This is a genomic window from Arthrobacter sp. Soil_C_49 (assembly GCF_057656635.1).
Window position 1 is genome coordinate 1 of record NZ_JBDGJZ010000016.1, and the last position, 114,059, is coordinate 114,059.

The window sequence follows — 114,059 nt, forward strand, 5'->3', positions numbered from 1 at the left end:
AACACCTCGACCCCCACCAAAAACCCCAACAAAACACCTACTTCAAACCACCCCCACCACCAACACCCCGCGAATAAACCTGCGCGAGAGCGGCACCCGTGCGAGAACCCGTCGAAAACCACAGAACCGCAACGCTGCCCCAGCACCTCCGGCCACCGCGAACTTAGCTGGCCGACCGAAGTGGCTCCACGCGAGGCTCGGCTCTGGCTACATCAGGCAAGGGTCATTCCTGCCGCGAACCAACTGAGCCGCGGCCAACTCAACGGCAAGCATGAGCGGTCTGGGCGAAACCGGGCTCTGGCCGCATCTTTCTAGGTCAATTCCTGCCGCCAACCAATCGAAGCCTCCAAGCGATCCTCAGCCCCGTGTTCAGCCTCTGCAGAAATGTCCTTAAACGACTCCATCCCGGCGGGAACCAAAAGTTCTACCGGGACGGAGTCCAACCGCCACAGACCCCAAAGGGGCGGACGATGCGTATCTGGACTAGGCGTCCTGCCAGCCCCGACCCTCCGCAAAGGTGGCCACGAGGGTGCCGACGCCGGCGTTGAGGGAGTTGGACGGGTCGAAGTAGAGAGAAGCCTCGCTGGCCCGGCTGTGGGTGATCAACTGCTCGGCCTCCAGCTTCGCCTCGGGAACGGTGGCTCCAATGATGCCCGTCCGCGCAGGCAACTCAGGGGTATGCACAACTTCAGCTTTCGCCTGGGTCAGCGGAACTGTAGTGCCGGAGTTGATTTCATCGTGAGGGAACTCGAACTCGGCATCATCGGCGGCTGCAGGAATTGTGTACTCAAGGAAATAGGTCATGAACCCACCTTTTCAGAAACGCACGATCATCGAAAGTGTACTTACCATTTGGGCGCACAACGTATTTCCACGTCAAACAGCTACTCCTATACTTGCGGCATGATGATGTCGCTGGTGTTTGGCGTCATAGCATCCAGCGCACTGGTCCTGGGTGCCTTCATCGGAGTCCGTTTTGAACTTCCAAAACGGCTTCTGGCCATGTTGCTGGCGTTCGCCGCCGGCTCGCTGATCACGGCTTTGGCCTTCGAATTGTTTGAGGACGCCTACGAACGGGGCGGCATTATTCGTGCAGCAATCGGTCTGATAGCGGGTGCTGTGGTGTTTACAGTCCTGAGCGCGCTGCTGGACCGCTGGGCGCAGCCAGGAGAGGCGAAGCAGGCGAAAGCCGCGGACGAGGTCCAGGGAAGCGCCAAGCTCGATACAGACGCTGCTGCCGCGGAAGAAGCCCCGACCTCTGCCTCAACCCGAGGCGCGGCAGGCCTGGCACTCCTGGCAGCCGTGACCTTGGATGGCGTGCCGGAAAACGTGGCCCTTGGCATCTCACTGGGGGAAGGAACTGGAGGCCTGGCACTCCTCGCCGCAATCTTCGTCTCCAATTTTCCCGAAGCGCTGGTTGGTTCGGCATCCATGCGCAGTCAAGGCCGCTCGGCCGGCAGCATCATCGGACTATGGGTCGCATGCGCCGTATTACTCGTGATAGCCGTAGTCCTCGGCGCCGGGCCGCTGTCCGGAACCGACCCGGAAGCCATTTCAGTGCCGCTGGCATTCGCCGCCGGCGCTGTGATCGCCTCGCTGGCGGACACGCTGATGCCCGAAGCCTACGAACATGGCGGCCCCGCAGTCGCATTGAGCACGGCAGCGGGATTCGTCCTCGCTTTCACGCTGTCGCTAGCCTGAGCAGCACCATCGCCCGCAGCCAGTCGCTAGCCCAAGCCGCGCCATCGCCCGCAGCCAGTCGCTAGCCCAAGCCTCTTCATCTCCTTCACGCTGTCGCTAGCCCAAGCCGCGCCATCGCCCGCAGCCAGTCGCTAGCCCAAACCGCGCCATCGCCCGCAGCCCCTAGCCCAAGCAGCCCCAACAAGCCCAAGGGTTCGTTCGGCTCCGGCCGATCCCTACTTACCGAGACCAGCTTTTCGCAGTGCTTCGGCCATGGCTGTATTGATCGGCGTCGGTTGGGGTGAAGGATTGCGCCCGGGCGACGGAACATTGCGGTTCGGCGTACTGCCCGACCGCCCCTGCTCCTGGCGTCCGCCCCGCTCGGATCCTTGCCCACGGCCTCGGTCAGCACCGGAGCCGCCACGCCCGCTGCTCTGGTTCCTGCCGCGCTCCTTGTTCGGGGACTGGCCCTGCGATTGGTTCTGCGGCTGGTTCTGCGGCTGGTTCTGCGGCCGGCCAGAGGACCGCCCTGAAGACGGCGCACCCGAGGCCGGTTCGTCGTCGAGCCGCAAGGTCAGGGAAATCCTCTTCCGCTCGGGGTCTGCTTCCATAACCTTCACCCTGACTACCTGCCCGGATTTCACCACCTCGCGGGGATCGGACACGAAGCGGTTCGCCAGTGCAGAGACGTGGACCAGGCCATCCTGGTGAACGCCCACGTCAACGAACGCGCCGAAGGCCGCAACGTTAGTCACGGTCCCTTCCAGGATCATGCCGGGCTTGAGGTCGGAGATCTTCTCGATTCCTTCGGAGAATGTCGCGGCCGCAAAGGCCGGGCGCGGATCCCTTCCCGGCTTGTCCAGCTCCGCCAGGATGTCCTTGACGGTGGGCAGGCCGAAGGTATCGTCCGCAAATTCACGAGGGTCCAGGGAGGAAGCCGGAGCCGAACCCGCCGCAACCAGGATCTTGCGCGCAACCGAGTAGGACTCGGGGTGCACACTCGAAGCATCCAAGGGTTCCGCTCCCCCGGTGATGCGCAGGAAGCCGGCGCACTGTTCGAATGCCTTCGCGCCCAGCCGTGGCACCTTCTTCAGGTCGACGCGCTTGGCGAACGGGCCATGCTCATTCCGGTAGGCGACGATGTTCTCGCTCAGCAACGGTCCCACGCCGGCCACCCGGCTCAGCAGCGCCGGCGAAGCGGTGTTCACATCGACCCCGACGGCGTTGACGCAGTCCTCCACAACGGCGTCAAGGCTTCGGTCCAGCTTCGACGCAGTTACGTCATGCTGGTACTGGCCCACGCCAATGGATTTCGGATCAATCTTCACCAACTCGGCCAGCGGGTCCTGCAGCCTGCGGGCAATGGACACAGCTCCGCGCAGCGAAACGTCCATCCCGGGGAGCTCGGCCGCGGCAAGCGCCGAAGCCGAGTAAACGGATGCGCCTGCTTCGGAAACCACAAGCTTCTGCGGTTTCCGGTCCACATCCGGCAACCGCTTGATCAGCTCGGCAGCGAGCTTATCGGTCTCCCTGGAGGCAGTTCCGTTACCAATGGCGACGAGTTCGACGGAGTGCTGCCGCGCCAGCCGCTCCAGCTTCGCCAGTGCCTCGTCCCATTTCCGGGCAGGAGCGTGGGGGTAGACGGTATCCGTGGCGACGACCTTACCGGTGCCATCCACCACAGCTACTTTGACGCCGGTTCGAAGCCCGGGGTCCAGGCCCAGGGTTGCCCGGTTACCGGCAGGCGCCGCGAGCAGGACATCCCGAAGGTTGGCAGCAAAAACGCGCACCGCTTCGTCTTCAGCTGCGGCAAACATCTTCCCGCGCAGGTCAGCGGTAAGCCGGGCGAGCACGCGGGACCGCCATGCCACCTGGGCCGTCTCCATCAACCACGCATCGGCGGGACGGCCGCGGTCGGCGACCCCGAGGCACTTGGCCACCGCTGACTCGTAACGGGAACGCGCGGCGGCGAGGGCGGCGTCGTCCGTGGGATCCGCTTCGGCGAGGTCCAACTCAAGGACGCCGTCCTTCTCGCCGCGCAGCAACGCGAGGACCCGGTGGGACGGCATACCGGCCGGAGCCTGCGAGAACTCAAAGTAGTCTGCGAACTTCTGGCCGTCCGCTTCCTTCCCCTTCTTCACGCGCGAGACCATCCGCCCCTGCGTCCACAGCCGTTCCCGCAGGGTGGCTGCGAGGTCCGGGTCCTGGGCAGCGCGTTCCACCAAGATGGCCCGGGCACCCGCGAGCGCAGCGGCGACGTCGTCCACAGCATGTTCAGCATTCAGGTACTTCGTGGCCTCACGCTCGGGGCTGAGGTCGGGACGCTTGAGCAATGCCTCAGCCAGCGGTTCCAGGCCGGCTTCACGCGCGATCTGTGCCTTGGTCCGCCGCTTCGATTTGAACGGCAGGTAAATGTCCTCAAGACGGGACTTTGTGTCCGCGGCAAGAATGGCCTTCTGCAGCTCAGGGGTCAGCTGGCCTTGGGCGGCAACCGCGTCAAGCACTGTACGACGGCGGTCCTCCAGTTCGCGGAGGTAGCGCAGCCGCTCGTCGAGGTCGCGGAGCTGCGTATCGTCCAGCGTCCCGGTGGCTTCCTTGCGGTAGCGGGCGATGAAAGGCACGGTGGATCCGCCGTCGAGCAGTTCCACGGCCGCCTTCACCTGCCATGCTTTGACCCCCAGTTCCGTGGCGATCTGGGTGTAAATACCGTCCTCCCGTTTTTGGGGCGTGGACGGAGCATTGGAAGGGGCCTGCGGCAGTTGAGTCACCAGAACATCTTGCCCTAAGCGCCTGCGCGGCTCCACTGTCCTGCAGGATGCGGCCCGGCGGTAAGGGTATTCCGCTACCGCCTCCAAAGTGCTGTAGTTGAAATGCCGTCTCAGGCAACCCAACGCTCGAGGAAGAGGGCATGATGCGGGAACTGCTTATTGTGTTTCAGGAGGGGTTCGAGGAGGCAAACATCACCGTGACGGTGAACGGCAAGCAGGCGCGGCGGGATTTGGACGTTTCCACGAATCCGATTCTCGGGATCGCGAACGAGGTGTCGGTAGAGCTTCCTGCAAAGGGTGCGCACGTGGGAGTTGAGGTGACCAACCGCGGCTTGAAGGCGATCACGAAGGTCAGCGGCAAGCCCAAGAGCGTCCTCGTCAACATCCAGGACGGGAAGCTTGTGATGTCCGAAGGCACGGGCCGGGAGGCGGTCCTTTAGCCCTTCTCGGCAGGCGCAGACCGGACTCTAGTAAAACTCCATTTGCTGGAGTAGCATCTGATCACCGCCGGCTTCCCCCGAGAAGCCCGGCGGGCCAACTTCACCAGCCAAAGGCCGTCGGATGGCCTTTGGTATCGCTGCCGGGACAGCACACCGAGCAGCAAGCGACGGCGGCACCCAAGCCGGGTGCCGCCGTCGTCTGTGTTTCTGAAGAAGGTGCCTAGCCGGCGTACGCCGGGTAATCCGTGTAGCCTTCGGCGCCCTCGGCGTAGAAAGTGGACGGGTCCGGCTCGTTCAGCGGCAGGCTCTCGTTCCAGCGGCGGGCCAGGTCCGGGTTGGCGATGGCGGGGCGGCCCACCACCACAGCATCCGCGTGACCGTCAGCCACCAGTGCGACTGCTTCCTCTCGGGTGGTGACAACACCGAACCCGGTGTTCACCAGGAAGGTTCCGCCGAACCGTGCACGGAGGTCCTGGATCAGTTCCCCGGCCGGTTCATGGTGCAGGATGCTGAGGTAGGCGAGGTTCAGCGGGGCGATGCTGTCCACAAGCACCTCGTAGGTTGCGCGGACATCTGCTGCTTCAACTTCGGCAATGCCCTGCACGTTGTGTTCAGGGGAGATGCGGATGCCGACTCGGCTGGCTCCGATTGCTGCCACAACAGCGTTGACCGTCTCGATGACGAACCGTGCCCGGTTTTCAGGTGAACCGCCGTAGCTGTCCGTGCGGACGTTTGAGTTCGGCGCCAGGAACTCGTGGAGCAGGTAGCCGTTGGCGGAGTGCAGTTCGACGCCGTCGAAGCCCGCTTCGATGGCATTCAGCGAGGCGTCGACGATTTCCTGCATCACCAGCGGCAACTCGTCAGGGGTCAACGCGTGCGGCACGGGGTAGGGCTGCTTACCTGACGGAGTGCGGACCTCACCCTCAATGGCAACTGCGCTGGGAGCAACGATGGGGTGACCGCCGGTGATATCGGGGTGCGAAACCCTGCCGCCGTGCATGATCTGGGCGAACATGCGTCCACCTTCGGCATGTACGGCGTCGGTGACCTTCTTCCAGCCAGCGATTTGTTCCTCGGTGACGATGCCGGGCTGGCCGGGGTAGGAACGTCCTGCAGGGCTGGGATAGGTTCCTTCGCTGACAATCAAGCCCAGGGAAGCTCGCTGGCGGTAGTGCTCGGCGAGCAGGGGCCCGGGAATACCTTCTTCGCCTGCACGGAGCCGGGTGAGGGGCGCCATCACAAGGCGGTTCGGGAGCTCAAGTTCGCCAAGGGCCAGAGGGGAAAACAGCATGCGCGGTTCCTTTCGGGATTTCCAGTGTTCTGTTAGGCCCAACTGGAACGCGCGTGCAACTATTCCGGGTGCGGTGCGAATCACAGAGCGTCCAACGGCGAGTGCTGCTGTGAGGGCCCGCACGTCCTGGGCTGGCGGGTCGCCTGGCTGGCGGGTCGCTTGGACGGCGGGTAACTTCGATTCGCGGCGCCCTAGCGGGTGGCTCCAACTCCTGGACAGCCCTGGCCCTGAGGGTTGGTGTTGCAGTCGTCGGCGTAGTTCCGGGTCAGGGACCGCCATACGCTGATGGTTTGCGGCGGCGCATTGAACTGGCCCTGGCCCGGGATGGGCAGTGGAGGTCCGGCGTTGACTGCGTACGTTCCTTGGAAGGACGTGGTCAACAAAACTTGGAAGTCGCCGGTGGATCCGTAGGCATGGCTTGTCCTGGTTTTTTCGCCCCATCGATCCTGCGGCAGCGGGCCTCCCATCGAGGGCTGCGGCCCGAAGACGGTGCCGTCGCCGTAGTTCCAGGTGTATTGGACCGGTGTGGCGACGATGTGCACCTGTTGCCCGAACATGGTGACATCGAACTGCTGTTCTACGGCTTCGGCATAGAAGTTGGTCTCGGCACCTCGGAGTGTGTGCGGGCTGGGTTGCGCCACCACCGTTCCGGCGTTTACGGGGAGGCTGCGGAATTGCCGCTGAATGTCGGCGGCGATGCGCGGCAGCAAGTCCTCGGGCTCAGCATCGTAGAAACAGGTAGGGCCGGAGTGGTACAACCAGTCAGGATCCGTTATGCCGGAGGGGGCTCGGTACCAAACGACTGGTATGCCGTCTTCGCCATTGGGCCCGCCATTACACGTGAGCTCCCTGCCAAGACATGGAGTAGCAAACTCTCCGACATCCAGATCGCATTGGTACTCGTATTTGTACTGGTAAGGGTCCCTTGGACCGGCGGCGCTCGAATCCCTCTCAAATACTCCTGTCACCGGGTTAGGGAGCCAGGTACCACCCACCGTCGCACCATTGCCGCCCCAGCCCGAACCTATGGAGGGCAACTCATCAGAATCGCTTGCCGCGGGAATCGCTGAAATCAACATTAGGAGACACATGAGAGCCGTAGCAAAAGCCACCTTCACGTTGCCTGCGGCCGTCATTACTGCACCAAGTGCTCGACAGTTTGCGCCTTCCAACCCGAACCGTCGTAGGCGGCAACGATTATATCGGGAGTAGTGAGCAGAGCGTCCAAACTCCCTTTCACGGTGCCGTCAGAAAGATGATAATCAATCTTTTCTTGACGCACCTGCACGACTGCCTGGTACGTTGCCGGCTGTGTTTCCACAAAGTTGCTGTCCACCCCCTCGACGGTCAGACGGCCTCCGGAGAGCCAGCGTCCACCTGCGTGCCAGTCGCCAACTTCTTTTTTGACCTTTCCGCAACTTCCGCAGGACGGCTCTGATACTGCTTCTAGCGGGGCCATATCGCCAGTTTCGTAGGCATAGCTGAGGGTGGAATACCAATACTTGGCAAATGCCTCAAGCCCTTCCTTCGTCTCCGTCTTTGCCACCTCGGGCAGTACGGGAACGGGGACGTTTTGGGCTGGACCCGAGGCATCGGCGGGTTTGTAGACGGCGCTGGGGGTCGGCGTCGGGGTGGGTGTTGCACTGGGCGAAGTGGACTCAGCAGCAGCGGGCGATGACGTGCCGGGATCTGCAGGTGCTCCGCCTGAGCAACCGGCCAGCAGGAGCGAGCCAGCAACAACGAAGGCCGCAGCGCCCAAGCGCATGCCATCACCGAACGTACGACTCTTGTGCGATGTCATGGGCCGCTATTCCCCCAGTAGTTTTAGACGGCTTACTCCGGACAGTGACTTAAGGGTAGCCCACATCACATTTCAACGATAAGAGTTATCCACAGGCTTTTCGTCCTTGGTTCTACCAGTGTCGGGATCCAAATAAGAAGTCAAGAGAGAAGGCCGGCGCATCAAATGCGCCGGCCTTCGTCAGCAACAACTCAAGTCAATAACAACTGAAGTCAATAACAACCCAAGGAGCTATGGCTTCGGCGGCAGCACCAGCTCCCCCGTCTTGTCCGTCGAAAGGGCGAGCGACGAAACGTACTGCGGGCCGCCGTCGGGCGCGTCCTGCGCGGACCGGACCATGTCCGGGCGTTCAAACTCAATACCCGTGACGTGGCAAAGGAGCCTGACGTCGCTGGGGTTCCCGTCGGCGTGGAACATGGGCAGGTCAATACCGTCGTCGGTCCTCCGCAGGTAATACCGACCCTTGGTGAGAAGAGCCAGCACCGGTGGGAGAATCAGGGCGAGCCCCACAGCGAAGATCGGTGAATACGGCTGGATCCCGGAACCAAAAGCCCCAAAGAACACGGCGATCGAGATCCCCGCGGAAACCAGCATCGACACGAAGCCCACCGGATTCACCGCGTACAGCATCCCGCGGCGGAACTCGGGCACCTTGGGCGAGATCTTCAGCAGGTACTTGTTGATGGCGATATCGGACGCCACGGTGACAACCCAGGCCATGGCGCAGTTGGCGTAGAAGCCGAGGATGGTGTTCAGGAAGTCGAACATGTTGGCTTCCATCAGCACGAGCGCAATCAGCAGGTTCACCACCACAAAAACCATACGGCCCGGGTACGTCTTGGTGATCCGGGTAAACGAATTCGTCCAGGCCAAGGAACCCGAATAGGCGTTGGTGACGTTGATCTTGATCTGCGAAATAACCACCAGCACCACGGCGAGCGTCATGGCCAGCCACGCCGGCATCATCTCCCGATAAACACCCAGGAACTGGTGCACCGGCTCGTTGGCTGTGGCGGAGGCAGCGGGGTCCAGGGACGCAATCAGGTAGATGGCAATGAACAACCCAACGATCTGCTTCAGGGCTCCAAAAATCACCCAGCCCGGTCCGGCCAGAATCACGGCCCGCCACCATGCGCCTTTATTCGCCTCGGTGCGCGGCGGCATGAACCGGAGGTAGTCGATCTGCTCGGCAATCTGCGCCATCAGGGACAGGCAGACGCCCGCGGCGAGCATCACGGAGGCCAGGTTCGGTCCGCCGTCGCCCGATTCGCCCGTATAAGCAAAGAAGCTGTTGATGCTCTCCGGGTGCGAAATCAACAGATAACCGACCGGCACCACCATCAGGAGCAGCCACAGCGGGGTGGTCCACACCTGCAGCTTGGCCAGGGTGTTCATCCCGTAAATCACCAGCGGAATGATGATCACTGTGGACGCCGCGTACCCCAGCCACTGCGGAACGCCCAGTCCCACCTCGAGCCCCTGCGCCATGATGGATCCTTCCAGCGCAAAGAAGATGAAGGTGAAGGTCGCAAAAATAACGTTCGTGACCACTGACCCGTAGTAGCCGAAGCCGGAGCCTCGCGTGATCAGGTCCAGATCGATGTTGTACCGGGCCGCGTAATAGGCCAGCGGGAACCCCGTGGCGAAGATGATCACGGCGGCTACGAGGATGCCAAAGATCGCGTTTACGGTGCCGTAGGCGATGCCAATGTTCGCCCCGATGGAGAAGTCCGCCAGGTAGGCAATGCCGCCCAAAGCACTCGTGGCCACAACTCCCGCGCTCCACTTCCGGTAGGACCGCGGTGCGAACCGGAGCGTGTAGTCCTCCAGGCTTTCCTTCGTGGCATTCAGTGCAGCGGTATTACCCGCTGCAGAATGGCCGACGACGGCGCCAGGGGCTTGCGCCACCGGCTCCAGTAATTTCGTGGTTTCCGTGTCATTACTCATCAAGGTGCGTCGCTTTCGTTGCAGGATTTTCCTGCTGAGACGCTATCCAGCCCGCGCGGCAGTTCCGTCACGATATTGTTTCCGGCCGGTTAATCCCTGACACCCCCTGTCAATAAACAGCGGAGAATGGACCACCCCTAGCGTATTTCTACGTATGGTAGAACAATAGCGTCATGATGTTTCAACACCCCGATGAAGACCCTGTCCTGGAACTCACCGACGAACAGTCCTGGCGCCTGCTGGAAGGGACAAGGCACGGGCGCCTCGTTGTGTCCGTGGCGGGCGAGCCGGATATCTTCCCCGTCAACTACGTCGGTTCCAAGGGCAAGCTGTACATGAGGACAGCGCCCGGTAACAAACTCGCCCAGCTGACCATCAACTCAGCAGTGCTTTTCGAAGCTGACGGGATCCTCTCCGACGAGGCATGGTCAGTGGTCCTTCGAGGCAAGGCCAGGATTCTGAACACCTCCGCCGAACTGGCGGAGGTGGAAGAGTTGGGGCTTAAATCATGGGTGCCGACTCTGAAGGACTTCTACGTCGAGATCGAGCCGACGTCCATCAGCGGCCGCCATTTCCAGCTCGGGGAGCAGCCGGAGCGCTGAGTCCAGGATCCTAGACTGGAAGCATGGCGGACAAGCTCACCCCGGAGCGGCGCAGCTGGAACATGTCCCGGATCCGCGGCAAACACACCAAGCCTGAGCTGCTGGTGCGCCGGCTCCTCCACGCCAAGGGCTACCGGTACCGCCTGCACGGGCAAGCCGGCGGAACCCGGCTGCCTGGCAACCCGGACCTGGTGTTCGCGGGCCGGCGAAAGGTCATCTTTGTCAACGGCTGCTTCTGGCACTTCCATGACTGCCGGGTGGGGCAGCACGCGCCGAAGGCGAATGCCGAGTTTTGGGCCGCCAAGCGGGAACGCACCAAGGAGCGCGACGCCGGACAGCGCCGCCAGCTGGAGGACGCCGGTTGGGACGTGCTCACCGTGTGGGAATGCGAACTGAAGAATAGTTCAGCCCTCGAATCCCAGCTGGTGCGGTTCCTGGAAACCACCAGCCCGCCCCAGCGCACGAGTCCGTAGAAACCGCATTCTTGAGGCAATCTTTGGGATTTGTCCCAGCCGTTCTTGATGCGGTTCCAGAAGGATGGATGAGTTGTCCCCATAAGGGCTGAAACCCTGTGCTTCCGGGGCAACAACACCACCTGGCGAAGGGAAATTGGGCCTGCTGTTACAGCAGAAATTCACCGGCTCAAGTAGTAGGCGCAGAAACCCGCAGTCCCGTCAAGAAACCCACAATTCTCCCCGTAAACCGACATGCACAAAAGGAACACCCCTAATCTGAAAAAGAAGAAATTCCCCCGATGACCACCACGTTTCCGAGTTGGAAAACGCCAGCCGAAAGGACCGCAATGACGCCGTCTGATGATACCGGCAGGCCGCTCGTGGACCAGTCAGTCCTCAACCGTCTGCGTGAGGAACTCGAGGAGGACGAGGGCTACTGCAGGGTTTTCGTGGGGAACTTCATCGACTATCTCCCGGACCGGATCGGACGGCTGTGGCGGGCTTTGACCACCGGGGACCTGGATGGGTCAGTGGACGCGGTCCTGAGTTTGAAAACCTCAAGCCAGATGGTGGGAGCGGAGCGGCTGGCAAGCCTGGCCATGGCGCTGGAGGGTGAAATCCGCACGGAAGCATACGACGCCGACATCGCCGTCATTCTGCCCAGGCTCGCGGCGTCCTTCCTGCACCCCATCAACCGGTGCAGCCGCCAGACGATGCACCGGCTGCAGGCTCAGTGTTCGCCGGGAGCCAGCCGGTAGCCGACGCCGCGTACCGTCTGGAGCCACCGCGGCTTCTGCGGCGAGTCACCCAGCTTCTTGCGCAGGTTGCCCATATGGACCTCGACGGACCGTTCGTCCGCCTCGCTGATGTAGCCCCCGACGTCGTAATCCTCGTCGCGCAACCGGCGTACCAGGTCCGCTTTGGTCCGGACCGTCCGGCCGGCTTCCAGAAGGGCGTGCAGGAGTTCGAATTCCGTGCGCGTCAGGTTCATTTCCGTGCCGTCCACCGTCACCGTGCGGGACGCGTAGCTCAGCTCCAGCCCGTTGTGGCTGTAGTTTCCCCGCTCGGGATGTGCGGCGGCATCGGCTGAGGCCTCGACTCCCCCCGCTTCCGCGGACTCAGGGACAGACCGGGGGCGGCGCATCATGGCGGCGATGCGCGCGCGCAGCTCGCGGGGCCGGAAGGGCTTGGTGAGGTAATCGTCCGCGCCGGACTCGAGCCCGATCAGGGTATCCAGTTCCTCGGTGCGGGCCGTGAGCATCACGATGTACGCGTCAGAGAACTCCCGGATTTGCCGGGACACCTCGAAGCCGTCGATGTCCGGCAGGCCAAGATCGAGGGTAATAACATCAGGATTCAGGGTCTTCGCAGTCAGGACGCCTTCGGCGCCGCTGCTTGCCACCGTGACATCAAAGCCCGCCTGGGTCAGGACCGTACGAACCAGTTCGCGGATGTCGTGGTCATCTTCGATGACCAGTCCCACACGTGCATCACTCATAGCGCCCCCTCAGCAGCCGACGTCTGAAGTATATAGCTGGCTGCGGATATCCTGCTGCTATGGCTCTGCACACCCTGCCCCATAACTTACCGCGCAATGACTGACCCCATCGCCTGGTCCACAGGGAAGCTGAGATTTTTCCGGCGCCCCTTCCATGAGTACACGCTGACCGAGCGCGTGGCATTGAGCCAGATGCCGCTGTTCGTGACCACCTTACTGACGGCGTTCCTCATCTGGGCTTTCTTTCCCGCGACCATGGGCAACCCGTTGTTCGTTGCCTTCCTGGTGTCACAGGTCGCCATTATGGCGCTGTGCTACCTGGTTCCCTGGGACCGGCTGCCGTACACGAGCTTCCTGGTTATTCCCTTGCTGGACTTCGTTTCCATTGCACTGGGCCGGGAGGGCGGGCAGGAAAGCCTGACCGGCATCAGCCTGCTGGCCGTCTTCCCGGTGATCTGGTTATGCGCCTCCGGCTACTATCCGAGGGCAGCTTTATGGTTGTCCTTCCTTGCACCGCTGGCAATCATCTGGGTCCCTTTGCTGGTCAGGGGCCAGCTCACCGGGCAGGACTTGGCCCGGTCACTGCTCCTGCCGGTGATGATGCTCGGCATCGGCGTTTCCGTGAGTGTCCTGACGCTCAGCATGATGCGGCAGCAGCGTGAGCTGGAGGAAAAGGATGCCCAGCTGCAGGCCAACCTGCGCACCAGCCAGCGCCAGGAATCACTGCTGAATACCGTCCTGGACACGGTCCATCTGGGCGTCCTCGCGGTGGACGCCGACGGGCATGACGTGCTGATGAACCGGAAGCAGCGGACCAACCATGAACTGGCCCGGCCCAAGGACATAGCGGACCCGAATGAATCCCAGCTCCTGGTCTTCGGCCCGGACCGAAAGACCCTTGTCCCGCTGGAGGACCGCCCGGTCCGCCGGGCTGTGCTGGGGGAAACCTTCACCGATTACCTGGTCTGGTTGGGCTCCGGGACCGAACAGCGTGCTTTTGTCACCACCGCCCGCGCCATGAAGGACGCGGACGGGAAATTCTTCGGTTCCGTGATCGCCTTCAGCGACGTAACGGACCTCGTCAACGCACTGACCGCCAAGGACGACTTCGTCTCCAGCGTCTCGCACGAATTCCGCACGCCGCTGACGTCGATCCTGGGGTACGTGGAGATCCTCTTGGGCGACGAGCCCGAGGAATCGCAGCGGTACATGCTGGAAATCATCCGCAGGAACTCGGACCGGCTGCTGACGCTGGTGTCCGACCTGTTGTCCAGCCGCAACGGCCAGCTGATCGTCACCCCGCACGCGGTGGACGTAGCCGAACTGGTCCGCACCAGTGTTTCGTCGGCCATACCGAAGGCTGACGAATCCGGTGTGGTGCTGTCCGCCGAGACGCCGGACCGGCTGGAAGCGCACGTGGACGGACCACGGATCTCCCAGGTCCTGGACAACCTGGTGTCCAACGCCATCAAGTACTCCCCCGACGGCGGGAACGTGCTGGTCTCGCTGGAACAGGAGGACGGCCATCTGGCCTGCCGGGTCAGGGATACGGGGATGGGCATGAGCGCCGAGGACGCGTCAGAGGTTTTCGCCAAGTTCTTCCGCACCAGCAACGTTCGCAGGACCGCCATTCCGGGGGTGGGCCTGGGCCTGCCCATCAGCAAGGCCATCGTCGAAGCCCACGGCGGCACCATCGAAGTGGAAAGCGCCCTCGGCGAGGGAACCACGTTTACGTTCCGCGTCCCCGTCTAGATTTCGCCAAGCTCAATCACCGGCGGTTGCGCGCGCCTGCCGGACTACTTCGCCCCAGGACTGCCGGGCGAGTTCCTGGACGGCTGCGAGGATTTCTGACGGCGGCCGGGACAGGTCGAGCGGGAACTCGACAATGTCGATATCCGTATTCAGGATGCGCCGCAGTTTGACCTCGCCCGCGCCGGCGTAAACCAGCCAGGCCGTAGGCACGGCCAGCGCGGTGCAGTGCGCCAGCATCTGGTAATGGTCGGCGGTCAAGGAGGCTCCGAGGTCCGAAGCAGCCTTGTACTTGGTGTTGTACACCACCACTGGCCGTCCGCCCAGCAGGTGAACGGCGTCCGGCCGCACGGACAACCGGTCCGCGTCCCGCACGGCCTCGCTCAAAAGCGCGTTGTACTGAAGCCGCAGCTCCCCAGGATAGGAAGCCATGGCCTGGCGCAGCGCCTTGCCCACGAAGTCCTCAAACACCTGCGCCATGTCCACCACGAAGGACGCGGTCTGCTGTTGGCCTTCGCCGGCTTCTGCGGAGGCGTTCCGCAGGATGAGCTCCGCCAGGCGAAGGACGGCGTGGTAGCGGACATTCATCCGGGTGGCCGTCCACGGCGGCAGCGGAGCGCCGGCTGGAAGGCGGGTGACGGCGTCGAGCTTCCCCTTGAGCTGGCGCAGCCGGCTCAGCACGTCGGGGCGGACCCCTGGCACCTGGCCCATACGCTCCAGCGCCGCCCGCAGGATCCGGTTTTCGGCGATGTCCTCGCTGAACTCGTCGTAAGACACCTCGAGGGGCACCAGCATGCCGGGCCGCCGGGAGATCTGGTCCGAGATCCGGATGCGGCCCTTGACGGTGCGCAGTGACTCGTCCACGGTGCGGTATCCCTGCAGCACACCGCGCCCCAGAGCCCGCTCAGCCAGCTGAACGAGGGATTCAGCCAGGGCGCTCCAAAGTTCCCCGTCCTCGAGGGCGGCCACGGAATCGGGGCGGAAACCCTGTTCGCCGGCATAGCTGAGCAGGAACAGGAGCCGGCTGAGCCCCAGCCGGTCCTTGGGCCTGACGTCCAGCTGCACCGTGGGAGTCCGCACCGAACCCACCTTGCCCACGGGCTCAATCCGGTAAAGCCCCATGCCCATCGGTGACGCGTTGGCCAGGCCGCTGGAATTCAGGAACGAAGCGCTCGCCGGGTCCAGCCGTTCCACGATGCCGCGGGACAGTTCATCCAGCACCAGGTGCCGGACGGAAGCACGTGGGTCAGCGGCCCGCAAGGCGTTCCAGCAGCCGGTCCAGCCCGAAGCGCTCCTCGAGCTGTGCCCGGGTCAGCTGGCCGTGGTAGTGCTCTTCGAGCAGGGGCATCAGCTCGTATTTCCAGATCCGGCGCAGCCCGGCGGGAGTCTGGGCGGCCGGTTTCATGAAGTAGGACGGGCCGATCATCAAGTCCCGGTCCCACTCGTCGATGGCCCCGTTCAGGGCATCCAGCAGCAGCGCCGGGGTGGTATCCAGCTGGCGGGCCTCAAGGAACCGCAGCAGCGAGCCCTTCACCGGTTCGGTCTGCGGGTGCAGTTCGATGAAGGCGAACCGGCGACGGATGGCCGCATCCATCATGGCAATGGAGCGGTCTGCGGTGTTCATGGTCCCGATGATGTACAGGTTGTCCGGCAGCGTAAACGGCTCGTTGGGGCTGTACTGAAGGTAGATCCGGTCATCGCGGTACTCCAGCAGGAAATACAGCTCGCCGAACACCTTGGCGAGGTTGGCGCGGTTCATCTCGTCGATGATCAGGAAGTACGGCTTTTTCTCGTTGCCGGGCTTGGCCGCTTCCTCCGCCAGGCGGCGCAGGGGCCCGGCGACGAGCTTGAAGGACACCTGGCCCTCGTCCGTCTTGTCCGGCCGGTAGCCCTCGAAGAAATCCTCGTAGGCATACGACGGGTGGAACTGGACCAGTTTGACCCGCTCGTCCGTGGTGTCGTCCGCGAGTTCGGCCGCGAGGTGCTTGGCCAGGTAGGTTTTGCCGGTGCCGGGCGGGCCGTACAGGACCAGCTGCCGGTTCTCCTCCAGCAGCTCCGCAATTTCCTGAAGCGGTTCGAGTTCCATATGCAGCGAGTCGGCGAACTCGCGGGTCAGCGGGCGGAAGCCTTCCTGGACGGGAGGGACGACGGCGGTTGCTTCAGCGTCGCCGTCGGGCTCGTTTTCCGCTTCGGCGGGCAGCAGGCCCTGCAGGGCCTGGACCACGCGGGTCACGTCGACGACGATGCCCGGGGTGGCCAGCTGCCGCTGGACATGCCGGGGCAGGCTGGTGGTGGTGTGGCCTTCGTCGAACCAGCGGACTTTACGGCGCAGCCGCCGGTTGTCCTCGTTGTGTTCGGGCTCGCCGAGCACCCCGCCCAGGCGTACAGTTCCGGCGTGCTGGTAGAGCACCAGGTCCCCGGGTTTCATCACGGTTAAGAAAGCAAAAACGGCGGTTTTGGTGTCCTCGCGTTCCACGTAGCCCAGGTGCTTATAGTCCTCGTCCACGGCGTGCTGGACTACTCCCGCCGTGACGCCGGGGCCCAGCAGGCGGAGATGTTCGACGTCGAGCGTCACCTTCTCCTCGCTCCGCCACGCCGTCAGCAGCTCGGTGTTGTCACTGTGCGTGCGGAGCAGCCAGGCGCGCCGGCCAGGGTCGCCCACCTTGCGCCACTGGCTGACCAGCTGCCGGGCGTACCAGTCGATGCGCTGCCCGGCCTGCTCATCCAGGTGGAGGCGGATGCGGTGGATGTCCGCGGTGATGTCTTCCTCGGCGTCACCCTTGGCGCCGCCCACCAGCGAGGCAAAGGCATCGCGGATCTCCTGGCGCTCCACGTCCGCCACCACGGGTTCAAAGTAGCTGGGCCAGGTGAGGAACTCGATGCTGCGGCGGATGGCCGGCTGGTCCCCCGGTGTAGCTGCAGCGAGCCGGTGGAATTCCAGCGGGTCCTGCAGCGCGGCGGCGATGTCCGCGGTGGTCTGCTGGTCCACGTGCTGCACAAAGCGGCAGAGCCATTTCAGGTGGTCCCAGATGGTCCAGTTGAACTCTGCCGTACGGTCCCGGATCACGCCGTGGTCCGTCAGCCCCTCGTAGAGCTCCTCCGGCAACTCCAGCGGCGGCTCGAGCCAGGAGGCGGCCTCGGCCACGCGCGCACGCTTGACCTTCAGGGACTTCACCTCATGTGCCAGTGGCAGCGACTGCAGGAACAGCAGTTCGACGGCGAGCTGCTTCGCTTCCCGGGATGCGCCGTCGAGGTTCTGCCGAAGGTTGGTCATCATGGGCGCCTTGGGGTCCGGTGTGCCCAGCTCCAGCCTGTCCAGCAACTCCGCTGCGGCCTCCGACGTCCAGGTCATGGTGCGCCCGTCCAGGGCGGACGGCTTGCCGAGGAGTCCGGGGCCAAGGACGAACCACGCCGCATCCTCAATTTCCTTCGAGATACCGAGGGCACGGGTGATGGCAGTCGTGGAGGCGGGGGTCATGGATTCAAATTTACAGGGTGAAGCTGGACGGGCGCTCAGAGTGGACTGGCGCCCGTCCGGTTTCAGGGACTACATCCCTGTTGTTGGCCGCTTCCGGCCGAAGGTGAAGTAGCCCACCGGGCCAATGAAATTAATGAACGAGGCCGCCCGCCAGGCAGCCTTGGGACCATTGATCTGCGACGCCGGGCGCTTTGAGATGTCCCGCTGCGCTGCCACGAGCAGGGACACCTGCGCGATGGCGACCAGTATGGTGCCGGCCTTCGCGGACGGGGACATTTCCTTCCAGGTCTTTTTCTTGGCCATGATCTGCTCCTTGGTGGGGGTTACTAGTTTCTGATGGTGTGCTTTGCTGCGCAATCTTTCCTGCAGGCGCCCGCCGGATGGGCCTCCGGGTCACGCCGTGAACGGTGCCATCCGTTCCTTCTGTTCGGGCGTGAGGCGCTGCACCCGCCCGGTGGCTTCGTCCACAAACGCCAGGTGGCTGCTGGCCTTCACGCAGTCCTCCCCCGTGACGGGGTCCTGGAGCAGGTAGTGGATGTCGAAACTGGCGCCTTTAACGGCACCAATCCACACCTGCACCACAGCCGGGATGTTCCGGTATTCCAACGTCCTGACATAGCGGATCTTGTGGTCCACCACCAGCGCCATGGTGCCCTCGGGGACGTCGTTGAACAGGGAGACGCGCGGTTCCACACCGGGCAGGCCCGCTCCCCTGGGCGGTCCGAACGCCGCGATCCGGGCTTCCTCCAGCATCCGCACGATTTGGACGTTGTTGATGTGCCCGTAGGCGTCCATGTCGCCCCAGCGCATGGGTACCAGCACCTCGATGCGGCTGGCTTCCTTCACCCCGTTCTCCTGCACCCCGTCCTCCTGCACGGGGGCCTCCTGCGCGCTCAGCTGTGCACCGCCGTCGAGTCATCCACCTGGGCTTCCCCGGCGTCGGCGCCCGCGAACTGGGACATGTAGAGCCGGTAGTAGGCGCCCTGGGCGGCAAGGAGGACCTTGTGGTTGCCCTGTTCCACGATCCTGCCGTTTTCCATCACCAGGATGGTGTCGGCATCGCGGATGGTGGAGAGCCGGTGGGCGATCACAAAGCTGGTGCGGTCCGTCCGCAGCGCTGCCATGGCCTTTTGCACCAGCAGTTCTGTGCGGGTGTCAACGGAGCTGGTGGCTTCGTCAAGGATCAACAGCGACGGGTTGGCAACGAACGCGCGGGCGATGGTGATGAGCTGCTTTTCGCCGGCGCTGACGTTGTTGCCTTCCTCGTCGATGACGGTGTCGTAGCCCTCGGGCAGGGCACGGACGAAACGGTCCACGAACGTGGCCTTGGCTGCGGCCATCACCTGCTCTTCCGTCGCGTCAAGGTTGCCGTACCGGATGTTGTCGTAAATGGAGCCGCCGAACAGCCAGGCGTCCTGCAGCACCATGCCCACCTTGGAGCGGAGCTCGGACCGGCTGAGGTGGGTGATGTCCACCCCGTCCAGCGTGATGGAGCCGGAGTTGAGCTCGTAGAAGCGCATCACCAGGTTCACCAGGGTGGTCTTGCCCGCGCCGGTGGGCCCCACGATGGCCACCGTGTTTCCCGGTTCGGCCGTGAAGGACAGGTTCTCGATCAGCTTCTTGTCCTCGGTATAGCTGAACGTGACGTTCTTGAAGTCCACGTGCCCGTCGGTCTTTGGCGGCAGGTGCTCGGTGGCCGTCTCAGCGTCCTGTTCGTCGGCGTCGAGGAACTCGAACACGCGCTCGGAGGACGCAACACCGGACTGGAGCATGTTGGCCATGCCCGCCATCTGGCCCAGCGGCTGGGTGAACTCGCGCGAGTACTGGATGAACGCCGTCGCGTCGCCCAGCGACATGGAGCCCGAAGCGACCCGGAGGCCGCCCACCACGGCGATCCCAACGTAGCTGAGGTAGGACACAAACTGCATCACCGGGAAGATGATGCCGGAGACGAACTGCGCACCGAAGCTGGCCTTGTAGAGTGCCTCGTTGCGTTCCTCGAAGCGCTCCAGCATGTCAGCGTCCCGGCCGAAGACCCGCACGAGGTCGTGCCCGGAGAAGGATTCCTCGATCTGCCCGTTAAGGGAGCCGGTGTTCTTCCACTGGGCGGCGAACAGCTTCTGGCTGCGCACGCCGATCATGCCGGCCGCCACACCGGAGAGCGGCAGGGCGACCAGTGCGATGAGGGCCAGCTGCCACGAGACGATGAACATCATGACCACGATGCCCAACACCGTCAGGACCGAGTTGATCAGCTGCGCGAAAGCCTGCTGGAGTGCCTGCTGGATGTTGTCGACGTCGTTGGTCACCCGGGACAGGACGTCGCCGCGCTGACGGGTGTCGAAGTAGTTCAGCGGCAGCCGGTTGAGTTTCTTCTCGGTATCGTCGCGGAGCCGGCGGATCACCTTCATCACGATGCGGTTCAGCACGTAGCCCTGCAGCCACAGGAAGATGTTGGCCACAAAATACATCAGCAGCACCACGGCGATCAGCGTGGTGAGCTTGTCGAAGTTGATGCCGCTGCCGGGCACCAGCTCCATCCGGGACACCATGTCCGCGAAATTGTCCTGGCCCTGCTGGCGCAGCCCGTCCACGAACTGTTCCTTGCTGGCTCCGGCAGGGAGCTGTTTCCCCACTACACCGGCGAAGATGACATCCATGGCCTGGCCCAAGATCTTGGGGGCGATGACGTTCAGGACCACGGCAACCACCACCATGGCCACCACCACGTAGATGCCCAGCGCCTCCGGCTTCAGCAGCCCCATCAGCCGCTTGGCTGAGGGCCAGAAGTGCTCAGCCTTCTTGGCGGGCATGCCGCCGAACATGTCGCCGTCAGCTTCGGAGGGTTTGTACTCCTCCTCGACGAAGTCGTCGTCCTCCAAAACTTCAGCCGTTGCTCCGGCGTTGGGCTGCTCCTCGGCAGCGGTGTCTTTCACCCCGGTGGAGTCCTTCTTGCGGGCGCTCATGCCATTTCCTCCACGCTCAGCTGGGATTCAACAATTTCCTGGTAGGTGGGTGAGGTTTCCAGGAGTTCCTCGTGTGTTCCGCGGTCCACGATCCGGCCGTTGTCCAGCACCAGGATCTGGTCCGCTTCGGTAATGGTGGAAATCCGCTGGGCCACGATGATGACCGTGGCGTCGGCGGTGGTGCGTTTGAGCGCGGTCCGGAGGCGCGCATCCGTGGCGACGTCCAGCGCTGAGAAGGAGTCGTCAAAAAGGTAGACCCGCGGCGTGGTCACCAGGGCCCGGGCGATGCACAGGCGCTGCCGCTGCCCGCCGGAGACGTTGGTGCCGCCCTGGGAGATGCGGGAGTCCAGCCCGTTCTTTTTCTCCCGGACAAAGTCGGCGCCCTGCGCCACCTCGAGCGCGTCCCAGAGTTCCTGGTCCGTGGCCTCGGTCTTGCCGAAGCGCAGGTTGTGCTCGATGGTGCCGGAGAAAAGGTAGGGCCGCTGCGGCACCAGCGCCACCCGTTTGGTGATCTCGGCGCGGTCCAGCCTGCTGACGGGAACGCCGTCCAGCAGCACCTCGCCCTCAACGGTGTCGTACAGGCGCGGCAGGAGCGAGAGCAGGGACGTTTTTCCCGCACCGGTGGAGCCGATGATGGCGATGGTCTGCCCGGGGCGGGCGGTGAAGCTGACGTTGCTCAGTACCGGCGCTTCGGCGCCCGGGTAGGCAAACGTGACATTCCGATATTCGACGACGCCGGTGAGGGAAGCGGGCGCTTCCGGCCGCTCGGGATCATGGATGGAGGGTTCGACGTCGAGCACCTCGCCAATGCGGTCCGCACACACGGAGGCGCGGGGAATCATCATGGCCATAAAGGTGCCCATCATAACGGCCACCAGGATTTGCAGCAGGTACTGCAGGAACGCCGTCAGGGCCCCCACCTGCATGTCGCCGGAATCGACGCGCTGGCCGCCAAACCACAGCACTGCGGCCGTGGACAGGTGCAGGATCATGCCGATGGCCGGGAACATCAGCACAAAGAGTGAGCCGATCTTCAGCGAGACGTCGGTCAGCTCCTTGTTGGCCTCGCCGAACCGCCCCGTTTCGTACGGTTCGCGGACGAATGCCCGCACCACCCGGATACCGATGATCTGTTCGCGCAGTACGGCGTTGATGCGGTCGATCTTTTTCTGCATGGACCGGAACAGCGGCATCAGCCGGACCACGAGGTATCCCACCACAACGGTCAGCAAAGGCACCGAGACCCAGACGAGCCAGGACAGGTTGATGTCCTCGCGCAGCGCCATGATGATGCCGCCGATGCACATGATGGGGGTGGCCACCATGAAGTTCAGCGCCATCAGCATCAGCATCTGCACCTGCTGGACGTCATTGGTGCCGCGGGTGATCAACGTGGGCGCACCAAAAGCGTTGACGTCCTTGGCCGAGAAGCTGGTGACCTTGCGGAACACTGCCCGCCTGAGGTCCTTGCCAAGCGCCATTGCCGTTTTGGAACCGAAGTAGACACCGGCGATTGCCGTTCCCACCTGGACGAACGCCACCAGCAGCATCACGGCACCGGTGCGCCAGATGAAGTCGGTATCCCCGCGGGACACCCCTTCATCAATGATCTGCGCGTTCAAGCTGGGAAGGTAGAGGGCTGCGATGGTGGACGCCAGCTGGAAGAAGATGACAGCCAGAATGTACGGCGCATACGGTTTTGAATAGCGCCGGATGAGGGTGAGGAGCATGAACCCAACTCTAGTTGTGGCCACCGACAACGCGCCCGCCCGGGAAGCGGAGTTTCCGTGGAATTGATTAATTCTGGTCCGGGCGACACAAAGCCGCCGCCGGGTACCGGTTGATTCCGGTGCCGGCAGCGGCTTGGTGAGGTGCTCTTTGCTGAAGGGTTCAGTCCGAGAGCGCTCAGGCAGGGACCGTTCAGTCCTGCGGCGCGGCGGCGCTGTGCTTGCCGTGACTGGCAATGTAGAGCGCCGCGGCAGCCTGCGACTTCCGTTCCTTGAGGAGCCTGCGCTTGAGCCGGCTGAGCTCAGCGGCCGTCGCAGCCTGCTGGGCCGCCACCTCGCGCTGGGACCGGAGCTGCTCCTGGATATCCAGCACCAGCTTCCCCAGCTCCACCTGCTGCCGGGCCAGCAGGTGCTGGGTGTCCTGGAGCTTCTGGACCGTTTCTGCGGCGGTGGCTGCGGCGGTTGCAGCAGCACTGGTTGCTGCGGTGGCGGTGCCCCTGGCTGCGAAACCCCGGCCCGACGCTCCGGCATTGTCCGCGGATCGCGGATCCTCCAGCCCCGTTCCGCGGCGGGCCTGGTCTGCTTCGAAGTTGAGGGCAAAGGCCTCCTCAAGGTCGTCTGCGGTGAGCACGGCGGAACCCGCTGTCGGCACTGCGGAGGTGCCGCCGTCGTGCGCCTTGTGGCCAGCGCTGCCGGAGCTGGCCGAGCCGATGCCGGTTACTGAACCGGCGTCCCTGCCGGAGACGGCGGCCGATACCCGGGGCAACTGTCCGGTCATGGCCGTTATCCCGGCTTCACCTGCGGCATTGGCTTGCAGAGTGGTTTCGGGAGTGATGTCCACAGTCCGGCGCAACGGCTTTTCCTTGATGAACAGGACGGCAAGCAGGGCAACCACGCTGACCGCGGCGGAGATCATAAAGATGCCCGCAGTGGCGTCACCGTAGGCGGCGCGCATGACGTCGGCCACCGGCGCGGGCAGGTCCTTCAGGTCCAGTGTGGCTCCGCTGTTGCCGGAGGCCTGGATGCCCAGTTTGGTGAGGCCGTCCGTGGCCAGGTCCTTGACGTGGTTGGCCATAACGGCGCCGAGGACTGAGACGCCGATGGCGCCGCCGACGGAGCGGAAGAAGGCAACAGAGGCGCTGGCGGAACCAATGTCCGAAGCCTTGACGGTGTTCTGCACGGCAAGGACCAGGTTCTGCATCAGCATGCCCAGGCCGACGCCGAAGATTGCCGTGTAGAGGCCGGTGAGCCAGAGTTCGGTGGTGTGGTCCATGGTCCCGGCGAGGGCCAGGCCGGCGATCAGCAGGACGGTGCCGCCGATCAGGAAGCGCTTCCATTTGCCATAGCGGCTGATGAGCTGGCCGGACAGCACGGACCCGACCAGGTTGCCGGCGATCATGGGCAGCGTCAGCAGGCCGGCTTCGGTGGGCGTCGCACCGCGGGCTACCTGGTAATACTGGCCCAGGAAGGTGGAGGACCCGAACATGGCGACGCCGACGGCGACGGACGCGACGATGGCCAGGGCCGTGGTGCGCTCCGAGATGATCTTCAGCGGGATGATCGGCTGGGAAACCTTGGATTCAACCAGCACCAGCAGGGCAAGCAGGAGGACGCCGCCGCCCACCATCAGCGCGGACTGCCAGGACCACCAGTCGTAGTAGTCGGCCTTGCCGGCGAAGGAGACCCACACCAGGAGCAGGCTCACGCCGCTGGTCAGCAGGATGGCGCCGAGCCAGTCGATCTTGGCCGGCCGCTTGATGTGCGGAACCTTCAGCGTGACCTGGAGCAGGATCAGGGCCACGACGGCGAGCGGGACGCAGACGAAGAAAGTCCAGCGCCAGCCCAGCGGGCTGTCCACGATGAAGCCGCCCAGCAGCGGGCCGCCGGCAGTGCCGACCGCCATGACCGCACCCATGTAGCCGGAGTACTTGCCGCGTTCGCGGGGCGGGATGATGGAGCCGATGATGGCCTGGGCCAGGGCAGTCAGGCCACCCATGGCGATGCCCTGGATCACGCGGGCGGTCAGCAGGAACGGAATGTTCTCGGAGAAACCGGCCATCACGGAGCCGGCAACAAAGATCACGATGCTCAGCTGGACCAGGACCTTCTTGTCGAAGAGGTCCGCAAGCTTGCCCCAGATGGGTGTGGTGGCCGCGTTGGCCAGCAGGGCCGCGGTGATCACCCAGGCGAAGTCTGTTTGCGTGCCCTTGAGCTCGGACATGATGGTGGGCAGCGCGTTGGCCACGATGGTGCTGCTGAGGATCGCGGTGAAGAAGGCAGCCAACAGGCCGGTGAGAGCCTCCATGATCTGCCGGTGGTTCATGGGGGCGCCCGGTTCGTGGCGTTTGGACTGCCGCGATTCCTGCTTCCCGGTCCGGGCGCGCTCGTGCTGCGCGGTGGCGGTGACGTTAGCCATTAAGTGACTCCTCCAAGGTTTTCTGTTCGCTGGTGGTGCCGGCCGCCGTTGCCCGGGCTGATTTCTTGAGAGATTCGGTGAGCCTGCGGAGGGATCTCGCAGTGTCCCCGGCATCCTCCTCGCTCCAGTCGCGCAGGTAGTCCTGCAGGACCGCGGTGCGCTGTTCCTCGATGTTTCGGAGCTTTTCGGCTCCCAAAGGGGTAAGGGCAACCAGTTGGGCCCGGCCGTCGTCCGGATCCTGCCTGCGGACCACCAGGCCGTGCTCTTCAAGGTCCGCGATGTGGCGGCTGAGGACGGGAGCGCTGACGCCCAGCCGCTCGGCCAGCCGGGTGGCGCGGGTTTCCCCCTCCCCCACGAACCGCAGGACCCCTTGAAGGGCCACTCCCGTCTCCTGCCCGCGGACACTGGCGGTGGCGATGCACCGGACCGCGCGCTGGAGATCGAAGATCTGGTAGACGAGATCCGCTGCCGTATCCGGTGCTACTGCCATTGCTTCCAGGCTCCTTACTTGTTTGCCTGAAGCAACTATATCTTAACTTGGTTGCTTTGGGAACCTAAAGGAGCCGGAAGCAGGAATGCAGAAGGCCCCGGCTCCACCTGGGAGCCGGGACCTTCTTGGGTTATTCAGTAAGCGCAGGCGTTTGTTTGGCCCACTGCTTAATCAGGCAGATGCGTGGGGGCGAACATCTTCAGCAGCGTTTCCACCACGACGACGTTGGGCCCGTCCGCGGCAAAGCCCGCCTTGAGAGCCTCCCCCACATCCTCGGGCGCCACTTTCGTGGCCGGCACGCCAAAGGCTTCGGCGAGTTTTACGAAGTCGGGGCGGGCGAGTTCCGTGGCGGTTGCCTTACCGAAGGCTCCCACCATGTATTCGCGCAGGATGCCGTAGCCGCCGTCGTCCACGATGAGCCAGGTGACCGGCACGTTGTGCTGCTTGGCAGTGGCAAGTTCGGAGATGGAGTACATCGACGAGCCATCGCCGGAAACAGCGAGGACCCGGCCGGGCTTGCCCACGGTTTCCAGGCCAACCGCTCCGCCGATCGCCGCCGGGAACCCGTACCCGAGGCCGCCGGCGCCCTGGGCCGAGTGGAACTGGCCCTCCCGGGCGTCCCAGCAGCTCCAGCCCCAATACGCGGAAATGGTCATGTCCCAGAACGTCTGCATGTCCGCCGGAACGGCTTCGCGGATATCTGCCATGAACTTCAGTTCCTTGGCCAGGTCCTGGGACTCCAGCCGGGCACGGACGTTCGCCAGTGATTCCTGCACCAGGTCCTCGGGGGATGTTCCATGCCAACTGGGCCTGCTGCGGCCGGCCTCAAGCACTTCGTCCAGGGCCGCAAGGGCCTGGCCTGCGTCTGCCCGGATGCCCAGGCCGGGGCGGTTGGACTCGAGGACCCGCGGCTCGGCATCGATCTGGATGATCCGGCCGCGCGGCTCAAATGTGAAGTAGTTGGAGGTGACCTCGCCCAGGGACGAGCCGATAACCACCAGGACGTCCGCGTCCTCGAGCAGATCGGTCATGTGGCGGTCCTCGATCCAGGACTGCAGCGACAGCTCATGGTTCCAGGGGAACGCACCGTTGCCGCCCGGGGTGCAGATCACCGGGGCACGGAGTTTCTCGGCGATGGACAGCAATGACTTCTCGGCCTTGCCCCGACGGGTTCCGCCGCCGGCGATGATCGCCGGACGTTCTGCCGCCTGCAGCCATTTGACCGCTTCGCGGACCAGCTCCACGCGGGGCGGGTTGTCCGCAGCTTCCGCGAGCGCGTCCTCCACCGGCGGCACCATGATCGGATCGAGCAGCACGTTCTGCGGAATCTCGATCCACACCGGCCCCTGCGGCGAGGAGATCGCCTCGGTCCAGGCGTCCTGGATGGCGGACGGAATGCCGGAGGCGTGCTGGATCAGCCGCTGGCTCTTGGTGACGTTCGCTGCGGACGCCTTCTGGTCATCGAGCTGGTGCAGCATGCCCTTGCGCCGGGCGCCGAGGCCTTCGAGCGGGATCTGGCTGGCCACCACCACCATGGGCACGCCGGTGGCGTAGGCCTCCTGCAGTCCGGCCAGGGACGTCAGTGCTCCGGGACCGGTGGAGAGGAAGAGGACTCCCACCTCGCCGGTGGCCCGCGAGTAGCCGTCCGCCGCGAAGGCGGAGTTGTTCTCCACCCGGGAGGACACAAACTGCAGTTTTCCGCGGCCCATCGCGTCAAAGAGCCCCAAGGCGTGCTGCCCGGGAATGCCAAAGACAGTCTTCGCGCCCAGTGCCTCGAGGGTTTCGACGACGAGATCCCCGCCGTTGCGTTGACCCGTGCCTTTCGTTGGGGCTGCTGTCCCGGGATCGAAATCGATCATCCGGCTACTCCTTGCCCGCAGCGGCGAAGCCTGCAGGGCGGCGTGCTTCCTGGCCGAGGGCCTGCGCCGCGTAGCCGGTTTCAGCTCCGAAGCGGTCGCCGGGTTCTGCGTTGTCCGCCATGAGGGTCACCAGTTCGTAGGCGACGTGGCTTGCCGCGACGCCGGTGATTTCGGCGTGATCGTAAGCGGGGGCCACCTCCACCACGTCCGCGCCCACCAGGTTCATGCCGCGGAAGCCCCGGATGATTTCCAGCAGTTCCCGGCTGGTGATGCCGCCGGCTTCCGGGGTGCCGGTGCCGGGAGCGTGGGCGGGATCAAGCACGTCGATGTCCACGGAGATGTACAGGGGGCGGTTGCCGATCCGGTCGCGGACCTTGGCCACGGTTTCGAGAACGCCCTGGTAATAGACGTCCGCGGAGGTGACGATGCCAAACCCAAAGCGGTGGTCGTCGTCGAGATCCTTTTTGCCGTACAGCGGGCCCCGGGTGCCGATGTGGCTGATGGCTTCAGTGTCCAGGATGCCTTCCTCGACGGCTCGGCGGAACGGGGTGCCGTGGGTGTACTCGGCGCCGAAGTAGGTGTCCCAGGTGTCCAGGTGCGCGTCGAAGTGGAGCATGGCGATGGGTCCACCCGCGCGCTCGGCCGCGGCCCGGAGCAGGGGCAGCGCAATGGTGTGGTCTCCGCCCAGTGTCACAAGCTTGCTGCCGGCGGCCGTGAGATCCAGTGCGTTCTGCTGGATGGTTTCGATGGCCTCGTTGATGTTGAACGGGTTGACGGCCATATCCCCGGCGTCGGCCACCTGGACATTCTCGAACGGGCTGACGTCCCACGCAGGGTTGTAGGGACGCAGCAGCCGACTGGCTTCGCGGACGTGGTTGGCGCCGAAGCGGGCTCCCGGGCGGTAGGAGACTCCGGAATCGAAGGGCACGCCCACCACCGTGACGTCGGCCTTGGGCACCTGGTCAAGGCGCGGAAGGCGGGCGTAGGTAGCGGCCCCGGCGTAACGGGGAATACGGGATGAATCGATGGGGCCAAGGTTGCCGTTGGCTTCGATGCGCAGCTCTTCCAATGGAGGCCTCTCCTTCGAGGAGTTGAGGGACTGATGTGACTGCCATCATACACCTCGGTTTTCTAATGCGCATCAACTGTTTACTAGTCCGCTTGGCGCAGCTGTGCGTTCCCGCCCACTTACTGCCGTAAGAGTGCTCGGATCATCCGAGGATCTCACCATCTCGCCGCGCTCAATGCAGTGCGCCACAGAGTAAGCGGGCAGGACCGCACATACTTCAATCCTGGGACTTACCCACATGCGACTGCCCACCTATTCCCCTGCGGCAGCCGCGAGCATCAGATGGCGGCAGGGAGATTCTCGACTACCTGAAGCGGGCTGGTGGAGTGGCCCGCTCGGCACAACTTCTGGACGCCGGATTTTCACGCCGGGACCTGCTCACTTCAAGCCGCCCCGGTTCGGCGGCCTGCGCGGAAGCGCGCGGCAGCATCAAGGAGCCGCCGGAAGCAACCGGGCAGGAACGTACACCCCTGAAGAGAAACTACCGGCTCGCGGCGGGAACCAGGACCCAGAGAACCTCAACGGGCTTGTCGGTCGGGTTGACCCAGGTATGCGGCTCGCGGCCGGGGAAGGTCACGGTGTCCCCTGTGTTCAGGTCATACTGCTCATTAGTGAGGATCAGCCGGATGCTGCCCTTGATGACGTGCAGCACGTCAACGTCGCAGTCCACCGCATAGAGCTCGGACTCGCCGCGGCCGTGCGGCTCGATGCAGGCCTGGATGATCTGGATCCGGCGCTCCGAACGCGCCGTCAGGAGCCGCTCCACGATCCCCTGGCCGCCGAGCGAGATCCGCGGCCCGTCGTTGCGCTTGGTGAGGTGGGTCTCCGGCGCGGCGAACAGGTCTCCGATGGAAATCGACAGGACCTGGCAGAGCGTCACAAGCGAGGCCACGGAGGGAGACGTCAGATCCCGTTCCACCCGGCTGAGGAACCCTTTGGTGAGCCCGGTGGCGTCGGCAACCTGCTCGATGGTGAGCCGCTGGGACTGCCGTGCCGCCCGGATCCTGGACCCAATGGCAACGGGCACGTTGCTTGGCTCGACTGGCAGTGCCTTCATCTGCGTACCTTTCATGGCCGGCAGTCCGGCCCCGACTCTGGAGCAATACTAATGGCCAGCCGCTTCTGTGACGCCTCCGTGGCGGGCGTGGCTCCGGGCACCAGTTTCCCCTTGACTGTTACCACGATCACAGCCTACTCTTTGGAAAACATCTGTTGCCTATCGGGCAATAATCGAGAATCCACTCTCATCCCCCCGCCCATGAGCAGCGGCTTCCGCAATTCCCCCAATTCCGGAGGCCACCCCGGCTGCCCCACCGCTCCAAGGAGTCCAACGTGGACGCACGTGTCATTAACATCGCCATTGTGGTGGTGTACCTACTCGCAATGCTCGCCTTCGGCTGGTGGGGCAAGTCCCGCACCAGGAACAACAGCGACTTCCTGGTGGCCGGCCGCCGCCTCGGCCCCTTCCTCTACACAGGCACCATGGCCGCCGTCGTCCTCGGTGGAGCCTCCACCGTCGGCGGCGTGGGCCTCGGCTACAAGTTCGGCATCTCCGGCATGTGGCTGGTGGTGGCCATCGGCGCCGGCGTGCTGCTGCTGAGCCTGCTCTTCGCCGGAACCATCCAAAAGTTGAAGATCTACACCGTCTCGCAAATGCTCACGCTGCGGTACGGCAGCCGGGCCACGGAGGCCTCGGGTATCGTGATGCTCGCGTACACCCTGATGCTGTGCGCCACGTCCACCGGCGCATACGCCACCATCTTTGTGGTGCTGTTCGGCTGGGACCGGGCCATCGCCATCGCAGTGGGCGGCGCGATCGTGCTGGTCTACTCAACCATCGGCGGCATGTGGTCCATCACCCTGGCGGACCAGGTGCAGTTCGTCATCAAGACCGTGGGCATCTTCTTCCTGATGCTCCCCTTCACCCTGAACGCTGCGGGCGGCATCGACGGCATCCGCAGCCGCGTGGATGAGAGCTTCTTCCAGATCGACGGCATCGGCCTGCAGACCATCATCACCTACTTCGTTGTCTACACGCTGGGCCTGCTCATCGGCCAGGACATCTGGCAGCGGGTCTTCACGGCCAAGACGTCCGGAGTAGCCCGCTGGGGCGGAGCCACGGCCGGCATCTACTGCATCCTCTACGGTGTTGCCGGCGCCCTGATCGGCATGGCTGCCAGCGTTGCCCTCTCCGATATCAAGATTGCCGCCAAGGACGATGTCTACGCCGAAGTGGCCCAGAACCTGCTGCCCCTGGGCATCGGCGGGCTGGTACTCGCGGCAGCCGTGGCCGCGATGATGTCCACCGCATCCGGCGCCCTGATCGCCGCCGCAACCGTGGCCCGCGCCGACGTCCTGCCGTTCGTGGCCAGCTGGTTCGGCAAGGACATCAACACCGAGGACAGCGACAACCCCGAGCACGACGTCAAAGCCAACCGCATCTGGGTCCTGGTCCTGGGTACCATCGCCATCGTCATCGCCATCATCACCAAGGACGTGGTCGCCGCCCTGACCATCGCCTACGACATCCTGGTGGGCGGACTCCTCGTGGCCATCCTCGGCGGCCTGGTGTGGAAGCGCGGCACAGGCGCGGCTGCCGCAGCTTCCATGGCCGTGGGCTCGGTGGTGACGCTGGGCACCATGATCATCCTGGAAATCAACGCCAAAGCACCCCTGGACGGCATTTACGCGAACGAGCCCATCTACTACGGCCTGCTGGCCTCGGCCGCGGTGTACGTGGCCGTTTCCCTGCTGACAAAGCCCACCGACCCGCTGGTCATGCGCAACTGGCAGCGCCGCGTCGCGGGACAGGCATCCGAAGAGGCACCGGAGGCAGTCCCCACGGCGCAGTAGCGCCGCCGGCCTCAAGGACACGCACGACGGCGGCACCTCCTTTCGCTTTCCAGCGAAGGAAGGTGCCGCCGTCGTCTTTTCTATTCAGTCTCGCGGACCTCGTCATCATCCAGCGGGACCACCCGGTCCTCGGCGTCGATGACGACAGGAGGTGCCTGGACCACGGGTTCTTCCGCGTCCAGGAATTCATCCTCGGTGTCCCAGTCTTCGTCGGCGACCGGGGCATCCTCGGCGTAGTCGTAAGCAGGATCGGCTTCGACGGAATCCAGGTGGGGCATGTCCGGGTGCTGTCCGGTGGTGTTCATTGTGCAACCTCCGTTTGTTCGTACCTGACGTGCTCTTTTTGGCGGGTGCCGGCGGGCGCCACACTTTCATCACAGCACCGCCCGCTGCCATGGTCAAGGGTGCGTTATCCGCTGCACGGGCCGCCAAAACAGGCGCGATTTTGAGGCCTACCGAAACTCCGGAGTGAGGGACGCCGGCCGAAAAACCGCGGAATTCCGCGGTAAGCTGGCGGAGCAATGGGGCCACATCATGCCCTATCCAGCCCAGGAGTTTTCCGTGTCGCAGCACGCCCATCCTCATCAGCACGCTTCCGCAAAACGCGAGTCCCAGCCCCCGGCGGCGGACATCCGCCGCTGGCGCCAGTACTTGGCCGACGAACGCGCAGAGGCCGCGGTCTACCGGGACCTGGCTCAAAACCGGCAGGGCGAAGAGCGGGAGATCCTGCTGGCGCTGGCCGAAGCAGAAGGCCGGCACGAGGACCACTGGCTCCGGCTCCTGGGTGAGCATGCAGGCAAGCCCCGTCCGGCATCCATCCGCAGCCAGCTGCTGGGTTTCCTGGCCCGGCACTTCGGCTCGGTCTTCGTTCTGGCCCTGGCCCAGCGCGCGGAAGGCCGCTCCCCCTACGCCAAGGACCCCAACGCCACTGAAGCGATGGCCGCCGACGAGCAGATCCACGAGGAAGTGGTCCGGGGGCTCGCGACGCGTGGACGCAACCGCCTGGCCGGCACGTTCCGCGCCGCCGTCTTCGGTGCAAATGACGGCCTGGTCAGCAACCTCTCCCTGGTGATGGGCATGGCGGCGTCCGGCGTGGCCAGCAGCGTGGTGCTGCTCAGCGGCATCGCCGGCCTTCTTGCCGGGGCAATGTCCATGGGCGCCGGGGAATTCATCTCCGTCCGATCCCAGCGTGAGCTCCTTGCCGCCACCCGCCCCACCCAGATCACCCTGGCCGCTGCACCCAAACTGGACCTCGAGCACAACGAACTGCTGCTGGTTTACCTGGCCAGGGGAATGTCCCAGGAAGCCGCGCAGCACCGCGTTGCCGAGCGTATGGGCCTGCTGTCCTGCGACTGCGATCCCAGCCTGTCCCTGCAGCCCGAAATCCCCGACGCCGAAGACCAGCACGAGGCCGTGGGCACTGCCTGGGGTGCGGCCCTGTCCAGCTTCTGCTTTTTTGCCTCCGGCGCCATCGTGCCCATCCTGCCGTTCCTGTTTGGCCTGACCGGCGTCACCGCACTGGTGTTTGCCGGGGTGCTGGTGGGCCTTGCCCTGCTGGTCACGGGCGGCATCGTTGGCCTGCTTTCCGGGACGTCTCCCCTGACCCGGGGGTTGCGCCAGCTGGGCATCGGGCTGGGCGCCGCCGCGGTCACCTACCTGCTGGGGCTCGTTTTCGGCACTGTTGTTGGCTAGCGAAGCTGTCTTTGGCAGTAGGCTCCATAAACAGTAAGGCTCACTGAGCAGATTGGGGGCAGTAGTGGAGGACCAGCCGCAGCGCCATGCGGGACGGCGGGCGCACCCTGGAAGCTCCCGCGGCGCCCTTCGCTTTGTGCTCACGGGTGCGTTGTTCTCCGCTGCCCTCTTCGGCGCCGCCCTGGCGCTGGACGATCCGAGGGTCACGGACATCCTGGATATCCGCCTGGGACCGGGCGGCCAGCAGGAGGAGCCGCAGGCATCCGCCGGCGAGGCCGTATCAAACGCGCCGGCAGAGGCGCGGACTGAAGCTCCGCCGGCGGGGCTGGAGGAGGCAGAAGCACCCTTGGGTGCGCCCGTGCCTCCCGCGGTGGGAAGCGACTCGTACAAGTTCCTGGCCGTCAACGGCGACGGCAGTCCCGTGGGCTACTCCCCGTGCCGGCCGCTGCACTACGTGGTCAACGATGACCTGGCCCCGGCAGGTGCGCAGCAGCTGGTGTCCGACGCCATCACCGCAATTTCCGCAGCCACCGGCATCACGTTTGTCTACGACGGCACGTCCAGCGAGCAGCCGTCGCCGCAACGGGCGCCGTACCAGCCTGAGGCCTACGGCGAGCGCTGGGCGCCGCTGCTCATCGCGTGGACCACTCCCGAAGTTGCGCCGCAACTCAAGGGCAAGGTGATCGGCACCGGCGGCAGCACGCACTACAGCTACGACGACGGCGCCAAGACTTTTGTGACGGGCGGCCTGGACCTGGACGCCCCGCAGATCGAGGCCGAGCTCCTGAACCCCGACGGGCACCTCTACGCTACCGCCGTGATCCTGCACGAACTCAGCCACGTCATGGGCCTGGACCACGTGGAGGATCCCACCCAGCTGATGTATCCGGAGATCGGCACTCCCCAGGGGCTCTCCGACGGGGACCTGAACGGCCTGTATGAGTTGAGCAAGGCGCAGTGCCGGAAGGACCTGTAACCCTTTCGTGCCCGTCAGCCTCGCAGGACAGCTGCGGCGTCCTGCACTGAGTCAACCAGGAAAATCCAGTCTTGCATGGACCGCCCCGCCGCCAGGCTGCGGAGCATGGGCCACGCCGGGTACTGGTGCTCCCAGTGATGTTTGCCCACAAGCACCATCGGAGTGATTTTTGCGTCCGCCGCGTAGTAGTTCTCGCAGGCATCCTGGAAGATCTCCTGGACGGTTCCCGCGGCGCCGGGCAGGAACACGATGCCGCCGTGGCATAGCTCCAGCAGGATAGCCTCGCGGATGGCGTTGGCGAAGTACTTGGCGATGTGCGTGGCGAAGTAGTTGGGCGGTTCGTGGCCGTAGAACCAGGTGGGGATTCCCAGCGATGCGGTACCGCCTGGATAGCGCTCGACGACGGCAGCCGCCGCGCGTGCCCACCCGGACACCGAGGGCCGGAAGCCGGGGACGGAGGCGAGGGTCTGCAGCGCACCCGGCAACGCGCCATCGTCGGCCTCGCTGAGGTAGGCGCCAAGGTTGGCGGCTTCCATGGCACCGGGCCCACCGCCCGTGGCCACCACATGCCCGTCCCGCGCCAGCAACTGCCCCAGCAGTGCCGCCTGGGCGTAGTCGGTGCTGCCCCGCTGGGCAGCGTGTCCGCCCATCACGCCCACCATTTTCCGGCCCGCCCATGCATCCGAGCGGTGCAGCTCGTCCAGGGCATCACCAATGGCGTGGTCGTGCAGGGCCGAGGCGAGCGTGGCATCGAGCCGGTGCCGCAGCCCTGGCTGGATGCTCCACTGGTAGATCCGGGCGTCGGGCAGTTCCTCGTATGGGGAGCCGGCGAGGCCGGCGTACAGCTCCTGGGGCGAGTACAGGCCGGCCCGGTAAGGGTTGAAGGGTACGCCCTCCAGGCGGGGGAAGATCAGGGCGCCCCGGCGCCGGAGTGCGTCCTCCATCCCTTCGTCAAACAGGCAGCCCAGGAAGATGGCACCCTCAACGCGGATCCGGTTCAAGGCCTCAGAGCGTCCCCGGAGATCAAGGGACTGGGCGTGCCAGCCGTCCATCTCCCCGGCTCCGGCGCGGACCAGCCGGTCGAAGCTGGCCAGGTCTTCAACATCCAGGCTGCGGGGGCTGGGCCCGAGTTTTCCGGAGAGATTCACGGCCGCCCCTTGATGGTGCTCATCCACCCAGCGTAGGGCACCTCGACACGCAACGCGGGGTCAGGCCGGGTCCACCCGGGGCTGCCGGATGGGCTGGTGGCCGGAACTTCAGGACCGGCTGCGACCCGCAAGCTCGAGCCCACTCCGATGGTCCGCGGTTCCTCCGACGCCCAGGACGTGGTTGCGCCTGGCAGCCACGGCGGCGAACGACATAACGGCTAGGCCCAGCAGCGTGATACCGGCGCCGGCCCATATGGGTGACGTGTAGCCGAGCCCAGCGGTGATGGTGACACCGCCAAGCCATGCGCCAAGGGCGTTGCCCACGTTGAACGCACCGATGTTGGCGCCGGACGCCAGGGTGGGGGCGCTGCTCGCGTAGGTCATCACCCGCATTTGCAGGCCGGGAACAGTGGCGAAGCCGAAGCCGCCCATCAGCACGAGGGATGCCACCGTGAGCACCTGGCTAGTGGCGGTGAGGGCAAAGAGCACGAGGATAGCGGACAGGACGGCGAGCACCACCAGCAGGGTACGGTCGATGTTCCGGTCGGCGGCTTTTCCGCCAAGGGTGTTGCCCGCGAAGAGGCCTACACCGAAGATGATCAGCAGCCATGGCACCGTGGTGGCGGCAAAGCCGGTGACCTCGGTCAGGGTGTAGGCGATGTAGGTGAAGGCGCCGAACATTCCACCGAATCCCAGGATAGTGACCGCAATGGAGAGCCATACCTGGCCTGAGCGGAAGGCCCGGAGTTCGCGGCGCAGTCCCCCGGCCTCGGCTTTGCCGCCGGCCGCCCTGGGCACGAGTGCCAGGATCCCGGCGAGCGCGGCCACACCGATGACAGTAATGGCCCAGAAAGTGGCACGCCAGCCGGCGGCCTGGCCCAGGAGGGTTCCGAACGGGACGCCAAGTACGTTGGCTGCGGTGAGGCCGGTGAACATCAGCGCGATCGCACCTGCTTTTTTGTTCGGCGGCACCATGCCTGCGGCGACGACGGAGCCGATGCCGAAGAATGCTCCGTGTGCGAGCGCCGCGATGACGCGGCCGGCCATCATGGGCCAATACCCGGCGGCCGTGGCGGAGAGCAGGTTACCGGCAATGAACAGGACAAGCAGCGCCGCCAGCACCGGCTTCCGGTCAAAACGGGTCACCGCTGCCGTGAGTCCGAGGGCTCCGACCACTACAGCCAGGGCGTAACCGGAGATGAACCAGCCCGCCTGCGCCTCGCTGACCTGGAAGTCGGCAGCCACTTCCGGCAGGAGGCCCATAATGACGAATTCAGTGAGTCCAATTCCAAATCCGCCGAGGGCGAGGGCAATCAGTCCGACAGGCATGCCGGTACTCCTTCGGATTGTGTGGGGGGTGATAGGCGCCTAAAATAGTTGCAGGCGCGGTATTTATTGTTGCAGATACAAATATCCCGCGCAAGCAACTACTTTTGTGCACCATCGGGCAGCTTGGCCACCGCATCCCCGCAGCGGGTGGACTGCCCCTTTTTCGAGGAGCAATGTCATGGGCATCAAGGACGACGCGGTTGAGGTCCGCGCGCAAGGTTGGCGTACCCTGGCCGCCCTCCACGGGCTGATCGAAACGGAACTGGAACGTGCGCTCCAGACGGAATCAAAGCTGTCCGTGGTGGAGTACACCGTCCTGGATGCGCTGAGCCGGCAGGACGGCTGGCACATGCGGATGCAGCAGCTTGCCCGCGCTTCCGCCCTGAGCCCCAGCGCTACCACCCGGCTGGTCAACCGGCTGGAGGACCGAGGGCTTCTGACGCGCATCCTGTGTGCCGATGACCGCCGCGGCATCTACACGGAGTTGACGTCGAGCGGGCTGCGCCTGCTGGAGGAAACGCGGCCCGTCCACGACGCGACCCTCGAGCGTGCCTTGGGCGAAGCGCAGGCGGTCCCGGAACTGGCGCCTTTGGTGGACGCACTTCCCCGGCTCCACGCGCCCGCATAGCGGCGCAATCAACCGCCACCCGGCATCCTGGGGCGGCCGGCCTGGTGAAGATCCGCATCGGAAATAACAAGACTGAGGCCATTGAACCGGCATCCATACCGGCGTACTCTTAAACAACCGAGAGGTTGATAAAAGAGTAAGTTGATTACGGAAGGCCCATCATGAACTCCGAAAGCGCGGCGTTGGACTCGGCCTTTATGGCCCTGGCCGATCCCGTGCGGCGGAGCATCATCGCCCGGCTCAGCCGGGGCCCGGCCACCGTTAATGAGTTGGCAGAACCGTTCGCGATCTCCAAACAGGCGGTCTCGAAACATATCCAGGTACTCGAGCAGGCGGAACTGGTGACCCGGACCAGGGATGCGCAGCGCCGGCCCGTCCACCTGAACCCGGCACGGCTTGAGGCCCTCACCGCCTGGATCGACCGGTACAGGCTGGTCCGGGAGGGGCAGTTCCGCAGCCTCGACGCCGTACTTAGATCAAACGCTGTGGCCAGCAGCGACAAACCCAAGGAGTCATCATGAGCAATTCCCTGAAACTCAGCGTTCCTGAGGGCGTCCCCTTCATCGATTACGAGCGCGAGTTTGATTTCCCGGTCGCGGACGTGTTCCGCGCCCACAAGGAGCCGGACCTGATTGTCCAGTGGCTGGGGCCGCGCGGCTACAAGATGGACATCGACCACTACGATTTCCGCACGGGCGGCAGCTACAGCTACCTGCATACCGGGCCCGAGGGCGTGCCCTATGAGTTCAAGGGCATCTTCCACACCGTCCGCGAGAACGAGTTTGCCATCCAGACCTTTGAGTTCGGCGGGTACCCGGACGTAGTCAGCCTGGAGTTCATGACGTTCGAGGACCTCGGCAACGGCCGGACGCGGCTGCGCGGCCATTCGGTCTATCCCAGCCAGGAGGCGCGGGACGGCATGGCGCAGTCCGGGATGGAGGGCGGCATGAGCGAAGGCTACGAGCGGCTGGACGAGTTGCTCAGCGGCGCCAAGGTCTAGGAAAAACAAAGGTACGACGGCGGGTGGTTCCCTTTCCAAAAAGGGAACCACCCGCCGTCGACCGTTAAAACAGCAACGCGGGGTCACTCCGCGCCCATCCCAGTGGCTGGAATGGGCGGTAAGTGACCCCGCGTTGTCCTAAACCGAACTTCTAGAGTGCTGCGTAGACTTCGCGCAGCAGCTTGGCGGTCTCGGACGGCGTTTTGCCGACCTTCACGCCTGCAGCCTCGAGGGCTTCCTTCTTGGCCTGTGCGGTTCCGGCGGAACCGGAGACGATGGCGCCGGCGTGGCCCATGGTCTTGCCTTCGGGAGCCGTGAAGCCTGCCACGTAGCCGACAACCGGCTTGGTGACGTTGGCCTTGATGAAGTCGGCTGCGCGTTCCTCGGCGTCGCCGCCGATTTCGCCGATCATGACGATCGCCTTGGTCTCGGGGTCGGCCTCGAACGCTGCCAGGGCGTCGATGTGCGTGGTGCCGATGATGGGGTCGCCGCCGATGCCGATGGCGGTGGAGAAGCCGAGGTCGCGCAGTTCGTACATCATCTGGTAGGTCAGGGTGCCTGACTTGGAGACCAGGCCGATGGGGCCCTTACCCGTGATGTTGGCCGGGGTGATGCCCACGAGCGCCTCGCCCGGGGTGATGATGCCGGGGCAGTTCGGGCCGATGATGCGGGTCACCTGGTTGCCGTCGGCGTCCAGCTTGGACTGGGCCAGTGCCCAGAACTCGGCGGAGTCCTGGACCGGCACGCCTTCGGTGATGACCACAACGAGGCCGATGCCGGCTTCGATGGCTTCAACAACAGCGTTCTTGGTGAATGCCGGCGGCACGAAGACGATGGAAACGTCAGCGCCGGTTTCAGCGATGGCTTCCTTGACGGTGCCGTAGACGTTGATTTCGTTGTCGCCGTGCAGGACGGTGGTGCCGGCCTTGCGGGCGTTGACGCCGCCTACGATGTTGGTGCCTGCCTTGAGCATCAGGGCGGTGTGCTTGGTGCCTTCGCCGCCGGTGATGCCCTGGACGATGACCTTGGAGTCTTTGTTGAGGTAGATAGACATTGTCGCGTCCCTTTACTTCGCTGCGTTGGCGAGTTCGGCGGCCTTGTCGGCGCCCTCGTCCATGGTGGCGGCCAGGGTAACCAGCGGGTGGTTGGCCTCGTTCAGGATGCGGCGGCCTTCTTCGACGTTGTTGCCGTCGAGGCGGACCACCAGCGGCTTGTTGGCGGTGTGGCCGAGCTCGGCCAGCGCGCCGACGATGCCCTTTGCGACGGCGTCACAGGCGGTGATGCCACCGAAGACGTTGACGAAGACGGACTTGACCTGCTCGTCGCCGAGGATGACGTCCAGGCCTGCGGCCATGACCTCAGCGGAGGCTCCGCCGCCGATGTCGAGGAAGTTTGCGGGCTTGACGTTGCCGTGGTTTTCGCCGGCGTAGGCAACGACGTCCAGGGTGGACATCACCAGGCCTGCACCGTTGCCGATGATGCCCACTTCGCCGTCCAGCTTGACGTAGTTGAGGTCCTGCGCCTTTGCCTTGGCCTCAAGCGGGTCAGCAGCGTCCTTGTCCTCAAGGAGGGCGTGCTTGGCGTGGCGGAAGTCGGCGTTCTCGTCGAGCGAGACCTTGCCGTCCAGGGCCACGATCTCGCCGGCGCCGGTCTTGACGAGCGGGTTGACCTCCACGAGCGTGGCGTCTTCCTTCTTGAAGACGTCCCAGAGCTTGAGGATCACATCGGCCACCTTGCCGCGGAGTTCCTCAGCGAAGCCGGCGGCTGCGACGATTTCGTCGGCCTTGGCCTGGTCGATGCCCACGGCGGGGTCGATGGCGATCTTGGCCAGCGCTTCGGGGCGTTCGACGGCGAGTTGTTCGATTTCCATGCCGCCCTCAACCGAGCACATGGCCAGGTAGTTGCGGTTTGCCCGGTCCAGCAGGACGGAGAAGTAGTACTCCTCGGCGATGTCGGCACCCTGGGCGATCATCACCTTGTTGACGGTGTGGCCCTTGATGTCCATGCCCAGGATGTTGGTGGCGTGCTCAAGTGCCTCGTCAGCGGACTTTGCGACCTTGACGCCGCCGGCCTTGCCGCGGCCGCCAACCTTGACCTGTGCTTTGACGACAGTTACGCCGCCGATCTTCTCGGCAGCTGCCTTTGCTTCTTCTGGGGTGTGCGCCACGATGCCGGCAAGCACGGGTACACCGTGCGCCTCGAACATATCGCGCGCCTGGTATTCAAACAGGTCCACGGTTTAGTGTCCTTCTACGTCGAAGTAGTTTCTGTACAGTCGGACACCATCGAAGACGATGACCGGGCTGCGGAATTGCACGCACCGGCGGCCTGTTGGAAACGAGCCACGCGGCGTGATGCTCCACTGGGAACTCTAGTCCTTTGAAGGGACCGGCCCGTCCAAGACTACCGCTTATGTGAGTAAGCACACTATTCTATGGAGCGTAGAAAAACCGCGGATTTACGGGGTTTTTGAGCCTTCTGCCGGGGCCGGGGAGGCACTTCCGGCAGGCCCGGAAATAAGCTCGTAATGCTCCGGGGAAACAAAGAATCCGACGCCGGCGGAGACGTTTCCGCACGCCACCCCGCCGTTGTAGGCCGAACAGCGCAGTCCGTTCCCTTCCAGGTTCTGTCCCTCCCCCAACACCTGCAGTTGGGTTATGTCCCCCGTTTTGCTTCCTTTGGCGCCGTAGGTTGCCTCCATTTGTGTGACGCCGGACCGGCATTCGCCGTACCTGGCGCTGTCCGGGGTGAGCAGGGCGGCGCCGCCCAGGTAGCCGAGCCCGGTTCCCGCGCAGTCGTCCTTGGCGTCACCGGCCTGTGGCTGCGGATACTCGGCAAGTTCGCAGTGCGCCACGGGCACCGTGGCCAGTTTGTTGTTGGCCGAATCAGCGAAGTTGTTCTGCTCGTAGGGCAGGTTCACGTGCTCGCCCCTGGCCGACGTCAGGGAACAGGCAACGGTCCGGTCTTCAGTGATGAAAGAGATCACCCCGTCGCCGTTGGCAAAGTTCTTGGCGTCCACCAAGGCGGCCTGTTCCAGCTGTTCCATAGGCGGCAGCGGCGGCGGCGGGACGTAGCCGGGATCCTGGGTGGTGATGGTGCAGGCCGTAGCCGCCGCCAGGATCAGGGCGGCAAAGAGCCCCAGAACAGTCCGTCGCATGCGCCCCATTATGCTTTACGCCCGTGCTTTACCTGGTGCCGGTCACGCCTTCAACCACATCGGCCGCCGCCTCCGCAGGGTTGTTGTCGCCAAAGTCCCGGCGCATCTGCTGCGCCCGGTGCTTCCATACCGGGTCCGCCAGGATGCTGTTTACGGCCTTGGCGATGCTTATTGCTGAGGGGTTGTCTGTCCGCAGGTTAATGCCTACTCCGGCGTACTCAACCCGGGCGTTGACGTCGTTCTTTCCCTCATTGAGCCCTGACACCACCAGGGGTACTCCCTTGGAAAGTGCGAGCTGTACTCCGCCGAACCCGCCGTTGGTCACAAAGACGTCCGTGAATTCGAAGACGGCCGCAAAGTCGATGTAGTCGTGGATCCGGATGTTCGGCTGCGGATAGCGTTGGCACAGTTCCGCGGTTCCGCGGCCTGCCGTCGCCACCATCACCAGGGTGTCCGTGTCCTTCAGGGCCTCGATGGCGGGAACGATGAGCTTGTTCGGGTCCAGGTTGTCTACCGTGCCCTGGGTGACCACAACTGTGTTGGAAAAATCTTCAGGCCGGGCGTCAGGAACAGCAACTCGCGGAAGCCGGTAGGGCAGGAGCGCTCCGACATACTGGACTTTGGGGTTGTCCCTGCGCCGCGGGAAGTCCAGTGACCTGGGGCCGGTTTGGATAACGGCGTCCGAGCACCGGTAGGGCTCGTCGGTGAGCCGGCCCCCTTTGGGAACCTCCTGCCCGTAGAAGGCGTGCTGCCGCCGGTAGCTTTGGCTGGCGGGGCGGAGGATGACCTTGTCGGACAGCAGTCCGGCCGCTGCCTGGAGGGCCTTCTCTCCCAGGTTCCGGGCCGGGAGGAAGCCAAAGAAGAGCGGAGGCACCAGCGGGTCGCTTTCCATATTCGGAATCACCACAAAGCCCACCACCCGCTTCCCCAGCAGGTGCGCGACGAGCCGGTGGATGAACATGGACGTGTCCGCCACCAGGACATCGAACGGAAAGTCCCGGTCCAGTTCCCGGATGTCCTCGAAGAAACTGCTGATGTTGCTTGCGAAGATTTTCTCCCCGTCGAAACCGATGGCGCGCGGGCCTTTCAGCCTGGCACGTTCCGGATACAGGTCGGTGAGGTTATCTGCGCGGTGCTCGATGGCCCGCTTGAAAGGAAACAGCGGAATTCCGAGCTCCTGGAGCTTGTCGGCCAGGGCCGGGCCGGTGTACCAACGGACGTCGTGCCCCCGTTTCATGAGCTCCATTGCCACCCCGGTCATGGGGTTGAAATGGCCGTCGATGGCCTGGCTGGCAAACAGGATCTTCATGGCCCGCTCCGTCACGTTGTTTACGGCTGCTGGGAAAAGGTTCCTGAACTGTAAACCCGCCGGGCGGGCCGGACAAGGGCGGACCCGGTCCGGTTCCGTTCCTAGGCGTCGAGCTTGGTGAGCGGCGCGTACCGCAGCAGCAGCCGCTTTTCGCCGACGTCGAACTTCACCTTTGCCACGGTCTTGTCCCCGGCGCCTTCGAGTGCCAGGACTGTCCCGTTGCCAAAGCTCGTGTGGTTGACCCTGTCCCCCACGCTGACGGCAACGATCTCTTTCTGCGGCTGCACCCGGTTCCGGGCGATGACGGCGGGGACGTCGGCGTTGAAGCCTGCTGACGGGTCGGCGGCAGCACCGCGGGAAGTCCCGGCGCCCCAGAAGGATCCGCTGTAGCGGCCCGAACTGATGGATCCGCCGCCCCAGTTGGACTGCCTGCTGGTTCCTTCACGCTTCCACTCAAGGAGTTCAGCGGGAATCTCCTCCAGGAACTGGCTGGCGGGGTTGTACTGGCTCTGCCCCCACATGCTGCGGACCTCGGAACGCGTGACGTAGAGCCGCTTCCGGGCGCGGGTGAGGCCCACATAGGCCAGCCGGCGTTCCTCCGCCAGCTCTTTCGGATCGGTGGCTGAGCGCTGGTGCGGGAACAAACCGTGTTCCATGCCGGTCAGGAACACCACCGGGAATTCGAGGCCCTTGGCGGTGTGCAGCGTCATCAGGGTGACCACGCCAAGCCGCTTTGCCTCGGCGACGGCTGCATCGATGTCCGCTCCCGGGGCGTCGGGAATCTGGTCCGCATCAGCCACCAGGGACACCTGTTCCAGGAAGGCCTCCAGTGATCCCTCCGGGTTCTCCTGCTCGTATTCACGGACCACGGCGACGAGTTCCGCCAGGTTTTCCACCCGTGACTCGTCCTGCGGATCGGTGCTGGAACGCAGCGCGGCCAGGTAGCCGGTCTGCTCCAGGACGGCTTCGAGCGCGGCCGCCGCGCCCGAGCCAGCGGCCACTTCCGCCAGGTCATCCAGCAGCTTCACGAACCCCAGGACGGCGTTTACGGACCGGGTTGCCATGCCCGGAGCCTGTTCGGCGCGGCGGGCTGCAGCCATGAATGAGATCCGTTCCCGCTGTGCCAGCGCGGCCACGGCGCCCTCGGCGCGGTCGCCAATGCCGCGCTTTGGTTCGTTGAGCACACGGCGCAGGTTGACGTCGTCGTCCGGATTGACCAGGACGCGCAGATAGGCGAGGGCGTCCTTGATCTCCTTGCGCTCGTAGAAGCGCGTGCCGCCCACCACCTTGTACGGCAGGCCGACGCGGACCAGCACGTCTTCGATGGAGCGCGACTGGGCGTTGGTCCGGTAGAAAATTGCGACGTCTCCCGGGCGGAGGTTGTCCTCGTCCTGGAGCCGGTCAATTTCCTTGGCGATGAACTGGGCTTCGTCGTGCTCGTTCTCGCCCACGTAGCCGATGATCTTGTGGCCCTCGCCCTCGGCGGTCCACAGCCGTTTTTCCGGACGGTTGGGGTTCCGTGAGATGACGGAGTTGGCCGCGCTGAGGATGTTCTGGGTGGAGCGGTAGTTCTGCTCCAGCTTGATGGTCCGTGCCTCGGGGTAGTCCTTTTCGAACTCCACAATGTTGCGGATGTCCGCGCCGCGGAAGGCGTAGATGGACTGGTCCGAGTCACCCACCACGGTCAGCTCGGAAGCCCCGGGGCCCTCCCCCACGATTTCGCGGACCAGCGAGTACTGGGCGTGGTTGGTGTCCTGGTATTCATCCACCAGCACGTGCCGGAACCGTCGGCGGTAGGACTCAGCGAGGGCGGGGAAGGCGCGGAACATATAAACGGTCTCGGCGATGAGGTCGTCGAAGTCCATGGCGTTCGCCTGCCGGAGCCGCTGCGTGTAGCCCTTGAAGACATCGGCAACGGCCTGCTCGAAGGGATCGTTGTAGTTGGCGGCAGAGGCGAACGAATCGGCGTCGATAAGTTCGTTCTTCAGCGCCGAGATCTTGTGCTGGATGGCCTTGGGCGCAAACTTCTTGGGGTCCAAATCAAGGGCTTTGGAGACCTGGGTGACCAGCCGCAGGGAGTCTGCGGAGTCGTAGATGGAGAAGTTCGATTTCAGTCCCACATTGGCCGCCTCCTGCCGGAGAATGCGGACGCAGGATGAGTGGAAAGTGGAGATCCACATGATCTTGGCCCGGCCGCCCACGAGCTTCTCGATGCGTTCCCGCATTTCCGCGGCGGCCTTGTTCGTGAACGTGATGGCCAGGATTTCGCCGTGGTGCGCCCGGCCGGTAGCGATCAGGTAGGCGATCCTGTTGCTGAGCACCCGGGTTTTTCCCGATCCCGCGCCGGCAACGATAAGCAGCGCGGAACCAGCGTGCTTGACGGCTTCCTCCTGCTGGGGGTTGAGCCCCTCCAGGAGCTTGGCAGGATCCATGCGGTGGCCGTTATGTGCCTGCCCTTCCGGCGCCCGGTCCACACGGACGCTGCCACCCGTCCCCGGAGCCGCAGCTGCGCCCCCAGAAGGCGACTTGGTGCGGGCAGCGGCGGTGGGAGCGGCTTTGAAGGGTCCGTCAGAGTACGGGTCAAACAACATATCCATGGTGCCTACAAGTCTAGGCGGTGGGACCGACAGCCAGCTCCAGCCTGTGGATTACGGAACGTTATCCACAGAAAGACCGGGAATGTTGTTATGCCACCGAGCCGGACTCCAGGGCGGCACGCAACTCCCGTACCGCCGTCGTTCCGCCTGCCATGAACCACTCCAGGCCGTTTACGCGGACGGTGTCCACCGCACCGCCGGCGGCCCGGACGATCGCTTTGCCCGGGAGCCAGTCCCACTCGGGGCAGCTGTGCTGGAACCAGCATCCCAGCGCCCCGTCTGCCACACGGCCCAGGTCGCAGGAACCCGAACCCAGCATGCGCAGCGCGGCGGCGGACGTGGCGGCAGCGTGCCAGGGCATGGCGCACAGCGGGTCCATCAGCCAGCTCGGGTGGATGTATGTTGCGGCGCCCAGTTCCGCCACGGCTGTGCTGTTGCGCGCGCCCCGGTCCTCGTGGAACACCCTGAGGGTTTCGCCGTTCAGCGAGGCCGCACGTGCCCTGCCGCCGAGCCACATCTTGTCCTCCTCCGGCTGGAAGATGGCTCCGAGCAGCACGTCCGAGGAATCCTTCAGGGCGATTGCCGAGCACCAATAGGTTGAGCCGTGCAGGAAGTTATAGGTCCCGTCCACCGGATCAATCACCCAGGTCCGGCCACTGGTCCCCTGGACCGATGCACCTTCCTCGCCCAGGATGCCGTCGTCCGGCCGGCAACGCCGCAGCTGCTCCAGCACGTAGGCCTCGGCAGCGTGGTCGGCGGCTGTCACAACATCGGACACGGACGTCTTCTGTTCGGACTGCAGGCCCGCCATCCGCATCAGCAACGCCAGCTGCCCGGCTTCGCGGACCAAGGCAGCCGCCAGGTCGTAGTCGTCCAGGGAGGGATCAAGTTCAACAGCACTGTGCCGGCCAATGGTCATGGCTTCAGTTTATGGGGCGGGATAATGGTGCCATGGCCAAAACCCCTGCCCAGCGGATCAAGAAGCACGGCGCCAAGGCGGCTGTACCGCAGCACCACCTTCCACCCGTGGTGAATCCCACCACCAGCCGGACCCCGCAGAAGGCGGAGAACAACGGCACCCTGATCCTGATCGCCGGCGTGGTGGCCAGCCTTTTCCTGTTCTGGTACCTGCACCTGCTTACGCTGGACCAGCTGCGGCAGCTCACCGCAGGCAACCTGGCTATGCCGGACTCGCTCATCGGCGGGTTCGATCCCGCCTACATCAGCCGGCTGCAGGCGGAGATGGATGACGACGCCCGCGGCCAGCTCAACTATGTCCACAAAACGGCCGGCACCCTGTTCCCGCTGATCTTCGGGTTCACCTGGCTGCTGCTGATCGGCACAAGCGTTGCCAGGAAAACATTGCGCTGGGCGCTGTGGGCGCTTCCACTGCTTTTTGTTGTGGTCCGGCTCTGGGCCAACGTGGCCATCGACGGCGTGCTGGCGTCAGTAAACCCGGACGCCGGCCAGGTGGCCCTCGCGTCCGGCCTCACCGTAGCCGGCTGGGTCCTGCTGGTCCTGAGCCTGCTCGCGGGCGCCGCCGCCGTGCTCCTCAGGACGCGGAAGCCCAAAGCCGCGGGAGCCTAAAGCGGCCGACCAAGCGCAGCGGCGGCGCGCACCTGCTTCCTGTGCCGGTGTACCCGCTGTGCGATGACCAGTCCGGCGGCGGCCATTCCCACGGTGACCGGGTAGCCCATCAGCCGTTCCAGGGTCCCAGGTTCCGGTACAGCCATCCGGGTCAGTCCGCCGGTCACCAGCGCTGCCAGCGAAACAGCACCGCAGGCCAGGATGAACCACGCCATGGTGGTTTTTCGCAGCCAGAGGAGCCCCAGGACCAGCAGGGCGGACGCCCCGGCGATGAAGTACATCAGGGCGCCGGCGTAGTGCCAGCCGGAGCCGGCGTCCTCCGGTACGAGTCCCACAACCACCGTCCCCGCCCCGGCGGTTCCGGTCAGCAGGCGCACCCAGACAGCCGCGAGCCAGGGTTTCCGCCGCCCCGCCTGCACCCGTGCCCCGGCCAGGGCGGCGACGCACAGCAACCCCGAGCTCAGCAGGATCGCGCCCAAAAGCATCCCGAGTCCCTGGACCACAAAGGAGGCGTTCATCAACCAGTTAAGCGGCGAACACACTTCGCGACCGTCAAAGACACCGCAGCGCAAGGCACCAAGGTCACTGATGTAGCCCGTGCGCAGGTCGTAGGGTCGCGGGCCTGCCCAGGCCAGGATCACCGCGGCCTCCGCCGCGAAATACTGCAGCACGCTGAGCACTGACCACGCCCCGATGTACTGCCGGGTGGAGGTGGTGTCCGGAATAACGGCAGCGGCTGACGATGTAGACGGCGCTGAACTCATGCCTTGAGCGTAGTACGGCTCCGCACCTTGTATGCTTATATCCGTGTCCAGCCCGGGCCGGCCCTGCCGATCCAACGGACGCACGCCCTCGTAGCTCAGTGGATAGAGCACGGCTCTCCTAAAGCCGGTGTCGTTGGTTCGATTCCAATCGAGGGCACTTGAACGTTCCTCCCCCGGAGTTCGACCTCCGCACCTACCTGCTGGGGCCGGGTACTGCCCGGAAATCAGGCCTGTGGACCGTCCAGCGTGACCTGCTGGACCGCGCCACCGGCACCCGTGGAACCTTCTCCGGCGTCGTATATTTTGTTCCCGGGGACGACGGCGGACTGACCCTTCGCGAGGAAGGCGCCATGCGCTGGCCTACTTTTACCGGCCCGGCCACCCGCGAATACGTGCTGAAATCCACGGCCCGCCCGGACGCGCTGGACGTCTTCTTCCCGGACGGCCGCCCCTTCCACAGCATGAGTTTCACGCCGGCGGCCAACCTGGATCAGCACTGGTGCGATCCCGACACCTACCGCGTTGCCTACACTTTCGGGGATGCCAACAGCTTCAGCTACAGCTGGGACGTCACCGGCCCGCGGAAGGACCTCCTGCTGACGTCGCGGCTACTCCGCCAGCACGGGCGGGAAGAATGAAAAACCGCATCGTGGTCTCCGCCGTCTGCGTCTTTGACAACGCCGGCCGGCTCCTGACCGTCCGGAAACGCGGAACCGCCATGTTTATGCACCCGGGCGGCAAACCCGAGGCCGGAGAAAGCGCCGTCCAGGCCGCTTCCCGGGAGCTGGCTGAGGAGGTGGGCATCATCATCGATCCCGGCGAACTGCAGTTGATGGGCGTCTGGATTGCCGAGGCCGCCAACGAAGCGGCGACGGACATTGAGGCGACGGTGTTTATGGCACCCGGCACGTGGGACGCCCACCCCTCCGCCGAGATCGCGGAGATCCGGTGGCTGGACCTGGCTGCCCTGGACGGCGGCGCCGGGCTTCCAGGCGACCTTGCCCCGTTGTTGACGGACCATATACTGCCCGAACTGGCCCGCCAGGCCTGAGCTTCAGATCTGAGGCCGCAGGCCTGACGCTCCGGGCCTAAAGCCGCGGGAAAACTAGAACTCCGGGACTGCTTCCTGCACCACTGCGGTGGCTTCGGCGAACTGGGTCCTGTAGAGCTCGGCATACCGGCCTTCGGCGGCCAGCAGTTCAGCGTGCGTGCCGCGCTCCACAATCCGCCCGTCTTCCACCACCAGGATCGCGTCGGCTGCACGGATGGTGGACAGCCTGTGGGCGATGACGACGGCCGTGCGCCCCTCGAGCGCCGCGCCCAGGGCCGCCTGCACGGCCGCTTCGTTGGTGGAGTCCAGCGCAGCAGTCGCCTCGTCGAGGATGACAACGCGGGGCTGGGCGATGAGCAGCCGCGCGATGGTCAACCGCTGCCGTTCCCCGCCCGAGAGCCGGTAGCCGCGTTCACCCACCATCGTGTCCAGCCCGTCGGGGAGTGACCGGATCATGGTTTCGAGCCGGGCCTGCCGGATGACCTCCCACATGTCGTCCTCGGTGGCGCCGGGCTTGGCCAGGCGAAGGTTGGAAGCAATGGTTTCGTGGAACAGGTGGCCGTCCTGCGTCACCATGCCCAAGGTATCCCGGAGGGAATCGAAGGTGGCATCGCGGACATCAAGGCCGGTGCCCGCCGCGGTTCCACCCAGGCGCACGGCGCCGGAATCGACGTCGTAGAGCCGGGCAAGCAACTGGGCAATGGTGGATTTTCCGGCGCCGGAGGAGCCCACCAGCGCCACAGTCTGCCCCGGCTCTACCCGGAAGCTGATGCCATGCAGCACCTCTTCGCCGCCGCGGGTGTCCAGCGTGGACACCTCCTCCAGCGAGGCAAGCGACACCTTGTCCGCCGAGGGGTAGGCAAAGCGGACGTCGTCGAACTCCACGGACACCGGGCCCGGCGGTACCGGTACAGCGTCCGGCTTCTGCTGGATCAGCGGCTTGAGGTCCAGGATTTCAAAGACCCGTTCGAAGCTGACCAGGGCACTCATGATTTCCACCCGGGCGTTGGACAGGGCCGTCAGCGGAGCGTAGAGCCGGGTGAGCAGCAGCGCCAGCACCACCACGTCGCCGGCCGCCAACTGGCCGGTGATGGCAAACCAGCCGCCCAGTCCGTAGACCAGGGCCAGGGCGAGCGCGGAGACCAGCGTCAGGGCTGTCACGAAGGTGAACTGCAGCATGGCGGTGCGGACGCCGATATCGCGGACGCGGCCGGCGCGGACGGCAAATTCGCGGGACTCCTCGTCGGGCCGGCCGAAGAGCTTCACCAGCGTGGCGCCCGGGGCGGAGAACCGTTCGGTCATCTGCGTGCCCATGGCGGCGTTGTGTTCGGCGGCCTCGCGGCGCAGGTCTGCCAGCTTTGAGCCCATCCGCCGGGCGGGGATGAGGAACACCGGCAGCAGGATCATGGCCAGGACGGTCACCTGCCAGGAGGTTCCCAGCATCACCACGAGCGTGAGGATCAGCGCCACCACGTTGCTGACAACTCCGGAGAGGGTGCCGGCGAAAGCGGACTGCGCGCCGATGACGTCGTTGTTCAGCCTGCTGACCAGGGCGCCCGTGCGGGTTCGGGTGAAGAACGCGATGGGCATTTTCTGCACATGGTCGAAGACCTTGGTGCGCAGGTCCACGATGACGCCTTCGCCGATGGTGGAGGAGAGCCAGCGGCTCACCAGCCCCAGGCCTGCTTCGGCAACGGCCACGACGGCGATCAGCACTGCGAGGCGGACCACTTCCTCCACTCCGGCCTTGGCAACGATTGCGTCCACCACTTGCCCTGCCAGGACAGGGGTTGCCACGGCCAGGAACGCCATCACGATGGAGAGCGCCACAAAGGCCAGCAGCCTGCCGCGGTGCGGCCGGGCAAAGCCCAGGACGCGCTTCAGCGTGGCCTTGGAGAAGGGTTGGGAACCGCTTTTGGCCCGGGTGATCTTGTACAGGGAGTTCCAGGCCACCCCTTCCATGCTCATTGCTGCTGCTCCTCTACCATTCCGTTCTCGACATTCCAACGTACATCCAGCCGCACGTTTTCCAGCAGCCGCCGGTCATGCGTGACCAGCAGCAGGGCGCCCTCGTAGCTTTCCAGCGCTTCCTCAAGCTGCTCGATGGCCGGCAGGTCAAGGTGGTTGGTTGGCTCGTCCAGGACAAGGAGGTTCACGCCGCGCGCCTGCAGCAGGGCCAGGGCGGCCCGGGTGCGTTCGCCCGGGGACAGCGAATCAATGGTCCTGGCCGTGTGGTCCGCCTTAAGGCCGAACTTGGCCAGCAGCGTCCGGACCTCAGCAGGGGTCAGGTCCACCAGGACCGCCTCCACCGCATCCGCCAGCGCGAGATGGCCGGCCAGCAGTCCGCGCGCCTGGTCGATTTCACCGATGGCAACCGAGGCGCCCATGGCAGCACTGCCGGCCTCCGGCGCGATGCCGCCGAGCAAGAGGCGGAGCAGGGTGGACTTGCCGGCGCCGTTAGGCCCTGTGATGCCGATGCGCTCTCCCGCGTTGAGCTGGAGGTTCACCGGGCCCAGGGTGAAACTGCCCTGCCGCACCACGGCGTCCCGGAGCGTGGCCACCACCGAGCTGGAGCGTGGGGCCTGGCCGATGGAGAACTGGAGCTGCCATTCCTTGCGGGGTTCTTCCACCACGTCCAGGCGGGCAATCCGCGATTCCATCTGCCGGACCTTCTGGGCCTGCTTCTCGGAAGACTCGGTGCTGGCTGCCCGGCGGATCTTGTCGTTGTCCGGGCTCTTCTTCATGGCGTTCCGCACACCCTGGGAACTCCATTCCCGCTGGGTCCTTGCCCGTGACACCAGGTCCGCTTTGGTGGCGGCAAACTCCTCGAATCTCTCGCGCGCATGCCGCCGCGCAACGGCGCGTTCTTCCAGGAAGGCGTCGTAGCCGCCGTCGTAAACTGCCACCGAATTCTGCGCCAGGTCCAGCTCCACCACAGTGGTGACGCAGCGGGCCAGGAACTCCCGGTCGTGGCTGACCAGCACAACGCCGCCGCGCAGGCCGCGGACAAAATCCTCCAGCTTTGCCAGGCCGGCCAGGTCCAGGTCATTCGTGGGCTCGTCCAGGAGCACCACGTCGAACCGGCTGAGCAGCAGTGCCGCCAACGCCACCCGGGCGGCCTGTCCACCGGACAAGCCGGTCATCGCGGCATCCGCACCCGTTTCGAGGCCCAGCTCGGCCAGGACGGCAGGGATGCGTTCATCAAGGTCCGCGGCACCTGAGGCCATCCAGCGGTCAAAAGCGCGGGAGTAGGCGTCATCGGCACCGGGCGCGCCGGAACCCAGGGCCTCGGCGGTGGCTTCCATCTCGGCTGTCGCCTCGGCGCAACCGGTCCGCCGGGCGATGTAGCCGCCCACGGTTTCACCCGGAATGAGCTCGTGTTCCTGGGGAAGCCAGCCCACGAAGGCATCTGCCGGGGCGAGGCTGACGGTTCCGTCCTGTGGCTGGTCGACGCCGGCCAGGAGACGCAGCAGGGTGGATTTACCGGCACCGTTGGCACCCACCACGCCCACCACGTCGCCAGGGGCAACGGTCAGGGAGAGCCTGGAGAAGAGCTGCCGGTGGTCGTGACCGCCGGAAACGTCCTTGGCAACAAGGGTCGCAGTCATTGATCCGTCCTTTCGCCGGAGCGTCAGCAGCCGGCATCGGTCCGGCGTGCGGTTGCCCCGCTGTTTGGCAAAAGGGAGGGCGCCCGGATCGGCGGACATAAAAGAACCCGCTGGTCCGGACTTGGGGGGTGTACGGACCAACGGGCTCGACCATCAAGCATAGTCGAAACTGGAGCGCGGGTAAAACCGGCGTGAATCCGGCAGGATAAAATCGAAAAATCATCCGTTCTGCAGAGAGCCCTCCATGACCCTCCCCGCCAAGGCGTTCCAGCGCTGGCTGCACGGTGTTGCGCCGGAAGCCAGCACGGCTGACGTCTGCAGGGTCTCCGGGATCAAGCGGACCACCCTGGCCCAGCAGCTGGTCCGTGGAAAAGTATCTGTCACCACAGTTGTCAGCATCAGCCGTGCCTACGGCATCAATCCGGTTTCCGCGCTGGCCGATTTCGATGCTTACCGGGAGCTGGCGGATCCCCAGCCGCCGCCCACGCGCTGCGAACTGGTCAGCCAGATCTCCACCGCGGACCTGCTGCAGGCGATGCTGACGCGACAGGCGATGGACCCCAAACGGAAAGCCGGGGCTGAACCGGCTGACCTGTCACCGGCGCCGCACGCCACCTCCGTGAAGAACTGGGTTGACGCGATTGACGACGGCGAGGTGCGGCACCGCGTATCCGCCGCCACGGGAATCGCCCCACAGAATTATTCAGCGCAGTTGACCGCCAACCGCCTGACAGCTGAGCTGGCCGTGGCCACGGCCCGGGCCGCCGGTGTTGCCTTGTCCGGCGGCCTGGTGGCCACCGGACTCGTCACAGAAGAGGAGGCCGGCTGGGCCCCCGGGGCCCGCCGCGCAGCATTGGACAGCCTGTCCGACGGAGACCTCGCAGTCCTGGCCGGTGACCGGCTGCAGGCTATGGGCAAGGTATTGCGGCGCCAGGAGCAGGACCAGGCGCAAACGGAAAGGATCTGGGAGAACCTGGGATGATCGAAATACTTCAGTGGTCCACGCTGGCCATTTGCGCCCTTATCGCCGCGGCCCGGGTGCCCAGCGCGCTTCGAGGTGAGAACCGGTCGCTCTTCTATATCTTCGCCCTGATGACCGCCGCGATCCTGTTGAGTATCGAGGCGCCCTACGTTGCCGTGGACAAGGCCCTGGGCGGCATTAACCTCGCCAACCTGCTCCTGCGTTTCATCATCTTCGGCGCGATCTATTTCGTGGGCATACGGGTGACCCGCGGCTTCGGTGCGGACCACGCCTACCGGCTCATCACCGGCAGAACGGGAATGATGGTCCTGCTGGTGATATCCCTGCTGATGGTTGGGGTGTTTTTCCTGATGGATACTTCAGGATCGTCCGCGGGGCTGAGCGCGGTGTCCGGCAAGGGCAGGTGGAACGGGACCATGGTGGAGTACTACGGAGCCGCCGGCCGCGCCTACCCCTCGTACGTATCGCTGGTCCTGCTGCCTGCCATGGTGCGTGCCGTGGGCAGCCGGCTGCCCGTGCTGGTCCGGCTCGCCGCCGGGCTCCTGGCGGTCGGCGGGGTGGCCATCGCCCTGACCCTGCTGTTCCCTGTGGTGCCCCCGGAATTCGGCGCTGTCGAATTCATCGTCAACTACACGGCCGTGCTCTGCTTCGTGCTTGGCCTGGCCTTGATTTGGGCTGCCAGGGTGAGAAACAGAAGAGTCGCAGAAGCGCGAAGGACATCTACCGAAAAGTAACCTTCCTTGCTTTCACATATTCATTAGAATGTGGAATAATCATTGATGTGTGAAGGCGGGGGTTGCGGGGCGTTTACGAACGGGGATAATTTCTTGAACGTTGCAGCTCCCGGGGGCCTTTGCACGCTTTGGGGGGATGAGTGGTGGCGGCCGTTGGGGACCGCCCCCACTCAGCCATTTAAGGCTCTTTTAGCCTGTTGTCCCGCCCAAGGGCGGCTTCTGCGCGCCCAGCGGCAGTCAAAGGCGCACAAGGCGCAACGTCACTAGCTGGAACGGCCGCAGCAGCAGCCCGGCGCCATCGGAGCCGGTTTCCACCCCACGGGTCTCGACGGGCCGCTCCAGCAGGTCCACGGCACTGGCGTCCCTGATTGGGAAGTTGGCTGTGAGCTTTCCGGCAGAGCGCTGGCCCAAGGACTCGTACAGCCGGACGATCACGTCACCGGAACCGTCCTCCGCAAGCTTCACTGCCTCAATGACAAGCGCCGGGTTGGATACGGAAAACAAGGGCTCCACAGGAGAGCCGCCGCTGACCAGGCGGGGGGCAAGGTTGGTCCGGTAGCCCTCCTGGACAGCGTCGGCGATGTCAGCGCCGGGCCTGATGGTGACCGTCAGTTCGTGCTGCCCGCGGTCCGCGTCCGGGTCCGGGAACTTGGGGGCACGCAGCAGTGACAAGCGCACTGTGGTGGTGGTGCCGCCGTCGGCCTCCCTGATGCTCCTGCCGACATCGTGCCCGTAGGTGGACGAGTTGGAAACCGCTACACCGTAGCCCGGCTCCGCCACGTGGATCCACCGGTGGGCGCAGATTTCGAACTTGGCAGCTTCCCAGGACGTGTTGGTGTGGGTGGCGCGGAAGACGTGCCCGAACTGGGTCTCGGCGGCGGACCGGTCAGCCCGTACATCCAGGGCAAACCCGAGCTTCAGCAGCTTTTCCCGCTCCTGCCAGTCCACAGAGGTGGTGATGGACAGTGATGGGCTTCCGGCGGCAAGGCTGATCCGCTGGGTGATGGCCGAGGACCCTGCCAGCCGCTCCACCACCACGGCGACTTCGTCCCCGTCCTCATCCAGCCGGACGCACTCCGCGCTTGTCAACGGTGTGACGTTCCGCCGGTAGAACTCGTCGATGTCCCAGGCATCCCACTCATTGGGCGTGTCCCGGTGCAGCTCGAGCAGGTTGCCGCGCTCCCCCGGGGCAATCGCTTCGCGGCCGCTCGTATAGTCCCTCAGTGAGCTGATCAGCCCGTCGGCATCCACCACAGCACGGATGATGCCGTTGTCCAGGACGTAGCCGCCCTCCTGGGCAGCGGCCCGGACCGGCAGCGCGGGCATAGCCGGTTCCCCGGCTCCAAGCGCCTCGACTCCCGCCCGCGGGTGCGGGGCGGCGTTGAGCAGGAAGGTCCGCTCCCCGCTGCCAAGCACGGCTGTGGCTGCCTCGGCGATGAGGGCTTCGAGGGCAACCTCAATGGCCTGGTAATTGCGTTCAGCATCCTGGTGAACCCAGGCGATGGAACTGCCCGGCAGGATGTCATGGAACTGCTGCAGCAGCACCAGCCGCCACAACCGCTTGAGCTCGGCGGCCGGATAAACGAACGAGTCCGTGCGGACAGCGGCGGTGGCGCACCACAACTCCGCCTCGCGGAGAAGGTGCTCGCTGCGCCGGTTGCCCTTCTTCGTCCGGGCCTGGCTGGTGTACGTGCCGCGGTGCAGTTCGAGGTACATCTCGCCCACCCAGACCGGCAGGGATTGATACTCTGCCTCGGCCTGCTCAAAAAAGCTCTTCGCAGATCCGATCCGTACCTTCGGCGAGCCTTCCAGGTCTGCAGTCCTGGCAGCGGCGGCAAGCATTTCCCTGGTGGGCCCTCCGCCGCCGTCGCCATAGCCGAACGGCACCAGCGATACTGTGCCGCGGCCGTGGTCGCGGTAGTTGCGCTCGGCATGGGCCAGTTCGCGCCCGCTGAGCTGGGAATTGTAGGTGTCCACCGGCGGGAAGTGCGTGAAGAGCCGGGTGCCGTCGATGCCTTCCCAGTTGAAGGTGTGGTGGGGCATCCTGTTGGTCTGGTTCCACGAGATCTTCTGCGTGAGGAACCACCTGCTGCCGGCGGCTTTGACGATCTGCGGCAGGGCTGCGGAGTACCCAAAGGAGTCCGGCAGCCAGGCTTCCTGGCAGTCCACCCCGAATTCGGCCAGGAAGAAGCTCTTGCCCTCGACAAACTGCCGGGCCATGGCCTCCCCGCCGGGCATGTTGGTATCGGATTCCACCCACATGCCGCCGACCGGGACGAATTGGCCGGCCCGCACCTTTTCCCGGATCCGGCCGAAAAGTTCGGGATAGTACTCCTTGATCCATGCGAGCTGCTGTGCTGAGGAGCAGGAAAAGACGAAGTCGGGGTATTCATCCATCAGGGCCACCACGTTGGAGAACGTCCTGGCGCATTTGCGGATGGTCTCCCGGACCGGCCACAACCACGCGGAGTCGATGTGGGCGTGGCCGGTGGCCACCAGCTGGTGCGCGGATGCATACGCCGGCCTGGCCAGGACCCCGGCGAGGGCTTCGCGTCCGGCTGCGGCGGTGCCGGGCACGTCATCGGGGTCCATCAAGTCCATCATCCGCTCGAGGGCACGGAGGATCTCGTGCCGCCTCGGCTGCTCCCAGGGCAGCTCAGCCATCAGGCCGGACAGGGTCCAGATGTCCTGCTGGAGTTCCCACACGGTCTGGTTCAGCTCCGCGATGGCGATGGTTCCCAGGCGGTACTGCGGCGCCGTTCCCGCCGTGGACTTGTCCCCATAGGGTGTGGCTGCGAAGGTCCAGCCCTGGGCGACGTCGGGGTTGGCGGCCGCCTCCACGTAGAAGTCCACCGCCATCCCGCCGCCGAGCAGCTTCAGCGGGATGTACTGGTTGCGGGGCGAGAGCGCTTTGATGATGGTGCCGTCGGCCCGCCAGGCTATCCCTTCGCATTGGAAACCCGGGACTTCGGTGGTGAAGCCCAGGTCCACCACCACTTCAACCGTTGTGTCCGGCGCGGCGCCCCAGAATTCCGGCACCTCGCCTTGGAGACGGAGCCATTTGGTGCCCCATGGCTTCCCCCAAGGAGCACCATGGTCCTGCGGCTTGAAGTCCTGCCGCATTGCCTCGAGGGCCGGGACCGGCTCGTCGGGAACGTCCCAGCTGCTCAAAGCCAGAGGCAGGCTCCGGCTGTAGACGGCGGGGATGATACGTTCGCGGACGAACCTTTCGAGGCGGACTTCCGTGATCCGGCGGTCGTCATGCAATGGTGGCCCTCTTCAGCGCTGGGGAATGTGGACCTAAAGCGTCCATTCGGTGGATGAAACTACTCACAGGTAGCTTACAAGCCAACGTCCAGGCGGGGAACAACCAGGAAGCGGTTTTAGGAAGATCCGCGGGGACGCCCCTGCTGGCTCAGGGAAGGGCGTCCGCGGGAACATGCACCGCAGCCGGCCTGATGATCCGCTGGTCCCCGGTGTAGATGTTGAGGCTTGTTCCCCGGCTGAATCCGGCCAGCGTCATGCCGCTGGCTTCGGCGAGTTCCGCGGCAAGGCTTGAGGGCGCGCTGACGGCAGCCAGCACGGGGATTCCGGCCAGTGCGGCTTTCTGCACCAGCTCGAAGGAGGCACGGCCTGATACCTGCAGGACGGTCCCGCGCAGCGGGAGCAGACCTTCACGCAGGGCCCAGCCCACTACCTTGTCCACGGCGTTGTGGCGCCCCACATCCTCCCGGAGGCAGAGAAGGTCCGCCCCGCCGTCGTCGTTGATCTTGAAGAGGCCGGCGGCGTGCACTCCCCCGGTGTCCTCAAAGACCCGTTGGGATTTCCGCAGCAGTCCCGGCAGTGATGCCAGGAGTTCGGCGTCGATGTTCAGGGGATCCTCGTCCAGGTCGTAGCGCGAGGACTTCCGCACCGACTCCACCGAATCGGTCCCGCAAATGCCGCAGGAGCTGGACGTGTAGATGTGTCGCCCGATGGAGGGGATGGTGACGTCCGGCCGGAGCTGGACCTCCACCACGTTGAAGGTCTGCACACCCTTCTCGTCCTCGCCGGCGCAAAAGCGCAGCGACACCAGCTGCTCGGCGCTCCAGATGATGCCTTCCGACACGAGGAACCCGGCCACCAGGTCGAAGTCGTCGCCCGGAGTGCGCATGGTCACCGAGAAGGACAGCTGTCCCAGCCGGATCTCCAGCGGCTCCTCTACTGCCAGGACGTCCTCGCGGTGCCGCACCGGAAACTCGAGGGCCTTGGGCGAACCATCGAGGACGTACTTGTGCACCTTGCGGCGCTGGGTCACTCGGCCCATGGGCACCCCTGTGTGTTCATAGGTCCATCATGACAACTGGCGGAGCCGGATACCAGCCGGGACCAGCCTGGTGCGGCTTTTGTCAGCCAAGCAGCGCGCTCCAGTCCACCGGGCCGCTGGCTGCCGTTTTGGCGGCCGTCCGCCCGGGTCGGGCCGCGTTCCTCGGTTTCGCCTTTGAACCCGGCTCCACAGGCACCGGTATGGGCGGCCCCCAGGGCAGCGCAAAGGCCGGCACCATTTCGCCGAGCTGGACCCCGTGCGGCGGCACCACCATCACACCGTCGGCCGAGGCGAGGCCCCGCATCATGCCGGGACCGGTGTGCTGGGCCGGTGAAGCCATGCCGTACAGGAGGCGGAACGGCATCAGGCGGGTACGCCCCGGTTCCGGTTCGATGATGCTTCCGCAGGGCACCTCCTGAATGTCCGGGAGACTGCCGTGGCCCAAGGCGGCGAGCAGCGGCGCCCCCACAGTGGACAGCGCCATCATCGCGGCGAGCGGGTTCCCCGGCAGTCCAAGCACAAAGCGTCCGTCGGGCAGCTCGGCGAGGACGGCGGGGTGCCCGGGCCGCATCGCTATTCCGTCAATGACCAGCCGGCCACCCAGTTCAGCCACCGCGTCGCGGAAGTGGTCCGTGCCGGACACCCCGGTGCCGCCGGTGGTGATCACGACGTCGGCCGGCAGGTCCGGAGCTTCGGGCGCCTCCGGAACCACGTCTTCGAGCGCGGCAAGCCACTCTTCGTAGGAGTCGCCGATCCGCTGCTGTCCGCCGGCGATTCCGCCCAGCATGTTCACCACGGCCGGCAATTGCGGACCGAAGGTGTCCCGCACCTGGCCGGGAACCGGGACGCCCTCGCCGATCACTTCAGAGCCGGTCAGCAGCAGCCGGACCACGGGTTTGCCCTGGACAGGCAGCTCGTCGTAGCCCGCGAGGGCGGCCAGGGCGAGGTGCGCGGGGTTAAGCTGCGCCCCCGCCTTCACCAGGACGTCCCCCTCCAGGGCTTCCTCCCCGGCTTTGCGGATGTGCTGGCCGGTACGCGGCTCGCCGGGCCGGGCGCTGCCGCCGGTCATCAAAACGGGCAGCCCGTCCTCATCCTTGCCCAAACTCGCGCTCTCGCTCCGAAGCACGGCTTTTCCACCGGGGGGAATGAGCCCGCCGGTCACAATGGGGCTCGCCTGGTGCGGCGCCAGCCGCGCGCCTGGTTCCACAAGGATCCACGGTCCGGTCCCGTTCACCGCCCAGCCGTCCATGGCCGAGGACGCGTAGTGAGGCATGTCCTGCAGTGCCACAACGTCCTGGTCCAGGATGCGGCCAAGGGCCAGGTGAAGTGGCACCGGCCCGGCGGGAATAGGTGTTGCCGCATTGAAGGCCGCCTGCCGTGCTTCCTCCCAGGTATGGGCTGCGTGCCGGGTCTTCTCCGGCGGGTCTGCTGAACTCCGTTCTTTCCCGGGTTCTTCAGTCATTCCCCGGGAGCCCCGGCGGCTTCGGCGTCGTAATCGGCGGCCAGGGAACGCGCCACGGCCAAGGCATCTTCCATCGAGGAAGCCTCCGTGTTTTTCCCGGAACCCGAAGCAAGGCCTGCGGCGTAGCCGGCAATGAAGGTGGTGAGGGGCGCCGCCGGCCGCACCACGGAGTGCGCGGCAACGCCCGCGAGGGCAAGGATGGCATTAACGTCCACCTGGACGTCCTCAAGCTCGTAGGCCTGGAGGAGCGACCTGCACCATTCCTCCAGCGTTTCATCCTGGCTTTTCACTCTTTGCCTCCCAATTCAACTGCTGCCGCGCCGGTCCTGGCGCACGTCCGGCTGCCCGGCGTCTACTCCTAATGCGGCGGCATCATCCCAGGTATCCACATCGGCTGTGGTACCGGCGGGGACGGTGACAAGCTGCACGTCAAGACTAGCAAGGAGGGACCGCATGGAACCGTTGATTAAGGCGTCCCGCGAGGCCAGCATCTGAACGGCCTTTTTTAACCCGTCTGTGCGATAAAAACCCGCCAGCATTTGGGCTGTCCCGTCCTCGGAACACGCCATCACTCCGTCTCCTTTATCTCCACGTGTGGCAAGGGACTCCGCCAGTACCTGCACGGCGCCGGCCGCCCGGGGCATATCGCAGGCCAGCACCAGGGTGAAGCGGCGTCCGCCGCCTGCCCGCCCCAGCGCTTCCAGCCCGGCAGCCACGGCAGCTGCCGGACCAGCAAACTCCGGCTGCTCGCGGCAGGCGAGAACGCCGGCAGGCAACGGCCCGGGATCCGGACCCACCACTGCTGTCAGGGACGCGGCGGAGCATGCGGCAAGTGAATGCTCCAGCAGGGTGGCGCCGGCAACAACCAGCCCTTGCTTGGGCACCCCGCCCAGCCTGGACGACCGCCCGCCGGCAAGGATCAGGGCATCGAAGTCCAACCTGTTCTGCTCCACTCCCCCAGCCTAGCGGGGGCACATCGCAACCGTGCCCGCACGGTCTGGGTCAGGCAGCACGCTCCGGCAGCAGGAACGGATCCCAGGCAGGTGCGGGCTTCTCGAGTTCCTTGATCTGCCAGATGGCGCCATGCGGAGGTTCGGGCACGAAGCGCAGCTTCCAGCCCATCTCCGCGGGGGTGTGATCACCCTTCGCGTTGTTGCAGCGAAGGCACGCGGCCACCAGGTTCTCCCATGAATCCGCGCCGCCGCGGGATTTGGGGTGGACATGGTCAATGGTGTGCGCGGCTTTTCCGCAGTACGCGCATTTGTGCCCGTCGCGTCGGAGCACCCCGCGTCTGCTCACAGCCGTTGACTGGTTGTATCTGGGGCGGATGTAGCGGTTCAGGAGAATCACGGACGGGCGGCCCAGTATCTCCTGGGGACCCACTACGGGATCGTCCCCTTCGGCCACAACGCTCGCCTTGTTCGTCAGCACAAGCACCAGCGCCCGGCGGAAAGAAATAACCGCCAGCGGTTCATATCCAGCATTCAGAACGAGAGTGCGCATGCACGTACCTCTTCACGGCCGCACCCGTCAGGGGCACGAGGGCCGGCTGCCCTCGGCATGTCCGGGCTATGGATCGACACCACAAGAGTAAACAAAGAAGTGCGCTATCAGCTAATGCCGGGACCGGACCCGCCGTGTCCGCTTCCAGGCGCAGCCCTGCGACGCCCGGTTAAACAAAGACAACCCCTGCCGTACGGCAGGGGTTGTCTGGCGATCCTGGTCAGCCCGGATCAGCGGGCCGGAGGTATCAGTTGACGCGGATGAAGACCGGTCCGGAGCCAACGTTGGCGCTGAAGACAACGGTCTGGTTGCCGTTGTAGCCGCCGTGCACCGCCTGGCCGTTTCCGGCGTAGACAGCGATGTGGGCCATGCCGGCGCCGCCATCGGCGTAGTAGATCAGGTCGCCGGGCTGCGCTTCGGCGGCGCTCACGGTGCGGCCGAGGGACAGGTAGCCGGCGGGCCAGTCGTGGAAGTTGATGCCAACGGCCGCCAGGGAGTTGGTGACCAGCATGGTGCAGTCCTGCATCACGCCAAGCTGCGCGTAGGCAGCGGAGAGGATGGCTGCACCCTTACCGGATGCGGAAGCGGCCGGGGCGGCGGGAGCTGCGGCCGGAGCCGAAGCGATCACCTTGGCGGCAAGAACCGGCTGGGCGGCCGGGGCGGCTGCTTCCTGGACCTCAACCTCGGGTTCCGGAGCTTCCACAACGGGAGCCGGAGTGGTGGTCACTGCGGGCTTCTCGAAGGAAATGGCAATGGTGGACTCAGCCGAAATCGGGGCCTCAACCGTTGATTCAACTTCCAGGTTGGAGGCCGGAGCGGAGTCACGCTGGACATTGGTGTCTGCAGCGTTGGCTGCCAGGCCGCTGGTCAGGACCAGGCCGGAAGCGGCAGCGATCACCGCTGCCTGGCGGCCGACGCCGCCGGCGTTGTCGCCAACAGCCTTGGCAATGATGGCGAACGAATTGGTCTTGGTGACCTCGGCACGATGCCGTGCGGTTGCACGAGTAGTCATCAGTTCTCTCTTTCGTTTTCCCCTGTCACCTTGTAGGCAGGCAGGGGGGTTTGGACGTGCCGGCATCTTGGGGGTACGCCGGCACGTCCCGAACGGGGATGTGTGATTTAGCGAAAAGCCTGTGGGCAAAGAAAAAGCCCTTGGACCCGGAGGTCGAAGAACTAGTTCATAGTGAAGAACGCGGAGGAGCCGGTGGCGGCAACCGCGTGCAGCAGCGTTCCCTGGGAGGGGTTAAGGGCGCTGATCATCATGCCGTTGCCGACGTAGATGCCAACGTGCGCGCCGCCGTTCTGCATAACAAGGTCACCGGGCTGCGGGGTGGAAGTGGGCTTCATGGCAGTCCATGCGTTGGTGCGCGGGATGCTGATGCCGGCCTGCGCGTAAACCCACTGGGTGAAGCCGGAGCAGTCCCAGCCGGTGACGGGGCTGGTACCGCCCCATACGTACGAGTGGCCGATGCCGGTGTACGCAATGGCAGCAATACCCGAGGTGGAGGCAGCGGACACGGTTTCGGCCAGCTTCTCCGTGGCAGATGCCGCGGTTCCGGCAGCAGCGGCTCCGGCAGCAGCGGTTCGATCAGCTGAGTCAGTGGACTGGGCGCGTACGGTCTGCACCTTGGGAGCGGCAGTGGTCTTGACCACGGGGCGTTCGAAGGAGACGGTGGCCGTGGGTGCCGCAGTAACGGCAAGGGCGCTTTGCGCTGACCCGGACTCGGTGGAGGCGGACACCCCGGCGGTGGTGTCTGCGGCGTTGGCCGGCAGGCCCATGCTCAGGATCAGGCCCGAGGCAGCTGCGATAACGGCAGCCTGGCGACCAACTGTCCCGGCATTGGCACTAACAGCCTTGGACACAGTGTCCAGGGGGTTGGTACGAACCGTTTGCGCACGGTGGCGCGCAGAATTATGGCGTGAAGACACGAAGGTAGCCTCTCCCAATGCCTGCGAGGTGAGCTGTCGGATTCGGATGGGAGTCACCCGGCCGCGCTGCTTCCAAGGAAGCTTTGCGACTTAACCCCAAGGCCTCTCCAATTGGAAAGGCCAAAATTGGTTCCCCCGCCCCTGCCAGACGATGTCATGCGAACGGACCTTGAGCGGTGGCAGAGCTAGGCAATCCGCACAAGAGCGTCAACTTCGGAAAAGTTGACGCGAGTTAGACGCTACAGCAGTTTTGACTGAATGTCACATTCAGATCACGACGGGTCACGTTCATCTGAGAGTTAACCGTCACTTGACTAGAGCCAGCCAGTGGGATCGACCACTTCGCCGTTGACCTGGACCTCAAAGTGCAGGTGGCAGCCGGTGGAAGCCCCCGTAGTGCCGCTAAGCGCGATAGCTTCGCCGCGGGACACGGTCTGCCCTTCCTTCACGCTGAAGGACGACAGGTGGTTGTAGGTGGTTTCCAGGCCGTTTCCGTGGTCGATCACCACGCGGTTCCCGCCGCCGTACTGGTGCCAGCCCACAAAGGTCACGGTTCCGGTAGCAGCTGCCATAACGGATGTGCCGCACTGGGCCACGTAGTCCTGGCCGCGGTGGAAATCGCCCGTTCCCCCTGTGATGGGACTCACGCGGTAGCCGAACGGCGATGCGGTGGACATCACAGCCAGCGGAGCACCAAGGCTGCCGGCCGAGGCGGCGCGGCTGATGGCACCTGCCGATTGGGCGCTGAGCAGTTGCTTCAGCTTGCCGTCCGGATCAGCCTGGGTGACTACCGCAGAGCGGCTGAAGTCGATCTGGGCTCCCGCTTCGGCTGAAACCTGCGGCTGCGGGGTAACGGCGGAAGCGGCTACGGGCGCACCACCGGCGGCATCGGTGGCCATCACGGGGCTGGTGGCGGGCACTGTCACGGTGAGGACCAGGCCGGTGGCAGCAAGGGCGATGCCGGCCTTTTGGCCGATGCCGCTGGCTGCGGCGAACTCGGTGATCTGGCGGAGGGGGCCGCGGCGACGGCGGGCATCACGGTGGAGATCGCGGGGGCGCTCCGACGTGATGACTTCGACAACGCGCGGTGTCGAAGCAGGGCCCGCCGCCCGGCGGCGTCCCCTGGAATTCTGCATGGTCAAGAAGGGTTCCTCTCTGGAAAGCCTGCGAAGTTAGCTGTCGGATTCGGGTCAGAGAGTTCAAAGACCCGGTCCGCCGTAAGCAAGCTTCGGCACAGAGATATCCCGGTAAGGATCCTTCGCTGGAAGAGGCTTGCTGCTGACGGACTTCACCCCAAGGCAGTCCCCCGGCTGCCGGTTGTGGTTCCCCCGCCTCTGCCAGTTACGACTCGTGCTCCCGATCCGCTGGCAGAGCTCGGCTCCAGATCAGGTAACGCTTTAATATCAACGCTTGGTTCAACTATAGGGGCTTAAGCCCCTTAGTAACAATTCCGTTATCTTTGCGTAAACGGCCCTCTATCGGGTACCCGGCGCCTTAGACCGCAGGCTGGCGGATTGCGACAAACACATGCGCAGCCACCTCGGGCGGCAGTTCCAGCGCGCCTTCAATGCCCGGGACGCGCACCGAAATGTAATCGCCGACGCGTTCCAGCGAGACAGTGGCGCCGGGGCGGATACCGCCTTCGTCGAGCTGGGACAGCAGCTCCGGCTCCACCTGGATGGGCTCCGCGAGCCTGCTCACGGTCACCTGCGATGCCGGCCCGTAGGACTTCATTGCTTCCAGCAGGCTGATGGCCCCGTCGGCGAAACCGGACGACGGCGCGCCGCCCAGGGCTGCCAGGCCGGGAATGGGATTTCCGTAGGGAGATTCCGTGGGGTGGTTGAGCATCTCATAGATCCGCCGCTCCACCCGCTCGCTCATCACATGCTCCCAGCGGCAGGCTTCGTCATGGACGTAGGCCCAGTCCAGGCCGATCACGTCGGCGAGCAGGCGCTCGGCCAGGCGGTGCTTGCGCATGACCTCGGTGGCGCGCTTCCGCCCGGTCTCAGTGAGCTCCAGGTGCCGGTCTCCGGAGACAACCACGAGACCATCGCGCTCCATCCTGCCAATGGTCTGCGAAACAGTGGGCCCGGAGTGCCGGAGCCGCTCTGCGATGCGCGCACGAAGAGCAACGATGTTCTCTTCCTCAAGCTCCAGAATGGTCCGAAGGTACATTTCCGTAGTGTCGATCAGATCCGTCATCCAGCTCAGCTCCTCGAGCGCAGTACCTTGCGTTGTCCCACCGTATCGCCTTCACTGCGACGTAGTCCGTGGAAAAGCTTAGCCTATTTTGACTTTGTCCGAATAGTTCGGCCCCTGCTGCTCAAGCGTCTCATTGGCTGGACTATGACGGTCCGGGTTCCCGCCGAAACAGCGCTTCAGGCAGAATGAGGAAGGCCCTGGTTGCAGTCACCGCCGACTGCCGGCCGCCAGCACCCGTCCGGACAAAGTTACGTCCACGCCGAAATTGGAGCACCTGTGAGCGAAACCAGCATCACTATTCCCGCCGACCTCCTGCCCAAGGACGGACGGTTCGGCGCCGGGCCTTCCAAAGTCCGTCAGGAGCAGATCGATGCGTTGTCGGCCGCGTCAAAGAACATCCTCGGCACTTCCCACCGGCAGGCCCCGGTCAAGAACCTGGTGGGTTCTGTCCGCGAAGGCCTGAGCCAGTTCTTCCGTGCACCCGAAGGGTACGAAGTGGTGCTGGGCGTAGGCGGCTCCACCGCGTTCTGGGATATTGCCAGCTTTGGCCTGGTGGAGAAGAAGGCCCAGCACCTTTCCTTTGGTGAATTCGGCTCCAAGTTCGCCGCAGCCACGAACAAGGCACCGTTCCTGGAGGCGTCCTCCATCATCAAGTCCGAGCCCGGCACCCGTCCCTCCGCGCAGGCGGAGGCGGGCGTGGACGTTTACGCCTGGCCGCAGAACGAGACCAGCACAGGCGTCGCAGCCCCCGTACAGCGTGTCACCGGCGCCGATGAAGGTGCGCTGGTCCTTGTGGACGCCACCTCTGCCGCCGGCGGCCTGGACGTCGACGTGGCCCAGAGCGACGTGTACTACTTTGCCCCGCAGAAGAACTTTGCGTCCGACGGCGGGCTCTGGCTTGGCCTGTTCTCCCCTGCAGCACTGGAACGGGCAGCCCGGATCAAGGCCGGCGACCGCTGGATCCCCGACTTCCTGGATCTGCAGACCGCCATCGACAACTCGCGCCTGAACCAGACCTACAACACCCCGTCACTGTCCACGCTGGTGACGCTGGACGCGCAGGTGCAGTGGCTGAACTCCAACGGCGGCCTGGACTTCGCGTCCAAGCGCACTGCGGATTCCGCCGGCCGGATCTACAGCTGGGCTGAGGCCTCGGAGTTCGCCACCCCCTTCGTCACCAACCCGGATGAGCGCTCGAACGTCATTGCCACCATCGACTTTGATGAGTCAGTGGACGCGTCTGTGGTTGCCAAGGTCCTGCGCGCCAACGGCGTTGTGGACACCGAACCGTACCGCAAGCTGGGCCGCAACCAGCTGCGCATCGCAACGTTCGTGGCCATCGAGCCTGCGGACGTTTCTGCCCTGCTGGAGAGCATCGACTACGTGGTGGGCGAGCTGCGCAAGTAGGCAGGACGCCTTAACGTACGACGGCGCCGCCCGGGTTCTTCCCGGGCGGCGCCTTTTGTTTGTCTTAGTTTATTTTGCTTTAGGAGGAGCGCTCCTGAAGGGCATCCGGTGAGGTGGTGCCGGCGTCGTCCGTGGCGGACTGTTCCGGCTCTTCGGCCTCGGAGGCAGCCGCTTCGGGGACATCTGCCTCAGCGTCCTGGCCGGCACGCCCTACAACCGCATCTTCGTCCACAGCGGCATCGGGAGACGCGGCACCGGCCGCTTCTGTTTCCTGCTCAGCTTCCTGCTCGTCCTCGGGCCGGACGCGCTCCGCCCACGGCACCCATTCCGGGGCGAGGATGGAGTCCTCGGACGGCAGCAGGCCCAGCTCGTTGACGGTTACCACCTTGGAGCGTGAGTTCCGGGTCAGTACCGCGAACCACTGCCAGCCGGCGTAGCCGGGCAGCCGGGACTCAAAAAGATGCGTCACCAGGCGGTCGCCTTCGCTCTTGGCCGCCAGGTGCCGTCCGATGTCCGATGCTGCCGTAATGCCCTCAATTGCGCTCCGGGCAGTGTCCACAGCGGCGGCAAGGAAAGCGTCGGGCTTGCCGGTCCGCCATACCGGGACACCGGCACGCGGCTTTGCTGCCCGCGCCGGCGCAGCGGCCGAACCCGGCGAGGCGGCGGACGAAACAGGCTCCTGCGGTTCCACTGCCGGCTCCGGCTGATCAGCTTCCGAAATCATCAGTGCCTAAACGTCCAGCTCGTCGGCAACCTTACGCAGGGCGGCGGCGATGGCCTTGCCCTTGTTGCCTTCCGGGTACTTGCCTTTGGAGAGGGTTCCGGACAGGTTGTCCAGCACGGTCACCAGGTCCTGGACCAACGGGGCAAGGTCCCGTGCGCTGGGCCGTTTTGCCTTGGCGATGGACGGCGTTTTGTCCAGCACGCGCAGCCCCAGGGCCTGGGCACCTTTGCGGCCGTCCGCCACCCCGAACTCAACGCGGGTGCCGGCCTTCAGCTCCGTTACACCCTCGGGCAGCGAGGACTTGGGCAGGAACACTTCCTGGCCGTCTTCGCCCGCAAGGAATCCGAAGCCCTTGTCCTTGTCATACCACTTGACCTTGCCGGTAGGCACGTAATCAACCTTCTTCGTTCTGACGTCTTGAGACACGGCCAGCCGTCACCGCATCCGCATTGTTGTGCGGGTTCAGGGTATGACGGCTGAAGACCGTGTTGGTCTGTATCCCTCAAGGTTATCCTGCCCGATGCCCTAACCCTGCTTTCCATGCCTGCCGACGTAACGCCCCTGGTACCCTTGCCTGCGCTGTCGGACCGGGCTGTTAGCGTTACGTCCATGACACCCTCGCGTTACCGGCGGCCCCTGACGATCTTCGCCGCGGTTGTTGCCGTGCTCTCGCTGGCGGCGGTGGCTGCCGTTATGGCTTTTGCCTTCGCCGGTGCGGTGGCTCCGGCCTGGGTCACCTACACCGCGCTTTACGGCCTGCCGCTGGCGTTCCTCCTGATGCTGTTCCTTGTCCTGGACAGCGTCGCCGGGCGCCGCCGGGCAGGAAAACCGGACGGGCGGTAACGTTGGACTGATGTCCCTTATTCGCGCGCTCAGCAAGGACCTGGAAGCCCGCAGCGATGACTCGCTGCGGTCGCTGTTTGACGCGCGGCCGGACCTCATCTCCCCCGCCGTTCCCGATTTCGCCGCCCTCGCTGCCCGGGCCAGCGGGAGGGTCAGCGTCCAGCGTGCACTGGAGCGCCTCAACCGGCCACAGATGCAGGTCCTGGAAACCCTCCACCTGTGTACGAACACGGATACGGAACACAGTGCGTCGGCCGCGGGGCTGCGGAAAATGATTTCGGGGTCCACCCTCGCAGCCGTGGAACGGATCCTGGCATCGCTGCAGGAACTCGCGCTGGTACACCGCGCCGAACCCCCGCACGGAACTGCGGCCAACAAGCAGCGCTACTACCTCCCCGTGGGCAGCCTCAAGGACGTGGTGGGGATCTATCCCGCCGGGCTGGGGCGGAGCTACACGGAACTGGTGCGCCTCCAGCCGGCGTTCGCGCAGCGGGCCGTCCAGCTTGTCACCGAACTCCACCGCAGCGGCGTCGCCATCCATGGCGCCACCACGCCCATGGAGGCGGCGCTGGCGCTGCAGCACTGGACGTCCTCCCCGGAGGCCCTGCAGGACATCCTGTCCACTGCCCCGGAACGGACCACCACGCTGCTCGCCAAATTCCGGAACTGGGCCATGGGTGCTGTCCCCCAGGCGCAACGCAAGGCGTCCATCACCAGCGAGGGGTCCGACGTCGGGCCCGTCGACTGGCTGCTGGCCCGCGGCCTGCTGGTGCCCCTGGACGCCGCCCATGTGGAGCTGCCGCACAGCGTGGGACTTTCACTGCGCGGCGGCGCCATCATCAACGACTTCGCCCTGTCACCGCCGGTCCCCGAGCTGGGCCGCACCAGCGCTGCACTGCGCAGGAATGCGGCGCTCGGTGCCATCGCAGAAACCCTTCGGCTGGTGGGCGAGATGCTCCATGCCGTGAAGGAACAGCCGTTGGCCACGCTCCGCAGCGGGGGCGTGGGCGTCCGGGAGATGAGGCGGCTGGCTGATGTGCTCCGGATCGACCAGCTGCGCGTCGGGCTGCTCCTGGAACTGTGCGGGCTGGCCGGCCTGATCCGGCTGGACGTTGACTCGTCGTCCTGGGTGCAGCCGCCGGAGTTGGAGTGGCTCGTCCTGCCCCGGCAGGAACAATGGCTCTGGCTGGTGAACGCCTGGCTGGCCAGCGAGCGCGTACCGTCCATGGTGGGCCAGCCCATCAGCGGGACACCCGGAGCGGCGGCAGGGCACCGGGCTGCATCGGGAAGCACCGTCATTGCCTTGTCAGCCGAGGCACAGCGCCCTGACGCCCCGGTGGTGCGCAAGCGGATCCTGGAAATTCTCAACGAACTCACCCTGGAAGCGGAAGCCCCGGACGGAACTGCCCCCGTGCTTGACGCCGCCGCAGTCCTCCAGCGGGCCGAGTGGGCCCAGCCCCGGATGGCCCGGCGCTTCAGCTCCCTGATCCGCGGAGTGCTTGCCGAAGCCGAAACCCTCGGCCTGCTGGGCTCCGGTGCCCTAAGCCAGCTGGGAAGCGCCATCGCCGGCGACGACCCCGATGCCGCCCTGGCCATCCTGGGCGAGCACCTGCCGGCTGAACTGAACCACGTGCTGCTCCAGGCGGACCTCACCGCTGTGGCCCCCGGCTACCTTGCTCCGGAGCTTACCCAGAAGCTGCTGCTCATGGCGGACGCCGAAGGCCAGGGGCCGGCCACCATCTACCGGTTCTCGGCCGGTTCCATCCGCCGCGCCCTGGACGCCGGGCACGATGCCGCGGCCTTGCTCGAGTTCCTGCGCGAGCACTCGGCTACGGCGGTGCCGCAACCGCTGCAGTACCTCGTGGAGGATACGGCAGCGCGCCACGGCCGGTTGCGCGTGGGTGCGGCGGCCAGCTTCATCCAGAGCGAGGATGAGCCGGCCCTGCTTGAACTGCTGCGGGGGCCCAAAGCCGAGGGTCTCGGCCTGGTCCGGATTGCTCCCGGCGTGCTCATTTCCTCCGCCCCCCCGCGGGAAACAGCACAGGTGCTGCGCAGTTTGGGGCTCTCCCCCTCGCTTGATGAGTCCGAGCAGCCCGTTCTCCGGCTCCGGCGCGTGCCTGCACCGCACGCTCCCTCGAGGCCGGTGTACACCGCCCCGCGGACGGCACCGGAAGCTGAGGATGTCCAGGCCCAACTGGACGTGCTGCGGCACCGCCCTGCCGCCGTCGTAAACCACCATCCGGAGCAGGCGGACTTTGGTTCCGAGGCAGCCACCCAGCTGGGTCTGGAGGCCCTGCAGCGGGCTATCCGGCTGAAGCAGCGGATCAGCATGAACGTGGTGGACGGCATGGGGAATGCCAACCTGGAGATTGTTGTTCCACTCTCAGTGAGCGGCGGGCGCGTCCGGGTCTTCGACCCCGCGAAGGACACCGAAAGGGTACTGTCCATCCACCGCATTATTGATATTGAGGCTGCAGAGGAACTGAGCCAGTGAAGGACTTTCCCGCGTGAACGACGGACCCCTGATTGTCCAGAGCGACAAGACCATCCTCCTCGAGGTGGACCATGAGCTCGCCACCGAAGCCCGGCACGCCATCGCGCCGTTCGCGGAACTGGAACGCGCGCCCGAGCATGTCCACAGCTACCGGCTGACGCCTTTGGGCCTGTGGAACGCGCGCGCCGCCGGACTGGACGCCGAACGGGTCCTGGACACGCTGCTGAAGTATTCCCGGTTCCCCGTGCCGCATTCGCTGCTGGTCGACGTCGAGGAAACGATGTCCCGGTACGGCCGGCTGCGGCTGGAAAAGGACCCGCAGCACGGGCTGGTGATGCGGACCGACGATTACCCGGTGCTTGAGGAAGTGATCCGGTCCAAAAAGATCCAGCCCCTGCTGGGCCCGCGGATCGACGGCGAAACCGTGGTGGTCCACGCTTCCCAGCGGGGGCAGCTCAAGCAGCTCCTGCTCAAGATCGGCTGGCCGGCCGAGGACCTGGCCGGGTATGTGGACGGCACCCCGCACCTGATCGCGCTGAACGAGGACGGCTGGAAACTGCGGCCCTACCAGCAGATGGCCAGCGACAATTTCTGGGCCGGCGGCAGCGGCGTGGTGGTGCTCCCCTGCGGGGCGGGCAAAACGCTGGTGGGCGCCGCAGCCATGGCAACCGGCTCCACCACCACCCTGATCCTGGTGACCAACACCGTGGCGGCCCGGCAGTGGAAGGACGAGCTGCTCAAGCGCACGTCACTCACCGAGGATGAAATCGGTGAATACTCGGGGGCTTTGAAGGAAGTCCGCCCGGTCACCATCGCCACCTACCAGGTGCTCACCACCAAGCGCGGCGGGCTCTATCCGCACCTGGAACTGGTGGACGGGCACGACTGGGGCCTGATCATCTACGACGAGGTCCACCTGCTGCCCGCCCCGATTTTCCGCATGACGGCGGACCTGCAGGCCCGGCGCCGGCTGGGCCTCACCGCAACTTTGGTGCGCGAGGACGGCCGCGAGGGCGAGGTCTTTAGCCTGATCGGCCCGAAACGGTACGACGCGCCGTGGAAGGACATCGAGTCCCAGGGCTACATTGCGCCGGCTGACTGCGTGGAGGTCCGCGTGGACCTGCCGCGGGATGAACGCGTCGCCTACGCCATGGCCGAGGACGCCGACAAGTACCGGCTCTGCGCCACGTCCGACTCCAAGACGCAGGTGGTGGAGCAGCTCGTGGCCCGGCACAGCGGGGAGCAGCTGCTGGTCATCGGCCAGTACATTGACCAGCTGGACGAGCTCGGCGAGCGCCTTCAGGCACCGGTCATCAAGGGTGACACCTCGGTGAAGGTGCGCCAGAAGCTTTTTGATGCCTTCCGGGCCGGGGAGCTCCAGACGCTGGTGGTGTCCAAGGTGGCCAACTTCTCCATTGACTTGCCGGAAGCGTCGGTGGCGATCCAGGTGTCCGGGTCCTTCGGGTCGCGGCAGGAGGAGGCACAGCGGCTGGGCCGGCTGCTGCGGCCCAAGAAAGACGGCCGGGCCGCCCGGTTCTACTCCCTGGTTGCCCGGGACACCCTGGACCAGGATTTCGCCGCCAAACGCCAGCGGTTCCTCGCCGAGCAGGGCTACGCCTACCGGATAATGGACGCGAAGGACGTGGAAACGGCGGAGTAGAACCGCTCACTGTCTTTTGCCCAAGAGACTCCTTGCGGGACACCGCATACTGGAAGCATGCGACGCCCTGTGGAACCCGCTGTACCGCGGCCCGGCCAGGAATCTGCCTGGGACTATCCCCGGCCTCCGCGTGTGGAGCCGAGCGAAGAACGGATCCGGATCGTCCTTGGCGGTGAGCTCATCCTTGAGGCCTCGGAGTCACTGCGCGTTCTGGAGACCAGCCACCCGCCGGTCTACTACTTCCGCCGGGAAGCCTTCAGGGTTGGCACCCTGGAGCCGGCGCCGGGAAGCAGCTATTGCGAGTTTAAGGGGATGGCACACTACCTGAACGTGTTGGGCGGTGGTGGCACGGTGGCCGTTGCGGCAGCATGGTTCTACCCGGAACCGTCGCCGGGTTACACCGCACTGGCGGACTACGTGGCCGTGTACCCCGGCCGGATGGACTATTGCGAGGTGGACGGCGAGCGTGTGCGTCCCCAGGCCGGCTCGTTCTATGGCGGGTGGATCACCAGCAGGGTGGTTGGCCCGTTCAAGGGGGAACCGGGAACCGCGTTCTGGTAAACGGCGCTCCCGCCGGCATTTCGCCTTCACAACGGCCTTCCAACAAATATCCAGACAACTCCCAGAGTCTGGGAGCATGATGGGAACATGAACAAGAACGGCCCTGAAGCGAAGCTCCTTGTGGTGGATGATGAGCCCAACATCCGCGAACTGCTCTCCACGTCCCTGCGGTTCGCCGGATTCGACGTCGTCTCCGCAGCCAACGGACGCGACGCCCTCGCCGCTGCCGACCTGCACGCACCGGACCTCGCCGTCCTGGACGTGATGCTCCCGGACATGGACGGGTTCACCGTCACCCGCCGGCTGCGTGCGTCAGGCAAGCACTTCCCTGTCCTGTTCCTGACCGCCAAGGACGACACCGAGGACAAAGTCACGGGCCTCACCGTGGGCGGCGATGATTACGTCACCAAGCCCTTCAGCCTGGACGAGGTGGTGGCAAGGATCCGCGCCGTCCTCCGCCGGACGCAGCCTTTGCTCGACGATGACGCCGTCATCCGTGTGGACGATCTCGAACTCGACGACGACGCCCATGAAGTCCGCCGCGGCGGCACCGTCATCGAGCTCTCCCCCACCGAGTTCAAGCTGCTCCGTTACCTCATGCTCAACCCCAACCGGGTGCTGTCCAAGTCGCAGATCCTGGACCACGTCTGGGAGTACAACTTCAACGGTGACGCCTCCATCGTGGAGTCGTACATCTCCTACCTTCGCCGGAAAGTGGACATCGACCCTGAAGCTCCTGCCCTGATCCAGACCAAGCGTGGCGTGGGGTACGTGCTTCGGACGGCAGAAAAGCGCTGACCTTGCTGCAGCGTTGGAAGTCGGCCTCGCTCAGGACGCAACTGGTGGCCATGACGATGGCCCTGCTCATCATTGCCCTGACGGTGACCGGGGCGGGTACCCTGACCCTGCTTCACAGCTACCTGCAGGGGCAGATGGACCAGAAGCTGTACGCCGCCGTCGACCTGGCGGGAAAGCAACGCTCCTTCACACAGCTCCAGGCGCCGAACCCGTCGGTTCCCACTGACTATTCGTTGATACTCTTTGTGCCCGGTGAGGAGCCCTACCCGTTCGGCGGCGATGCCGAGAAGCATCCGGACATCAGCTCCATCAGCGTGGAGCAGGCGGAGGCGCGCGGCGGCGTCCCCTACCAGGTGAGGGGGACTGACGGGGAGAACTGGCGGGTCGTTGCGGTAAGAGTGCAAACCAACCAGACCACGGCCGTGGTGGTCATCGGGCTGTCGCTGCAGGATGTGGACGACGTGCTGAAGCACGCCTCGCTGGTGGTCACCGGCGTTGGCCTGCTGACGCTGCTCCTCGCGTCCCTGATCGCCAGCTGGACCGTGTCGCGTTCCTTCCGGCCGCTGGCGCGGGTGGAGAAGACGGCAGCCGCGATTGCCGCCGGCGACCTCTCCCGCCGGGTGGAGGTGGAGAACCCGGGTACCGAACTCGGCCGGCTGAGCAGTTCGTTGAATGCGATGCTGGCCCACATTGAAACGGCGTTCGCCGCCCGTACCGCGTCGGAGGCGAGGATGCGCCGGTTCGCAGCCGATGCCTCGCACGAACTGCGGACCCCGCTGGTGACCATCCGCGGCTTCTCCGAGCTGTACCGGCACGGAGCCCTGACCACTGACGAGGACGTTGCCACGGCCATGGGAAGGATCGAAAGCGAAGCCAAGCGCATGGGCTCCATGGTGGAGGACCTGTTGCTGCTGGCCCGCCTTGATGAGCAACGGCCATTGCAGCAAAAGCCCGTGGACCTCCAGCTGATCGCCCACGATGCGGTGGTGGATACGCAAGCGAGTTCCCGTTCACGGGCCATTTCACTGGTGGGGCTCGACGGCGGCCCGGCAGCTCCCGCGCCCGTGCTGGGCGACGAGGCCAAACTCCGGCAGGTAGTAGGCAACCTGGTGGGCAACGCCCTGCGGTACACGCCCGAGGACACCCCCATCGAGCTGGCCGTTGGCGTCCGCTCCTCCGCGGACGGGCACGAGCGTTCCGTTATCGAGGTCCGCGACCACGGGCCGGGGATCTCGGAGGAAGATGCGTCCAAGGTTTTCGAACGCTTCTACCGTGCGGACACGTCCCGCACGCGGGAAACGGGCGGCAGCGGCCTGGGCCTGGCCATCGTCGCGGCCATTGTGGGATCCCATGGCGGCTCGGTCCGGGTGGAGAATACCGACGGCGGCGGGGCCACGCTGGTGGTCAGCCTTCCGAAGCGCGAGGACGCACCGCTGGAGGCCAAAGCCGAGGGCAGCGACGAGGTTATCCACATATAGCCTCCGGCCGTGGCCCCGGGAAGGGGCGGTTCCGTAGGCTCGTTGCAGTTGTCCGGACCAGCCGGGCATGGGAGCGAACGCTGCCCGCTACTGCGAAAGGCACTGCCATGAGCATCATCTCCGTCGACACCGAACTCCTCCAGCTCAAGTCGGCCAACGTCCAGGCCACGGTGGACCGGATCAGCGCGGACGTGCAGGCCATGAAACGGGGACTGGACGAGCTTCAGGGGTCCTGGCGCGGCTCAGCCGCCACCAACTTCCAGGCGCTTCTTACGGAATGGACCATCACCCAGGGCAGGGTGGAGGCATCATTGGCGTCCATCAACATGGCGCTGGCGTCGGCGGCGGCTACCTACGCCCAGGCAGAGCAGGGAAACACGCAGCGGTTCAGCTGAGCCGCGTCGTTCTCAGGCTTCGGGTGTGCCCTGGTGGAACCGAAGCCGCCAGCGCTCACCGTCGAGCACCCACAGCGAGCTCCGGAGCGTTGTACCTGAGCGCGCGAAATTCCGGTAGGTCAGCAGGACGGCGCCGGGGCCAATGCGGTCGGAGCCTAGGATCTCGATATCGGTCCGCTCCCCCGGATCTTCTTCCAGCGCCATCATCATGGCGTCCCGGGTCCAGACCCGGCCGGAGCTGCCGATTTCCAGGAAGTCAGGGTGCAGGAGGACGGCCGTCCTGCCCATGTCCCCGCGGACCAGGGGGCCCAGCAGCTCCCGTTCCAGTTCTTCCACCAGCGCTTCCGGCGGAGCGGTTTCGGCCTGGCCGGAGGCACCGTCGAGGTCAAAGGCCCCGTCACCGAGCTGCGCGAAGTCCAACTGGGTAAAGTCCTGCTGGGCCAGCTCCTGCTGGCCGGGGCCCTGCAGGCTGGGGTCTTGGTGGGTCACGTCCTGGTGGGCCAGCTCCTGCTGGCTGAACAGGTCGTCCTCACGGGGTGCTGCTGCCGGCGGCTGAACAGTGACCGGAGCGCGGCCGGCGGCGCGGGCTCCCGAACCGCCGGGATGGTGTCCGCCGGGAAAGCCTGGGCCTGAACGGGCGGCCACACCCTGCTGGTAAGCCGTGGCGGCAGCCCGGGCCCGCTCGTCGGCGGCTTCGTTCAGGTGGTGCCCGGCGTGCCCCTTGACCCATTCGAACCTGTATTTGCGCCCGGCCAGTTCCCGGTCCAGTTCCTTGAGCAGGTCAACGTTCAGTACGGGCTTGCCGTCAGCCTTCCGCCAGCCCTTGCGCTTCCAGCCCGGCATCCACTTGGTGATGGAGTTGATGACGTACTGGCTGTCACAGAGAATGTGCAGGTCCTCGCCGGGAAGGTGCGCGGTGGCCCGCAACAGATCCAGGACAGCCATCAGCTCGCCCTGGTTGTTGGTTCCGTGCGGCCATCCGCCTGCGCGCCAGCAGTCGTCGTCCACGTACCAGGCCCAACCTGCGGGGCCTGGATTTCCCAAGGCCGAACCGTCGGCCGCTGCTGTAATCGTCACCGGTCCATCCTGCCAGAAGACACCGACAAAGCGGTGCTCCCGACCTTCCCCGGCGCCCGGGCAGCTGCTGCGCCCGTGCCTGCGCGGGTGGCAGAAGGCGCAATGAAAGGAGCAGTGGAAAGTCGCAGGAAAGCGTTTACCGAAATCCCTTGACGGAAGCATCCGGGCACCGGCACAATCGGATGTCACACGAGAAAGCGTTTTCTCTTACAGTGCAAGCGGGCGAAGACGCTCCCTTGAGGCACGGAGACTGCGTGCTCACCAGAACAAGGAAGGCAGATCAATGACGATTCCAACCGGCAGGCGGAGGAAGTTCCGGCTCGGTGCAGTAGCTGTGGCCCTGTCCCTCTTCGCAACGGGCTGTGGCGCGTCCGGCGGTTCCAGCAACAATGAGGAAGTCACCCTGCGGTTTGCGTGGTGGGGCAACGAGTACCTCAATGCGCAGACCGAAAAGGTCATTGACGCTTTCGAAGCCGAACACCCGAACATCAAGATTGAGTCCGAGCCTGGCGAGTGGGCCAGCTACTGGGACAAGCTCGCCACTAAGACTGCTGCGAACGATGCACCCGACGTCATCCAGATGGACCAGAAGTACATCGCGGAATACGGCGGACGCGGAGCCCTCCTGGACCTGTCCAAGCAGAAGGGCATCGACACGTCCAAGCTGGATAAGGAAGCGCTGGCATCAGGCCAGTACGATGATGCCCAGTACGGCTTGAGCACCGGCCAGAACGCCTACGTGGTCATGGCCAATACCAAGGTGTTCGAAGCCGCGAACGTTCCGCTTCCGGATGACACAAAGTGGACTTGGGATGACTTCATGGCCACGGCCGCCAAGATCAGCGCCTCAGGTGACGGCAAGAACTACGGCGCGGCCTACGGCACCAACGAAGCGGACCTGATCATCTGGCTGCGGCAGCACGGCGAGAACCTCTATTCAGAGGACGGCAAGCTGGACTTCGAAACCTCCACGGCTGCCTCCTTCTGGGAACGCCTGAAAGAACAGCGTGATTCGAAGGCCAGCCCGCCCGCCACCGTCGCCACGGAAGACGCCGGCGCGGGGCTGGAAGAAAGTCTGTTCGGCACCAACAGGGTTGGCATGGCCTGGTGGTGGACCAACCAGCTCGGCTCCCTCGAGGCGACCACCGGCAGCAGCATCAAAATGCTCCGCGCCCCCAGCACGGACGGCTCCGCTGCAGGGAACGGCATGTACTACAAGCCCACCATGTTCTGGTCCGCATCCTCCCGCACAAAGCACCCGGAAGCCGCCGCCACGTTCATCAACTACCTGGCCAACAGCCCCGAAGCCGGGGCCGTCCTCATGACCGACCGGGGCGTCCCCACCAACCCGGAGATCGTGGAGGGCATCACCCCCTCGCTGAAGCCTGCGGACACCACCGTAGTCGGCTTCCTCAAGGACATCGCCCCGGACATCAAGGAAGCGCCGCCGGTTCCGCCGGTGGGTGCCGGCAGCGTGCAGAACGTCATCAAGCGGTACACCGATGAAGTCCTTTATGACCGCCTCTCGCCGCAGGCCGCTGCCGACGCGTTCAAGAAGGAAGTTGAAGGAATGCTGGCCAGCGCAAGGAAGTAAACACTCCCCCGCTGGACAAAACAAATGCGGCCCCCTCGAAAGAGGGGGCCGCATTTATGTATTTCGCGGGACCAGGTCCGGCAGGAAAGGCTTAGAAGCCGCCCATGCCGCCCATGTCGTCGCCGCCGCCAACCGGGGCAGCGTTCTTCTCGGGCTTGTCGGCCACAACTGCCTCGGTGGTGAGGAACAGGCCGGCGATGGAGGCCGCGTTCTGCAGTGCAGAGCGGGTCACCTTGACGGGATCGTTCACACCGGCAGCCAGCAGGTCGACGTACTCGCCGGTTGCGGCGTTCAAGCCGTGGCCGGCAGGCAGGCCGCGGACCTTGTCAACCACAACGCCCGGCTCCAGGCCGGCGTTGAAGGCGATCTGCTTCAGCGGGGCGTCGATGGCAACGCGGACGATGTTCGCACCGGTTGCTTCGTCACCGGACAGCTGCAGGTTGGCGAATGCCTTGGCACCGGCCTGGATGAGGGCCACGCCGCCACCGGCGACGATGCCTTCTTCAACAGCAGCCTTGGCGTTGCGCACTGCGTCTTCGATGCGGTGCTTGCGCTCCTTGAGCTCAACCTCGGTCGCGGCACCGGCCTTGATGACTGCAACGCCGCCGGCCAGCTTGGCCAGGCGCTCCTGCAGCTTCTCGCGGTCGTAGTCCGAATCGGAGTTCTCGATCTCGGCGCGGATCTGGGCAACGCGGCCGGCGATCTGGTCGGCGTCGCCCGCACCTTCGACGATGGTGGTCTCGTCCTTGGTGACAACAACCTTGCGTGCCTTGCCCAGGAGCTCCAGGCCGGCGTTCTCCAGCTTGAGGCCAACTTCTTCGGAGATGACCTGGCCACCGGTGAGGACAGCGATGTCGGCGAGCTGTGCCTTGCGGCGGTCACCGAAGCCCGGAGCCTTGACGGCGACAGACTTGAAGGTGCCGCGGATCTTGTTGACGATCAGGGTGGCCAGGGCCTCGCCCTCAATGTCTTCGGCGATGATCAGCAGCGGCTTGTTGGACTGCATGACCTTCTCGAGGACAGCAACCAGTTCCTTGACGTTGGAGATCTTGGAGTTGACGATCAGGATGTACGGATCCTCGAGGACCGTTTCCTGGCGCTCTGCGTCGGTGACGAAGTAGGCGGAGATGTAGCCCTTGTCGAAGCGCATGCCTTCGGTGAGCTCAAGCTCCAGGCCGAAGGTGTTGGACTCCTCGACCGTGATGACGCCTTCCTTGCCCACCTTGTCCAGGGCTTCGGCGATGAGGGCACCGATTTCCTCGTCACCGGCGGAGATGGATGCCGTAGCGGCGATCTCTTCCTTGGTTTCGATTTCCTTGGCGGAGTTCAGCAGTTCGGCGGTGACGGCCTCAACGGCCTTCTCGATGCCGCGCTTGAGGGACAGCGGGTCGGCGCCGGCAGCAACGTTGCGCAGGCCTTCCTTCACCAGTGCCTGTGCCAGCACGGTTGCCGTGGTGGTACCGTCGCCGGCGACGTCGTCCGTCTTCTTGGCAACTTCCTTGACCAGCTCGGCGCCGATCTTCTCGTAAGGATCGTCCAGCTCGATCTCCTTGGCGATGGAAACACCATCGTTGGTGATCGTGGGGGCGCCCCACTTCTTCTCGAGGACGACGTTGCGTCCACGCGGGCCGAGGGTGACCTTAACGGCGTCGGCGAGGATGTTCAGGCCCCGCTCAAGGCCGCGGCGTGCCTCTTCATCAAATGCAATGATCTTGGCCATAACGGCAGTAGTCCTTTCGGGACAGTCGTTAAGAATGAACCTTCGCTGCAGTGCCCGCGACGGACGATCCTTCACCTTCGGCCTCTGTATGCCTCCGGCTGGGGATCTCACTCCAGTTAGGTGTTTCTTCGCTCCTCGACCGGTGCAGCGCGCCGCGGGCCGGAACCAGCTTTGCTTTAGCAGTCGGTACGTCAGAGTGCTAACTCAATAATTAGCACTCCCCACGTGAGAGTGCAAGCGAATAAGACCCTGCTTTGTCCCGTTTAGCCGACGGCGAAGCTCAGCCCGCTGCCCGTCCGGCGGTCTCCCGGCCGCTGGGCGCCGGGTTGTTGTCAGCCCCGTAGGTATAGACGGTGAAGGTGGCGCTGGTGATGTCCCCGTTGGCGTCAAAGGCAACCGGGCCGGATTCGCCGTCGTAATTAATATCGGGGCGGGTCATCAGCCCCGCCCGGCAGTCCTTATAGGTGAGACAGGCTTCGGCAGCAGGTGTCCCGGAGGATCCTTCCACCGCTCCACCGGAGGCAGGAATGAGGTTGGCGGCGATGGAGCGACCCGCGTCATCCTGCGCGCGGGCGGCGGCGAGGGCAGCAACAGTTACGGCGTCGTAGGCCTCGGCGGCGAACGATACGTCCTTCAGGCCCGGGTCCACCGCGAGCAGCCTGGCCTGGAAGCCCGCATCGGGAAGCTGCCCGGCAACCACCGCGCGGGCGCCGTCGAGGGACTTGGCGGGCAGGCGGGAACCGTAGCGCGCGAAGGCGCCGTCGCTGAGGATGATCCGCTTCCCGTCCACGCCGGCATTGGCCAGTTCGGCCAGGGCGCCCTGGGCACCGTCTCGGGCGATGACAATAATGGCATCCGCGGCGGCCTTCTGCACGGCAGCGGCGGCGCTGCCCGCCCCGCCCGGCGTGAAACCGGCGGTAGCAGCCACTTTCATTCCGGCCTGTTCAGCAGCGGTGGCGACGGCGGCTGACACGTCAGTGCCATAGGAGCCTTCCTGGTGCAGCACCGCCACCGTGGCGGCGCCGGCGTCCTTGGCGAGCTTCACGAGGACGGGGCCCTGCGCGACGTCGGCAGCTGCGGTCCGGAAGTAGTAGCCGCCGCTGTTGGAGGTGCTGAGGCCGGCAGCCGTGTTGGCCGGTGAGATGAGCGGGGTCCGGGCGCGGGAGAGGATGTCGATGGCAGCGGCGGCGTGGCTGGAATCCGTGGGGCCGATGACAACGTCAGCCTTTGCGGCAACGAGTGCCTGGGCCTGCCCGGCCGCATCCTGCCCGGTTTCGGGAGGGAGGAGTTCCACCGGCTTGCCTTTGTGGCCGCCGGCGGTGTTAATCTCCTGCACGGCGAGCTTGACGGCAGCCAGCTGGGGTGCGTTCAGGAAGGCGTTGTCCCCGGTGCTGTCCAGGATCAGCCCGACCCGGAGGGTGCCGTCCCCGGACGCTTCCGCCGGTTCCACCCTCGCGTTGCCGGTGGCACCGGAGCAGGCGGTCAGGGTGAGGGTTGCGCAGGCGGCAGCTGTGATGAGCGCCCGGCGGATGGCCGCGGGACGGAGGAAAGTGCTGTTCACCCGGCCGGCCGGACGCTTTCGGCCTGCGGGCCCTTCTCGCCTTCGCCGACTTCCAACTCCACGCGCTGGCCTTCGTCGAGGGCCCGGTAGCCTTCGCCCTGGATGGCAGACCAGTGGACAAAGATGTCATCGCCCGTGCCGTCCACGGTGATGAAACCGTAGCCCTTTTCCGCGTTGAACCATTTGACGGTTCCCAGTGCCATGTCCGACCACTCTTTCCGTTGCGTCCGGGCGTCCACACCGCTGTGTTCGGGGTGGCCCGGACCGAACCTGAAAATCACTCTAGCCAACTCCCTGCCGGCGGGACGGGACGGCTCCGGGGCGGACGGCAATAGTTATTCAGGTGTAACAGCCGGGACGGCGTGCGCGGAACAAGGCGCTGTTTACCGGTAGCCGGGGCCCAGCACCACAACCAGGGGCACCTGGAATTCGGTGCTGTTCACCAGCGTGGGGATGCCGAGGAGCTCCGCCAGGGCCTGGGCGCTGGCGAGCTGGCCGGCGCCCGAATAGAAGATGATGGAGGTTTGCTGCGGCGAGCCGGCCCAGTTGCCCACCTGCCCCAGCGTCCAGCCGTCAGCCTGGAGCGTGCCGCCAACCCGGCTGGCCAGGCCTGCCGTGCCCGCGGCGTTGTAGACGGCAACGGGCTGCGCCTTGTTGATGACTGCCGGGGCGTCGGAAGACGCGCTCGGTTCGGGTTCGGGCTCGGCGCTGGGTTCCGGTTCAGCCGAGGCGGACGGCTGCGCCTCAGCGGAGGGGGATGCGTCCGGAGCCGCCGAGGGGGTGGAGCCGGTGCCGGCCAGCGGCGCTGCCTCCTGGCTGACTGACGCCTGGCTGCCGGCGGTGTTGAACCCGAGCTTGGGAAGGATCAGGAAGGACACCAGTCCGATGACCAGCGCGGCCACGCCTACCGCGAGGATCGGCCACAGCCGCACCCGGGTTGGGCCCGAAGCCGTACGGTGGACACCTTGTCGCGAAGCAGACTCCGGGACCTTGTCGAATTCATCGCGGGCGTATCTGGTCATGGTGGATGACATCCTTGTTGGTTTGCTGCTGGAGGGGACAGCGCGAGCTTCTTACGCGTCGGACCCCAGGCGCCGTGCGGTACGTGCACGCTGGCGCGACGTACGTAGTCTACGCAATCGCTTGACCAGCATGGGATCGTGGGCCAGCGCATCCTCGGTGTCAATGAGGGCATTCAGCAGCTGGTAGTAGTGCGTCGCGGAGAGGTCGAAGAGCTCCCGGATGGCCTGTTCCTTGGCGCCGGCGTACTTCCACCACTGCCGCTCCAGCGCCAGCATCTGCTGCTCCCGCTCGCTCAACGGCGAGTCACGGAGCGTGAAATCGGCCAGGAGCGGATGCCGTGGTTCCTGCTCCGGCAGGTGCTCCCGAGCTGGTTCCGCCACTGCACACTCCTCCTGCTGGTTGCGAAAATTGTCTGACCCCCATGGTACGGGCGAATAACACCAATGTCATTTGGAGCGACGGGCGGATCAGGCGCCGCGGACGGGGGCGGCCCCTGCAAGAATGGGACGGTGTTTGAATCAGATGCCCTGTTCGACCTGGCACCGGAACCGGCGGACACACTCGGTTTCACAGAACTTGCGGCGCTCCCGCTGGACGAGCTGATGGCCCCCGACTGGGCCGAAGCCCTGGCGGGGGTCGAAACGGAACTCCGCCAGGTGCTCGCCTTCCTTGCCGGCGAAGTGGCAGCGGGGCACCAGGTCCTGCCGGCGCCGTCGAACGTCCTGCGCGCCTTCCGGCAGCCGCTCGCGGACGTCAAGGTGCTGATTGTGGGGCAGGACCCCTACCCCACGCCCGGCCACGCGGTGGGACTGTCCTTTTCGGTAGCGCCGACCACGCGGCCCATTCCGCGCAGCCTTGCCAATATCTACCGCGAGCTTGAAGCGGACCTCGGAGTCCCTGCGCGGATGCACGGGGACCTGTCCGCCTGGGCCGACCAGGGCGTGCTGCTCCTGAACCGCGTCATGACGGTGCGGGCGGGGGCAGCCGGCTCGCACCGCGGCAAAGGCTGGGAGAAGATCACGACGGCGGCCGTCACCGCCGTCGCACGCCGGCGCCGTCCGGACGGGTCACGGCAGCCCCTCGTTGCCGTGCTGTGGGGCAAGGACGCGGAAAGCGTCCGGCCGCTCCTGGAGGGGGCTCCCGCCGTGGCGAGCGCCCACCCCAGCCCGCTGTCCGCGTCCCGCGGTTTCTTTGGCTCCCGGCCCTTCAGCCGCGTCAACGAACTCCTGCGCGGCCAGGGTGCGCCGGACGTAACCTGGGAACTCCCGCCAGTCCCTTAGCTTAGGCTTGCCTTATGAGCATTCTGCCCGCCGCCACCAGCGCCACCAAAAAAAGCCGTCCGCAGGTCAACCTCACCGTGGTCCGCAGGGAAGAACTGTCCCCGCACATGGTCCGGATCGTTGCCGGCGGGGACGGCTTCGCGGACTTCGCCAACAACGACTTTGTGGACCGGTACGTCAAGCTTGTTTTCCCGCAGCCGGGCATCGAGTACCCCTCCCCGCTGGATCTGTGGAGCATCCGGGAAACCATGCCGCGGGAACAGTGGCCCTTTACCCGGACCTACACCATCCGCTGGGTGGATGCTGCTGCACGCGAACTGGCCATCGACTTTGTAGTGCATGGGGACGAAGGACTGGCTGGTCCCTGGGCCGCGCAGGCACAGCCGGGCGACACCCTGACCTTCACCGGCCCGGGCGGCGCCTACAACCCCGCACCCGATGCTGACTGGTACCTCTTCGCCGGCGACGAGGCTGCGCTGCCGGCCATTGCGGCATGCCTGGAGTCATTGCCCCGGGAAGCCACCGGCCTGGCATTCCTTGAGGTGGATTCCGACGCCGACATCCAGGCGATCGCGGCCCCCGCCGGCGTGGAACTCCACTGGCTCACCCGCCACGGCGTCCCCGCCGGCGAGAGCGACCTCCTGGTCCAGGCCGTGGCGGACGCCGAGTGGCCCGGCGGCCGCGTTGACGTCTTCGCCCACGGCGAGCGCGGCTACATGAAGGCCCTCCGCGACGTCCTGTTCAAGCAGCGCGGCCTGGACCGCAAACAGGTCTCGCTTTCGGGCTATTGGGCCAAGGGCCGGGTGGAGGACGTGTTCCAGGCGGAGAAGAAGCTTCCGGTCGGCCAGATCTAGGCAGGGAATTCCAGCCGGGCGGCATGCTGCCGGGCAGGTAGCCGCCGTCCGGCGGTCAGCGGCGGCGGGCGCGGCGCCGCTCGTTGCTTGCCAGGCTCCTGGTCAGCGGCCGCGCAAGGGTGTCCCCCAGGACGATCCCGCCGGCCGTTCCGAGGACGATGGCTCCGGCGTTGAGCATCCCGCCGGCGCCGAGGAGGATCTCGGCTTCTTCGATGGTGAGCACGTACATGGACCGGAAGATCGTCAGGCCCGGCAGCAGGATCAGAGCTGCCGGCACAGCCACCACAAGCTGCGGCGCACCCATCCGCAGGGCAACCACACGGGCCAGCAAGCCGATCACCACGGCGGCGAGTGCGGGCGAGAACCGGTCTCCGACCCCCAGCTGGTTCGCTGCGAGCAGGACGAAGTAGCCGGCCACTCCCACCCCCGCCGTGGGCAGCAGCAGCTTCCAGGTGGTCTGTTCCGTAATCCCGATGGCCATCACGGCCACCGCCACGAAGAGCACCAGGACCCAGAGGTCGTAGGCAGGCGGGAACGTCTCCGTGACGTCGATCCGCTGCATGCCCGTCAGCTCCCCCACCACAAAGGCGACGGCGATGCCCGCCACGATGGCGCCGAACGTCAGCAGCGTTGACAGGAACCGGCCCGCAGCGGTGACGGGGAAGCCGTTGATTGCATCCTGCACGGAGGAGACGAGGCGTCCCGTGGGCAGGAGCAGGAGGATGCCGCCCACCACCACGATGGCCGGCGATGTTGTCAGCCCGAACTGCCACAGCACCAGCGCCAGCTGTGTCACCACAAACGAACAGCTGGCGGTGATGAAGAAGTCCGGCACCCGCCACCGGCCCAGTTGGCGGGCCAGCAGGCTGATGCCGATGTTGGCCGCAAACGCGATGGCCGAGGACACCGGTCCGCCGCCCAGGACGCCCACAAAAACGGCTGCAAAGGTCCCGAACGCCACCGTGACCAGCCACCGCGGGAACGGCTTGGGGCTGGTGATGGCCTCATCCAGCCGGCGGATGGCCTCGTCACGGCCCACTCCCCCGGCCACGATGTCCGTGACGAGCTGGTGGACCTTGGCCAGGCCCGCGTAGTTGTTGGTCCAGGAGCGGACCACGCGCAGCAGCGCGATGGGTGTCTGGTCCTTGGGAGCGTAGTTGATGCCGACGGACTGGTTGGTGATGTCCACTTCGATGTTCTTCAGTCCCAGCGCCGCCGTTACGGCGATGATGCTGGTTTCCACCTCCAGCGCACCGGCCCCGTACCGGAACATGGTCTCGGCCAGGTGCAGGACGAAGTCGAGCGTCTTCCGGGCAGAGGTGTCAACGCCGCCCACCTGGATCATCGGATTCGCGTACGGGCTGCCGGTAAGGCGGTCCACGATGCTCAAGGGGGCGGTGGGCGGGCTTTCGCCCTGGACCAGGCGCCGCAGCATTCTTTTCGCGGCGGCGTTCTGGCGCACCTGGGAGGGGGTCAGTGGTTCGGTCTTGGGCAGGCCGTCGGTCTGCGGCCTGCGCCCGGGGTACTCCGGCCGGTCAGTCATGGTTGCCTCCTCCCAGTGCGGTGCTGTGTCCCAGTGCGGTGTTGTGGCCAGTCTTTCAGGCGGAACGCCTGAGGGGCAGCTTGCCCAACACTGTGCGGGCTGCGGCCACCGCAGCCCGGGCCAGGCGGTTGGCGTGGAAGACGGCGGGCCGGACCGGCATCACGAAGTCACCCACCAGCTGGACCACCTCTCCGCCAAAGCCCTTCTTGAACTCGTAGCCGCCATGGCCTTCCTCGTCCTGCCCGGAGATGCCGAACGTTCCGTAGAAGTTGTACCGCGGGTACCCCTTTTCCAGCGCGTGCAGCATCATGCCCCAGTACAGGGACGTGGCACCGTTGAAGTAGATGTAGTCCTGCACGGTGCCGCCGATGACGCACACCACCTCGTCCCCGTAGCAGACAAAGTGGATGGCGGCCACTGTGGCAACACCCACGGAGTCCGGGAACCGCTCGATGTCCTTCAGGCTCCGCTCGTAGCTGTCCACGAGGTCCTGGACCACCTTGAGCCGGTTGGCCTTTTTCTTGCTGCCGGTCTCTTCCACCTCACGGCGCAGCTCCGCCGCGGTGGCCGATTCCGCGGCCATCCGCTCCGTGATGGACTTCCGGTAGGCCGGGATATCGATCTTGGCCATCATGAGTTTGGTGAACTCCGGGGAGGTGGTCCGGAGCAGGTGCTCGTAGTAGGCGCGTTCGCGGTAGACGAATCCCTTTTCGTCCCCGGCCTTGCTCAGGGCGCCGTAGAACTCGTCCAGGGTTTCCAGCGTGGCCTGTTCCAGGAAGACGCCGTTTTTCTCCGCTTTCCGGATGGCCTTCCGGGTCCGGTAGCTGGTGCCCATGATGAGCTCTTCGGCGTCCTTGATGCCTTCCAGGCTCTTGATGAACATCCAGTTCACGTTGACGAAGTTCATGTCCAGTCCCTGGTGCTGGAACCCCAGCCCGGACAGCCGCGCCACCAGCGGGCGGTTGTCCTCAACTTCGGGGTGTTCAGCGCCGTCAGCGTCGCGGGCGATGTACCTGAGGTTGGGCGAAATCCGGAGCTCCGCAGCTTTGCGTTCGGCCGCGCGCCGGCGGAGGAGTCCGACGACGTCGCGCACCAGCTCGAGGTCCGCATAGTCCATCAGGGGGCCCTTGGCGCATTCACACACCGTGTAACCCAGGCGGGTGGTGGTGTAGTTCAGCTTCCCGGCAGCCACCAGTTCGCCGCCGCGGCGGATGCCGAAAAGCTCCACCTGCTGGCCGCGGGCGCGCTGGAAACGGGCGAAGTCAACGGACTGGAGGAAGCTGTTCTGCGGGTGTTTGACCGCAAAGGCCTCGAACTCTGAGTCGCTGAGGATGGCAAATTCAAGATCGGTGCCGGTGGTGACTGGATTCAAGGGGTTTCCTTATTCACGGTGTGCGGCCAACAGGTAAGCCGCTGGATCAGGGACGGGTGTTGGGGCGCGGCTCTGGTTTACACCGCGCCGGTTCAGCCTTCGGGCCAAGCCTGCGCCAGGGTTGAGGTCAGTAGAACTGCTGGCCGGTCCGCGCTGTTTCAATCCGGCGGAAGACCTTTTCTGCACCGTTGACCCAGAGGCGGTGGCGGAGCGGGGAAAGGATGTAGTCGTGGCAGCCTACAAAGTCCGTGACGGTTTTGGTGAAACTGGTCTTGAACATCCCCATGCCGTACAGGTTGTGGCTCTTGTCCTTGATCCTGGCGGCGGGCGGTGTGCCGCAGAAATCATATTCGGTGCAGCCCAGTTCCTGCATCCGCCGGATGGCTGCCCACTGGACCAGGTGCGAATCGCCGTACTGCTTGCGGTTCTGGGTGGAACCGCCGTCCTTGTACGTTGCCTTGGCGCCGTAGTTGATGACAAACGCGCCCACGCTGGGTTTGCCGTCCTCGTAGACGAAGAAGAAGTTGCCCTGGCCGCGGTTGCAGAACTCATCCCAGAAGGCGGCGTAGTACTCGTAGCTGCGGAGGGGCATGGAGCCCTTGGCTTTCACCGTGTCCGCCATGAGGTCGTAGAGCGCGCGGTAGGTTTCCGGGCCGGGTTCTTTCCGGAGCACCTCGCAGCCTTCCCGTTCGGCGCGCCGGATGGCGTTGCGGGCCCGGGAGGAAATTGCTTTGAAGACTGTTTCTTCGGGGCCGGAAATGTCCAGCAACGCGGTGGAGTCGTTGGACTGGATATTGGGTGCCTTCACCAGCCCGGCGGCGGCCAGGTGCACCTGGGCATCGGCGGAGTCCACAATGTCCGGTTCGATCTTGATGGTGAAGACGTTGAGTTTCCTGCCGCGGACAAAGGCTGCGCAGGCTTCGAGTGCGGCTTTCAGGTCCTCGGCAGCTGCCAGGTCCGGGCCTTTGATGAGGTACCAGAGCCGGCCCATGACCGGGAACTCTTTCTCCAGCACCAGGTTGTAGCTGGCAGAGCCGGGGCTTTCCAGCACCAGGAACCGGACTTTCCAGCCGGCGCCGTTTTTTACCGTCGCGTACGCGGCGGACTGCAGCATGTTGCCGCCGTTCGGGTTGGCCGTGACGTGCTTGTCCCAGTTTTCAATTTCCTCGGCTGTGGCAAAACGTGCGGTGAATTCTCGCAAAGGGGCCGTGTCCAATCGGGGGTTGTGCGCGGTTCTGTACTCGTGGCTGCGTGCGGACATGCAGCCTCAAGTCTAAAGCCTGGCGGCACCGGGGCTTTTCAGGAGGGCGTGCCGGAGCCCTTCCGCCCGTGCTGCCGACGGGTCTGTCGCCTTGACTCCCGGAAGGGTCTTGGCAAGGGTGGAGGCATGCAGCCGTATCCCGGACAGTTGGACCCTTCCCTGGAGGGAAGCGCGGGGAAGAGTGCGGAACGGCCGGGCACCGGCAGGCAGGTCCTGGCGTTGGGGGCCTTCCTGGCCGCATCATTTCTGGTCGCGGGCCTCGGGTCCCTCGCCACCTTCAACAATGTGGACGGCTGGTACGCCACTGCCGACAAGGCGCCCTGGTCACCGCCCAACGGCATTTTCGGCCCGGTGTGGACTTTCCTGTACACGGCGATGGCCGCAGCGGCCTGGCTGGTGTGGCGGAAGCGGGCACCGGGTACGCCGCGCGCCTTGAAGGTTTACGGCGTCCAGCTTGCCCTGAACCTTGCCTGGACCCCGGTGTTCTTCGGCCTCTACCCCTCCATCGGCGGGACTGCACTGTGGCTGGCGCTGGCCATCATCATTGCCCTGATCGTGGCCGTCGCGGTGACGGTGGTGTCCTTCGGCCCCATCAGCCGCACCGCAGGCCTGCTTCTCCTGCCGTACGTGTCCTGGCTGGTGTTCGCCGCAACACTGAACGGATGGGCAGCCCTCAACAACTGACGGGCATCACCGCTGCCCCGGTTGCGGCGGGCGGCGTCAGCACACCGCGACGTTGACGGCGAGGCCGCCCATGGCCGTTTCCTTGTATTTGGAGCTCATGTCCTTGCCGGTCTCGCGCATGGTCACAATGACCTCATCCAGCGAGACCCGGTGCGAACCGTCGCCCCACAGCGCCATCTTCGCGGCGTTGATCGCCTTCGCCGCGGCGATCGCGTTCCGTTCAATGCAGGGCACCTGCACCAGGCCGCCGATCGGGTCGCAGGTCAGGCCCAGGTTGTGTTCCATCGCGATCTCTGCCGCGTTCTCCACCTGGGCCGGGGTCCCGCCCATCACCTCGGCCAGGCCTGCCGCCGCCATGGACGACGCCGAGCCCACCTCGCCCTGGCAGCCCACCTCAGCCCCGGAAATGGACGCCTGCTCCTTGTACAGCACCCCCACAGCCCCGGCAGCGAGCAGGAACTTCACCACCACGTCGTCGCGGTCCTCCTGCGAGGCGTTCTCCATCCCCGGCGCGAAATGCAAAGCGTAAAACAGCACCGCCGGGATGATCCCGGCCGCCCCGTTCGTGGGGGCAGTGACCACCCGCCCGCCGGAGGCGTTCTCCTCATTGACCGCCAGGGCGATCAAGTTAACCCACTCCTGCCAATACTTCTGGTCATAGAAGTCCTCATCCTGGCCCTCGCCGTCCGGCCGTGAACTTTCCTTCTTCAACCGGTCATACCAGTCAGGCGCCCGACGACGGACCTTCAGTCCCCCAGGCAGCACACCTTCGCGCTTCAGGCTGGTGGCCACGCACTCCTCCATCACCGACCAGATATGCAGCAGGCCCTCGCGGATCTCCTTCTCGGACCGGGAGGCTTTCTCATTGACCAGCATGATGTCGGCGATCGAGAGGCCCTTGGACTGGCAGCGGCCCAGGAGTTCAGCGGCGGTGCGGAAGGGCAGCGGCAGTTCCTTCTTGGACTCCTCCAACTGCTGCTGCGCCGCATCTTCCTCGCCCTCACGGACGATGAACCCGCCACCCACAGAAAAGAACGTGGCGGTGTGGAGGATCTCGTCCTCCGCATCAAAGATGGTAAACGTCATGCCGTTGGTGTGCCGCGGGAGAATGGTCAGCGGCCGCAGCACCATGTCCTTCACCCCGTACGGCAGGGGCACCTCACCGGCCAGTTTTAGGATCCCGGTTTCGGCGATAGCGGCCAGCCGTTCCTCCACCTCGTCCGGCAGGATCAGCTCCGGATGGAAGCCCTCCAGCCCCAGCAGGACCGCGGTCATGGTGCCGTGCCCATAGCCCGTCGCTGCAAGGGAACCATAAAGGTCCACCCGCAGCGACGCCACACGGTCCAGGGCTCCGGAGGACTTCAGCTCCTCGGCGAAGACAGCAGCAGCCCGCATCGGCCCGACGGTGTGGGAACTTGAAGGCCCGATCCCGATGGAGAAGAGATCAAAGACACCAACAGCCATGTGCGTAAATCCTTAATAGAGGTTTGGTGCTGCTCGACGGGGGTTAGAGGTCCCCGCCGTTTTTGGACGCGTACTCCTGCGCCGACAGCAGGGGTCCTTCAGACTCGGCAGCTACCTTGAAGAGCCAGCCGGCTCCATAGGGATCGTTGTTGATCAGGGCGGGATCATCCACAACTCCAGTATTGATCTCCACCACCTCACCCGTCACTGGCGAGTACAAATCGGAGACCGACTTCGTAGATTCCACCTCGCCACAGGTCTCCCCTGCCGTCACGGCAGCGCCCACCTCGGGCAGGTCCACGTACACGATGTCGCCGAGGGCCTCCGTAGCGACAGCGGAAATCCCGATCGAAACCAGGTTCCCACCCTCCCGGGCCACCCACTCGTGCTCGTCGGAGTACTGCAAGTCTGCGGCAACTTTTGCCATGTGTTTTTCCTTTGCTTGTTTGTTCGAAACTCTTGTGGCTGGGTTGGGTGCGGCTGTGGGGATTCCTCCGCGTACTGGCTCGTTCCTCGCCTCTGACGTACGCTTCCGAAATCCCCACAGCCGCCAAAGCAGGTTTAGTTTTCGAGGCCTTCAGTTCCATGTAGGAAAACCACGTCACCTGAGTGCCGCAGGCTCCGGTCCTAACAAGCACAACCACCGGACCGGAGCGGCAACCCGACAATTCGAGGGATTCGACCGCCCAAGTTGGTGAGTCGAGCGTCCCCCGGGTTTCGACAGGCTCAACTAACGATTGGTGGCCGGAGCCCGCTAGTCGACACCGACTCCTGACAGGCTCAACCAGCCCGCGTAGGTGAGGTCCGCGGCCCCTTCGGGTGCGGCCTCCGGCAGCGTGCGTCTAAGGGAGCGTCACGTCCGCGCAGCGGGCGTCTTCGCGACCGAGCACGCAGAGGAGGCCGGACCCGACGGGCCAAAGGCGACCACAGCCAGGCACCCAAATAAGCACGCGTGAAAAGTCCGGTCCGGCGGGACCGGACGGAACCAAAGAGGTGCTTACCTGGAGCGCTTGTAGAACGGGAGGTCGACGACTTCGAAAGGCTCTGCCTTGCCGCGGAGATCAACGTCCAGTGCCGTGCCGGGTTCGGTGAACTCCACGTCGACGTATGCCATGGCCACGGGGTAGCCAAGGGTGGGCGAGGGCTGGCCGGAGGTGATTTCGCCGACGACGTTGCCGTCCTTGAGGACCGGGTAGTGGGCGCGGCCGGCGCGGCGGCCCAAGCCCTTGAGCCCGACGAGCCTGCGTCCGGCAGTGCTGCCTGCGCCGGCTTCCCTTTTGGCCGCGAGTGCGGCCTTGCCCACGAAGTCGCCTTCCTTGGACAGCCCGACGACGGCACCCAGGCCTGCCGCGAAGGGGTCGCCCTGCAAAGACAGCTCGTTGCCGTACAGGGGCATCCCCGCTTCGAGACGGAGGGAGTCGCGGGAGGCCAAGCCTGCCGGCGTGAGCTCCCCGTCCTCGGCGATCGCGACGAGCGCCTGCCACAGGCCGGGGGCGTCGTCGTTGGACACAAAGATCTCAAACCCGTCCTCGCCCGTGTAGCCGGTGCGGGCAAGCAGCAAGTCCAGTCCGGCGCCGCCCACGAGGAACGGAACCTCCACGGCGGCGTAGTACTTCAGCTCCGTCACCAGGCTGTGCCGCGCGGCCGGGACCAGGCGGAGCAGCAGCTCCTGCGCCTTCGGGCCCTGGACGGCGATGAGTGAGGTGGCGGCCGAGGCGTCGTTGACCTGGACGTCGAAGGCGGCGGCGCGCTTGGCCAGTTCGCCAGCCACTACGGAGGCGTTGCCGGCGTTGGGAACCACCAGGAAGACGTCCGTGCCGTCAGCAGCCACGGGCCGGCGGTACGTGATGAGGTCATCGATGATGCCGCCGTCCTCGTTGCAGATCAGCGAGTACTTCGCCTTGCCCACTGGCATGGCGGAAATCTTTCCCACCAGCGCGTAGTCCAGGAAGGCAGCCGCGTCCGGCCCGGTCACCCAGACCTCGCCCATGTGGGAGAGGTCGAACAGCCCGGCACTCCTGCGGACGGCATGGTGCTCGGCGAGCTCGGAGCTGTATTTCAGTGGCATCTGCCAGCCGCCGAAGTCGGTAAAGGAGGCACCCAGTTTCTTGTGCTCCTCGTAAAGAGCGGTGTACTTGCCAGGCATGCGGTCAGCCTTCCGAGCCAGTGGTTGAGCTTGTCGAATCCTCGAACTCGGAAAGCGGCGGGCAGGAGCAGATCAGGTTCCGGTCCCCTGCCGCGCCGTCGATGCGGCCCACCGGCGGGAAGTACTTGTCCTGCTTGAGCGACTTCACCGGGAACACTGCCTGTTCGCGCGGGTAGGCACGGTCCCAGTCGCTGCTGATGGCGGCGGCCGCGGTGTGCGGGGCGTTGCGCAGCGGGCTGTCCGCCACGGAGAAGTCGCCGTGAGCCACCTGGTCGATTTCGGCGCGGATGGAGATCATGGCCTCGATGAAGCGGTCGATCTCGCCGAGGTCCTCGGATTCGGTGGGTTCCACCATCAGGGTCCCCGCCACCGGGAACGCCAGGGTGGGGGCGTGGAAGCCGTAGTCGATAAGGCGCTTGGCCACGTCCTCCGCCGTGACGCCGGTCTTGGCCGTCAGCTCGCGCAGGTCCAGGATGCATTCGTGCGCTACCAGGCCGCCTTCACCGGTGTAGAGGACCGGGAAGAAGTCGTTCAGCCGGGCGGCGACGTAGTTCGCGGCGAGCAGAGCGGACTTGGTGGCCTCGGTGAGGCCCTGGCCGCCCATCAGCTTCACGTAGGCCCAGGAGATGGGCAGCACGCCAGCGGAGCCGTACTTGGATGCGGAAATCGGGACGTCGTTGCCTTCCGTCCACGTGGCCGCATTGCCGGGCATAAACGGTGCGAGGTGTGCCTTGGCAGCAACGGGGCCGACGCCGGGTCCGCCGCCGCCATGCGGGATGCAGAAGGTCTTGTGCAGGTTCAGGTGGGACACGTCGCCGCCAAACTTGCCCGGCTGTGCCAAACCGACCAGGGCGTTCAGATTCGCCCCGTCAATGTACACCTGGCCGCCGGCCGCGTGAACAGCGTCGCAGACTTCGCGGACGTCAGCGTCGTAGACACCGTGGGTGGACGGGTAGGTGATCATGATGCAGGACAGGGCGTCTTTGTGGGCCTCGATCTTGGAGTACAGATCGGCGTGGTCGATAGTGCCGTCCGGCGCCGTGGCCACCACAACAACCTTCATGCCCGCGAGCACAGCCGACGCGGCGTTCGTGCCGTGTGCCGACGCCGGGATGAGGCACACGTTGCGCTGCTGGTCGCCCCGGGAGTGGTGGTAGCCGCGGATGGCCAGCAGGCCGGCGAGTTCGCCCTGGGAGCCTGCGTTGGGCTGGATGGATACCTGGTCGTACCCGGTGATCTCGGTCAGCTGTGCTTCCAGGTCCGCGATCAGCTCGCGCCAGCCTTCGGTCTGGGAGTCCGGGGCGAACGGGTGGATGGAGGCGAACTCGGGCCAGGAAATGGCTTCCATCTCGGCCGTGGCGTTCAGCTTCATGGTGCAGGAACCCAGCGGGATCATGGTGCGGTCCAGCGCCAGGTCACGGTCGCTGAGCTTCCGGATGTAGCGCAGCAGCTGCGTTTCGGAACGGTGCGTATTGAACACCGGGTGCTGCAGGAAGTCCGAGGAACGTTCGACGGCGGCGTCCAGGGCAAAACCGTCCGTCACCTGAACCCGCCCGGCATCAAAGGCTTCGAGGACGGCGTCGACAATTGCCGGCGTCGTGGTTTCATCAGTGGAAAAGCCCACCGTGTCCGCGTCAATGCTGCGCAGGTTGATGCCCCTGGCCTCGGCGGCGGCGACAATGCCCGCGGCCTTGCCTGGAACGGAGACCGTGACAGTGTCGAAGAAGCTGGTGTGCAGCACGTCGAGTCCGGCGGCCTTGAGGGAAGCCGCGAGGGTCGTGGCGTGCGTGTGGGCGGACCGGGCGATTGCCTTCAGGCCTTCCGGGCCGTGGTACACCGCGTACATGGAGGCCACGATGGCCAGCAGCGCCTGGGCCGTGCAAATGTTGGACGTGGCCTTCTCGCGGCGGATGTGCTGCTCGCGCGTCTGCAGGGCCAGACGGTAGGCAGGTACGCCGGCGTTGTCCTTGGAGACGCCCACCAGGCGGCCGGGCATGGAGCGCTCCAGGCCCTTCTGGACCGCCATGTAGGCGGCGTGCGGGCCACCGTAGAACAGCGGCACGCCGAAGCGCTGGGCTGAGCCGACAGCGATGTCCGCGCCCTGCTCACCGGGAGGTGTGATGAGGGTGAGGGCCAGGAGGTCGGCGGCAACTGTGACCAGGGCACCGCGTTCCTTCGCCTCAGCGATGACGGCGGTGTGGTCGAAGACCCGGCCGGAGGCGCCGGGCTGCTGGAGGACGACGCCGTTGATGGCGCCGTCGGGCAGTCCCTTAGCGAGGTCGGCAACCTCCACCTCAAAGCCGAGCGCCTCGGCGCGGCCCTTGACGATGGCGATGGTCTGCGGCAGGCAGTCGGCGTCCAACACCGTCTTGCCGTCCCGGGCATCCTTGTTCTTATTCGCGCGGCGCATCATGAGCACGGCCTCGGCCACGGCAGTGGCTTCGTCCAGCAGGGAAGCATTGGCGATGGGCAGTCCCACCAGGTCCTGGACCATGGTCTGGAAGTTCAGCAGCGCCTCTAGCCGGCCCTGCGAGATTTCCGGCTGGTAGGGCGTGTACGCGGTGTACCAGGCGGGGCCCTCAAGGATGTTGCGGCGGATCACCGGGGGCGTCACGGTGTCGTAGTAGCCCTGGCCGATCATCTGCACAGCGGTCTTGTTCTTCGCGGCGAGCCGGCGCAGTTCAGCGAGCGCCTCCACCTCGCTCAGGGCGCCGGCCAGTTCCAGTGCCGAGTCCTGGCGGATGTCCTTGGGAACGGCGGTGTCAACCAGCGCGTCCACCGTGTCGTAACCCACGGCCTTGAGCATGGTGTCGACGTCGGCCTGCCGCCGGGCACCGATGTGCCGGTCAACGAACGTGGCAGCCGGAGCAGTGGCGGCGGTGGCCGGAATGGCGGCGGCTGGGGAGGCAGAGGCCGCGATGGCGGAGGCTGGGGAGGCGGAGGCCGGAATAGCAGTCACGAGGAACTCCATACATAAGGCGGCGCAGGGTACGCCACATCGATTCGGGTCCTCCCCGCTCTGTAACTGGACCTGAGAGTTTCCGCGTTGCCCGCTTTCCGCAGGCCCCGCTTGCACCGTCGGTGAGCACGGCAGTCCAGGCGTCCGGTACGGGATGGCCAGGCGGACAGCGTGCTGCTTTCCAGAGGTGCCTCGCCGCGGCGGTACATGGGCCTGTGAGATTCCTGGGGAGGTATTGCTCCTACGGCGCCTGCTTGTACCTTCTGGCAGAACTCTCCCGCCGCAGATCAAAGGCTATTCAATTAGTTGTTTTTGATGGCGGCCGCAAGGGCCGGCGCATGCACCAATTCTCCTATGCCGCCGTCCCCGGGGCAAATGAACGGCTAGCCCCGCAGCCGTTCCACGGCCGCCAGCAGTTCGTTTACATCCGCTTCCCGGTTTCCGGCATTTCCGGACGGGCCGCTCTCCCACATGGCGTTGAAGTACAGCCCGTCCCCCATGTAGAGCACAGCTTTCGCCATGGCCGGGCCCACATCCTTGCCGATGAGCTCCAGCCACTGCTGCTGGATGGCGGCGAAGCGGCGCCGGGCTTCCTCGTGCGCCACTTCGGCGAGGCGCGTCGCGGCAACGAAGGACCTGTCCATGGGGGTGTCCGACCAGAGCGATGACCGGATGAAATAGGCAGCAGCGCCTTCGGGCGCCGCCGCCATTGCATCGAGGTCCTCCCCCGCCAGGCGGTCCAGCCGCTCCAGGGTGGCCGCGATCAGCGTTTCCTTGTTCGGAAAGTGGTATAGCAGCCCGCCCTTGGAAACGCCTGCCCGTTTCGCCACCGCATCCAGGGTGGCGGCACGTTCCCCCACGTCGATGAGGAGTTCTTCAAAGGCATCGAGCACTGCATCCCGTGCCACGGGTTTTCTGGCCATGGTTCCAATCATGCATTGTCGCGTCGGAGTTTCTTAACTGTACCGTCCGGACGGTATAGTTAACTTATGACCGCTCCCTCCGCACCCCAGCAAGACCGCACCCGCCTGAACGCCGCAGCGAATCAGCCGGCGGCTCGGCGACGAGGTACCCGGCGGGACTGGCTCGCGCTGGGACTGCTGATGTTCCCGGTCCTCCTCGTCGCCGTCGACAACACCGCACTGACGTTTGCGCTGCCCGCAATTGCCCGCGCCCTGGACACCTCAGGCGTCGAACTGCTCTGGATCGTGGACGCCTACCCGCTGGTACTGGCGGGGCTGCTCGTGGCCATGGGAAGCCTGGGTGACCGGATCGGACGGCGACGGCTGCTGATCATCGGCAGCATCGGCTTCGCGGCAGTGTCAGCCGCAACGGCCTTCGCCCCCGGCTCCAGCTGGCTGATAGCCGGCCGCGCCGCCCTGGGCCTTTTCGGCGCGATGCTGATGCCCTCCACGCTGTCCCTGATCCGCAACATCTTCCCGGACCCCAACCGCCGCCGGCTGGCCATCGCCATCTGGGCCGCCGGGTTCTCCGGCGGCGCCGCCCTGGGTCCGATCTTCGGCGGCTGGCTGGTGGAACAGTTCTGGTGGGGAGCGGTTTTCCTGGTGGCGGTGCCCATCATGCTGCCGCTGCTGGCCTTCGGCCCGGCGTTCATTCCGGAATCCCGCGACCCCTCGCCGGGCAGGGCGGATGCGCCGAGCATCCTGCTCTCACTCCTGACCATGGTGCCGCTGGTGTATGGCATCAAGGGATACGCCACCGAAGGCCCGGGCCCGCTGGCACTGGGAAGCATAGCTTTCGGGCTGGCCATGGGCGCTGCCTTTGTCCGCCGCCAGCACCGGCTGGACAGCCCCCTGCTGGACATGTCCCTGTTCCGCAACCAGGTGTTCAGCATGGCCATCACGGCGAACGTCCTGGCCCTGTTCTCCTTCAACGGCTTTATCCTCTTCCTGGCCCAGCACCTGCAACTCCTTGAGGGCATGTCCCCTTCGGCGGCAGGAATGGCCATGATTCCAGCCCTGGTCGCCACTGTGGCGGCGGGCCTGGCCGTGGTGCCGCTGGTCCGGAAGATCCGCCCCGGTTTCGTGGTGGGCGCCGGACTCGGCATGAGCGCCACCGGGTACAGCCTGGTGACGTTCGGCAGCCATTCCAACGGGCCGGCGCTCCTGCTCGCAGCGCTGCTGGTCCTGGCGCTGGGCGTGGGGACGGCGGAAACCATCTCCAATGACCTCATCCTGGGCAGCGTGCCGGCGGAAAAATCCGGTGCGGCGTCGGCCATCTCCGAGACGGGGTACGAGGTGGGCGCCCTGCTGGGCACCGCCGTGCTGGGTTCGATCCTCACGGCCTCCTACCAGCACAACCTGCACCTGCCGGCCGGCGTCGCGGAAGCTGCCGGCGGCGCCGGCACCGCCCATGCCGGCGAGACCCTGGCCGGAGCCATGGAGCTGGCAGCGGGGCTGCCTGCTCCCCTGGCGGACGCCGTCCGGCAGGCTGCCGGCTCAGCCTTCGATTCGGGGGTGCACGTCACTGCGGCGATCGGGCTGGTACTGATGGCGACGGCGGCAGTACTTGCCGCCGTCGTCCTGCGGAAAGTGCCCAAGGCCGGATAGGGCAGCGCGCCGCCTGAATGCTTCCCGGCACAACGCAGCGCCCGGCTCCGGACAGAAGTCCGGAGCCGGGCGCTGGCTGGTGACGTGTGCCGGAACGGGCTACTTCGCGTCGGGGGCGGTGACGCTCGCGGTGGCCTTCATGGTCTCGGCATTGACCATCCATGCGAACTGCTCGAGTTTGGCAATGAATTCGTGCAGGAGATCCGCGGTGGTGGGGTCTTCCTCATCCACCTCGTCATGGACCTTGCGCATGGTGCCTACCGCAGCCTCAAGGGCGGCAACAATGCGCTCGATCGCGTCCTTGGTACTGATGAGCCCCTCGGGAAAAGGAGCGAGGCTGGTGGATTCAGCCACGGTGGAGCTGCGCCCGTCCGGCAGGGCGTGCAGTGCCCGCATCCGCTCGGCAGCGTCGTCTGCGAACTGGCGGGCAGCGTCCACGATCTCATCCAGCTGCAGGTGGAGGTCACGGAAGTTGGTTCCCACGATGTTCCAGTGGGCCTGCTTGCCCTGGATGTGCAGTTCGATCAGGTCCGCGAGCACAGCCTGCAGGTTGTTGGTCAGTGTCGGTGAAGCTTTCATGCATCCTCCTCGATTGGTCCAGTAATCCCGACGCTACCAGCCCGACACCCTGCAACAGAGGGGCGTGCGGCAATTTCTCAGTGAGCTTACTAATTCCGCATCGACCGACACAAAAGAACGGGATTCATATTTCCCCTTGCATCCGCGCCCGTCGCACCTCATACTAAATGAACGTCATTCATTTAGTGACCACCGTCTCACTGGAGTAGCAAACATGATTGAAATTTCCTGCCTCGGCGCACCCGCTTCCCTGGCCCGGACAACGCCGTCCACCCGGCCCGCCCTGCGGGTCGGCGTGGTCCAGCACCGGTGGCAAGCGGACGCCGCCGCCGTCGAGGCCGAACTGGACGAGGGCATCGGCCGGGCCGCCCGGCTGGGAGCCTCCGTGGTCTTCCTGCCGGAGCTGACGCTTTCGCGCTACCCGGCAGACACCCGCCCTCACAACGACCCGTCCGAGGGGCCCACCCGGACCCGGCCCTCGGACACCGCAGAAGACCTGCTCACCGGTCCCACCTTCCGCTTCGCCGCCGAAGCTGCCCGCCGCCATGGGGTGTCCGTACATGCATCCCTGTACCAGCGTGCCGCGGATCCGGACGGCACGGACGACGGCCTGGGCTTGAACACCGCCATCCTGGTCTCCCCTGAAGGAGAGCTCCTGGCCCGGACGCACAAGCTCCACATCCCCGTCACCGCCGGATACTACGAGGACAAGTTCTTCCGCCAGGGACCCGCCGCCTCAGACGCCTACGAAGTCCACGCTCCCGCGGAACTGGGCGGCGCCCGGCTGGGAATGCCCACATGCTGGGACGAATGGTTCCCCGAGGTTGCCCGGCTGTACTCCCTGGGCGGGGCGGAAATCCTGGTTTACCCCACCGCTATCGGCTCCGAACCGGACCACCCGGACTTCGACACCCAGCCGCTGTGGCAGCAGGTCATCGTGGGCAACGGCATCGCCAACGGCCTGTTTATGATCGCCCCGAACCGCTGGGGCAGCGAAGGGACCCTGAACTTCTACGGCTCCTCCTTCATCTCCGACCCGTACGGCCGAATCCTTGCCCAGGCGCCGCGGGACGAGTCCGCTGTCCTCGTGGCGGACCTCGACCTGGACCAGCGGAAGGACTGGCTGACCCTGTTCCCGTTCCTGGCCACCCGCCGCCCGGACACTTACGCCCGGCTCACCGAACCCGTGCGCCCAAACGAACTCCTGGGCGGCGAGCGCGGCTTCGCAGAGGCCTGCTCATGACCGCCCCGCAGCAGGCCGCAGCCGGCACCGGACAGTGGCGGATGCCCGCCGAAACTGCCCGCCAGGAGCGGCTGTGGATGGCTTTCCCCGCCGGCGGCTACACCCTTGGTGAATCCTCGGAGGCCGCCCATGCGGCCAGGTCCACCTGGGCTGCCGTGGCGAACGCCGCCGTCGAGTTCCAGCCGGTCACCATGGTGGTGGATCCCGACGACGTCGACACGGCCGCCGCCTACCTGCACCCTGACGTCGAGGTGCTTGCCGCCCCGTTGAATGATGCGTGGATGCGCGACATCGGGCCCACCTTCGTGCTGGACGGCGACGGCCGGCTCGGTGCCGTGGACTGGGTGTTCAACGGCTGGGGCGGCCAGGACTGGGCGCAGTGGGACAAGGACGCGCTGATCGCCGGCGAGGTGGCCGGCAGGTCCGGCGCCCGGCACATCGTGTCGGCGCTGGTGAACGAGGGCGGCGGCATCCAAGTGGACGGCCAGGGAACCGTGCTGGTGACCGAAACCGTGCAGCTGGATCCGGGCCGCAATCCGGGCCTCAGCCGGGCCGACGTCGAGCAGGAACTGGCCCGCACCATCGGTGCCACCCATGTGGTGTGGCTGCCGCGCGGCCTGACCCGTGACTCCGAGCGGTTCGGCACCCGCGGCCACGTGGACATTGTGGCCGCGATCCCCTCGCCCGGCACGCTCCTGGTCCACTCGCAGGAGAACCCGGAGCACCCCGACTTCGAGGTCTCCCGGGAAATCATTGACTTCCTCCGGGGCACCACCGACGCCGCCGGCAGGCAGTGGAAGATTATTGAAGTCCCCGCCCCGGAAACCCTGCGGGATGACGAGGGCTTCGTGGACTACAGCTACATCAACCACGTGGTGGTCAACGGCGGCGTTATCGCATGCAGCTTCAATGACCCCCAGGACGACAAGGCCCTGCAGATCCTTGCGGAGGCCTACCCCGGACGGCGTATTGTCGCCATCGACGCACGCGAGCTTTTTGCCCGCGGCGGGGGGATCCACTGCATCACCCAACAGCAGCCCGCTGCCTCCCAGAAAGTGGTGCCATGACAGAAACCATCCGCACCGGCGCCTCCGCCGGCGGAGCCGGAAAGCCGGCAAACCCCTCCGGAGTCTCCCCCAAGGGTCTGAAGGGCGGGCAGCTGGGACTCCTCGCCGTGGTTGTCCTTGGTATCTCCACCATCGCCCCGGCCTACACGCTCACCAGCGCGCTGGGACCCACCGTCAACGAAGCCGGACTGCAGCTGCCCGTCATTTTCCTCATCGGGTTCATCCCGATGATCCTGGTGTCCCTGGCCTACCGGGAACTCAATGCCGACTCCCCGGACAGCGGCACCACCTTCACATGGGTCACCAAAGCGTTCGGGCCCTGGGTGGGCTGGATGGGCGGGTGGGGCCTGCTCGCAGCCAACATCATCGTCCTGTCCAACCTGGCCGGGGTGGCCGTCGACTTCTTCTACCTCTTCCTCTCCCAGCTCACCGGTTCAGCTGAACTGGCTGACCTCGCGGCCGACAAGCCGCTGAATGTGCTGACCTGCTTTGTGTTTGTAGCGCTTGCGGTGTGGGTCAGCTACCGGGGCCTGCACACCACCAAGCTGGTCCAGTACGGACTGGTGGGGTTCCAGCTGCTGGTGCTGGGCCTGTTCGTGGGCATGGCGTTCGCCAACTGGTCCACCTCCGAAACGGCCATTCCCTTCAGCTGGGAATGGTTCGACGTCACGAAGATCGAAACGTTCGGCCAGGTGGCCGCCGGGATCTCGCTGTCCATCTTTGTGTACTGGGGCTGGGACGTCTGCCTCACGGTCAATGAGGAAACGGCGAACGGCAAAAAGACTGCCGGCCTCGCCGGTACCCTGACGGCCCTGATCGTCCTGGCGATCTACCTGCTGGTCAGCATCGCCACCATGATGTTTGCCGGCGTCGGAGATACCGGCAACGGGTTGAACAACACCGAAATCCACGAGAACATCTTCACCGCCCTGGCCTCCCCCATCATGGGCCCGTTCGCCATCCTGATGTCCCTGGCGGTGCTCTCCAGCTCCGCCGCCTCGCTCCAGTCCACGTTTATGTCGCCGTCGCGCAGCCTGCTCGCCATGGCCCACTACGGGGCGTTGCCGGAGCCGTTCAGCCGGGTGAGCAAGCGCTTTGCGACGCCGGGCTACGCCACCGTTGCCGCCGGCATCCTGTCCGCGGGATTCTACGCCGTGATGCACGTGGTCAGCGAAAACGTCCTGAACGACACCATCCTGGCGCTGGGCCTGATGATCTGCTTCTACTACGGGCTGACGGCGATCGCCTGCGCCTGGTACTTCCGGAACAGCGTCTTCAGCAACCTCCGCAACTTCATCCTGCGGTTGCTCTGCCCCGTGCTGGGCGGCGTGGGCCTGTTCGTGGTGTTCCTGCAGACCGCCGTGGACAGCTGGGCTCCCGAATTCGGCAGCGGCTCCGAAGTGTTCGGCGTGGGCCTGGTGTTCGTCCTCGGGGTGGGCATCCTTGCCCTCGGCGCGGTCTTTATGCTGGTGATGTCCCGGGTTCGGCCCGGCTTCTTCCGCGGCGAAACCCTGAAGCAGGACACCCCGGCCCTGGTGGTCCCGGAGTAGGAGTCCTGCCCCCCCAGCCAAAAAGGTGCCGCACCCCGGATCAGCGGGGTGCGGCACCTTTTTGTGGTTACCGCTGCGGAGTTATCGCTTGGCAGTGGGTCGCTGTGCGGTATCCGTCACCAGAAGTGGGCGACGTCCACCACCAGCCGTGATCCGGACCCCGGGCCGTCCAGTGTCAGGACCCGGAAGGGCAGCCGGGCGCGGACGCCCAGGCCAAGGGTGGTGTAGCCCTCAAAGCTGCCTGCCCAGGCCACCTGGCGGAAGGTCTGGTAGCCCGCGACGTTGGACAATTCGGCCTGGTTGGCCGGGGTGTACGTCGGGGTGCCTTTCTCTATGTCATAGGACGGGGCTGTCACGGTGACCTGGAGCGACGCCTGCCCACGCAAAGGAACCGGGTTTCCGGAACCGTCCTGTGTCACTTGGCCAACGTAACGGACGTTGTAGCCGTCGACATGGCCCTTGAGGTCAATCACCAGCCGGTCGAAGCAGTAGTGCCGCCCGGTCCGGACGTTGGTGACTGAGGCTGCGCTTAGGGTTTCAACGGCTTTCGCCTTGGATCCCCAAACCAGTCCGCAATACGAGGTGGTTGCCGAGGCGGGCCCCGGAACCAGGATTCCCAGCCCGACGGCCATAAAGAGGGCCGTGAGCCAGATGAGGAGTTTTTTCATTGTGGGTGCCATCCAAAGGAAGTGGTGCGGTTGGATAGCTCAAGCGTAGGAGTGTCAGCTGCCCGAAACGAGGGCTGTAGCCGCTTCGGCGCGGAACCGTAAGGAACGCCTGGTCCGGGTCACGCCCCTGTAAATCCGGCGCTGGTTTTCCGCCGTCCTTTACCCTTCCGGTGCCGTTTCTGGACCCGTCCGTTACGCGGGATAACGGGGTGCTGGAGAAAGGGAACAGCGCCGGCCGCCCGAGGGGCTGCCGGCGCTGTTGTGCGCTGTATTGGGGGTGCCGGTTCAGCCTTCGCATTCGCGGCAGTACTTCATGCCGTTCTTTTCGCGGGCCACCTGGGACCGGTGGCGGACCAGGAAGCACGATGAGCAGGTGAATTCGTCTGACTGCTCGGGAACAACGATGACAGTCAGTTCCTCGTTGGAAAGATCGGCGCCGGGCAGGTCGATGCCCTCGGCCGTGTCGTTTTCGTCAACGTCGATAACAGCCGTCTGCGCGTTGCCGCCGCGTGACGCCTGGAGGGCCTCCAGGGAGTCTGCGGGGGACTCTTCTTCCTGCTTGCGTGGAGCATCGTAATCGGTAGCCATAGCGTGTTCACTTTCGTTGCTGCACAGCGCCATTTCAGGCACCTCAGTGAAGCAGTTTAGGTCATAATGCCCTCACCCGCGCAATAGTGTGTTCAACCAGACAATCCAGGCTGCCGGGCCGCGGTTTCCCGGTGCTTTTCGCGGGCCTGTTCCATTCCTGCGGCCACTCCGCTGAGGGCCGGCAGCCAGCCCCATCGGCTGGCATCCGCCATGGCACCTTCAGCATGCTCCGGGGTTTCGAAGAAGAAGGTTTCCGCCAGCCAGGCCCGGACCCGGGCGGGAAATTGTGTTGTCATGCCGTGAGGCTACGCAGCCAATGTTGTGGGGGCGTTTCGTGCTGGTCTCATGCAGATTAATCCGCAATGCCACGGACCGGACAGGCAGCTTTAAAAAGAAGTTGTTGACCCTTCCAGGGGCCGATCCTACAATCGCGGCATCGGTATTCCCGCTGGATTATTGGCGCCGTTTGATCTGGAAGTAGCAGCGATGGCCACAGTTCATGAACACCTTCCGGAGCCGGACGTCCAGCAGTCACTGCACGAGTTGCGCGGGCAGCTGCAGGGATCGTTAATCGAACCGCAGGATCCCCTGTACGAGGAAGCCCGCAGGGTGTGGAACGGCATGGTCGACCTGCGGCCGCGTGCCATCGCGCGCGCAGGCGCCCTATCGGACATCGACATAGTCCTGGACAGTGCCCGGCGCAGCGGCCTCGCCCTGGCCGTCCGCGGCGGCGGGCACAACATCGCCGGCCACGGCACTGTCGACGGCGGACTGGTCCTGGATCTGGGCGCCCTCCGGGAGGTGCGGGTCGACGCCCAAAGCCGGCGGGTCGCCGTCGGACCCGGGGCCACCCTTGCGGACGTGGACCGGGCCACGGCTGCCCAGGGTCTGGCGGTACCGCTGGGGGTCATCAGCGGAACGGGAGTGGCAGGACTTACCCTGGGCGGCGGCGTGGGCTGGCTGACGCGGACCGGCGGGCTGAGCCTGGACAATCTGGATGCCGTGGACGTGGTCACTCCTGCCGGGGAGCATGTGCATGCCAGCGCGGAGGAGAACCCGGAGTTGTTCTGGGGAGTGCGCGGCGGCGGCGGAAACTTTGGCGTGGTGTCCTCCTTCACCTTCCGCACCCTCCCCCTGCCTGCCGCACCGCTGGGCGGCAACCTCTTCTACCGGCCGGACAACTGGCGCAGCGCCCTCCTCGCCTTCGAGGCGTGGACCCGTGACCTGCCGGACGAGATGAACCCGATCGTCTCGTTCCTGGTGCTCCCGGCCGACTTCGGCATGGGCGGTGACCCCTGGATGGCTATCGGATTCGCCTGGGTTGCCGAGGACCATCAGGCCGGCCTGCAGCTGGTGGACCAGCTTCGCGCCGCTGCCCCGCCCGACGCCGAGGAGGTGGGACCCACCCCGTGGCCGGAATGGCAAAGTGCCATGGACCCGGTGTTCCCCAAAGGCTCACGCGGCTACTGGAAGAACGTCTCGTTCTCCCGCCTGGACGAGGAAGTGGTGGACGCCGTCCTGGGTTTCGCCTCCGAGCTGGCCTGGGAAGGAACAGGCATCGATATCCATCACCTCGAAGGTGCGTTCGGGCGGGTGCCCGAAGACGCCACTGCGTTCCCGAACCGGTCCGCCCGGTATTGGCTCAACGTGTACGGGTTCTGGCGTGACGCGGCGGAGGACGAACGGCTGACAGCCTTCGCCCGCAAGGCCTACGCGGTGATGCAGCCGTTCGCGGAACAGGGCGAATACGTCAACTTCCTGGGAGCGGAAGTGGGAGTGCAGGCGCCGGACGCCGCCCGCAGCGCTTACGGACAGGACAAGTACCAGCGCCTCGTGGCCCTCAAGGACCGTTACGATCCGCAGAATCTCCTGCGCCTGAACCACAACATCACGCCGTCGGGCGGCTAACAGGCCGGTGCGGCCCGAAGCAGGCCCGCGGCCGGCCGCGGGCAAAAAAAGAGCCCCCTGTCGGATTCGAACCGACGACCCCCGCTTTACAAGAGCGGTGCTCTGGCCAACTGAGCTAAGGAGGCGTGCCCTTGCGGGCGGGCGCCTGAACGGCGCTACATAAGGTTAGCCCAAGTCCTCCCAGTGGTAAAAACGCCCGCCTTATCCAAGGCCGGGAGAACCGCCGGGCAGGAAGCCGGGCAACAAAAAGGGCCCGCCGCCGAAGTAGATCCGGCAGCGGGCCCTCAAACCGTTAGGCCTTGGCGTCGATCGCGGCCTGGAGGAAATCGGGGAACGGGGTCTGGGCGCTGTCGCCCTTGCCCCACTGCTTGCCGTCCACAAAAACGGTGGGGGTGCCGGTGACGCCGATCGCTGAGGCTTCCTTGGTGGTGAACTTTACGAACGGGCGGTAGGTCTTTTCATCCACGCAGCTGCTGATGTCCACACCCAGGTCGGAGGCCATGCTCTTGAGCCTGTCGTCCGAGAGCCCGGCGCCGCCTTCGGCCGGCTGGTTGGCAAACAGGGCGTCCACGAACTCTGCGTACTTCTCCGGCGATTCGTTCACAACGCACGCGGCGGCGTTCGCTGCACGGGACGAGTAGTTGGTGGTGGAGCGGCTGTCCAGGAACCCGAGCGCGCGGTATTCAACCGTAATCTTGCCCTCGTTGCGCAGCGACGTGAGCTGTTCGTTGTACTGCGCCTCGAAGTTCTTGCAGACCGGGCAGATGAAGTCGATGTAGAGGACAACCTTGACCGGCTTGCCCGCTTCGGCCTCGGCCCCGGGAGCCACCACTTCCGCCGGCGGAGCCTGCGGCGGCTCGCCGACCGAGGCTGCGTCAACAGTGGCCGGATCCAGCTTGGCAACCTCGGTGTTCGCCAGGAGCGTGACGCCGCCGTGCACGTTGCCGTTGGCCGGCGTGGGTCCCTGGTCCGCGACGGGCGCGTTCTGCTTCATCGAACTGGTCACCACCAGCGCCACCACCACCAGGATGGCCACCACGGCGGCCACAATCCCCCACCCGATCAGCAGCTTGTTGCGCTTGTCCTTTTTCAGCTGCGCTTCACGGATCAGCCGCGCTTTCTCGCGGGCCTCCGCGGTGCGCTCAGCCTTGGACTTACGTACTTCGTTTGCGGGGCTCATGTGTTCCTTGGATCGATCGACGAGGGGGACCAGTTCGTGGCAACCCCTCCATTTTAGGTCAGAAAGCTGAGAGCTTGCTGTTTCAAGTATTCTTCCGGCTTGACCAACGGACGAATAGCACCGAAGATTCTGTCCCGTTAGGGTGGGCTAAGAGGCACAAGCAACCCCAGGGGGCCGCAATGCAAACACCCGTCCAGGAAAAACCCGCCGCCGCAGCCGCACCAGGCACCGCCGGCTCGGGCTCCAAGGCAGAGACAAAGTACGACTTTATGGTGGTCTCGAACAGACTGCCCGTGGACCGCGTCGCTCCAGGCGAAAACGGCGACGACGGCTCGGGATGGCGGCGGTCCCCCGGCGGACTGGTCACGGCACTGGCGCCCATGATGACCAAGACCGACGGCGCCTGGGTGGGCTGGCACGGCGCCCCGGACGAGACCGTGGAACCGTTCAGCCACGGCGGCATGGACCTGGTGCCCGTCCAGCTCAGCGCGGACGACGTCGAGCTGTATTACGAGGGCTTCTCCAACGCCACGCTGTGGCCCCTTTACCATGACGTCATCGCACCGCCGGAATTCCACCGCACCTGGTGGGACGCCTACCGCGCGGTGAACAAAAGGTTCGCCGACGCCGTCGTCAGCCACGCCGACGACGGCGCCACTGTGTGGATCCAGGACTACCAGCTGCAGCTGGTGCCGCGGATGCTCCGCGAAGCGCGGCCGGACCTCAAGATCGGGTTTTTTAACCACATCCCGTTCCCGCCGCCCGAGATTTTCGCCCAGCTGCCGTGGCGCCAGGCCATCATCGACGGCCTCCTCGGCGCCGACCTGGTGGGGTTCCAGCGGCCCAGCGACGCCGGCAACTTCATGCGCTCGGCCCGCCGCTTCCTGGGCGCCAGCGTCAAGCAGCAGCAGGTGCACGTCAAGGGCCAGGACGGCCAGATCACCCACATCGCCAGGGCCCAGGCGTTCCCCATCTCCATCGACGTCCAGCAGATCAGCGAGCTGGCCGCCAAGCCGGAAATCATTGAGCGGGCCCGCCAGATCCGCCAGGACCTCGGCAATCCGAAAACCATTCTGCTGGGTGTGGACCGCCTGGACTACACCAAAGGCATCCGGCACCGGCTGAAGGCCTTCGAGGAGCTCCTGGCCGACGGCAAGCTGTCCGTCAGCGACGCCACCCTGATCCAGGTGGCCAGCCCCAGCCGCGAGCGGGTGGAGCAGTACCGGCTCCTCCGCGAGGAGGTGGAGGGCACTGTAGGCCACATCAACGGCACCTACGACACCCTCGAGAACACCGCCGTCCGCTACCTGCACCACAGCTACCCGGTGGAGGAGATGGTGGCCCTGTACCTGGCCGCCGACGTCATGCTGGTGACCGCCCTGCGGGACGGTATGAACCTGGTGGCCAAGGAGTACGTCACGGCACGCACCAATAACGACGGCGCGCTGGTGCTCAGTGAATTCGCCGGCGCAGCCGACCAGCTCAAGCAGGCACTGCTGATAAACCCGCACGATATCGACGGCCTGAAGAATGCCATCATGCGCGCCGTGGAGTTGTCCCCCCGGGACGCGTCGCGGCGGATGCGGGCCATGCGCAAGCAGATCCTTGAGCACGACGTGGACCACTGGTCCGCCGACTTCCTGCAGGCGTTGAAGGAGAAAGTGGTGCGCGATGACACCTGAGAGCCGGACCGGCAACGGCAAGCTGGCGCTGACACCTGAGCTCCGCGAAGCCATCCGCACCATCGCCCGGACCGACCACCTGCTGGTGGCCATGGACTTCGACGGAACCATGGCGCCCATCGTGGGCCATGCCGACGACGCGCGGCCGCTTCCCCGGGCCGCCACGGCTTTCGCCGGGCTCGCCGTGCTGCCGCGTACGACGACGGCACTCATCTCCGGTCGCGCCCTCGCCAGCCTGCGCAAGGTCGCCTCGCCGCCGGTGGACACGCTGCTCATCGGCAGCCACGGGGCGGAAGCGTGGCTGGGCCCCGGGTCGGCAGGACTGACGCTGGACGATGAGCAGAAAGCCCTGCTCGCAGAGGTGCGCGGTATCCTGGCCGACATTGTGGCCGAAGCACCGGGCACCATGCTGGAGGACAAGCCGGCCGGCGTGGTGCTGCACACCCGCCAGGCGCCCGACGACGTGGCAGCGGACGCCGTGGCCGCAGCACGCTCGCTGCTGCAGGACCGCAAAGGCGTTTTCCTCAAAGACGGAAAGCGGGTCCTGGAAACCTCCGTGGTGAATGCCTCCAAGGGCGAGGGCGTGACGTTCCTGAGGCAGATCAGCGGCGCCAGCGCCGTCCTGTTTGCAGGCGACGACACCACCGACGAGGATGCCCTCGCACGGCTGGAGCCAGGCGATGTGGGCATCAAGGTGGGCCTCGATTTCACCCAGGCGCAGTACCGGGTGGAGGCTCCGGTCCATGTGGCGGAGATGCTCGAAGTGCTCCTGCAGGAACGGAGCCTGGCCGTCGCGGAAGAAGCGCCGCAGGAGTGAGCGGTTACGAACGTCACTTGTGACGTTCGTAACATTTGCACCAGTTCGAACAGTATCTGACATACTCTTCTCTGTGATGTGGCGCACAACTACCGTGCGGCGTCACTCAGTGTCTTCCGGCCTCCGCCAGGAAACACGCGCAGTACAAAACTGAACAAACATGAACCATTCACAACGGATCGTCCGGCACGTACCTGCCGGTGAAGGGATTGATAACTGTGGCTACAGTTACTTTTGATAACGCTACGCGTCTGTACCCGGGCACAGAAAAGCCCGCCGTCGATAAGCTCAACATCGACATCGCCGATGGCGAATTCCTGGTCCTCGTTGGACCCTCCGGTTGCGGTAAGTCCACCTCCCTGCGCATGCTCGCAGGCCTCGAGGACGTCAACGCAGGCCGGATCCTCATTGGCGACCGCGACGTCACCGACGTTCCCCCGAAGGACCGCGACATCGCGATGGTTTTCCAGAACTACGCGTTGTACCCGCACATGACTGTGGCCGACAACATGGGTTTCGCCCTGAAGATCGCAGGCGTCTCCAAGGAAGAGCGCGCCGAGCGTGTCCGTGAAGCCGCAAAGCTCCTGGACCTTGAGCCCTACCTGGACCGCAAGCCGAAGGCACTTTCCGGCGGTCAGCGCCAGCGTGTTGCCATGGGCCGCGCCATCGTCCGTAACCCGCAGGTCTTCCTCATGGATGAGCCGCTGTCCAACCTCGACGCCAAGCTTCGTGTGCAGACCCGCACGCAGATTGCATCCCTGACCCGCCGCCTGGGCGTCACCACCGTTTACGTGACGCACGACCAGGTCGAGGCCATGACCATGGGCGACCGCGTCGCCGTGCTGAAGGACGGCCTCCTGCAGCAGGTTGACACCCCGCGCAACCTCTACGACCGCCCGAAGAACGTCTTCGTCGCCGGCTTCATCGGCTCCCCCGCCATGAACCTGCTCGAACTGCCCGTCGTCGACGGCGGCGTCCAGTTCGGCGGGACCGTCTACCCCGTGCCGCGTGACGTCCTCGAAGAAGCACACGGCTCCACCGTGACGCTGGGTTCACGCCCCGAGGACCTCGAGACCGCTCCGCACGGTGAAGGCCTGAAGGTAGAGGTCGACGTCGTTGAAGAGCTGGGTGCCGATGCCTACGTCTACGGCCACACCACGCTTGACGGCAAGGACCACGACATCGTGGCACGCGTCGACGGCCGCCGCCCTCCGATGAAGGGCGAGTCCATCTACGTCCGTCCGCAGTCGGGCCACGTCCACCTGTTCGACACCAAGACCGGCCTGCGCCTGGGCGACTAACAAATCTGAAACTGACGGCGGCCTTCCTTACTGGAGGGCCGCCGTCGGCCTTTAACCGTGCCTGCAGAAGAATTAGCTGGCCGCGCCTATCTACGGAAGAATTGACGCATGACCGAGGAATACAGCGCCCAGTGGCACGACGAACCCACCGACTATGCGCAGGTGGGCAAACTGCCGCGGTTTGTCGCCGCGAGTGCGGACGACGGCAAGATCGCCTCGGTCTCCAGCTCCCTGAACATCACGGCGGCGGCTGCCGATCCGGAGCTGCTCGACCTGCCGTGGCACATCGCGCTGGAGGACTGGCCGGCTGAAAACCTGGCCGCACTCCCCCGCGGTATCTCCCGGCACATCGTCCGGTTCGCCCACCTGGGCGGTTCCGTGATCGCCATCAAGGAAACCTCCGAGCATGTGGCCCGGCATGAGTACCACATGCTCCGCAAACTGGCCCGGCTGGACGTTCCCTGCGTGGAGCCGGTGGCCGTCATCACCGGCCGCACCACACTGGACGGGAAGCCCCTGAACCCCGTCCTGGTCACCAGGCACCTGAAGTTTTCCATGCCGTACCGCGCCCTCTTCTCCCAGATGCTCCGCAAGGACACGCTCACCAGGCTCATCGACGCGCAGGCGCTGCTCCTGGTGCGGCTGCACCTGATCGGCTTCTACTGGGGCGACGTTTCCTTGTCCAATACGCTGTTCCGCCGCGATGCCGGCGCGTTTGCCGCCTACCTCGTGGACGCCGAAACCGGGGAGCTGTACCCGGACCTCTCCACCGGCCAGCGCGAATATGACCTGGAGATCGCGCGCGTCAACATCGCCGGTGAGCTGATGGACCTGCTCGACGGCGGGCTGATCGAGGAAAAGGTGGATCCCGTAGCCACCAGCGAGCTCATCATGGACAGCTACCGCCGCCTCTGGGCCGAACTGACGGAAAAGGAATCCTTCGAACTCGGCGAACGCTGGCGGGTGGGCGCCCGCATCCGGCGGCTCAACGAACTCGGCTTCGACGTCGAGGAATACGCCATCAAGACCACCCAGAACGGGTCCACCATCCAGCTGCAGCCCAAGGTGGTGGACGCCGGGCACCACATGCGGCGCCTGCTGCGGCTGACCGGCCTGGACGCCCAGGAGAACCAGGCGCGCCGCCTCCTCAATGACATGGACACCTTCCGGGCGGACAACAACCCCGACATGGACGAGGAATACAGTGCCCACCTGTGGGTCAGCCAGGTCTTCGAGCCCATCGTGAGGTCCATTCCGCGGGACCTGTCCGGCAAGCTCGAACCGGCCGAAGTGGTGCACGAGGTCCTGGAACACCGCTGGTACATGTCCGAAAAGCAGGAACGGCACATCCCCCTCGCCGAAGCTGTCCAGTCCTACATCGACTCCATCCTGCGGCACCGCCGGGATGAGGCAGCCATTATGCTGAACCCGCCCACCGGGCTGCTGGAGATCCTCGAAGCGGAAACGGAAGAGTCCCGCTACGGCGGCGACGAGTCCATCGACGAATACCCGGACGTGGACGACTAAACGCTAGATTCCCTTTCCGGGGTTCAGGATGCCGGCGGGATCAAACAGGTCCTTGATCCGGCGCTGCAGTTCCCGCAGCGGTTCCGGCTGTTCCTGGCCCAGCCACCGCAGCTTGTACTGCCCCACGCCGTGTTCCCCGGTGATAGTGCCGCCCATGCCCAGGGCGGCTGTAATGGACTCGTCCAGTGCCCGGTGGAGCCGCTCCAGCGCCTCGCCGTCCACAGCGTTGTCCTTCCGGTCGATCCAGAAGGTGGGGTGCAGGTTGCCGTCGCCGGCGTGCGCCACCACTTTGAGGTGCACTGCGTGCTGGATGGCCATGGCCTCCAGCGCTGCCACGTAGTCCACCAGGCGGGACCGGGGAACAGCGACGTCCTCCCCCACCCGGTACTCGTCGTCCACTTCCGCGCCCCGGCTGTGGCGCCGCAGTTCCACGAGCCGCTCTGCTTCGGCGCTGGCCTCGGTGGTGACGGTTGCTCCGCCGGCCGCCAGGACTTCCCGGACCATCATGGCCTCCGCCGCCGCGCCGAAGCCGTCGGTCTGGATCAGCAGCAGGGAGCTGCCGCGGGCGGTGAGGTCCGAGCCGTGGATGTCGTCCAGCTGGGCCAGTGTGCCGCCGTCGAGCAGTTCCATGATGGCGGGCTGGACGCGCGCCCTGCCCACGGCCAGGACGCCTGCTGCGGCCTGGCGGAAGTCCGGGTAGAAGGCGGCGATGGTATGCACTTCCCGGGGAAGGTACTTCAGGCGCACCGTCACGCCCACCACGATGCCCAGGGTTCCTTCGGATCCCACGAAGAGCCCGGTCAGGTCGTAGCCCGCCACGCCCTTGAAGGTCTGGTGGCCGGTGTGCAGGAGTGAGCCGTCCGCCAGGACCACGTCCAGCGCAAGGACGGAGTCCCGGGTGACCCCGTATTTGGCGCACCGCAGCCCGCCGGCGTTCGTTGCCACGTTTCCCCCTATGGTGGAGCTGCGGAAGCTGGCGGGGTCCGGCGCGTACATCAGTCCGTGTTCGGCCGCGGCTTCATTAAGCACGGCGTTGATGACGCCGGGTTCCACCACTGCTGTTTCGTCATCCGGGTTCAACGCCAGGATCCGGTCCATCCGCTCGAGGGACAGGATGATGCAGTCTTTGGTGGCATGGGCGCCGCCGGAGACGCCGGTTCCCGCTCCCCGTGGCACTACGGCCACTTTGGCGGCGGCGCAAATGCGCATTACCGCCTGGACGTCTTCCACGGATTCGGCGAACACCACGGCCAGGGGCAGCTGGTAGTCAAGGATGGGGGCCTGGTCCACCGCATACCGGGCGAGGGTCGTCTCGTGCCGGTCCACCTGTCCGTCCGCCAGGCTGGTTTCCAGCTCCTCAACTGCCATGCTTCCCACGAAGCCTCCATCCGCCGTCGCACGTTTCCCATCAGTCTATGGGCGCAGGCC

At 65.4% G+C, this 114,059-nt stretch carries 100 protein-coding genes, 2 tRNA genes and 3 riboswitches; of the genes, 39 read left to right on the top strand and 63 right to left on the bottom strand.

Features of this window, described 5'->3' with window-relative positions:
* Positions 1-483: 483 nt before the first annotated feature.
* The gene (locus AC3A4Z_RS19685; protein ID WP_498713580.1) at positions 484-804 is read right to left on the bottom strand and encodes a hypothetical protein; all 321 of its coding nucleotides are present in this window, start codon (positions 802-804) and stop codon (positions 484-486) included.
* Positions 805-903: 99 nt separating this feature from the next.
* Between AC3A4Z_RS19685 and AC3A4Z_RS19690 the strand changes: the two genes are divergently transcribed.
* Entirely contained in the window at positions 904-1,701 is a 798-nt protein-coding gene (locus AC3A4Z_RS19690; RefSeq protein WP_498713582.1) for a ZIP family metal transporter, read from the top strand.
* A 215-nt stretch (positions 1,702-1,916) separates the two neighbouring features.
* Here the strand turns inward: AC3A4Z_RS19690 and AC3A4Z_RS19695 are convergent, their stop codons facing one another.
* Positions 1,917-4,448, bottom strand: a complete 2,532-nt coding sequence (locus AC3A4Z_RS19695) for a Tex family protein (RefSeq protein WP_498713583.1) — start codon at positions 4,446-4,448, stop codon at positions 1,917-1,919.
* A 143-nt stretch (positions 4,449-4,591) separates the two neighbouring features.
* Here AC3A4Z_RS19695 and AC3A4Z_RS19700 point away from each other — a divergent pair, with 143 nt between their 5' ends.
* A complete protein-coding gene (locus AC3A4Z_RS19700) occupies positions 4,592-4,888 on the top strand; it encodes a hypothetical protein (protein WP_050056183.1) in 297 nt (98 codons plus the stop codon).
* 220 nt (positions 4,889-5,108) lie between these two features.
* Here the strand turns inward: AC3A4Z_RS19700 and AC3A4Z_RS19705 are convergent, their stop codons facing one another.
* The 4 genes from AC3A4Z_RS19705 to AC3A4Z_RS19720 all read right to left on the bottom strand — a co-directional run bounded on the left by AC3A4Z_RS19705 (position 5,109) and on the right by AC3A4Z_RS19720 (position 9,927).
* On the bottom strand, positions 5,109-6,179 hold the full coding sequence (locus AC3A4Z_RS19705) for an alkene reductase (RefSeq protein ID WP_498713585.1): 1,071 nt from the start codon (positions 6,177-6,179) through the stop codon (positions 5,109-5,111).
* 191 nt (positions 6,180-6,370) lie between these two features.
* The gene (locus AC3A4Z_RS19710; RefSeq protein ID WP_498713587.1) at positions 6,371-6,937 is read right to left on the bottom strand and encodes a hypothetical protein; all 567 of its coding nucleotides are present in this window, start codon (positions 6,935-6,937) and stop codon (positions 6,371-6,373) included.
* Between the two features lie 377 nt (positions 6,938-7,314).
* Positions 7,315-7,980: a DUF6318 family protein gene (locus AC3A4Z_RS19715; protein WP_498713589.1), complete on the bottom strand. Its 666-nt coding sequence runs from the start codon at positions 7,978-7,980 to the stop codon at positions 7,315-7,317.
* 231 nt (positions 7,981-8,211) lie between these two features.
* A complete protein-coding gene (locus tag AC3A4Z_RS19720; RefSeq protein WP_498713591.1) occupies positions 8,212-9,927 on the bottom strand; it encodes a purine-cytosine permease family protein in 1,716 nt (571 codons plus the stop codon).
* 173 nt (positions 9,928-10,100) lie between these two features.
* Between AC3A4Z_RS19720 and AC3A4Z_RS19725 the strand changes: the two genes are divergently transcribed.
* The 3 genes from AC3A4Z_RS19725 (at position 10,101) to AC3A4Z_RS19735 (ending at position 11,742) form a co-directional block, all read left to right on the top strand.
* Positions 10,101-10,529 (top strand): pyridoxamine 5'-phosphate oxidase family protein, encoded by a 429-nt coding sequence (locus AC3A4Z_RS19725; protein WP_498713593.1) that lies wholly within the window; start codon positions 10,101-10,103, stop codon positions 10,527-10,529.
* 23 nt (positions 10,530-10,552) lie between these two features.
* Complete coding sequence (locus AC3A4Z_RS19730; RefSeq protein WP_498713595.1) at positions 10,553-11,002, top strand: very short patch repair endonuclease; 450 nt, start codon at positions 10,553-10,555, stop codon at positions 11,000-11,002.
* A gap of 329 nt (positions 11,003-11,331) precedes the next feature.
* Positions 11,332-11,742, top strand: coding sequence for an Hpt domain-containing protein (locus AC3A4Z_RS19735; protein WP_498713596.1), 411 nt, complete (start codon positions 11,332-11,334; stop codon positions 11,740-11,742).
* Here AC3A4Z_RS19735 and AC3A4Z_RS19740 read toward each other — a convergent pair.
* Positions 11,715-12,482 (bottom strand): response regulator, encoded by a 768-nt coding sequence (locus AC3A4Z_RS19740; RefSeq protein ID WP_493972134.1) that lies wholly within the window; start codon positions 12,480-12,482, stop codon positions 11,715-11,717. The two genes, AC3A4Z_RS19735 and AC3A4Z_RS19740, sit on opposite strands and share 28 nt — an antisense overlap.
* Positions 12,483-12,578: 96 nt before the next feature.
* Between AC3A4Z_RS19740 and AC3A4Z_RS19745 the strand changes: the two genes are divergently transcribed.
* Entirely contained in the window at positions 12,579-14,234 is a 1,656-nt protein-coding gene (locus AC3A4Z_RS19745) for a sensor histidine kinase (RefSeq protein WP_498713599.1), read from the top strand.
* 12 nt (positions 14,235-14,246) lie between these two features.
* On the opposite strand, the gene AC3A4Z_RS19750 is transcribed toward AC3A4Z_RS19745, so the two are convergent.
* The 11 genes from AC3A4Z_RS19750 to AC3A4Z_RS19800 form a co-directional block, all read right to left on the bottom strand.
* Positions 14,247-15,491 (bottom strand): 5-methylcytosine restriction system specificity protein McrC, encoded by a 1,245-nt coding sequence (locus AC3A4Z_RS19750; protein WP_498713601.1) that lies wholly within the window; start codon positions 15,489-15,491, stop codon positions 14,247-14,249.
* On the bottom strand, positions 15,478-17,709 hold the full coding sequence (locus AC3A4Z_RS19755) for an McrB family protein (protein ID WP_498713603.1): 2,232 nt from the start codon (positions 17,707-17,709) through the stop codon (positions 15,478-15,480). Before AC3A4Z_RS19755 ends, AC3A4Z_RS19750 begins: the two co-directional genes overlap by 14 nt.
* A 69-nt stretch (positions 17,710-17,778) precedes the next feature.
* Positions 17,779-18,012: a PLDc N-terminal domain-containing protein gene (locus tag AC3A4Z_RS19760; RefSeq protein WP_493972130.1), complete on the bottom strand. Its 234-nt coding sequence runs from the start codon at positions 18,010-18,012 to the stop codon at positions 17,779-17,781.
* Between the two features lie 90 nt (positions 18,013-18,102).
* The gene (locus AC3A4Z_RS19765; protein ID WP_050056280.1) at positions 18,103-18,519 is read right to left on the bottom strand and encodes an acyl-CoA thioesterase; all 417 of its coding nucleotides are present in this window, start codon (positions 18,517-18,519) and stop codon (positions 18,103-18,105) included.
* Between the two features lie 83 nt (positions 18,520-18,602).
* Positions 18,603-20,675, bottom strand: coding sequence for an ABC transporter ATP-binding protein (locus AC3A4Z_RS19770; RefSeq protein WP_498713605.1), 2,073 nt, complete (start codon positions 20,673-20,675; stop codon positions 18,603-18,605).
* Positions 20,672-22,405: an ABC transporter ATP-binding protein gene (locus tag AC3A4Z_RS19775; RefSeq protein ID WP_498713607.1), complete on the bottom strand. Its 1,734-nt coding sequence runs from the start codon at positions 22,403-22,405 to the stop codon at positions 20,672-20,674. Before AC3A4Z_RS19775 ends, AC3A4Z_RS19770 begins: the two co-directional genes overlap by 4 nt.
* A gap of 190 nt (positions 22,406-22,595) precedes the next feature.
* Positions 22,596-24,818: an MDR family MFS transporter gene (locus AC3A4Z_RS19780; protein ID WP_498713609.1), complete on the bottom strand. Its 2,223-nt coding sequence runs from the start codon at positions 24,816-24,818 to the stop codon at positions 22,596-22,598.
* Positions 24,811-25,308: a MarR family winged helix-turn-helix transcriptional regulator gene (locus tag AC3A4Z_RS19785; protein WP_498713611.1), complete on the bottom strand. Its 498-nt coding sequence runs from the start codon at positions 25,306-25,308 to the stop codon at positions 24,811-24,813. Before AC3A4Z_RS19785 ends, AC3A4Z_RS19780 begins: the two co-directional genes overlap by 8 nt.
* A 167-nt stretch (positions 25,309-25,475) precedes the next feature.
* Positions 25,476-27,167, bottom strand: a complete 1,692-nt coding sequence (locus AC3A4Z_RS19790) for a thiamine pyrophosphate-binding protein (protein WP_498713613.1) — start codon at positions 27,165-27,167, stop codon at positions 25,476-25,478.
* 4 nt (positions 27,168-27,171) lie between these two features.
* Entirely contained in the window at positions 27,172-28,236 is a 1,065-nt protein-coding gene (gene speB / locus AC3A4Z_RS19795; protein WP_498713615.1) for an agmatinase, read from the bottom strand.
* 481 nt (positions 28,237-28,717) lie between these two features.
* Complete coding sequence (locus AC3A4Z_RS19800) at positions 28,718-29,293, bottom strand: helix-turn-helix domain-containing protein (RefSeq protein ID WP_050056198.1); 576 nt, start codon at positions 29,291-29,293, stop codon at positions 28,718-28,720.
* 275 nt (positions 29,294-29,568) lie between these two features.
* Between AC3A4Z_RS19800 and AC3A4Z_RS19805 the strand changes: the two genes are divergently transcribed.
* The gene (locus tag AC3A4Z_RS19805; protein WP_498713617.1) at positions 29,569-31,089 is read left to right on the top strand and encodes a sodium:solute symporter family protein; all 1,521 of its coding nucleotides are present in this window, start codon (positions 29,569-29,571) and stop codon (positions 31,087-31,089) included.
* An 80-nt stretch (positions 31,090-31,169) separates the two neighbouring features.
* On the opposite strand, the gene AC3A4Z_RS19810 is transcribed toward AC3A4Z_RS19805, so the two are convergent.
* Positions 31,170-31,394 (bottom strand): hypothetical protein, encoded by a 225-nt coding sequence (locus AC3A4Z_RS19810; RefSeq protein WP_493972121.1) that lies wholly within the window; start codon positions 31,392-31,394, stop codon positions 31,170-31,172.
* A 229-nt stretch (positions 31,395-31,623) separates the two neighbouring features.
* Here AC3A4Z_RS19810 and AC3A4Z_RS19815 point away from each other — a divergent pair, with 229 nt between their 5' ends.
* Together AC3A4Z_RS19815 and AC3A4Z_RS19820 are read left to right on the top strand one after the other, a co-directional pair.
* Complete coding sequence (locus tag AC3A4Z_RS19815; protein WP_498713620.1) at positions 31,624-32,781, top strand: VIT1/CCC1 transporter family protein; 1,158 nt, start codon at positions 31,624-31,626, stop codon at positions 32,779-32,781.
* A gap of 52 nt (positions 32,782-32,833) precedes the next feature.
* Complete coding sequence (locus AC3A4Z_RS19820) at positions 32,834-33,757, top strand: matrixin family metalloprotease (RefSeq protein WP_498713622.1); 924 nt, start codon at positions 32,834-32,836, stop codon at positions 33,755-33,757.
* A 14-nt stretch (positions 33,758-33,771) separates the two neighbouring features.
* Here the strand turns inward: AC3A4Z_RS19820 and AC3A4Z_RS19825 are convergent, their stop codons facing one another.
* Both AC3A4Z_RS19825 and AC3A4Z_RS19830 read right to left on the bottom strand, forming a co-directional pair.
* Entirely contained in the window at positions 33,772-34,905 is a 1,134-nt protein-coding gene (locus tag AC3A4Z_RS19825) for an LOG family protein (protein WP_498713624.1), read from the bottom strand.
* A 108-nt stretch (positions 34,906-35,013) separates the two neighbouring features.
* Complete coding sequence (locus tag AC3A4Z_RS19830) at positions 35,014-36,234, bottom strand: MFS transporter (protein ID WP_498713626.1); 1,221 nt, start codon at positions 36,232-36,234, stop codon at positions 35,014-35,016.
* A gap of 178 nt (positions 36,235-36,412) precedes the next feature.
* Here AC3A4Z_RS19830 and AC3A4Z_RS19835 point away from each other — a divergent pair, with 178 nt between their 5' ends.
* From AC3A4Z_RS19835 to AC3A4Z_RS19845, 3 genes are all read left to right on the top strand, one after another.
* On the top strand, positions 36,413-36,862 hold the full coding sequence (locus tag AC3A4Z_RS19835) for a MarR family winged helix-turn-helix transcriptional regulator (RefSeq protein ID WP_498713628.1): 450 nt from the start codon (positions 36,413-36,415) through the stop codon (positions 36,860-36,862).
* A 161-nt stretch (positions 36,863-37,023) separates the two neighbouring features.
* A complete protein-coding gene (locus tag AC3A4Z_RS19840) occupies positions 37,024-37,383 on the top strand; it encodes an ArsR/SmtB family transcription factor (protein WP_498713630.1) in 360 nt (119 codons plus the stop codon).
* Positions 37,380-37,862, top strand: a complete 483-nt coding sequence (locus AC3A4Z_RS19845; RefSeq protein ID WP_306638231.1) for an SRPBCC family protein — start codon at positions 37,380-37,382, stop codon at positions 37,860-37,862. The genes AC3A4Z_RS19840 and AC3A4Z_RS19845 overlap by 4 nt, the downstream gene beginning before the upstream one ends.
* A gap of 151 nt (positions 37,863-38,013) precedes the next feature.
* Here AC3A4Z_RS19845 and sucD read toward each other — a convergent pair whose 3' ends face one another.
* The 6 genes from sucD to AC3A4Z_RS19875 form a co-directional block, all read right to left on the bottom strand.
* Positions 38,014-38,916, bottom strand: a complete 903-nt coding sequence (gene sucD / locus AC3A4Z_RS19850) for a succinate--CoA ligase subunit alpha (protein ID WP_307611337.1) — start codon at positions 38,914-38,916, stop codon at positions 38,014-38,016.
* A gap of 12 nt (positions 38,917-38,928) precedes the next feature.
* A complete protein-coding gene (gene sucC, locus AC3A4Z_RS19855) occupies positions 38,929-40,098 on the bottom strand; it encodes an ADP-forming succinate--CoA ligase subunit beta (protein WP_050056227.1) in 1,170 nt (389 codons plus the stop codon).
* Positions 40,099-40,320: 222 nt separating this feature from the next.
* Positions 40,321-41,028 (bottom strand): hypothetical protein, encoded by a 708-nt coding sequence (locus tag AC3A4Z_RS19860; RefSeq protein WP_498713634.1) that lies wholly within the window; start codon positions 41,026-41,028, stop codon positions 40,321-40,323.
* Positions 41,029-41,047: 19 nt separating this feature from the next.
* Complete coding sequence (locus AC3A4Z_RS19865; RefSeq protein WP_498713637.1) at positions 41,048-42,328, bottom strand: glycosyltransferase; 1,281 nt, start codon at positions 42,326-42,328, stop codon at positions 41,048-41,050.
* Positions 42,329-42,429: 101 nt separating this feature from the next.
* Positions 42,430-44,919 carry a DNA helicase PcrA gene (gene pcrA / locus AC3A4Z_RS19870; RefSeq protein ID WP_498713745.1) on the bottom strand — a complete coding sequence of 830 codons (2,490 nt, stop codon included), beginning with the start codon at positions 44,917-44,919 and terminating at the stop codon, positions 42,430-42,432.
* A 94-nt stretch (positions 44,920-45,013) separates the two neighbouring features.
* Entirely contained in the window at positions 45,014-45,844 is an 831-nt protein-coding gene (locus AC3A4Z_RS19875; protein WP_498713639.1) for an inositol monophosphatase family protein, read from the bottom strand.
* 32 nt (positions 45,845-45,876) lie between these two features.
* On the opposite strand from AC3A4Z_RS19875, the gene AC3A4Z_RS19880 reads away from it, so the two are divergent.
* Positions 45,877-46,512, top strand: coding sequence for a hypothetical protein (locus AC3A4Z_RS19880; RefSeq protein ID WP_493972111.1), 636 nt, complete (start codon positions 45,877-45,879; stop codon positions 46,510-46,512).
* Here the strand turns inward: AC3A4Z_RS19880 and AC3A4Z_RS19885 are convergent.
* Positions 46,509-47,276, bottom strand: coding sequence for a DUF998 domain-containing protein (locus AC3A4Z_RS19885; RefSeq protein ID WP_498713641.1), 768 nt, complete (start codon positions 47,274-47,276; stop codon positions 46,509-46,511). The two genes, AC3A4Z_RS19880 and AC3A4Z_RS19885, sit on opposite strands and share 4 nt — an antisense overlap.
* Before the next feature lie 84 nt (positions 47,277-47,360).
* On the opposite strand from AC3A4Z_RS19885, the gene AC3A4Z_RS19890 reads away from it, so the two are divergent.
* From AC3A4Z_RS19890 to AC3A4Z_RS19900, 3 genes are all read left to right on the top strand, one after another.
* A tRNA-Arg gene (locus tag AC3A4Z_RS19890) sits at positions 47,361-47,433 on the top strand.
* Between the two features lies 1 nt (position 47,434).
* Positions 47,435-47,914, top strand: a complete 480-nt coding sequence (locus AC3A4Z_RS19895; protein ID WP_498713643.1) for a DUF6314 family protein — start codon at positions 47,435-47,437, stop codon at positions 47,912-47,914.
* A complete protein-coding gene (locus tag AC3A4Z_RS19900; RefSeq protein ID WP_498713645.1) occupies positions 47,911-48,327 on the top strand; it encodes an NUDIX hydrolase in 417 nt (138 codons plus the stop codon). The genes AC3A4Z_RS19895 and AC3A4Z_RS19900 overlap by 4 nt, the downstream gene beginning before the upstream one ends.
* A gap of 54 nt (positions 48,328-48,381) precedes the next feature.
* Here AC3A4Z_RS19900 and AC3A4Z_RS19905 read toward each other — a convergent pair whose 3' ends face one another.
* Both AC3A4Z_RS19905 and AC3A4Z_RS19910 read right to left on the bottom strand, forming a co-directional pair.
* Positions 48,382-50,295 (bottom strand): ABC transporter ATP-binding protein, encoded by a 1,914-nt coding sequence (locus tag AC3A4Z_RS19905; protein ID WP_498713647.1) that lies wholly within the window; start codon positions 50,293-50,295, stop codon positions 48,382-48,384.
* Positions 50,292-51,935 (bottom strand): ABC-F family ATP-binding cassette domain-containing protein, encoded by a 1,644-nt coding sequence (locus AC3A4Z_RS19910; RefSeq protein WP_498713649.1) that lies wholly within the window; start codon positions 51,933-51,935, stop codon positions 50,292-50,294. The genes AC3A4Z_RS19905 and AC3A4Z_RS19910 overlap by 4 nt, the downstream gene beginning before the upstream one ends.
* Before the next feature lie 244 nt (positions 51,936-52,179).
* On the opposite strand from AC3A4Z_RS19910, the gene AC3A4Z_RS19915 reads away from it, so the two are divergent.
* Positions 52,180-52,917: a hypothetical protein gene (locus tag AC3A4Z_RS19915; protein WP_498713651.1), complete on the top strand. Its 738-nt coding sequence runs from the start codon at positions 52,180-52,182 to the stop codon at positions 52,915-52,917.
* Complete coding sequence (locus tag AC3A4Z_RS19920) at positions 52,914-53,651, top strand: hypothetical protein (RefSeq protein WP_498713655.1); 738 nt, start codon at positions 52,914-52,916, stop codon at positions 53,649-53,651. The genes AC3A4Z_RS19915 and AC3A4Z_RS19920 overlap by 4 nt, the downstream gene beginning before the upstream one ends.
* 237 nt (positions 53,652-53,888) lie before the next feature.
* Here AC3A4Z_RS19920 and AC3A4Z_RS19925 read toward each other — a convergent pair whose 3' ends face one another.
* The 10 genes from AC3A4Z_RS19925 to AC3A4Z_RS19970 form a co-directional block, all read right to left on the bottom strand.
* Positions 53,889-56,918, bottom strand: a complete 3,030-nt coding sequence (locus AC3A4Z_RS19925; RefSeq protein WP_498713657.1) for an alpha-mannosidase — start codon at positions 56,916-56,918, stop codon at positions 53,889-53,891.
* 148 nt (positions 56,919-57,066) lie between these two features.
* A complete protein-coding gene (fdhD, locus tag AC3A4Z_RS19930) occupies positions 57,067-57,957 on the bottom strand; it encodes a formate dehydrogenase accessory sulfurtransferase FdhD (RefSeq protein WP_498713659.1) in 891 nt (296 codons plus the stop codon).
* A gap of 82 nt (positions 57,958-58,039) precedes the next feature.
* Complete coding sequence (locus AC3A4Z_RS19935; RefSeq protein ID WP_498713661.1) at positions 58,040-59,419, bottom strand: molybdopterin molybdotransferase MoeA; 1,380 nt, start codon at positions 59,417-59,419, stop codon at positions 58,040-58,042.
* A complete protein-coding gene (locus AC3A4Z_RS19940) occupies positions 59,416-59,709 on the bottom strand; it encodes a DUF6457 domain-containing protein (protein WP_498713663.1) in 294 nt (97 codons plus the stop codon). Before AC3A4Z_RS19940 ends, AC3A4Z_RS19935 begins: the two co-directional genes overlap by 4 nt.
* 15 nt (positions 59,710-59,724) lie before the next feature.
* A complete protein-coding gene (mobA, locus tag AC3A4Z_RS19945) occupies positions 59,725-60,372 on the bottom strand; it encodes a molybdenum cofactor guanylyltransferase (protein ID WP_498713665.1) in 648 nt (215 codons plus the stop codon).
* Between the two features lie 49 nt (positions 60,373-60,421).
* Positions 60,422-60,922: an HNH endonuclease gene (locus tag AC3A4Z_RS19950; RefSeq protein ID WP_498713667.1), complete on the bottom strand. Its 501-nt coding sequence runs from the start codon at positions 60,920-60,922 to the stop codon at positions 60,422-60,424.
* Positions 60,923-61,169: 247 nt separating this feature from the next.
* Positions 61,170-61,934, bottom strand: a complete 765-nt coding sequence (locus AC3A4Z_RS19955; protein WP_498713669.1) for an NlpC/P60 family protein — start codon at positions 61,932-61,934, stop codon at positions 61,170-61,172.
* Positions 61,935-62,095: 161 nt separating this feature from the next.
* A complete protein-coding gene (locus tag AC3A4Z_RS19960) occupies positions 62,096-62,785 on the bottom strand; it encodes an NlpC/P60 family protein (protein ID WP_493972096.1) in 690 nt (229 codons plus the stop codon).
* A 70-nt stretch (positions 62,786-62,855) separates the two neighbouring features.
* Positions 62,856-63,018, bottom strand: a riboswitch (cyclic di-AMP (ydaO/yuaA leader).
* Between the two features lie 147 nt (positions 63,019-63,165).
* Entirely contained in the window at positions 63,166-63,987 is an 822-nt protein-coding gene (locus tag AC3A4Z_RS19965; RefSeq protein WP_493972147.1) for a peptidoglycan DD-metalloendopeptidase family protein, read from the bottom strand.
* Positions 63,988-63,997: 10 nt separating this feature from the next.
* Positions 63,998-64,239, bottom strand: a riboswitch (cyclic di-AMP (ydaO/yuaA leader).
* Between the two features lie 106 nt (positions 64,240-64,345).
* Positions 64,346-65,053, bottom strand: coding sequence for an iron-dependent transcriptional repressor DtxR (locus AC3A4Z_RS19970; protein ID WP_498713672.1), 708 nt, complete (start codon positions 65,051-65,053; stop codon positions 64,346-64,348).
* A gap of 276 nt (positions 65,054-65,329) precedes the next feature.
* On the opposite strand from AC3A4Z_RS19970, the gene serC reads away from it, so the two are divergent.
* Positions 65,330-66,460: a phosphoserine transaminase gene (gene serC / locus AC3A4Z_RS19975; protein WP_498713674.1), complete on the top strand. Its 1,131-nt coding sequence runs from the start codon at positions 65,330-65,332 to the stop codon at positions 66,458-66,460.
* 79 nt (positions 66,461-66,539) lie between these two features.
* Here the strand turns inward: serC and AC3A4Z_RS19980 are convergent, their stop codons facing one another.
* Together AC3A4Z_RS19980 and AC3A4Z_RS19985 are read right to left on the bottom strand one after the other, a co-directional pair.
* Positions 66,540-67,184 (bottom strand): DUF3027 domain-containing protein, encoded by a 645-nt coding sequence (locus AC3A4Z_RS19980; RefSeq protein WP_498713676.1) that lies wholly within the window; start codon positions 67,182-67,184, stop codon positions 66,540-66,542.
* A gap of 6 nt (positions 67,185-67,190) precedes the next feature.
* The gene (locus AC3A4Z_RS19985; protein WP_050056250.1) at positions 67,191-67,574 is read right to left on the bottom strand and encodes a cold-shock protein; all 384 of its coding nucleotides are present in this window, start codon (positions 67,572-67,574) and stop codon (positions 67,191-67,193) included.
* 219 nt (positions 67,575-67,793) lie between these two features.
* On the opposite strand from AC3A4Z_RS19985, the gene AC3A4Z_RS19990 reads away from it, so the two are divergent.
* The 7 genes from AC3A4Z_RS19990 to AC3A4Z_RS20020 all read left to right on the top strand — a co-directional run bounded on the left by AC3A4Z_RS19990 (position 67,794) and on the right by AC3A4Z_RS20020 (position 75,413).
* A complete protein-coding gene (locus tag AC3A4Z_RS19990) occupies positions 67,794-68,027 on the top strand; it encodes a hypothetical protein (RefSeq protein ID WP_493972092.1) in 234 nt (77 codons plus the stop codon).
* A gap of 10 nt (positions 68,028-68,037) precedes the next feature.
* Complete coding sequence (locus AC3A4Z_RS19995) at positions 68,038-70,521, top strand: helicase-associated domain-containing protein (protein WP_498713679.1); 2,484 nt, start codon at positions 68,038-68,040, stop codon at positions 70,519-70,521.
* Between the two features lie 13 nt (positions 70,522-70,534).
* On the top strand, positions 70,535-72,181 hold the full coding sequence (locus tag AC3A4Z_RS20000; protein ID WP_498713681.1) for a DNA repair helicase XPB: 1,647 nt from the start codon (positions 70,535-70,537) through the stop codon (positions 72,179-72,181).
* Between the two features lie 57 nt (positions 72,182-72,238).
* Complete coding sequence (locus tag AC3A4Z_RS20005) at positions 72,239-72,742, top strand: DUF427 domain-containing protein (protein ID WP_498713683.1); 504 nt, start codon at positions 72,239-72,241, stop codon at positions 72,740-72,742.
* 87 nt (positions 72,743-72,829) lie between these two features.
* Positions 72,830-73,540 carry a response regulator transcription factor gene (locus tag AC3A4Z_RS20010; RefSeq protein ID WP_142043766.1) on the top strand — a complete coding sequence of 237 codons (711 nt, stop codon included), beginning with the start codon at positions 72,830-72,832 and terminating at the stop codon, positions 73,538-73,540.
* Positions 73,541-73,542: 2 nt separating this feature from the next.
* On the top strand, positions 73,543-75,018 hold the full coding sequence (locus tag AC3A4Z_RS20015; protein WP_498713685.1) for a sensor histidine kinase: 1,476 nt from the start codon (positions 73,543-73,545) through the stop codon (positions 75,016-75,018).
* A gap of 107 nt (positions 75,019-75,125) precedes the next feature.
* Positions 75,126-75,413: a WXG100 family type VII secretion target gene (locus AC3A4Z_RS20020; protein WP_498713687.1), complete on the top strand. Its 288-nt coding sequence runs from the start codon at positions 75,126-75,128 to the stop codon at positions 75,411-75,413.
* Between the two features lie 12 nt (positions 75,414-75,425).
* Here AC3A4Z_RS20020 and AC3A4Z_RS20025 read toward each other — a convergent pair whose 3' ends face one another.
* A complete protein-coding gene (locus AC3A4Z_RS20025; protein ID WP_498713689.1) occupies positions 75,426-76,490 on the bottom strand; it encodes an RNase H family protein in 1,065 nt (354 codons plus the stop codon).
* A 283-nt stretch (positions 76,491-76,773) separates the two neighbouring features.
* On the opposite strand from AC3A4Z_RS20025, the gene AC3A4Z_RS20030 reads away from it, so the two are divergent.
* The gene (locus AC3A4Z_RS20030; RefSeq protein WP_498713691.1) at positions 76,774-78,084 is read left to right on the top strand and encodes an ABC transporter substrate-binding protein; all 1,311 of its coding nucleotides are present in this window, start codon (positions 76,774-76,776) and stop codon (positions 78,082-78,084) included.
* A 91-nt stretch (positions 78,085-78,175) separates the two neighbouring features.
* On the opposite strand, the gene groL is transcribed toward AC3A4Z_RS20030, so the two are convergent.
* From groL to AC3A4Z_RS20055, 5 genes are all read right to left on the bottom strand, one after another.
* Positions 78,176-79,804: a chaperonin GroEL gene (gene groL, locus AC3A4Z_RS20035; protein ID WP_091417205.1), complete on the bottom strand. Its 1,629-nt coding sequence runs from the start codon at positions 79,802-79,804 to the stop codon at positions 78,176-78,178.
* A 280-nt stretch (positions 79,805-80,084) separates the two neighbouring features.
* Positions 80,085-81,365 carry an ABC transporter substrate-binding protein gene (locus AC3A4Z_RS20040; RefSeq protein WP_498713693.1) on the bottom strand — a complete coding sequence of 427 codons (1,281 nt, stop codon included), beginning with the start codon at positions 81,363-81,365 and terminating at the stop codon, positions 80,085-80,087.
* Positions 81,362-81,568, bottom strand: coding sequence for a cold-shock protein (locus tag AC3A4Z_RS20045; protein WP_050056287.1), 207 nt, complete (start codon positions 81,566-81,568; stop codon positions 81,362-81,364). Before AC3A4Z_RS20045 ends, AC3A4Z_RS20040 begins: the two co-directional genes overlap by 4 nt.
* Positions 81,569-81,748: 180 nt before the next feature.
* The gene (locus tag AC3A4Z_RS20050; RefSeq protein WP_498713695.1) at positions 81,749-82,387 is read right to left on the bottom strand and encodes a LytR C-terminal domain-containing protein; all 639 of its coding nucleotides are present in this window, start codon (positions 82,385-82,387) and stop codon (positions 81,749-81,751) included.
* Between the two features lie 51 nt (positions 82,388-82,438).
* Positions 82,439-82,768, bottom strand: a complete 330-nt coding sequence (locus tag AC3A4Z_RS20055) for a DUF3263 domain-containing protein (RefSeq protein WP_498713697.1) — start codon at positions 82,766-82,768, stop codon at positions 82,439-82,441.
* Between the two features lie 129 nt (positions 82,769-82,897).
* Here AC3A4Z_RS20055 and AC3A4Z_RS20060 point away from each other — a divergent pair, with 129 nt between their 5' ends.
* On the top strand, positions 82,898-83,668 hold the full coding sequence (locus AC3A4Z_RS20060) for a uracil-DNA glycosylase (protein WP_498713699.1): 771 nt from the start codon (positions 82,898-82,900) through the stop codon (positions 83,666-83,668).
* A 14-nt stretch (positions 83,669-83,682) separates the two neighbouring features.
* Complete coding sequence (locus tag AC3A4Z_RS20065; protein ID WP_498713701.1) at positions 83,683-84,522, top strand: siderophore-interacting protein; 840 nt, start codon at positions 83,683-83,685, stop codon at positions 84,520-84,522.
* A 55-nt stretch (positions 84,523-84,577) separates the two neighbouring features.
* On the opposite strand, the gene AC3A4Z_RS20070 is transcribed toward AC3A4Z_RS20065, so the two are convergent.
* From AC3A4Z_RS20070 to AC3A4Z_RS20080, 3 genes are all read right to left on the bottom strand, one after another.
* The gene (locus tag AC3A4Z_RS20070) at positions 84,578-86,065 is read right to left on the bottom strand and encodes a threonine/serine exporter family protein (protein ID WP_493972081.1); all 1,488 of its coding nucleotides are present in this window, start codon (positions 86,063-86,065) and stop codon (positions 84,578-84,580) included.
* A 55-nt stretch (positions 86,066-86,120) separates the two neighbouring features.
* Positions 86,121-87,437, bottom strand: coding sequence for a peptidoglycan bridge formation glycyltransferase FemA/FemB family protein (locus AC3A4Z_RS20075; RefSeq protein WP_498713705.1), 1,317 nt, complete (start codon positions 87,435-87,437; stop codon positions 86,121-86,123).
* Between the two features lie 127 nt (positions 87,438-87,564).
* Complete coding sequence (locus AC3A4Z_RS20080; protein WP_498713709.1) at positions 87,565-88,698, bottom strand: lipid II:glycine glycyltransferase FemX; 1,134 nt, start codon at positions 88,696-88,698, stop codon at positions 87,565-87,567.
* 126 nt (positions 88,699-88,824) lie between these two features.
* Between AC3A4Z_RS20080 and AC3A4Z_RS20085 the strand changes: the two genes are divergently transcribed.
* The gene (locus AC3A4Z_RS20085; protein WP_498713710.1) at positions 88,825-89,382 is read left to right on the top strand and encodes a TspO/MBR family protein; all 558 of its coding nucleotides are present in this window, start codon (positions 88,825-88,827) and stop codon (positions 89,380-89,382) included.
* A gap of 36 nt (positions 89,383-89,418) precedes the next feature.
* Here AC3A4Z_RS20085 and AC3A4Z_RS20090 read toward each other — a convergent pair whose 3' ends face one another.
* The 5 genes from AC3A4Z_RS20090 to AC3A4Z_RS20110 form a co-directional block, all read right to left on the bottom strand.
* On the bottom strand, positions 89,419-90,846 hold the full coding sequence (locus tag AC3A4Z_RS20090) for an L-serine ammonia-lyase (protein WP_498713711.1): 1,428 nt from the start codon (positions 90,844-90,846) through the stop codon (positions 89,419-89,421).
* Positions 90,847-90,889: 43 nt separating this feature from the next.
* Positions 90,890-91,273, bottom strand: a complete 384-nt coding sequence (gene gcvH, locus AC3A4Z_RS20095) for a glycine cleavage system protein GcvH (protein WP_498713713.1) — start codon at positions 91,271-91,273, stop codon at positions 90,890-90,892.
* Positions 91,274-91,843: 570 nt separating this feature from the next.
* Entirely contained in the window at positions 91,844-92,992 is a 1,149-nt protein-coding gene (gcvT, locus tag AC3A4Z_RS20100) for a glycine cleavage system aminomethyltransferase GcvT (protein WP_498713715.1), read from the bottom strand.
* A 4-nt stretch (positions 92,993-92,996) separates the two neighbouring features.
* Positions 92,997-95,963 (bottom strand): aminomethyl-transferring glycine dehydrogenase, encoded by a 2,967-nt coding sequence (gene gcvP, locus AC3A4Z_RS20105; RefSeq protein WP_498713717.1) that lies wholly within the window; start codon positions 95,961-95,963, stop codon positions 92,997-92,999.
* 179 nt (positions 95,964-96,142) lie between these two features.
* A riboswitch (glycine riboswitch) is annotated at positions 96,143-96,241 on the bottom strand.
* A 93-nt stretch (positions 96,242-96,334) separates the two neighbouring features.
* Positions 96,335-96,874 (bottom strand): TetR/AcrR family transcriptional regulator, encoded by a 540-nt coding sequence (locus AC3A4Z_RS20110; protein ID WP_498713718.1) that lies wholly within the window; start codon positions 96,872-96,874, stop codon positions 96,335-96,337.
* 66 nt (positions 96,875-96,940) lie between these two features.
* Between AC3A4Z_RS20110 and AC3A4Z_RS20115 the strand changes: the two genes are divergently transcribed.
* Complete coding sequence (locus AC3A4Z_RS20115; RefSeq protein WP_498713720.1) at positions 96,941-98,521, top strand: MFS transporter; 1,581 nt, start codon at positions 96,941-96,943, stop codon at positions 98,519-98,521.
* 99 nt (positions 98,522-98,620) lie between these two features.
* On the opposite strand, the gene AC3A4Z_RS20120 is transcribed toward AC3A4Z_RS20115, so the two are convergent.
* Positions 98,621-99,100 (bottom strand): Dps family protein, encoded by a 480-nt coding sequence (locus tag AC3A4Z_RS20120; RefSeq protein ID WP_307279294.1) that lies wholly within the window; start codon positions 99,098-99,100, stop codon positions 98,621-98,623.
* Between the two features lie 214 nt (positions 99,101-99,314).
* Here AC3A4Z_RS20120 and AC3A4Z_RS20125 point away from each other — a divergent pair, with 214 nt between their 5' ends.
* The 3 genes from AC3A4Z_RS20125 to AC3A4Z_RS20135 are packed head-to-tail and all read left to right on the top strand — an operon-like array spanning position 99,315 to position 102,960.
* Positions 99,315-100,343, top strand: coding sequence for a nitrilase-related carbon-nitrogen hydrolase (locus AC3A4Z_RS20125; RefSeq protein WP_498713724.1), 1,029 nt, complete (start codon positions 99,315-99,317; stop codon positions 100,341-100,343).
* 41 nt (positions 100,344-100,384) lie between these two features.
* A complete protein-coding gene (locus tag AC3A4Z_RS20130; RefSeq protein WP_498713748.1) occupies positions 100,385-101,410 on the top strand; it encodes an agmatine deiminase family protein in 1,026 nt (341 codons plus the stop codon).
* Positions 101,407-102,960 carry an APC family permease gene (locus tag AC3A4Z_RS20135; protein WP_498713726.1) on the top strand — a complete coding sequence of 518 codons (1,554 nt, stop codon included), beginning with the start codon at positions 101,407-101,409 and terminating at the stop codon, positions 102,958-102,960. Before AC3A4Z_RS20130 ends, AC3A4Z_RS20135 begins: the two co-directional genes overlap by 4 nt.
* Positions 102,961-103,076: 116 nt before the next feature.
* On the opposite strand, the gene AC3A4Z_RS20140 is transcribed toward AC3A4Z_RS20135, so the two are convergent.
* The 3 genes from AC3A4Z_RS20140 to AC3A4Z_RS20150 form a co-directional block, all read right to left on the bottom strand.
* Positions 103,077-103,628 carry an AMIN-like domain-containing (lipo)protein gene (locus tag AC3A4Z_RS20140; protein ID WP_493972069.1) on the bottom strand — a complete coding sequence of 184 codons (552 nt, stop codon included), beginning with the start codon at positions 103,626-103,628 and terminating at the stop codon, positions 103,077-103,079.
* Positions 103,629-103,913: 285 nt separating this feature from the next.
* Positions 103,914-104,216, bottom strand: coding sequence for a DUF4193 domain-containing protein (locus AC3A4Z_RS20145; protein WP_050056290.1), 303 nt, complete (start codon positions 104,214-104,216; stop codon positions 103,914-103,916).
* 92 nt (positions 104,217-104,308) lie between these two features.
* On the bottom strand, positions 104,309-104,512 hold the full coding sequence (locus tag AC3A4Z_RS20150) for a hypothetical protein (protein ID WP_493972068.1): 204 nt from the start codon (positions 104,510-104,512) through the stop codon (positions 104,309-104,311).
* A gap of 190 nt (positions 104,513-104,702) precedes the next feature.
* Between AC3A4Z_RS20150 and AC3A4Z_RS20155 the strand changes: the two genes are divergently transcribed.
* A complete protein-coding gene (locus AC3A4Z_RS20155) occupies positions 104,703-106,124 on the top strand; it encodes an FAD-binding oxidoreductase (protein WP_498713730.1) in 1,422 nt (473 codons plus the stop codon).
* A 51-nt stretch (positions 106,125-106,175) separates the two neighbouring features.
* Here the strand turns inward: AC3A4Z_RS20155 and AC3A4Z_RS20160 are convergent.
* Positions 106,176-106,249: transfer RNA gene (locus AC3A4Z_RS20160), tRNA-Thr, on the bottom strand.
* A 167-nt stretch (positions 106,250-106,416) separates the two neighbouring features.
* Positions 106,417-107,304 (bottom strand): DsbA family protein, encoded by an 888-nt coding sequence (locus AC3A4Z_RS20165; protein ID WP_498713732.1) that lies wholly within the window; start codon positions 107,302-107,304, stop codon positions 106,417-106,419.
* 179 nt (positions 107,305-107,483) lie between these two features.
* On the opposite strand from AC3A4Z_RS20165, the gene otsA reads away from it, so the two are divergent.
* The 4 genes from otsA to AC3A4Z_RS20185 all read left to right on the top strand — a co-directional run bounded on the left by otsA (position 107,484) and on the right by AC3A4Z_RS20185 (position 112,631).
* On the top strand, positions 107,484-108,986 hold the full coding sequence (otsA, locus tag AC3A4Z_RS20170; protein ID WP_498713734.1) for an alpha,alpha-trehalose-phosphate synthase (UDP-forming): 1,503 nt from the start codon (positions 107,484-107,486) through the stop codon (positions 108,984-108,986).
* Positions 108,976-109,803, top strand: a complete 828-nt coding sequence (gene otsB, locus AC3A4Z_RS20175) for a trehalose-phosphatase (RefSeq protein WP_498713736.1) — start codon at positions 108,976-108,978, stop codon at positions 109,801-109,803. Before otsA ends, otsB begins: the two co-directional genes overlap by 11 nt.
* Before the next feature lie 218 nt (positions 109,804-110,021).
* Positions 110,022-111,104: an ABC transporter ATP-binding protein gene (locus AC3A4Z_RS20180; RefSeq protein ID WP_091417165.1), complete on the top strand. Its 1,083-nt coding sequence runs from the start codon at positions 110,022-110,024 to the stop codon at positions 111,102-111,104.
* A gap of 108 nt (positions 111,105-111,212) precedes the next feature.
* Positions 111,213-112,631, top strand: a complete 1,419-nt coding sequence (locus tag AC3A4Z_RS20185; protein WP_050056296.1) for a DUF4032 domain-containing protein — start codon at positions 111,213-111,215, stop codon at positions 112,629-112,631.
* 3 nt (positions 112,632-112,634) lie between these two features.
* Here the strand turns inward: AC3A4Z_RS20185 and AC3A4Z_RS20190 are convergent, their stop codons facing one another.
* The gene (locus tag AC3A4Z_RS20190; RefSeq protein WP_498713750.1) at positions 112,635-113,999 is read right to left on the bottom strand and encodes an FAD-binding oxidoreductase; all 1,365 of its coding nucleotides are present in this window, start codon (positions 113,997-113,999) and stop codon (positions 112,635-112,637) included.
* Between the last annotated feature and the right edge of the window lie 60 nt (positions 114,000-114,059).

Coding starts and splice junctions, on each gene's coding strand:
- AC3A4Z_RS19685 (WP_498713580.1), bottom strand. CDS start 804: ATGACCTATTTCCTTGAGTACACAATTCCTGCAGCCGCCGATGATGCC.
- AC3A4Z_RS19690 (WP_498713582.1), top strand. CDS start 904: ATGATGATGTCGCTGGTGTTTGGCGTCATAGCATCCAGCGCACTGGTC.
- AC3A4Z_RS19700 (WP_050056183.1), top strand. CDS start 4,592: ATGCGGGAACTGCTTATTGTGTTTCAGGAGGGGTTCGAGGAGGCAAAC.
- AC3A4Z_RS19705 (WP_498713585.1), bottom strand. CDS start 6,179: ATGCTGTTTTCCCCTCTGGCCCTTGGCGAACTTGAGCTCCCGAACCGC.
- AC3A4Z_RS19715 (WP_498713589.1), bottom strand. CDS start 7,980: ATGACATCGCACAAGAGTCGTACGTTCGGTGATGGCATGCGCTTGGGC.
- AC3A4Z_RS19720 (WP_498713591.1), bottom strand. CDS start 9,927: ATGAGTAATGACACGGAAACCACGAAATTACTGGAGCCGGTGGCGCAA.
- AC3A4Z_RS19725 (WP_498713593.1), top strand. CDS start 10,101: ATGATGTTTCAACACCCCGATGAAGACCCTGTCCTGGAACTCACCGAC.
- AC3A4Z_RS19730 (WP_498713595.1), top strand. CDS start 10,553: ATGGCGGACAAGCTCACCCCGGAGCGGCGCAGCTGGAACATGTCCCGG.
- AC3A4Z_RS19735 (WP_498713596.1), top strand. CDS start 11,332: ATGACGCCGTCTGATGATACCGGCAGGCCGCTCGTGGACCAGTCAGTC.
- AC3A4Z_RS19740 (WP_493972134.1), bottom strand. CDS start 12,482: ATGAGTGATGCACGTGTGGGACTGGTCATCGAAGATGACCACGACATC.
- AC3A4Z_RS19745 (WP_498713599.1), top strand. CDS start 12,579: ATGACTGACCCCATCGCCTGGTCCACAGGGAAGCTGAGATTTTTCCGG.
- AC3A4Z_RS19755 (WP_498713603.1), bottom strand. CDS start 17,709: ATGACCCCCGCCTCCACGACTGCCATCACCCGTGCCCTCGGTATCTCG.
- AC3A4Z_RS19760 (WP_493972130.1), bottom strand. CDS start 18,012: ATGGCCAAGAAAAAGACCTGGAAGGAAATGTCCCCGTCCGCGAAGGCC.
- AC3A4Z_RS19765 (WP_050056280.1), bottom strand. CDS start 18,519: ATGCGCTGGGGCGACATGGACGCCTACGGGCACATCAACAACGTCCAA.
- AC3A4Z_RS19770 (WP_498713605.1), bottom strand. CDS start 20,675: ATGAGCGCCCGCAAGAAGGACTCCACCGGGGTGAAAGACACCGCTGCC.
- AC3A4Z_RS19775 (WP_498713607.1), bottom strand. CDS start 22,405: ATGCTCCTCACCCTCATCCGGCGCTATTCAAAACCGTATGCGCCGTAC.
- AC3A4Z_RS19780 (WP_498713609.1), bottom strand. CDS start 24,818: ATGGCTAACGTCACCGCCACCGCGCAGCACGAGCGCGCCCGGACCGGG.
- AC3A4Z_RS19785 (WP_498713611.1), bottom strand. CDS start 25,308: ATGGCAGTAGCACCGGATACGGCAGCGGATCTCGTCTACCAGATCTTC.
- AC3A4Z_RS19790 (WP_498713613.1), bottom strand. CDS start 27,167: ATGATCGATTTCGATCCCGGGACAGCAGCCCCAACGAAAGGCACGGGT.
- AC3A4Z_RS19800 (WP_050056198.1), bottom strand. CDS start 29,293: ATGAAGGCACTGCCAGTCGAGCCAAGCAACGTGCCCGTTGCCATTGGG.
- AC3A4Z_RS19810 (WP_493972121.1), bottom strand. CDS start 31,394: ATGAACACCACCGGACAGCACCCGGACATGCCCCACCTGGATTCCGTC.
- AC3A4Z_RS19815 (WP_498713620.1), top strand. CDS start 31,624: ATGCCCTATCCAGCCCAGGAGTTTTCCGTGTCGCAGCACGCCCATCCT.
- AC3A4Z_RS19830 (WP_498713626.1), bottom strand. CDS start 36,234: ATGCCTGTCGGACTGATTGCCCTCGCCCTCGGCGGATTTGGAATTGGA.
- AC3A4Z_RS19835 (WP_498713628.1), top strand. CDS start 36,413: ATGGGCATCAAGGACGACGCGGTTGAGGTCCGCGCGCAAGGTTGGCGT.
- AC3A4Z_RS19840 (WP_498713630.1), top strand. CDS start 37,024: ATGAACTCCGAAAGCGCGGCGTTGGACTCGGCCTTTATGGCCCTGGCC.
- AC3A4Z_RS19845 (WP_306638231.1), top strand. CDS start 37,380: ATGAGCAATTCCCTGAAACTCAGCGTTCCTGAGGGCGTCCCCTTCATC.
- sucD (WP_307611337.1), bottom strand. CDS start 38,916: ATGTCTATCTACCTCAACAAAGACTCCAAGGTCATCGTCCAGGGCATC.
- AC3A4Z_RS19860 (WP_498713634.1), bottom strand. CDS start 41,028: ATGGGGCGCATGCGACGGACTGTTCTGGGGCTCTTTGCCGCCCTGATC.
- AC3A4Z_RS19865 (WP_498713637.1), bottom strand. CDS start 42,328: ATGAAGATCCTGTTTGCCAGCCAGGCCATCGACGGCCATTTCAACCCC.
- pcrA (WP_498713745.1), bottom strand. CDS start 44,919: ATGTTGTTTGACCCGTACTCTGACGGACCCTTCAAAGCCGCTCCCACC.
- AC3A4Z_RS19875 (WP_498713639.1), bottom strand. CDS start 45,844: ATGACCATTGGCCGGCACAGTGCTGTTGAACTTGATCCCTCCCTGGAC.
- AC3A4Z_RS19880 (WP_493972111.1), top strand. CDS start 45,877: ATGGCCAAAACCCCTGCCCAGCGGATCAAGAAGCACGGCGCCAAGGCG.
- AC3A4Z_RS19885 (WP_498713641.1), bottom strand. CDS start 47,276: ATGAGTTCAGCGCCGTCTACATCGTCAGCCGCTGCCGTTATTCCGGAC.
- AC3A4Z_RS19900 (WP_498713645.1), top strand. CDS start 47,911: ATGAAAAACCGCATCGTGGTCTCCGCCGTCTGCGTCTTTGACAACGCC.
- AC3A4Z_RS19905 (WP_498713647.1), bottom strand. CDS start 50,295: ATGAGCATGGAAGGGGTGGCCTGGAACTCCCTGTACAAGATCACCCGG.
- AC3A4Z_RS19910 (WP_498713649.1), bottom strand. CDS start 51,935: ATGACTGCGACCCTTGTTGCCAAGGACGTTTCCGGCGGTCACGACCAC.
- AC3A4Z_RS19915 (WP_498713651.1), top strand. CDS start 52,180: ATGACCCTCCCCGCCAAGGCGTTCCAGCGCTGGCTGCACGGTGTTGCG.
- AC3A4Z_RS19920 (WP_498713655.1), top strand. CDS start 52,914: ATGATCGAAATACTTCAGTGGTCCACGCTGGCCATTTGCGCCCTTATC.
- fdhD (WP_498713659.1), bottom strand. CDS start 57,957: ATGGGCCGAGTGACCCAGCGCCGCAAGGTGCACAAGTACGTCCTCGAT.
- AC3A4Z_RS19935 (WP_498713661.1), bottom strand. CDS start 59,419: ATGACTGAAGAACCCGGGAAAGAACGGAGTTCAGCAGACCCGCCGGAG.
- AC3A4Z_RS19950 (WP_498713667.1), bottom strand. CDS start 60,922: ATGCGCACTCTCGTTCTGAATGCTGGATATGAACCGCTGGCGGTTATT.
- AC3A4Z_RS19955 (WP_498713669.1), bottom strand. CDS start 61,934: ATGACTACTCGTGCAACCGCACGGCATCGTGCCGAGGTCACCAAGACC.
- AC3A4Z_RS19965 (WP_493972147.1), bottom strand. CDS start 63,987: ATGCAGAATTCCAGGGGACGCCGCCGGGCGGCGGGCCCTGCTTCGACA.
- AC3A4Z_RS19970 (WP_498713672.1), bottom strand. CDS start 65,053: ATGACGGATCTGATCGACACTACGGAAATGTACCTTCGGACCATTCTG.
- AC3A4Z_RS19980 (WP_498713676.1), bottom strand. CDS start 67,184: ATGATTTCGGAAGCTGATCAGCCGGAGCCGGCAGTGGAACCGCAGGAG.
- AC3A4Z_RS19990 (WP_493972092.1), top strand. CDS start 67,794: ATGACACCCTCGCGTTACCGGCGGCCCCTGACGATCTTCGCCGCGGTT.
- AC3A4Z_RS19995 (WP_498713679.1), top strand. CDS start 68,038: ATGTCCCTTATTCGCGCGCTCAGCAAGGACCTGGAAGCCCGCAGCGAT.
- AC3A4Z_RS20005 (WP_498713683.1), top strand. CDS start 72,239: ATGCGACGCCCTGTGGAACCCGCTGTACCGCGGCCCGGCCAGGAATCT.
- AC3A4Z_RS20010 (WP_142043766.1), top strand. CDS start 72,830: ATGAACAAGAACGGCCCTGAAGCGAAGCTCCTTGTGGTGGATGATGAG.
- AC3A4Z_RS20020 (WP_498713687.1), top strand. CDS start 75,126: ATGAGCATCATCTCCGTCGACACCGAACTCCTCCAGCTCAAGTCGGCC.
- AC3A4Z_RS20030 (WP_498713691.1), top strand. CDS start 76,774: ATGACGATTCCAACCGGCAGGCGGAGGAAGTTCCGGCTCGGTGCAGTA.
- groL (WP_091417205.1), bottom strand. CDS start 79,804: ATGGCCAAGATCATTGCATTTGATGAAGAGGCACGCCGCGGCCTTGAG.
- AC3A4Z_RS20045 (WP_050056287.1), bottom strand. CDS start 81,568: ATGGCACTGGGAACCGTCAAATGGTTCAACGCGGAAAAGGGCTACGGT.
- AC3A4Z_RS20050 (WP_498713695.1), bottom strand. CDS start 82,387: ATGACCAGATACGCCCGCGATGAATTCGACAAGGTCCCGGAGTCTGCT.
- AC3A4Z_RS20065 (WP_498713701.1), top strand. CDS start 83,683: ATGAGCATTCTGCCCGCCGCCACCAGCGCCACCAAAAAAAGCCGTCCG.
- AC3A4Z_RS20070 (WP_493972081.1), bottom strand. CDS start 86,065: ATGACTGACCGGCCGGAGTACCCCGGGCGCAGGCCGCAGACCGACGGC.
- AC3A4Z_RS20080 (WP_498713709.1), bottom strand. CDS start 88,698: ATGTCCGCACGCAGCCACGAGTACAGAACCGCGCACAACCCCCGATTG.
- AC3A4Z_RS20085 (WP_498713710.1), top strand. CDS start 88,825: ATGCAGCCGTATCCCGGACAGTTGGACCCTTCCCTGGAGGGAAGCGCG.
- AC3A4Z_RS20090 (WP_498713711.1), bottom strand. CDS start 90,846: ATGGCTGTTGGTGTCTTTGATCTCTTCTCCATCGGGATCGGGCCTTCA.
- gcvH (WP_498713713.1), bottom strand. CDS start 91,273: ATGGCAAAAGTTGCCGCAGACTTGCAGTACTCCGACGAGCACGAGTGG.
- gcvT (WP_498713715.1), bottom strand. CDS start 92,992: ATGCCTGGCAAGTACACCGCTCTTTACGAGGAGCACAAGAAACTGGGT.
- gcvP (WP_498713717.1), bottom strand. CDS start 95,963: ATGGAGTTCCTCGTGACTGCTATTCCGGCCTCCGCCTCCCCAGCCTCC.
- AC3A4Z_RS20110 (WP_498713718.1), bottom strand. CDS start 96,874: ATGGCCAGAAAACCCGTGGCACGGGATGCAGTGCTCGATGCCTTTGAA.
- AC3A4Z_RS20115 (WP_498713720.1), top strand. CDS start 96,941: ATGACCGCTCCCTCCGCACCCCAGCAAGACCGCACCCGCCTGAACGCC.
- AC3A4Z_RS20120 (WP_307279294.1), bottom strand. CDS start 99,100: ATGAAAGCTTCACCGACACTGACCAACAACCTGCAGGCTGTGCTCGCG.
- AC3A4Z_RS20125 (WP_498713724.1), top strand. CDS start 99,315: ATGATTGAAATTTCCTGCCTCGGCGCACCCGCTTCCCTGGCCCGGACA.
- AC3A4Z_RS20130 (WP_498713748.1), top strand. CDS start 100,385: ATGCCCGCCGAAACTGCCCGCCAGGAGCGGCTGTGGATGGCTTTCCCC.
- AC3A4Z_RS20135 (WP_498713726.1), top strand. CDS start 101,407: ATGACAGAAACCATCCGCACCGGCGCCTCCGCCGGCGGAGCCGGAAAG.
- AC3A4Z_RS20140 (WP_493972069.1), bottom strand. CDS start 103,628: ATGAAAAAACTCCTCATCTGGCTCACGGCCCTCTTTATGGCCGTCGGG.
- AC3A4Z_RS20145 (WP_050056290.1), bottom strand. CDS start 104,216: ATGGCTACCGATTACGATGCTCCACGCAAGCAGGAAGAAGAGTCCCCC.
- AC3A4Z_RS20150 (WP_493972068.1), bottom strand. CDS start 104,512: ATGACAACACAATTTCCCGCCCGGGTCCGGGCCTGGCTGGCGGAAACC.
- AC3A4Z_RS20155 (WP_498713730.1), top strand. CDS start 104,703: ATGGCCACAGTTCATGAACACCTTCCGGAGCCGGACGTCCAGCAGTCA.
- AC3A4Z_RS20165 (WP_498713732.1), bottom strand. CDS start 107,304: ATGAGCCCCGCAAACGAAGTACGTAAGTCCAAGGCTGAGCGCACCGCG.
- otsA (WP_498713734.1), top strand. CDS start 107,484: ATGCAAACACCCGTCCAGGAAAAACCCGCCGCCGCAGCCGCACCAGGC.
- otsB (WP_498713736.1), top strand. CDS start 108,976: ATGACACCTGAGAGCCGGACCGGCAACGGCAAGCTGGCGCTGACACCT.
- AC3A4Z_RS20185 (WP_050056296.1), top strand. CDS start 111,213: ATGACCGAGGAATACAGCGCCCAGTGGCACGACGAACCCACCGACTAT.
- AC3A4Z_RS20190 (WP_498713750.1), bottom strand. CDS start 113,999: ATGGCAGTTGAGGAGCTGGAAACCAGCCTGGCGGACGGACAGGTGGAC.